This window comes from Mesorhizobium sp. LSJC280B00, from assembly GCF_000502835.1.
Classification (GTDB): domain Bacteria; phylum Pseudomonadota; class Alphaproteobacteria; order Rhizobiales; family Rhizobiaceae; genus Mesorhizobium.
The window spans coordinates 1-109,581 of sequence record NZ_AYVL01000018.1 but is presented as its reverse complement, the minus strand read 5'-3'; the positions used below and the strand labels follow the sequence as shown (position 1 = coordinate 109,581).

General features: G+C 62.8%; 120 protein-coding genes, 1 tRNA gene and 3 pseudogenes (1 of these 124 only partly in view). 58 read left to right on the top strand and 66 right to left on the bottom strand.

The window, feature by feature from the left end; all coding sequences use genetic code 11:
* The 3 genes in view from X773_RS63095 to X773_RS63085 are tightly spaced (at most 3 nt apart) and all read left to right on the top strand, a layout consistent with a single transcriptional unit that may run on beyond the window.
* Positions 1-109, top strand: partial view of an ABC transporter substrate-binding protein gene (locus X773_RS63095; RefSeq protein WP_023678566.1) — the 3' portion only. 920 nt of this gene lie to the left of the window's left edge; only the last 109 of its 1,029 coding nucleotides appear in the window; its start codon lies off the left edge, out of view; the stop codon is at positions 107-109.
* Positions 110-112: 3 nt separating this feature from the next.
* The gene (locus X773_RS63090; protein ID WP_023678565.1) at positions 113-2,401 is read left to right on the top strand and encodes an iron ABC transporter permease; all 2,289 of its coding nucleotides are present in this window, start codon (positions 113-115) and stop codon (positions 2,399-2,401) included.
* The gene (locus tag X773_RS63085; RefSeq protein WP_031212153.1) at positions 2,401-3,477 is read left to right on the top strand and encodes an ABC transporter ATP-binding protein; all 1,077 of its coding nucleotides are present in this window, start codon (positions 2,401-2,403) and stop codon (positions 3,475-3,477) included. The genes X773_RS63090 and X773_RS63085 overlap by 1 nt, the downstream gene beginning before the upstream one ends.
* Here the strand turns inward: X773_RS63085 and X773_RS63080 are convergent.
* The 5 genes and pseudogenes from X773_RS63080 to betI all read right to left on the bottom strand — a co-directional run bounded on the left by X773_RS63080 (position 3,467) and on the right by betI (position 6,857).
* Complete coding sequence (locus tag X773_RS63080; protein ID WP_023678563.1) at positions 3,467-4,261, bottom strand: inositol monophosphatase family protein; 795 nt, start codon at positions 4,259-4,261, stop codon at positions 3,467-3,469. The genes X773_RS63085 and X773_RS63080 overlap by 11 nt on opposite strands.
* A gap of 155 nt (positions 4,262-4,416) precedes the next feature.
* A complete protein-coding gene (locus X773_RS74800; protein WP_280952115.1) occupies positions 4,417-4,584 on the bottom strand; it encodes an SDR family oxidoreductase in 168 nt (55 codons plus the stop codon).
* Positions 4,581-4,763, bottom strand: a pseudogene (locus X773_RS74795) (aspartate aminotransferase family protein); the annotation flags it as partial. The pseudogene X773_RS74795 and the gene X773_RS74800, both read right to left, overlap by 4 nt.
* Before the next feature lie 20 nt (positions 4,764-4,783).
* Positions 4,784-6,085 (bottom strand): flavin monoamine oxidase family protein, encoded by a 1,302-nt coding sequence (locus tag X773_RS63075; RefSeq protein WP_023678560.1) that lies wholly within the window; start codon positions 6,083-6,085, stop codon positions 4,784-4,786.
* A 76-nt stretch (positions 6,086-6,161) separates the two neighbouring features.
* Positions 6,162-6,857 (bottom strand): transcriptional regulator BetI, encoded by a 696-nt coding sequence (gene betI, locus X773_RS63070; RefSeq protein ID WP_023678559.1) that lies wholly within the window; start codon positions 6,855-6,857, stop codon positions 6,162-6,164.
* A 134-nt stretch (positions 6,858-6,991) separates the two neighbouring features.
* Between betI and X773_RS63065 the strand changes: the two genes are divergently transcribed.
* On the top strand, positions 6,992-7,207 hold the full coding sequence (locus tag X773_RS63065) for a hypothetical protein (RefSeq protein ID WP_156937384.1): 216 nt from the start codon (positions 6,992-6,994) through the stop codon (positions 7,205-7,207).
* Between the two features lie 2 nt (positions 7,208-7,209).
* The gene (locus X773_RS63060) at positions 7,210-7,470 is read left to right on the top strand and encodes a hypothetical protein (RefSeq protein WP_023678557.1); all 261 of its coding nucleotides are present in this window, start codon (positions 7,210-7,212) and stop codon (positions 7,468-7,470) included.
* Positions 7,471-7,512: 42 nt separating this feature from the next.
* Here the strand turns inward: X773_RS63060 and X773_RS63055 are convergent, their stop codons facing one another.
* The 4 genes from X773_RS63055 to X773_RS63040 form a co-directional block, all read right to left on the bottom strand.
* Positions 7,513-8,571 (bottom strand): dipeptidase, encoded by a 1,059-nt coding sequence (locus X773_RS63055; protein ID WP_023678556.1) that lies wholly within the window; start codon positions 8,569-8,571, stop codon positions 7,513-7,515.
* A 185-nt stretch (positions 8,572-8,756) separates the two neighbouring features.
* Positions 8,757-9,056 carry a GNAT family N-acetyltransferase gene (locus X773_RS63050; RefSeq protein ID WP_023678555.1) on the bottom strand — a complete coding sequence of 100 codons (300 nt, stop codon included), beginning with the start codon at positions 9,054-9,056 and terminating at the stop codon, positions 8,757-8,759.
* Complete coding sequence (locus X773_RS63045) at positions 9,049-9,684, bottom strand: alpha/beta hydrolase (RefSeq protein ID WP_023678554.1); 636 nt, start codon at positions 9,682-9,684, stop codon at positions 9,049-9,051. The genes X773_RS63050 and X773_RS63045 overlap by 8 nt, the downstream gene beginning before the upstream one ends.
* A gap of 10 nt (positions 9,685-9,694) precedes the next feature.
* Positions 9,695-10,627, bottom strand: a complete 933-nt coding sequence (locus tag X773_RS63040; protein ID WP_023678553.1) for a VOC family protein — start codon at positions 10,625-10,627, stop codon at positions 9,695-9,697.
* Between the two features lie 208 nt (positions 10,628-10,835).
* Here X773_RS63040 and X773_RS63035 point away from each other — a divergent pair, with 208 nt between their 5' ends.
* Entirely contained in the window at positions 10,836-12,428 is a 1,593-nt protein-coding gene (locus X773_RS63035) for an alkaline phosphatase family protein (RefSeq protein WP_036238923.1), read from the top strand.
* A gap of 52 nt (positions 12,429-12,480) precedes the next feature.
* On the opposite strand, the gene X773_RS63030 is transcribed toward X773_RS63035, so the two are convergent.
* Positions 12,481-13,869 (bottom strand): PRC-barrel domain-containing protein, encoded by a 1,389-nt coding sequence (locus X773_RS63030; protein ID WP_023678551.1) that lies wholly within the window; start codon positions 13,867-13,869, stop codon positions 12,481-12,483.
* Between the two features lie 253 nt (positions 13,870-14,122).
* On the opposite strand from X773_RS63030, the gene X773_RS63025 reads away from it, so the two are divergent.
* Positions 14,123-15,043, top strand: a complete 921-nt coding sequence (locus X773_RS63025; RefSeq protein WP_023678550.1) for a diacylglycerol kinase family protein — start codon at positions 14,123-14,125, stop codon at positions 15,041-15,043.
* 58 nt (positions 15,044-15,101) lie between these two features.
* Here X773_RS63025 and X773_RS77440 read toward each other — a convergent pair whose 3' ends face one another.
* Complete coding sequence (locus X773_RS77440; protein ID WP_023678549.1) at positions 15,102-15,275, bottom strand: hypothetical protein; 174 nt, start codon at positions 15,273-15,275, stop codon at positions 15,102-15,104.
* 146 nt (positions 15,276-15,421) lie between these two features.
* Here X773_RS77440 and X773_RS63020 point away from each other — a divergent pair, with 146 nt between their 5' ends.
* A complete protein-coding gene (locus X773_RS63020) occupies positions 15,422-16,948 on the top strand; it encodes an HWE histidine kinase domain-containing protein (RefSeq protein ID WP_023678548.1) in 1,527 nt (508 codons plus the stop codon).
* A gap of 55 nt (positions 16,949-17,003) precedes the next feature.
* On the opposite strand, the gene X773_RS63015 is transcribed toward X773_RS63020, so the two are convergent.
* Together X773_RS63015 and X773_RS63010 are read right to left on the bottom strand one after the other, a co-directional pair.
* Entirely contained in the window at positions 17,004-17,483 is a 480-nt protein-coding gene (locus tag X773_RS63015) for a hypothetical protein (protein ID WP_023678547.1), read from the bottom strand.
* A gap of 10 nt (positions 17,484-17,493) precedes the next feature.
* Positions 17,494-17,820, bottom strand: a complete 327-nt coding sequence (locus X773_RS63010) for a DUF883 family protein (protein ID WP_023678546.1) — start codon at positions 17,818-17,820, stop codon at positions 17,494-17,496.
* A gap of 110 nt (positions 17,821-17,930) precedes the next feature.
* Between X773_RS63010 and X773_RS63005 the strand changes: the two genes are divergently transcribed.
* A complete protein-coding gene (locus tag X773_RS63005) occupies positions 17,931-18,428 on the top strand; it encodes a response regulator (protein ID WP_348625935.1) in 498 nt (165 codons plus the stop codon).
* Between the two features lie 29 nt (positions 18,429-18,457).
* Here X773_RS63005 and X773_RS63000 read toward each other — a convergent pair whose 3' ends face one another.
* Complete coding sequence (locus tag X773_RS63000; protein WP_023678544.1) at positions 18,458-19,009, bottom strand: sigma-70 family RNA polymerase sigma factor; 552 nt, start codon at positions 19,007-19,009, stop codon at positions 18,458-18,460.
* A 3-nt stretch (positions 19,010-19,012) separates the two neighbouring features.
* Complete coding sequence (locus X773_RS62995) at positions 19,013-19,216, bottom strand: NepR family anti-sigma factor (protein ID WP_023678543.1); 204 nt, start codon at positions 19,214-19,216, stop codon at positions 19,013-19,015.
* Between the two features lie 217 nt (positions 19,217-19,433).
* Here X773_RS62995 and X773_RS62990 point away from each other — a divergent pair, with 217 nt between their 5' ends.
* The 5 genes from X773_RS62990 to X773_RS62975 all read left to right on the top strand — a co-directional run bounded on the left by X773_RS62990 (position 19,434) and on the right by X773_RS62975 (position 22,737).
* Positions 19,434-20,228 (top strand): response regulator, encoded by a 795-nt coding sequence (locus X773_RS62990; protein WP_023678542.1) that lies wholly within the window; start codon positions 19,434-19,436, stop codon positions 20,226-20,228.
* A 227-nt stretch (positions 20,229-20,455) separates the two neighbouring features.
* Positions 20,456-20,620: a DUF1328 domain-containing protein gene (locus X773_RS74785; RefSeq protein ID WP_023678541.1), complete on the top strand. Its 165-nt coding sequence runs from the start codon at positions 20,456-20,458 to the stop codon at positions 20,618-20,620.
* Between the two features lie 191 nt (positions 20,621-20,811).
* Complete coding sequence (locus X773_RS62980) at positions 20,812-21,846, top strand: sensor histidine kinase (protein WP_023678540.1); 1,035 nt, start codon at positions 20,812-20,814, stop codon at positions 21,844-21,846.
* A gap of 132 nt (positions 21,847-21,978) precedes the next feature.
* Positions 21,979-22,149: a hypothetical protein gene (locus tag X773_RS77435; RefSeq protein WP_023678539.1), complete on the top strand. Its 171-nt coding sequence runs from the start codon at positions 21,979-21,981 to the stop codon at positions 22,147-22,149.
* 342 nt (positions 22,150-22,491) lie between these two features.
* Positions 22,492-22,737 (top strand): YMGG-like glycine zipper-containing protein, encoded by a 246-nt coding sequence (locus X773_RS62975; protein ID WP_006328050.1) that lies wholly within the window; start codon positions 22,492-22,494, stop codon positions 22,735-22,737.
* 98 nt (positions 22,738-22,835) lie between these two features.
* Here the strand turns inward: X773_RS62975 and X773_RS62970 are convergent, their stop codons facing one another.
* The 4 genes and pseudogenes from X773_RS62970 to xylF form a co-directional block, all read right to left on the bottom strand.
* Entirely contained in the window at positions 22,836-24,458 is a 1,623-nt protein-coding gene (locus tag X773_RS62970) for a CHASE domain-containing protein (protein WP_023678538.1), read from the bottom strand.
* 129 nt (positions 24,459-24,587) lie between these two features.
* Positions 24,588-25,389, bottom strand: a pseudogene (locus X773_RS62965) (ATP-binding cassette domain-containing protein).
* A gap of 77 nt (positions 25,390-25,466) precedes the next feature.
* Positions 25,467-26,831: a sugar ABC transporter permease gene (locus X773_RS62960; protein ID WP_023678537.1), complete on the bottom strand. Its 1,365-nt coding sequence runs from the start codon at positions 26,829-26,831 to the stop codon at positions 25,467-25,469.
* A 142-nt stretch (positions 26,832-26,973) separates the two neighbouring features.
* Positions 26,974-28,007: pseudogene (gene xylF / locus X773_RS62955) on the bottom strand (D-xylose ABC transporter substrate-binding protein).
* A 286-nt stretch (positions 28,008-28,293) separates the two neighbouring features.
* On the opposite strand from xylF, the gene X773_RS62950 reads away from it, so the two are divergent.
* Positions 28,294-29,538, top strand: coding sequence for an ROK family protein (locus X773_RS62950; RefSeq protein ID WP_023678536.1), 1,245 nt, complete (start codon positions 28,294-28,296; stop codon positions 29,536-29,538).
* A 9-nt stretch (positions 29,539-29,547) separates the two neighbouring features.
* Here the strand turns inward: X773_RS62950 and phoB are convergent, their stop codons facing one another.
* From phoB to pstS, 6 genes are read right to left on the bottom strand one after another with little or no spacing between them, the layout of a single operon-like run.
* Positions 29,548-30,237: a phosphate regulon transcriptional regulator PhoB gene (phoB, locus tag X773_RS62945; RefSeq protein WP_031212149.1), complete on the bottom strand. Its 690-nt coding sequence runs from the start codon at positions 30,235-30,237 to the stop codon at positions 29,548-29,550.
* A gap of 16 nt (positions 30,238-30,253) precedes the next feature.
* Entirely contained in the window at positions 30,254-30,961 is a 708-nt protein-coding gene (gene phoU / locus X773_RS62940; RefSeq protein ID WP_023678534.1) for a phosphate signaling complex protein PhoU, read from the bottom strand.
* A gap of 32 nt (positions 30,962-30,993) precedes the next feature.
* Positions 30,994-31,797: a phosphate ABC transporter ATP-binding protein PstB gene (gene pstB, locus X773_RS62935; RefSeq protein ID WP_031212148.1), complete on the bottom strand. Its 804-nt coding sequence runs from the start codon at positions 31,795-31,797 to the stop codon at positions 30,994-30,996.
* Positions 31,794-32,645: a phosphate ABC transporter permease PstA gene (gene pstA / locus X773_RS62930; RefSeq protein ID WP_023678532.1), complete on the bottom strand. Its 852-nt coding sequence runs from the start codon at positions 32,643-32,645 to the stop codon at positions 31,794-31,796. The genes pstB and pstA overlap by 4 nt, the downstream gene beginning before the upstream one ends.
* A gap of 3 nt (positions 32,646-32,648) precedes the next feature.
* Complete coding sequence (pstC, locus tag X773_RS62925) at positions 32,649-33,638, bottom strand: phosphate ABC transporter permease subunit PstC (protein WP_023678531.1); 990 nt, start codon at positions 33,636-33,638, stop codon at positions 32,649-32,651.
* Positions 33,639-33,697: 59 nt separating this feature from the next.
* On the bottom strand, positions 33,698-34,759 hold the full coding sequence (pstS, locus tag X773_RS62920) for a phosphate ABC transporter substrate-binding protein PstS (protein ID WP_031212147.1): 1,062 nt from the start codon (positions 34,757-34,759) through the stop codon (positions 33,698-33,700).
* A 652-nt stretch (positions 34,760-35,411) separates the two neighbouring features.
* Between pstS and X773_RS62915 the strand changes: the two genes are divergently transcribed.
* Entirely contained in the window at positions 35,412-35,765 is a 354-nt protein-coding gene (locus tag X773_RS62915) for a hypothetical protein (RefSeq protein WP_023678529.1), read from the top strand.
* Positions 35,766-35,848: 83 nt separating this feature from the next.
* On the opposite strand, the gene X773_RS62910 is transcribed toward X773_RS62915, so the two are convergent.
* The gene (locus tag X773_RS62910; RefSeq protein ID WP_023678528.1) at positions 35,849-36,820 is read right to left on the bottom strand and encodes a DUF2865 domain-containing protein; all 972 of its coding nucleotides are present in this window, start codon (positions 36,818-36,820) and stop codon (positions 35,849-35,851) included.
* Positions 36,821-37,154: 334 nt separating this feature from the next.
* Here X773_RS62910 and X773_RS62905 point away from each other — a divergent pair, with 334 nt between their 5' ends.
* A complete protein-coding gene (locus tag X773_RS62905; RefSeq protein ID WP_023678527.1) occupies positions 37,155-37,370 on the top strand; it encodes a hypothetical protein in 216 nt (71 codons plus the stop codon).
* Positions 37,371-37,507: 137 nt separating this feature from the next.
* Here the strand turns inward: X773_RS62905 and X773_RS62900 are convergent, their stop codons facing one another.
* From X773_RS62900 to X773_RS62880, 4 genes are all read right to left on the bottom strand, one after another.
* Complete coding sequence (locus tag X773_RS62900; RefSeq protein ID WP_023678526.1) at positions 37,508-37,912, bottom strand: hypothetical protein; 405 nt, start codon at positions 37,910-37,912, stop codon at positions 37,508-37,510.
* 359 nt (positions 37,913-38,271) lie between these two features.
* The gene (locus X773_RS62890) at positions 38,272-39,138 is read right to left on the bottom strand and encodes a glutathione S-transferase family protein (RefSeq protein WP_023678524.1); all 867 of its coding nucleotides are present in this window, start codon (positions 39,136-39,138) and stop codon (positions 38,272-38,274) included.
* A gap of 27 nt (positions 39,139-39,165) precedes the next feature.
* Complete coding sequence (locus X773_RS62885) at positions 39,166-39,747, bottom strand: VOC family protein (RefSeq protein ID WP_023678523.1); 582 nt, start codon at positions 39,745-39,747, stop codon at positions 39,166-39,168.
* Positions 39,748-40,165: 418 nt separating this feature from the next.
* Complete coding sequence (locus tag X773_RS62880) at positions 40,166-40,606, bottom strand: SRPBCC family protein (RefSeq protein WP_023678521.1); 441 nt, start codon at positions 40,604-40,606, stop codon at positions 40,166-40,168.
* 116 nt (positions 40,607-40,722) lie between these two features.
* Here X773_RS62880 and X773_RS0138445 point away from each other — a divergent pair, with 116 nt between their 5' ends.
* Positions 40,723-41,790, top strand: a complete 1,068-nt coding sequence (locus X773_RS0138445) for an adenylate/guanylate cyclase domain-containing protein (protein ID WP_031212146.1) — start codon at positions 40,723-40,725, stop codon at positions 41,788-41,790.
* 512 nt (positions 41,791-42,302) lie between these two features.
* Here the strand turns inward: X773_RS0138445 and X773_RS62875 are convergent.
* The 3 genes from X773_RS62875 to X773_RS62865 form a co-directional block, all read right to left on the bottom strand.
* A tRNA-Glu gene (locus tag X773_RS62875) sits at positions 42,303-42,377 on the bottom strand.
* Between the two features lie 90 nt (positions 42,378-42,467).
* Positions 42,468-42,875: a VOC family protein gene (locus X773_RS62870; RefSeq protein ID WP_023678517.1), complete on the bottom strand. Its 408-nt coding sequence runs from the start codon at positions 42,873-42,875 to the stop codon at positions 42,468-42,470.
* Positions 42,872-43,255, bottom strand: a complete 384-nt coding sequence (locus X773_RS62865; RefSeq protein WP_023678516.1) for a hypothetical protein — start codon at positions 43,253-43,255, stop codon at positions 42,872-42,874. Before X773_RS62865 ends, X773_RS62870 begins: the two co-directional genes overlap by 4 nt.
* Before the next feature lie 26 nt (positions 43,256-43,281).
* Between X773_RS62865 and X773_RS62860 the strand changes: the two genes are divergently transcribed.
* The 3 genes from X773_RS62860 (at position 43,282) to X773_RS62850 (ending at position 46,365) form a co-directional block, all read left to right on the top strand.
* Entirely contained in the window at positions 43,282-44,322 is a 1,041-nt protein-coding gene (locus tag X773_RS62860; protein WP_023678515.1) for an RluA family pseudouridine synthase, read from the top strand.
* A gap of 187 nt (positions 44,323-44,509) precedes the next feature.
* The gene (gene rpoH / locus X773_RS62855) at positions 44,510-45,421 is read left to right on the top strand and encodes an RNA polymerase sigma factor RpoH (RefSeq protein ID WP_023678514.1); all 912 of its coding nucleotides are present in this window, start codon (positions 44,510-44,512) and stop codon (positions 45,419-45,421) included.
* Positions 45,422-45,855: 434 nt separating this feature from the next.
* Positions 45,856-46,365 carry a hypothetical protein gene (locus X773_RS62850; RefSeq protein ID WP_031212145.1) on the top strand — a complete coding sequence of 170 codons (510 nt, stop codon included), beginning with the start codon at positions 45,856-45,858 and terminating at the stop codon, positions 46,363-46,365.
* A gap of 182 nt (positions 46,366-46,547) precedes the next feature.
* On the opposite strand, the gene X773_RS62845 is transcribed toward X773_RS62850, so the two are convergent.
* From X773_RS62845 to X773_RS62830, 4 genes are all read right to left on the bottom strand, one after another.
* On the bottom strand, positions 46,548-47,420 hold the full coding sequence (locus X773_RS62845; protein ID WP_023678512.1) for an MBL fold metallo-hydrolase: 873 nt from the start codon (positions 47,418-47,420) through the stop codon (positions 46,548-46,550).
* A gap of 150 nt (positions 47,421-47,570) precedes the next feature.
* Complete coding sequence (locus X773_RS62840; RefSeq protein ID WP_023678511.1) at positions 47,571-48,230, bottom strand: peroxiredoxin; 660 nt, start codon at positions 48,228-48,230, stop codon at positions 47,571-47,573.
* Between the two features lie 174 nt (positions 48,231-48,404).
* Entirely contained in the window at positions 48,405-48,770 is a 366-nt protein-coding gene (locus X773_RS62835) for a cell division protein ZapA (protein WP_023678510.1), read from the bottom strand.
* A 4-nt stretch (positions 48,771-48,774) separates the two neighbouring features.
* Entirely contained in the window at positions 48,775-49,047 is a 273-nt protein-coding gene (locus X773_RS62830; protein WP_023678509.1) for a DUF4164 domain-containing protein, read from the bottom strand.
* Positions 49,048-49,307: 260 nt separating this feature from the next.
* Between X773_RS62830 and tkt the strand changes: the two genes are divergently transcribed.
* From tkt to X773_RS62815, 3 genes are all read left to right on the top strand, one after another.
* Positions 49,308-51,299: a transketolase gene (gene tkt / locus X773_RS62825; RefSeq protein WP_023678508.1), complete on the top strand. Its 1,992-nt coding sequence runs from the start codon at positions 49,308-49,310 to the stop codon at positions 51,297-51,299.
* A gap of 158 nt (positions 51,300-51,457) precedes the next feature.
* Positions 51,458-52,468: a type I glyceraldehyde-3-phosphate dehydrogenase gene (gene gap, locus X773_RS62820; protein ID WP_023678507.1), complete on the top strand. Its 1,011-nt coding sequence runs from the start codon at positions 51,458-51,460 to the stop codon at positions 52,466-52,468.
* A gap of 217 nt (positions 52,469-52,685) precedes the next feature.
* Positions 52,686-54,572, top strand: a complete 1,887-nt coding sequence (locus X773_RS62815) for a potassium/proton antiporter (protein ID WP_023678506.1) — start codon at positions 52,686-52,688, stop codon at positions 54,570-54,572.
* Positions 54,573-54,741: 169 nt separating this feature from the next.
* Here the strand turns inward: X773_RS62815 and X773_RS62810 are convergent, their stop codons facing one another.
* On the bottom strand, positions 54,742-55,659 hold the full coding sequence (locus X773_RS62810) for a polyprenyl synthetase family protein (protein ID WP_023678505.1): 918 nt from the start codon (positions 55,657-55,659) through the stop codon (positions 54,742-54,744).
* A gap of 79 nt (positions 55,660-55,738) precedes the next feature.
* On the opposite strand from X773_RS62810, the gene X773_RS62805 reads away from it, so the two are divergent.
* The 3 genes from X773_RS62805 (at position 55,739) to X773_RS62795 (ending at position 57,420) form a co-directional block, all read left to right on the top strand.
* The gene (locus X773_RS62805) at positions 55,739-56,497 is read left to right on the top strand and encodes a transglycosylase domain-containing protein (protein WP_031212144.1); all 759 of its coding nucleotides are present in this window, start codon (positions 55,739-55,741) and stop codon (positions 56,495-56,497) included.
* A gap of 139 nt (positions 56,498-56,636) precedes the next feature.
* A complete protein-coding gene (rpmF, locus tag X773_RS62800; RefSeq protein ID WP_006203806.1) occupies positions 56,637-56,819 on the top strand; it encodes a 50S ribosomal protein L32 in 183 nt (60 codons plus the stop codon).
* Between the two features lie 199 nt (positions 56,820-57,018).
* The gene (locus tag X773_RS62795) at positions 57,019-57,420 is read left to right on the top strand and encodes a hypothetical protein (protein ID WP_023678503.1); all 402 of its coding nucleotides are present in this window, start codon (positions 57,019-57,021) and stop codon (positions 57,418-57,420) included.
* A gap of 10 nt (positions 57,421-57,430) precedes the next feature.
* Here X773_RS62795 and X773_RS62790 read toward each other — a convergent pair whose 3' ends face one another.
* The 3 genes from X773_RS62790 to X773_RS62780 form a co-directional block, all read right to left on the bottom strand.
* Complete coding sequence (locus X773_RS62790) at positions 57,431-57,862, bottom strand: heme-binding protein (protein WP_023678502.1); 432 nt, start codon at positions 57,860-57,862, stop codon at positions 57,431-57,433.
* Positions 57,863-57,959: 97 nt separating this feature from the next.
* Positions 57,960-58,190, bottom strand: coding sequence for a hypothetical protein (locus X773_RS62785; protein WP_023678501.1), 231 nt, complete (start codon positions 58,188-58,190; stop codon positions 57,960-57,962).
* Between the two features lie 75 nt (positions 58,191-58,265).
* Positions 58,266-58,790, bottom strand: coding sequence for a helix-turn-helix domain-containing protein (locus tag X773_RS62780; protein WP_023678500.1), 525 nt, complete (start codon positions 58,788-58,790; stop codon positions 58,266-58,268).
* 95 nt (positions 58,791-58,885) lie between these two features.
* Here X773_RS62780 and X773_RS62775 point away from each other — a divergent pair, with 95 nt between their 5' ends.
* A complete protein-coding gene (locus tag X773_RS62775) occupies positions 58,886-59,737 on the top strand; it encodes an alpha/beta hydrolase (RefSeq protein WP_023678499.1) in 852 nt (283 codons plus the stop codon).
* Positions 59,738-59,798: 61 nt separating this feature from the next.
* Positions 59,799-60,455: a glutathione S-transferase family protein gene (locus X773_RS62770; RefSeq protein ID WP_023678498.1), complete on the top strand. Its 657-nt coding sequence runs from the start codon at positions 59,799-59,801 to the stop codon at positions 60,453-60,455.
* Positions 60,456-60,583: 128 nt separating this feature from the next.
* Here X773_RS62770 and X773_RS62765 read toward each other — a convergent pair whose 3' ends face one another.
* The 3 genes from X773_RS62765 to X773_RS62755 form a co-directional block, all read right to left on the bottom strand.
* Positions 60,584-60,871, bottom strand: coding sequence for a metalloregulator ArsR/SmtB family transcription factor (locus tag X773_RS62765; protein ID WP_023678497.1), 288 nt, complete (start codon positions 60,869-60,871; stop codon positions 60,584-60,586).
* A 31-nt stretch (positions 60,872-60,902) separates the two neighbouring features.
* The gene (locus X773_RS62760) at positions 60,903-62,150 is read right to left on the bottom strand and encodes an MFS transporter (RefSeq protein WP_023678496.1); all 1,248 of its coding nucleotides are present in this window, start codon (positions 62,148-62,150) and stop codon (positions 60,903-60,905) included.
* Positions 62,151-62,246: 96 nt separating this feature from the next.
* Positions 62,247-62,441, bottom strand: coding sequence for a DUF1192 domain-containing protein (locus X773_RS62755; protein WP_023678495.1), 195 nt, complete (start codon positions 62,439-62,441; stop codon positions 62,247-62,249).
* Positions 62,442-62,565: 124 nt separating this feature from the next.
* Between X773_RS62755 and X773_RS62750 the strand changes: the two genes are divergently transcribed.
* The 3 genes from X773_RS62750 to X773_RS62745 all read left to right on the top strand — a co-directional run bounded on the left by X773_RS62750 (position 62,566) and on the right by X773_RS62745 (position 64,898).
* On the top strand, positions 62,566-63,576 hold the full coding sequence (locus X773_RS62750; protein WP_036238914.1) for an NAD(P)H-quinone oxidoreductase: 1,011 nt from the start codon (positions 62,566-62,568) through the stop codon (positions 63,574-63,576).
* A 132-nt stretch (positions 63,577-63,708) separates the two neighbouring features.
* On the top strand, positions 63,709-63,849 hold the full coding sequence (locus X773_RS74775; RefSeq protein WP_023678493.1) for a DUF1127 domain-containing protein: 141 nt from the start codon (positions 63,709-63,711) through the stop codon (positions 63,847-63,849).
* A gap of 353 nt (positions 63,850-64,202) precedes the next feature.
* On the top strand, positions 64,203-64,898 hold the full coding sequence (locus tag X773_RS62745) for a DUF1013 domain-containing protein (RefSeq protein ID WP_023678492.1): 696 nt from the start codon (positions 64,203-64,205) through the stop codon (positions 64,896-64,898).
* A 58-nt stretch (positions 64,899-64,956) separates the two neighbouring features.
* On the opposite strand, the gene X773_RS62740 is transcribed toward X773_RS62745, so the two are convergent.
* From X773_RS62740 to X773_RS74770, 3 genes are all read right to left on the bottom strand, one after another.
* Positions 64,957-65,676 (bottom strand): YafY family protein, encoded by a 720-nt coding sequence (locus tag X773_RS62740; protein WP_023678491.1) that lies wholly within the window; start codon positions 65,674-65,676, stop codon positions 64,957-64,959.
* An 18-nt stretch (positions 65,677-65,694) separates the two neighbouring features.
* Positions 65,695-66,102, bottom strand: a complete 408-nt coding sequence (locus X773_RS62735) for a hypothetical protein (protein WP_023678490.1) — start codon at positions 66,100-66,102, stop codon at positions 65,695-65,697.
* Positions 66,103-66,243: 141 nt separating this feature from the next.
* Positions 66,244-66,411, bottom strand: coding sequence for a hypothetical protein (locus X773_RS74770; RefSeq protein ID WP_023678489.1), 168 nt, complete (start codon positions 66,409-66,411; stop codon positions 66,244-66,246).
* A gap of 202 nt (positions 66,412-66,613) precedes the next feature.
* Here X773_RS74770 and X773_RS62730 point away from each other — a divergent pair, with 202 nt between their 5' ends.
* Positions 66,614-66,775, top strand: coding sequence for a hypothetical protein (locus tag X773_RS62730; protein ID WP_023678488.1), 162 nt, complete (start codon positions 66,614-66,616; stop codon positions 66,773-66,775).
* A 117-nt stretch (positions 66,776-66,892) separates the two neighbouring features.
* Here X773_RS62730 and X773_RS62725 read toward each other — a convergent pair whose 3' ends face one another.
* From X773_RS62725 to X773_RS62695, 7 genes are all read right to left on the bottom strand, one after another.
* On the bottom strand, positions 66,893-67,624 hold the full coding sequence (locus X773_RS62725; RefSeq protein ID WP_023678487.1) for an SGNH/GDSL hydrolase family protein: 732 nt from the start codon (positions 67,622-67,624) through the stop codon (positions 66,893-66,895).
* Positions 67,625-67,706: 82 nt separating this feature from the next.
* The gene (locus X773_RS62720) at positions 67,707-68,447 is read right to left on the bottom strand and encodes a thioredoxin family protein (RefSeq protein WP_023678486.1); all 741 of its coding nucleotides are present in this window, start codon (positions 68,445-68,447) and stop codon (positions 67,707-67,709) included.
* 150 nt (positions 68,448-68,597) lie between these two features.
* The gene (locus tag X773_RS62715; RefSeq protein ID WP_023678485.1) at positions 68,598-69,623 is read right to left on the bottom strand and encodes a class I fructose-bisphosphate aldolase; all 1,026 of its coding nucleotides are present in this window, start codon (positions 69,621-69,623) and stop codon (positions 68,598-68,600) included.
* A 140-nt stretch (positions 69,624-69,763) separates the two neighbouring features.
* Entirely contained in the window at positions 69,764-70,960 is a 1,197-nt protein-coding gene (locus X773_RS62710) for a phosphoglycerate kinase (RefSeq protein ID WP_023678484.1), read from the bottom strand.
* Positions 70,961-71,120: 160 nt separating this feature from the next.
* Entirely contained in the window at positions 71,121-71,975 is an 855-nt protein-coding gene (locus X773_RS62705; RefSeq protein ID WP_023678483.1) for a lytic transglycosylase domain-containing protein, read from the bottom strand.
* Positions 71,976-71,979: 4 nt separating this feature from the next.
* Positions 71,980-73,233, bottom strand: coding sequence for a flavodoxin-dependent (E)-4-hydroxy-3-methylbut-2-enyl-diphosphate synthase (ispG, locus tag X773_RS62700; RefSeq protein ID WP_023678482.1), 1,254 nt, complete (start codon positions 73,231-73,233; stop codon positions 71,980-71,982).
* A gap of 200 nt (positions 73,234-73,433) precedes the next feature.
* A complete protein-coding gene (locus X773_RS62695; protein ID WP_023678481.1) occupies positions 73,434-73,613 on the bottom strand; it encodes a YdcH family protein in 180 nt (59 codons plus the stop codon).
* A gap of 239 nt (positions 73,614-73,852) precedes the next feature.
* Between X773_RS62695 and X773_RS62690 the strand changes: the two genes are divergently transcribed.
* Positions 73,853-74,056 carry a YdcH family protein gene (locus X773_RS62690; protein ID WP_023678480.1) on the top strand — a complete coding sequence of 68 codons (204 nt, stop codon included), beginning with the start codon at positions 73,853-73,855 and terminating at the stop codon, positions 74,054-74,056.
* 34 nt (positions 74,057-74,090) lie between these two features.
* On the opposite strand, the gene X773_RS62685 is transcribed toward X773_RS62690, so the two are convergent.
* Positions 74,091-74,894, bottom strand: a complete 804-nt coding sequence (locus X773_RS62685) for an IclR family transcriptional regulator (RefSeq protein WP_023678479.1) — start codon at positions 74,892-74,894, stop codon at positions 74,091-74,093.
* A gap of 128 nt (positions 74,895-75,022) precedes the next feature.
* Between X773_RS62685 and X773_RS62680 the strand changes: the two genes are divergently transcribed.
* From X773_RS62680 to X773_RS62625, 12 genes are all read left to right on the top strand, one after another.
* Positions 75,023-75,904 (top strand): transporter substrate-binding domain-containing protein, encoded by an 882-nt coding sequence (locus tag X773_RS62680; RefSeq protein ID WP_031212143.1) that lies wholly within the window; start codon positions 75,023-75,025, stop codon positions 75,902-75,904.
* Positions 75,905-75,970: 66 nt separating this feature from the next.
* The gene (locus X773_RS62675) at positions 75,971-76,636 is read left to right on the top strand and encodes an amino acid ABC transporter permease (protein WP_023678477.1); all 666 of its coding nucleotides are present in this window, start codon (positions 75,971-75,973) and stop codon (positions 76,634-76,636) included.
* A 1-nt stretch (position 76,637) separates the two neighbouring features.
* On the top strand, positions 76,638-77,288 hold the full coding sequence (locus X773_RS62670) for an amino acid ABC transporter permease (RefSeq protein WP_023678476.1): 651 nt from the start codon (positions 76,638-76,640) through the stop codon (positions 77,286-77,288).
* 4 nt (positions 77,289-77,292) lie between these two features.
* Positions 77,293-78,087 carry an amino acid ABC transporter ATP-binding protein gene (locus X773_RS62665; RefSeq protein ID WP_023678475.1) on the top strand — a complete coding sequence of 265 codons (795 nt, stop codon included), beginning with the start codon at positions 77,293-77,295 and terminating at the stop codon, positions 78,085-78,087.
* A gap of 34 nt (positions 78,088-78,121) precedes the next feature.
* Positions 78,122-78,583, top strand: coding sequence for a RidA family protein (locus X773_RS62660; RefSeq protein ID WP_023678474.1), 462 nt, complete (start codon positions 78,122-78,124; stop codon positions 78,581-78,583).
* 23 nt (positions 78,584-78,606) lie between these two features.
* Positions 78,607-79,812: an aminotransferase class V-fold PLP-dependent enzyme gene (locus tag X773_RS62655; protein WP_031212142.1), complete on the top strand. Its 1,206-nt coding sequence runs from the start codon at positions 78,607-78,609 to the stop codon at positions 79,810-79,812.
* 165 nt (positions 79,813-79,977) lie between these two features.
* The gene (locus X773_RS62650; RefSeq protein ID WP_023678472.1) at positions 79,978-80,925 is read left to right on the top strand and encodes a metallophosphoesterase; all 948 of its coding nucleotides are present in this window, start codon (positions 79,978-79,980) and stop codon (positions 80,923-80,925) included.
* 11 nt (positions 80,926-80,936) lie between these two features.
* Positions 80,937-81,284 carry a cupredoxin family copper-binding protein gene (locus X773_RS62645; RefSeq protein WP_023678471.1) on the top strand — a complete coding sequence of 116 codons (348 nt, stop codon included), beginning with the start codon at positions 80,937-80,939 and terminating at the stop codon, positions 81,282-81,284.
* Between the two features lie 46 nt (positions 81,285-81,330).
* A complete protein-coding gene (locus X773_RS62640; RefSeq protein WP_023678470.1) occupies positions 81,331-81,870 on the top strand; it encodes a sigma-70 family RNA polymerase sigma factor in 540 nt (179 codons plus the stop codon).
* Positions 81,867-82,700 (top strand): anti-sigma factor, encoded by an 834-nt coding sequence (locus X773_RS62635; protein WP_023678469.1) that lies wholly within the window; start codon positions 81,867-81,869, stop codon positions 82,698-82,700. The genes X773_RS62640 and X773_RS62635 overlap by 4 nt, the downstream gene beginning before the upstream one ends.
* A 124-nt stretch (positions 82,701-82,824) precedes the next feature.
* Positions 82,825-83,322 (top strand): 5-(carboxyamino)imidazole ribonucleotide mutase, encoded by a 498-nt coding sequence (gene purE, locus X773_RS62630; RefSeq protein ID WP_023678468.1) that lies wholly within the window; start codon positions 82,825-82,827, stop codon positions 83,320-83,322.
* Positions 83,319-84,395: a 5-(carboxyamino)imidazole ribonucleotide synthase gene (locus tag X773_RS62625; protein ID WP_023678467.1), complete on the top strand. Its 1,077-nt coding sequence runs from the start codon at positions 83,319-83,321 to the stop codon at positions 84,393-84,395. Before purE ends, X773_RS62625 begins: the two co-directional genes overlap by 4 nt.
* A gap of 92 nt (positions 84,396-84,487) precedes the next feature.
* Here X773_RS62625 and X773_RS62620 read toward each other — a convergent pair whose 3' ends face one another.
* Complete coding sequence (locus tag X773_RS62620; RefSeq protein WP_023678466.1) at positions 84,488-84,910, bottom strand: lysozyme inhibitor LprI family protein; 423 nt, start codon at positions 84,908-84,910, stop codon at positions 84,488-84,490.
* Between the two features lie 235 nt (positions 84,911-85,145).
* Here X773_RS62620 and ykgO point away from each other — a divergent pair, with 235 nt between their 5' ends.
* Both ykgO and X773_RS62610 read left to right on the top strand, forming a co-directional pair.
* Positions 85,146-85,271 (top strand): type B 50S ribosomal protein L36, encoded by a 126-nt coding sequence (gene ykgO / locus X773_RS62615; protein WP_006203764.1) that lies wholly within the window; start codon positions 85,146-85,148, stop codon positions 85,269-85,271.
* A gap of 94 nt (positions 85,272-85,365) precedes the next feature.
* Complete coding sequence (locus X773_RS62610; protein WP_023678465.1) at positions 85,366-85,965, top strand: hypothetical protein; 600 nt, start codon at positions 85,366-85,368, stop codon at positions 85,963-85,965.
* Between the two features lie 234 nt (positions 85,966-86,199).
* Here the strand turns inward: X773_RS62610 and pyk are convergent, their stop codons facing one another.
* On the bottom strand, positions 86,200-87,630 hold the full coding sequence (pyk, locus tag X773_RS62605) for a pyruvate kinase (protein WP_023678464.1): 1,431 nt from the start codon (positions 87,628-87,630) through the stop codon (positions 86,200-86,202).
* Complete coding sequence (locus X773_RS62600) at positions 87,627-88,115, bottom strand: DUF1036 domain-containing protein (RefSeq protein ID WP_031212141.1); 489 nt, start codon at positions 88,113-88,115, stop codon at positions 87,627-87,629. The genes pyk and X773_RS62600 overlap by 4 nt, the downstream gene beginning before the upstream one ends.
* A gap of 243 nt (positions 88,116-88,358) precedes the next feature.
* On the opposite strand from X773_RS62600, the gene X773_RS62595 reads away from it, so the two are divergent.
* The 4 genes from X773_RS62595 (at position 88,359) to X773_RS62580 (ending at position 91,344) form a co-directional block, all read left to right on the top strand.
* A complete protein-coding gene (locus tag X773_RS62595; RefSeq protein ID WP_023678462.1) occupies positions 88,359-89,156 on the top strand; it encodes an N-formylglutamate amidohydrolase in 798 nt (265 codons plus the stop codon).
* Positions 89,157-89,182: 26 nt separating this feature from the next.
* Complete coding sequence (locus X773_RS62590) at positions 89,183-89,491, top strand: DUF1244 domain-containing protein (RefSeq protein WP_023678461.1); 309 nt, start codon at positions 89,183-89,185, stop codon at positions 89,489-89,491.
* A gap of 63 nt (positions 89,492-89,554) precedes the next feature.
* Positions 89,555-90,016, top strand: coding sequence for a cupin domain-containing protein (locus X773_RS62585; RefSeq protein ID WP_023678460.1), 462 nt, complete (start codon positions 89,555-89,557; stop codon positions 90,014-90,016).
* A 146-nt stretch (positions 90,017-90,162) separates the two neighbouring features.
* Positions 90,163-91,344: an MFS transporter gene (locus X773_RS62580; protein WP_023678459.1), complete on the top strand. Its 1,182-nt coding sequence runs from the start codon at positions 90,163-90,165 to the stop codon at positions 91,342-91,344.
* Here the strand turns inward: X773_RS62580 and X773_RS62575 are convergent.
* Entirely contained in the window at positions 91,302-92,213 is a 912-nt protein-coding gene (locus tag X773_RS62575; protein ID WP_023678458.1) for a LysR family transcriptional regulator, read from the bottom strand. The genes X773_RS62580 and X773_RS62575 overlap by 43 nt on opposite strands.
* A 93-nt stretch (positions 92,214-92,306) precedes the next feature.
* Here X773_RS62575 and X773_RS62570 point away from each other — a divergent pair, with 93 nt between their 5' ends.
* On the top strand, positions 92,307-93,266 hold the full coding sequence (locus X773_RS62570) for an NAD-dependent epimerase/dehydratase family protein (protein WP_023678457.1): 960 nt from the start codon (positions 92,307-92,309) through the stop codon (positions 93,264-93,266).
* Between the two features lie 66 nt (positions 93,267-93,332).
* Here X773_RS62570 and X773_RS74760 read toward each other — a convergent pair whose 3' ends face one another.
* The 6 genes from X773_RS74760 to X773_RS62540 all read right to left on the bottom strand — a co-directional run bounded on the left by X773_RS74760 (position 93,333) and on the right by X773_RS62540 (position 101,473).
* Entirely contained in the window at positions 93,333-93,491 is a 159-nt protein-coding gene (locus tag X773_RS74760) for a DUF3309 family protein (RefSeq protein ID WP_023678456.1), read from the bottom strand.
* A gap of 99 nt (positions 93,492-93,590) precedes the next feature.
* Positions 93,591-96,767, bottom strand: a complete 3,177-nt coding sequence (locus X773_RS62560; protein WP_023678455.1) for an efflux RND transporter permease subunit — start codon at positions 96,765-96,767, stop codon at positions 93,591-93,593.
* Between the two features lie 2 nt (positions 96,768-96,769).
* Positions 96,770-97,981: an efflux RND transporter periplasmic adaptor subunit gene (locus X773_RS62555; protein ID WP_023678454.1), complete on the bottom strand. Its 1,212-nt coding sequence runs from the start codon at positions 97,979-97,981 to the stop codon at positions 96,770-96,772.
* 279 nt (positions 97,982-98,260) lie between these two features.
* The gene (locus tag X773_RS62550; protein ID WP_023678453.1) at positions 98,261-99,391 is read right to left on the bottom strand and encodes a patatin-like phospholipase family protein; all 1,131 of its coding nucleotides are present in this window, start codon (positions 99,389-99,391) and stop codon (positions 98,261-98,263) included.
* Between the two features lie 26 nt (positions 99,392-99,417).
* The gene (locus X773_RS62545) at positions 99,418-100,200 is read right to left on the bottom strand and encodes a 3-hydroxybutyrate dehydrogenase (protein WP_023678452.1); all 783 of its coding nucleotides are present in this window, start codon (positions 100,198-100,200) and stop codon (positions 99,418-99,420) included.
* A 184-nt stretch (positions 100,201-100,384) separates the two neighbouring features.
* Complete coding sequence (locus X773_RS62540) at positions 100,385-101,473, bottom strand: citrate synthase/methylcitrate synthase (protein ID WP_023678451.1); 1,089 nt, start codon at positions 101,471-101,473, stop codon at positions 100,385-100,387.
* 92 nt (positions 101,474-101,565) lie between these two features.
* Here X773_RS62540 and X773_RS62535 point away from each other — a divergent pair, with 92 nt between their 5' ends.
* Positions 101,566-102,714 carry a citrate synthase gene (locus X773_RS62535; protein ID WP_023678450.1) on the top strand — a complete coding sequence of 383 codons (1,149 nt, stop codon included), beginning with the start codon at positions 101,566-101,568 and terminating at the stop codon, positions 102,712-102,714.
* Positions 102,715-102,782: 68 nt separating this feature from the next.
* Here the strand turns inward: X773_RS62535 and phaR are convergent, their stop codons facing one another.
* Entirely contained in the window at positions 102,783-103,391 is a 609-nt protein-coding gene (gene phaR / locus X773_RS62530) for a polyhydroxyalkanoate synthesis repressor PhaR (protein ID WP_023678449.1), read from the bottom strand.
* 278 nt (positions 103,392-103,669) lie between these two features.
* On the opposite strand from phaR, the gene X773_RS62525 reads away from it, so the two are divergent.
* From X773_RS62525 to X773_RS62515, 4 genes are all read left to right on the top strand, one after another.
* Positions 103,670-104,857, top strand: coding sequence for an acetyl-CoA C-acetyltransferase (locus X773_RS62525; protein WP_023678448.1), 1,188 nt, complete (start codon positions 103,670-103,672; stop codon positions 104,855-104,857).
* Between the two features lie 108 nt (positions 104,858-104,965).
* On the top strand, positions 104,966-105,691 hold the full coding sequence (phbB, locus tag X773_RS62520) for an acetoacetyl-CoA reductase (RefSeq protein ID WP_023678447.1): 726 nt from the start codon (positions 104,966-104,968) through the stop codon (positions 105,689-105,691).
* Positions 105,692-105,723: 32 nt separating this feature from the next.
* On the top strand, positions 105,724-106,023 hold the full coding sequence (locus X773_RS76520; protein WP_156937383.1) for a hypothetical protein: 300 nt from the start codon (positions 105,724-105,726) through the stop codon (positions 106,021-106,023).
* Positions 106,024-106,420: 397 nt separating this feature from the next.
* A partial coding sequence (locus X773_RS62515; protein ID WP_023678446.1) for a helicase-related protein occupies positions 106,421-109,581 on the top strand: 3,161 nt, incomplete at its 3' end.

Sequence of the window (109,581 nt, the reverse complement as noted above, 5' to 3'; positions counted from 1 at the left end):
CTCCACCATCAAGCTGATCGACTACGACTTCAAGAAGTACGGCTCGAGCGAAGAGCGGAAGCGGCTGCTGAAAAAATGGGACGAGGAGGTCGCATCGCTGCCGCAATAGCAGATGCGCTTCCGCGAAACCCGCTGGCCGATTGAACCGGTCGCCGTCCTTTGGATGGCGGTCGGATGGCTGGGGTTTGCCGTGCTGCCCTGGTACGGCATCGAGGACGGGTTCTTCGGCTTTTCCTGGCTGTTCGACGGTTACCCGTCCGACAGCGAATTCGCGCCGGCACTGGTTCTGGCCCTCAAGGGCGAGAAACTGTGGCTGGCGCCGCTCGGCCTGCTGCTGGTGGTGCCGCTGCTTCTGTGGGGCCGCACCAAATCCGATCCGGTTTTCAGCCGGCTGCTGATCATTGTCAGCGCCGCCGGATTTGGCTGGCTGTTGTTCCAGGGCTTCGCCATCGGGCTGCGCGGTTGGCAGTTCGGCTGGCTCACCAGCCTGTTCGGCGAACTTGGCGACCGCCAATTCGGCATGGGCTACGGCGCCTTGCTGGTCAGCGGTGCCTTTCTGTTCCTTTTCACCCTGGGTGTTGCCGCGCGCGGCGCCGTCTCTGGCGACGTCTTCGTCGTCGGCTCGATCGGCTTTGTCGTCGCCATGGTTGCCATTTTCATCTTCATGCCGATCCTGATGATGCTGGCCAATGCCATGCAGACCGACGACGGCGGCTACTCGCCTGTCGCGTTCCTGGCCAAGCTGTTCAGTTCGCGGCTGTGGAGCCTGGCTTGTCTTGCCGGCGGCAGCCGCTGCGGCGTGGCCTGGAATTCGCTGCTGCTGGCCGTGCTCGTCGGCCTGCTGACCATGTTTCTGGGGCTGGTGTTCGCGCTGGTCGTGACCCGTACCGGTTTCCGCCACGGCAAGCTGCTGCGCGCCCTGACCGTGTTGCCGATCATCACGCCGGCTTTCGTCATCGGCCTTGCCATCATCCTGTTGTTCGGACTGTCGGGCGCGGTGACTCAAAGCGTCGCCGGCGCCTTCGGCCTCCAGCCGACACGCTGGGTATATGGACTTCCCGGCCTGCTCATTGCCCAGGTTCTTGCCTTCACGCCGATCGCCTTCCTGGTGCTGATGGGCGTCGTCGAAGGCGTCAGCCCGTCCATGGAAGAGGCCTCCCAGACGCTCCGAGCCAGCCGCTGGCAGACCTTTTGGACCGTATCCCTGCCGCTGATGCGGCCGGGCCTTGCCAACGCCTTTCTGCTCGGCTTCATCGAGAGCATGGCCGATTTCGGCAATCCGCTGGTGCTGAGCGGCAATTACGACGTGCTGTCGACAGAAATCTTCTTTGCCATTGTCGGCGCGCAGAACGATGCGGCACTTGCCGCGATCCTGGCGCTGGTGCTGCTGGCCTTCACGCTCGGCGCCTTTTATGCGCAGCGCTTCTGGATCGGCAGGCGCTCTTACACCACCGTCACCGGCAAGGGCGACGCCGGCGTCCATCCGCGCTTGCCTGCCGGGCTGACATACGCGCTCTATGTCATCGCCGGACTGTGGACGGCATTCACCGTACTGGTCTACACGGTGATCTTCTATGGCAGCTTCGTCAAGCTGTGGGGGGTCGACCAGAGCCTGACACTGGAGCACTACCGGAAGGCGTTCTCCGTCGGCTGGAACGAATTCGGCATCCACTGGTCGGGCTCGGCATGGAGCTCCTTCTGGACGACCATGGAGATCACGCTGATATCGGCGCCTCTGACGGCCGGGATCGGGCTTCTGACCGCCTATCTTCTGGTCCGCCAGAATTTCCGCGGCAAGAACGCCTTCGAATTTGCGACCATGCTCTCGTTCGCGATTCCGGGAACCGTCATCGGCGTCAGCTACATTATTGCCTTCAACGTGCCGCCGATCGAGCTGACCGGGACCGGCATCATCCTCGTACTGTCGTTCATCTTCCGCAACATGCCGGTGGGCGTGCGCGCCGGCGTCGCCTCGATGTCGCAGATCGACCGTAGCCTGGATGAATCCTCACTGACGCTTGGCGCCAACTCGTGGCAGACCTTCAGGCGCGTCATCCTGCCTTTGCTGAGATCGGCAATGCTGGCGGCGCTCGTCTATTCCTTCGTGCGCGCCATGACCGCGATCAGCGCCGTCATCTTTCTGGTCAGCGCGCGCTACGATCTCTCGACCAGCTACATCGTTGGACGTGTCGAGAACAATGAATACGGCATCGCCATCGCCTATTCGACGGTGCTGATCGTCGTCATGCTGATGGTAATTGGCTTGATGCAGCTGCTTGTCGGCAGCCGCAATATCGGCCGGCGCGGCATCCAGCAGGGCGACGGCGGCTGGAGCGTGCGCACCAATGTCAGCCTGCCCGGAACGGCCGGCGGCCCGACCACAATAGCAGGAGCCGGGTGATGGCCGAAATTCGCAGCAACGCCGCCTCGGTAACCTTCGACCATGTCACCAAGACATATCCGGGCGCCAGCATGCCGGCGGTCGACGACATCTCGCTTGCGATCGAAGCCGGCAAGCTGGTGACGCTTCTCGGGCCCTCCGGCTGCGGCAAGACGACGACGCTGCGCATGATCGCCGGCCTTGAAATGCCGTCCAGCGGCCGCATTCTGATAGGCGGCAAAGATGTCACCCGCCTGCCCGCCACCGACCGCGACGTGTCCATGGTTTTCCAGTCCTATGCACTGTTTCCGCACATGACGGTGATGGAGAACGTCTCCTATGGCTTGCGTTTCTCCGGCCATGACAAGAAGGAGGCCGCATCGCGCGCCCATGCCGGGCTGGAATTGGTCGGCCTAACCGGTCTCGAGGCGCGCCTGCCCAGCGAACTGTCTGGCGGCCAGCAGCAGCGCGTGGCGGTGGCACGCGCGCTGGTGCTCGAACCGCAAGTGCTGCTGTTCGACGAGCCGCTGTCAAATCTCGACGCCAAGCTGCGCCGGCACGTGCGCGAGGAAATCAGGGAAATCCAGACCAAGCTAGGACTGACGGTGGTCTATGTTACGCATGACCAGGAAGAAGCGCTGGCGGTTTCGGATCGTATCATCGTCATGAACAAAGCGGTGATCGCACAGGACGGCACGCCACGCGAACTCTACGACGCACCGGCCAACGCTTTCGTCGCCGACTTCATCGGCGAAGCCAATATCCTCGATTGCGAGGTGGTTTCGGTAGAAGGTGATGAAGCTGCCGTCCGGCTGGGTTCGCTGGCCTTGAAACTGCCGGCGCGAGGCCAGCTGGTCGGCCCGGCGAAGCTGGCGGTCCGTCCGAGCCGCATCGAGATCGGGCCTGCCGGCAGGCCGCGGACGATCGCCGGCAGGCTCGAAAAGGTCACCTATGTCGGCAGCCATCTCGAACTGATCATCGGCACACCGCACGGCCAGGTGTTTGCAATATCGCACAACATCGATGCGCCGTTTCAGGCAGGCGACAGCGTCGGCATCGGCTTTCCGGAGCGCGGACCGGTTCTGATCAAAGCTTGAAGGATTGCACGCAGAGTTGGCGAACCTGGGCGAACACACCGCTGCCGGCGCAAATCACCAGCGCGCCGTTTTCCAGCACCGTCTTTGGGTCGGGCTTGACGATCGTGCCGCCGGCTTCTTCCACCAGCAGCATGCCTGCCAGGCAGTCCCAGGCGTTCATATGCTCTTCGACATAGCCGAGCAGCCTGCCGGCGGCCGCATAGGCGAGCATCAACGCGCCGGATGCGTTACGGAAAAACACGCCGCCTTTTGAAAACAGCAAGCCGATGAGCGTTGCGACGTTTTGCATTTCGGCGCGGTTGGAAAAGCCGGTGCCCAACGAGCCGTCGGTCAGGCTGGTGGCCGCGCTTGCCCTGATCGGCTTGCCGTTGAGAAAAGCGCCGCCGCCCTTGCGGCAATGGAACGTTTCGCCGGTAGAGGGCTCGTGGATGACACCCACGACAGTGTCGCCGTCCTTGGCGCAGGCGATGACCACGCACCAGGCCGGAATGCCCCGCACGAAGTTCGCGGTGCCGTCGATCGGATCTATCACCCAGACATGCCCGCTCGATCCGGTGACCGAGGCATGCTCCTCGCCGACAATTCCATCGGTCGGGTAGGCGGCTTTCATTGCCGCACGGATGAACAGCTCGACCTCGCGGTCAGCCTGCGAGACCATGTCCTGATGACCTTTGCTCTCGATGGCGAGGCTGTCGAGGTCGCGAAAATACTTCAGGCCGAGCGCGCCGGCGCGCCGCGCGAGATCGATGGCGAACTGTTCGCGCGTTGCTGTGTCGGCTGTCATGAGATCCTTGGGATGGCGAATGTGATCTGAGGAAAATACCCCAGCCGGAGAAGCTTAGCGGTGAAGATAAGAGTGTGCAAATGACGAGCCCTGCCTTTTGCAGGGCGGCCCTGAGGCCGACCGATCTTCCATGCGCCCGACAGCGACAGTCGTGCTCATACGGGTCCGGTCATGTCGCCGTCGACATAGATGATCTGGCCGGTCATGAAGCTCGACGCGTCGGAAACCAGGAAGATCGCGGCACCGCCCAGTTCATCGACCTCGCCCACGTTGCCAACGGCCGACCAATGCCACGGCTGAGATTGCCGGCGATAAACGCCTATCCCCGCCGGACGCCTTCGCGGCGCAGATCGTCCATCGTGCGCGAAATGCCTTCGCGCAGGATCGACACCATGTCGTCGATCTGCTCGCGCGTGATGATCAATGGCGGCGACATCACGCACATGTTGATCAGTGGCCGGACCAGCAGGCCGAGCTCGTGGCAATGCGCGTCGATGCGCTCGGCACCTTGATCCGCCTCGCTTATGACCCCGAGGCTCTGCTGGCGATGGCAGACTGAATAATTCTTAGCGCAGCAATGCGGCCGGCGACGATGGCGCCCTCGACGTAGCCCGGAAATGATGGCGACAGCTCCGACGAGGCGAAATGGATCCGCGACGCGCCGGCGCGGATAATGCGTTCGGCATCGGTTGCCGTCGCATCGACGATCAGATCGCTGTAACCGCCGCCGCTCCAGCGATCCCCAGTCCAGTCGCGATAACTGAGATCGATGATGCCGGCCGCCTCGATACCGAGCGCCTCTTCCAGCTTTGACGTCACCTTTGCGCGCAACGCCGCGTCGTCCAGATCCCGCCAGCGCTGCGCCAGCGGCCCGCCGATGAAGACGACAAGGGCTGCGTGATCCTCGTCCCTGCTGGCATCGCAGGCAAAAAGCCCGTGCGGGTCGCGCCACATCACCATGCCGCTCAAGCCCCTGTCGCGCCAGAAAGCCTTGGGGTAGCGCACCAGCATTTTGATCACCGCGCCGCTTTGCCAGACGCCGAGGGCTCTCTTCAGCACAGCCGGCAGCGGCGGCACGAAATCCACTCTCGAGGCCATCATCGGCGGTACGGCGACCAGTACCGCTCGTGCCTCGATCGCGCCGGCAGGCGAAACGACGCGAACCCCTCCCGGCCCGTGCTCAATGGCCTCGACAGCTGTATTCAGCCGCAGTCGATCGCCGAGATCCCGCGCAAGATCATCCGCTAGCGAATGCATGGTTTCGCCCACGAAATACTGCAGCTCCGAGACCTCGTTGGTGATGCGGCGATCATTGTCGATCAAGTACCACAGCGGCAGCCTTTCCATTGCCAGGCACCACAGGCCCTCGATCATCGACCGAAAGGCGGCCTTCGCATCGTCGGGATCGGCCTGGCGATCGAGCCATGCCGCGACCGTCAAGCCGACAATGGTCGGGTCGGTCGGTGCGATCGCATTCATCCGCTCGCGCATTCGCATCGCGGTGCCGTAAGTGCGCCCGGCTTGCGCCTCGCTCATTCGCGGCTGCGTGACGAATTCGCCTGCGACATGGGTCTCGACCAATGTCTTGCCGCGCGCTCGCACCAGCGCCATTAATTCCGGCATGTCTTCGCACAGGAACTGGCCGCCGCTGTCGATCCGCTCGCCGAGCCCGTTCTGCACGGCTTCGACGCGGCCGCCGACACGGTCGCGGGCTTCGAGCAGCACGACATCGATGCCGGCGTGGTTCAATTCACGCGCGGCCGACAGGCCGGTGAAGCCGGCGCCGACGATGGCCACATCGGCTCGTTCGATCTTGAACTTCATTAGCCGGCCTTGATCTTCTCGAATGTCAGGGGTCGGATCATTGTCTTCATTGCTGGTCCACCCTCTTTTTGATGGTTCACGCCGGCCTGGCACCGCGGGCTGCAGAGTTCGGATAGTGCTTGGGGAATGCCGCAGACAGGAACTCGTTCGCGGCCTGCAGCGCCGTCTCGCGTGTGGCGTCCTCGGTGCCCATCATCAAACGCAGCCACAGACCATCCAGCATGGCGCTGAGCGCCAGCGCCATGACTTGCGGCTCATAGGCATAGAAGCCGCCCTGCTTGAGCGCCGCGCAAAGATCGATGAAGATGTTCTGGTAGACGGCATCGCGTGCGCTGCTCAGCGCCTGATATTTCGGTCGCGATTTGGCCTCGCCCCAGAAGGCGCACCAGGCAGCCAGCTTGCGCTTGTTACAGATCGAGCGGTCGAAATCGGCCGCGACCAATGCCTGCAGCTGGCGGGCGGGATCATCGCCGGCCTTTTGCAAGGCGCTGCGCCAATGCGCCGAATACTCGTCATACATGTATTGCAAGGTCGCGACGAGCAGCTTCTCCTTGCTCTCAAAATGGAAATTGACGATGCCGCGAGACAGGCCGGCGCCGTCGGCAACGTCGGCCATCGTCGTTTCCGAATAGCCGCGCTTGGCCAGTGAATCGATCGTCGCTTCGATCAATTGAAGCTGCCTGGTCTCTTTCGACGCCTTGCGGCCGCGCTTATCGGAATCGCTTTTTCGCGCCGGTTCGAGGAGGGCTTCGCGCGCCTCTGTTGTCTTCATCGGGGTGATGGTCTCCAGCATCGCCGGCTAGCCGATCGGCTTCGGCCGCGAAGATCAGTGGGACGGTGTTTGCCACTGTCAAGCACCTTCTGCACGGCTGCCCATATTCGAATGTTCTCGTCGAGATTGCATCCTTGGCGAAAACGACGTCGAAGGCACCGTCGGCGAAAGGCAGCGATCCCGGCGATGCAGACCAGATCAGCGCCGCCGAGCCCGCCTGCAGCGGACCTTGGGTCGAGATCTACGCCAGGCGCGAGCTGCAATATCAAAAGCTGCTGAGGCGTGCCAAACTGGCGCCGCGGCTGGTCATCAAACTCGACCGCCGCACCAGTCCGCCCGCGGATTTCTAAATATGGCCGACGACACCGACAGTCCCGAACTCGACACCGAAGCCGCCGAACAGTGGCAGCTGATCAACACGCCGCTCGGCGAAAAATGGTCGGGCCGCACCCGCTATGCCGCGGCCATGTTCTTCTACAAACGCGGCGAGATGAACGCCGAGACGCTCGAGGTCTACCGCATCTGCGCACGCCTGGATTCGACGGATCCGCTGCCGATCATCCGTGATCGCGGCATTGGCCAGGACTGGCTTAAACGCATGGGTTTCGAATAGTCCGCCCCCAAAACGCGTTCCGGTCAAGCCGGCATCACCCGCTTAGCCGATGGTCCTTTCCAGCATGCCTAGCCAGTTGCGATAGGCGATCTTCTCGATCAGCGCGCGCCCGAAGCCGCGTGCCGCGAATGCGTCGAGCAGTCTTGGCAGGCCGGCAACATCGCCTATCACGGCCGGGATCATGGCGCCGTCGAAATCCGAGCCTAGGCCGACGCCGTCTTCGCCCAGCGCCTGCAGCAGCGAATCGACATGGCGCACCATGACGTCGAGGCCGGTGTCGGCGTTCATCCTGCCGTCCTCGCGCAGGAACCCGGTGGCGAAGTTCAGCCCGACCATGCCGCCGGAGTCGCGGATCGCGCCGAGCTGCCATTCGGTGAGGTTGCGCGAATGGCCGCAGATCGCGTGCACGTTGGAATGGGTCGCGACCAGCGGTGCGTCGCTGATCTCGACGACGTCGCGGAAACCTTTTTCGTTGAGATGCGAAAGATCGATCATGATCTTCAGCTGGTTGCAGGCTTTCACCAGCGCCTTGCCGGCATCGGTCAGCCCCGCCCCTGTATCGGGCGATGACGGGAAACGGAACGGCACGCCGTGGCCGAAGGCATTGGGACGGCTCCAGACGATACCGAGCGAGCGCAGGCCGGCTGCGTGGAGAACGTCGAGCAGGGTGAGCTCAGGGTCGATCGCCTCGACCCCTTCGATATGGAAGACCGCCGCGATCGAGCCTTGCGCCATCGCCTTCCTCACATCGCCGGCGCTGCGGCATACAGTAAGTGCCGAAGCCCGCTCCAGCCTGAACAGGATCGAGGCCATCGCTACGGTGGAGTTGAGCGCATCGGCGCGCGGAATCTCGGGTGGCAAGGGCTCGCTGTCGCTCGGCGCCAGCGGCACCGCGCCGCGTTTGGATTTCTCGACAGGCGGCGGGAAGATCGCGAACATGCCGCCGGCAAACCCGCCTTTCTTCGCGCGCGGCAGGTCGATGTGGCCACCTGGCGTCCCCTCGACGAACAGCTTTTCGACGTCCGCATCCTTCGACTGGTAGAGCCGGAGCAGCGTGTCGTTGTGGCCGTCGAAGACGGGAACGAGATCGGATTCGGTCATGGAGAGCCATTCGGTTGAAGTGGTCGGGCCGCGGACGGCGAGCCGGTTGCTGGCAATACTTAGGCAAGGTTGGCGCTCTGCGCAAATCCCGCATGTTGCCGCTGTGTTTGTACGCCTCCAATGGCCAAAGGGGCACGCGGTAAAGCCGCGCACCCCTTCTCCTGTCATTCATCGAGGGGCTGTGCTTACCGCTTCAGCACGTCCGCCCATTCCGGATGGCGGCGGAATTGGGCATTGGCGAACGGGCAAAGCGGGATGATCGTCTTGCCCGCCGCACGTGCATCCTCGACGGCACGGGTGACCAGGCGAAGCCCCGCGCCCTGGCCGCGAAATGCATCCGGCACTTCGGTATGGTCGATGATGATCTGGTGCTCGCCGATCTTGGTGAAGGTCATCTCAGCCTCGGCGCCGCCCGGCCCACGCAGGAGGTAGCGGCCCTTCGAGCCGCGGTCCTCCATCTCGATCTCGGGCAATAGGTCAGACATGGCTTGCGGTCCTTTCATCCGGCGCAAGGGCGAACAACCGCCGCGCCGCCTCGATCTCGCTCGGCCGCACCTCATGGCCGCCGTCATGCCACTCGACTGTGACATCGGCGCCATCGGCGCGCAAATAGGCTTCAAGCCGCGCCGTCAAATCAGGCGGACAGATCGGGTCCCGCCTGCCGGCGGTGACCAGGATGCGGCTGCCGCCAAGGCTGCCCTTGACCTCCGGCTCGAACGGGATCAGCGGATGCATCAGCACCGTTGCGTCGAACAGCGACGGTTCGGCAAACAGCACCGAGGCCAGGATGTTGGCGCCGTTGGAGTAACCGAGGCCGAGCACCGAAGATGGCCTTGCCGTCTCGACATGTGCCTTGACGAAGCCGGCCATCTTGTCCGTCGCTCGCGTGATGTCGCCCATATCGTAAACGCCCTCGCCGGTCCGGCGGAAGAAGCGTGCGGCGCCTTGTTCCGAGACATCGCCGCGCGGAGCGACGATCGTCGCTTGCGGCGCGAGATCGCGTCCAAGCGACAGAAGCTGGGCCTCGTCGCCGCCGGTGCCATGGAAGACGAAGAGCAGCGGTCCATCAGGCGAACCGGGCAGCACTTTGTGAATATACGAATCCTTGCTCATGACCTTGCCCTCAGTCTTCCAGTTTCTGCAGATGCTGCTCGAGATAGGGCCGCAAATGCTGGTGTTGCGACGGCAGCTTCAGCGCCTCGCCAAGATGGGCGGTATCCTCGTCGCGGTCGAAGCCCGGCTCGTTGGTGGCGACTTCGAACAGCACGCCGCCCGGTGTGCGGAAATAGATCGCCCAGAAATAATCGCGGTCGATCACCGGCGTCACCTGATAACCTGTATCGAGCAGCGCCTTGCGCACTTCGATCTGCTTGGCGCGGTTCTCGACGGCGAAAGCGACATGGTGGACCGAGCCGGCGCCGAGATTGGCAAAGCCGGCCCCTGGCAGCGATTCGATATCGACGACGTCGGCGCCGTTGCCGTTCTTCACCGCCAGCCGCCTGACGTTGCCGGACTTGTCGACCTCCTCATAACCCATGAATTTCAGCAGCTCTTCGGTGGCGCCGCCATCTTTCAGCCTGAGCGACACCGAGTGAAAGCCGCGGATCGCCTCGTCGGTGGGAATGCCACCCTTGGCCCATGGCGCACGGTTGTCCGCTCTGTCCTCGACCAGCGCAAACCCGTCGCCGTCGGGACCGGCGAACGCAAGACGCTTCTCGCCGAACGTCTCCTCGCGGGAGAGCCCGGTGACGCCTTGCTCGGCAAACCGTTTCTCCCAATAGCCGAGCGTGCCCTCAGGCACCGAGTAAGCGGTGGTGCCGACCTCGCCAACGCCATGGCGGCCCTTGCCGATGTTGGGAAACGGGAAATAGGTCATCACCGAGCCGGGCGTGCCGACCTCGTCGCCGTAATAGAGGTGGTAGACATCGGGTGCGTCGAAATTAACGGTTTTCTTGACCCGCCGCAGACCGAGCGTCCCGGTGAAGAATTCATTGTTCTGGCGCGCATCGCTGGCCATCGAGGTGACGTGATGCAGGCCCTTGACTTGGTCGAGCATGTTTCTGCTCCTTTCCTTGTGCCGGCGCGGCCCTTGCCGCTGTCCACGCAAATATGAGCATCCGCCTCCTGGCCGCAAAGGCGGCAAACACAGAATGGACTGTGCTGTTAAAGTGAACGACGAAGCAGGTTTTGTTCACCATTCGGCAAACTGGACCGGCTTGCATACTCGTCGAAATTGCGCTCCATGAACGACGCATGTAGCCAGCATGAGGATACAGCGGTTGAGTGGAAAACGCCCCAATATTCTCCTGATCACCTGCGACCAGTGGCGGGGCGACTGCCTGTCAGCTGCTGGCCACAAGGTGGTAAGGACGCCGAATGCCGACGCGCTGGCTGCCGAGGGCGTTCTGTTCCAGAAGCACTATGGCGGCGCCGCACCTTGCTCGCCGGCGCGCGCCTGCCTCTACACCGGCCTCTACCAGATGAACAATCGTGTCTGCCGCAACGGCACACCGCTCGATGCCCGCCACGGCAACATAGCGCTCTGGGTGCGCGCCCTCGGCTATGAACCGACGCTGTTCGGTTATACCGACACGGCACGCGATCCGCGCACGCTGGCGCCCGGCGACCCGCAGCTGAAAAGCTATGAAGGCGTGCTGCCCGGCTTCACCGTACGCCAGCCTCTGCCCGAGCACCAGAAGCCCTGGCTGTCATGGCTTAAGGCGCGCGGCGTCGACGCCGGCGCCGGCTCCCCCGACATCCACCGCCCGGCGGGCGAAATCCCGGAAAACGACGGCGCGATCAGCAACGGTCCGCCAATCTATTCGAAGGACGAGACGCCGTCGGCCTTCCTGGCCGGCGAATTCATCCGCTGGCTCGGCGAGCAGGAGCGCGATGCCCCGTGGTTCGCGCATCTTTCCTTCATCAGCCCCCACCCGCCCTTCATCGTGCCGGCGCCTTACAACGCCATGTACGATCCGGCCATCGGTCCAGCTTTTGACCGCGCGGAAAGCTGGCAGGCCGAAGCAGCAAGCCACCCTTATCTCGCCTATGAACTTAACCGGCAGGAACGGTCGAAATTCCGTCCCGGCTCGGAGGGCAAGGTGCGCGACTGGGGCGACGACAATTTTCGCCGCATCCGGGCGCTCTATTACGGCATGATCTCGGAGGTCGACGCGCAGCTTGGCCGGGTCTGGCAAGCGGTCAAGGCGGCCGATGCATGGGACGACACCGTCATCGTGCTGACCTCCGACCACGCCGAGATGATGGGCGATCATTTCATGCTGGGCAAGGGCGGTTTCTTCGACGGCAGCTTCCATATTCCGCTGATCATTCGCGATCCGCGCCACCGCAAGGCTGCCGGCAGCAGTGTCGACCGCTTCACCGAGGCGGTGGATTTGGCACCGACCTTGCTCGATCTCACTAGGCTCGAGCTCACTGGCGGCGAAGTGCTGCCGCATCTCGACGGCCGCTCGCTGGCGCCTTTCCTGGACGCGACGGAGCCAGACGATTGGCGCGACGCGGCGCATTGGGAGTTCGATTTCCGCTCGATCGCGGATGGTGATGCCGAACGGTATTTCGGCATCGGTTCACGCCAGTGCAATCTCGCCGTCATCCGCACGCAAAAGTTCAAATATGTGAATTTCGGCGGCGGCCTGCCGCCCTTGCTCTTCGACCTGGAGAAGGATGCGCGCGAGTTGACCAATGTCGCTGACGACCCAGCCTATCTGCTGGCACGGCTGGAATTTGCCGAGAAGTTGCTCGCCTGGCGGGCCGAGCATCTCGATCAGTCGCTGGCGCTCGCCGAATTGACGGACAATGGCGTTGCCGGCCATGTCGCCGGCTTCCCCTCGAGATAAGCAAAGCCCGCGCCGTTGCCGGCGCGGGCTTCTCTGTCGGCCTGTGCGCAGCTTAGCGCATGATCATGCGCTGTTTCTCGCGATTTTGCGCATAGCTGGCCTTGTCATAGGGGGCCTGCGCCTCAAGCTGCTCCTTGGTGAAGTTCGTGTAGAGATAGCGCTTGCCGTTCTTGTCGGTCATGAATTTCAGGTTGTCCATGCCGACCGCCACCTCCTTCTCGCCGATGCCAAGGAAGCCGCCGACGTCGATGATGACTGCGTCGACCTTCTTGTCGCCGCCCAGCACGATATCGCCGATCTCGCCGACGTTGACATCGTTGGCGCCGTAAACGGTTGTTCCAACCAGATCCTCGGCCCGGATTTCGCCGATCGGCATTTCGGTTAGCGTCGACTTGTCGATCGACCCGGTCTTGGTCTGGTCGGCCGTGGAATTAGCCGGAGGCGCCGCTGCCGGAGCATTTTGAGCCGTCTTACTGGCCTGGTCAGTGTTGTTGGTCGTCGCAGTGTTATCGGTCGTGGCAGTGTTGCTGGCCGTCACGGTAGGCGTGACGACGGCTGGCGCATTAGCCGCGGCATCGTTCGACGCTGTGGTCGCCGGGGCCGGATCATAGGGCTTGCGGTCGAAATCCGGCTGCGCCGTCAGCTCTTCCCTGGTGGTTTGGGCAACCAGCCAGCGATCGCCGTTCCTCTCGGCCCACTGCGCCTTGTCGAAGTCATAGGCGACGTTCTTTTCACCTATGCCGAGGAAGCCGCCGACACCGATGACCAGCGATTGCGCCTTGGCTTCCTTGTTGATGACGATGTCGTTTACGTCGCCGATGTTCTGGGCGTCGTCGCCGGTACCGTTGTAGACGGTCTCGCCGATGATATTGGTGGCAAGATTGCCTTCCGCGCGCTTCACGACCGGAGCGGGGTTGTTACCGGCCGGCGCCGCCGGGGCGTTCTGCGCCGTATCGGTGGAGGTCGACGGAGCGGCAGGAGCCGTAGCCGTGGTGTCTGTCGCTGCAGGCGCCGGATCATAGGGCTTGCGGTCGAAATCCGGATGACCCGTCAGCTCATCCTTCGTCGTTTGCGCTATCAGCCAGCGATCGCCATTTCTTTCGGCCCATTGCATCTTGCTGTAGTCGAAGGCGACGTTCTTGGTCCCAATGCCGAGGAACCCGCCGACGCCGATGACGATGGATTTTACCTGGCCGCGTTCGTCGAAGACGACATCGGTGACCTTGCCGATATTCTCTGCATTGTCGCCGGTGCCGTTATAAACCGACTCGCCGATGATATTGGTGACAAGGCTGCCCTCGGCGCGTTGCACCGGAGCGGCTGGAGCGGAATTCTCTACGGCGGGTGCTTGCGCCGGCGCCGGGGTCGTCGCCGATTGCGCAAATGCACCCGTCGCAATCAATGTTGCGACTGCTGTCGTGGTTAAAAGGGTGCGGATCATCTTAGTGTCTCCTCGTCGGTGATTTCGTGCACGCCGTGCCCGCATAGCGTCGCTGCGGGCGCAGCGTCTTCTGCATGTTCACAACGTTGTGACCACACTGTTGTTCCGAAAAAAGCCGTGGCGCACCCGGTGCCATGTCGAAGGTTCTCGGATTCGTCACGCTGGTCGAAAGGAACATTTTCTCGGCCGCCCCGTTCCACTCCCGGCTGGGACCCCGTCCCGGCCGGATAGGTGCTGGAAAAATGGAGCGGCCATGCGGTTTGCAGCGGTGCTGAACAAGGACGGCGGCACCCTGCGCACCATCGATCTTGAGGCCTTCGCCGGCCGGATCCGCGGTACGCTTGAGGCTGCTGGTCACTCGATCGATATCGACATCGCCGCCGGCAAGGATATCGTCGCCACGCTGGACGACATAGCTTCCAGGCGCGGCATCGACGTCGTGCTGGCGGGCGGCGGCGACGGCACCATCTCGGCCGCGGCAGCCCGTTTGATGAATGGGGAGAAGGCGCTTGCAATTCTGCCGGCTGGCACAATGAATCTTTTTGCGCGCGGCCTCGGCATTCCGCAGACCCTTGATGCGGCACTGAAATCGTTTGCCGACGGCGAGGTGATGGCAATTGACATTGCAACAGCCAACGGCCGGCCTTTCGTACATCAATTCTCGATCGGCATGCACGCCAGGATGGTGCAACTGCGCCAGAAGATGGAATTCGGCTCGCGGCTGGGGAAGATGCGTGCCTCGGTGCGGGCCGCTTGGGCAACGATCAACAACCCGCCGGCCATGAACGTAACGCTGACGGTCGGTGAGGCCGAGATCAGAACGCGGATCACCGGCATCGGCATCACCAACAATCTGTTCGGCGAGGGCCACCTGCCCTATGCCGATAATCCGGCAGGCGGCGTGCTGGGCATCTATGTCACCGTGGCAAGGCGGCGCGGCGAGTTGATCAGGTTCCTCTTTGACGTCGCCCGTGGCAAATGGCGCGGCAACGAGCATGTCGAAATCCATCAGGCAAACCGCGCCGTTTTGAAAATCCATTCGACGAACAGGAAAGTTCAGGCCGTCATGGACGGCGAACTGGTAAAGCTCGATCGCGAGACGACCATCGAAATCCATCCGCGCGCGTTGAATGTTCTCGTCCCGGCGCGCGCTGTCGAGGCAAAGGTTGCCTGACGTGGGATGCGTGATGTGGGGTTGCGTGATGCAAACTGGCGCGAGCGATGGAGAGAACCTAGCCGCTGGGCGTGTTGCCCTGTTCGGTCTTCGGCGTCTCGATCATCCAGCCGTAGATTTCGGCGACGCCCCAGGCGATAAAAGTCAGCAACAGCGCGGCGATCAGGATACGAAGGACATGCCGACCCCGCCGCCCTTGACGGGCTTTGTTTTCAGGAATGGTTTTTGGCATTGTCTGGCTCCATATTTGGCGCCGGCAGGCGTAACTGGCGGGGCGTTGGCTGGTAACGGTCCCCCGCCGCGAAAGTTCCGGCTCTGCAAGGCAGCAGACGGGCCGGTTGGTCTGACCAATCAGCGGAGCCGGCCACCGGGGGCATAGTGGACGACAATAGCCAGAACACGCCGGGCCTGCCGGCCGATATTCGCCGTGTGGTGGGCGCTGCGGACCGCCTTGCCGTGCTGCACGGCCTCGACACGCTGGACGGGGCTGCCGACCCTGATTTCGATCGTATCGGCGGTCTTGCCGCTTCGGCTATGCAAACGTCTGTCGCACTGATCACGCTGGTCGATGCCGAGCGGCAGTGGTTCAAGTCCTGTATCGGCCTCGACGAGACCGAAACCGCAACCGAGACATCGTTCTGCGCCTATACCATCGCAGCCGGCAACGTGCCGATGGTGGTGGCCGACGCGGCGGCGGATCCGCGGTTCAAAGCCAATCCGCTGGTCACCGGCGAGCATCATATCCGCTTTTACGCAGGCGTGCCCATCATAATCGACGGCGCGCTGATCGGCACGCTGTGCGTGCTCGACCGGAAGCCGCACGCACGTCCCTCCTCTGTCCAGCTCGACCAGCTGTCGGCGCTGGCCGGCCTTGCCGCCAGCCTGTTCACGCTGAAGGATGCAACCCGCAGTGCGGCGATTGCCAAGGCAGCACTGGTTCGAGAGGAAAAGCGGCGCGCTATCGCGCTCGACGCGGCTTCGCTTGCCAGCTGGGCATGGGATATCCGCAGCGATATGATCGACTGCGATGTCCTGCTGTCCGAATTGTTCAACCTGCCGAAGTCGAACAGGCTGAGGGCGCGCGACATCCTGACCGCCATCGACCCGCGCGACGTTCACCAGACCGAAACACGCTTTCGCGACGCGCTGACCGGCAGCGACGATTATTTTGGCGAATACCGTGTCAAAGGCCTCGATCCGCCGCGATGGATCGCAACGCGCGGCCGCGTCATAGAGCGCGACGGCGAGGGCAAGCCAACGCTGATCTTCGGCGTCAACTACGACATTACCGAACGCAAACTTGGCGACGAACGTCAACGGCTGTTGCTGCGCGAGCTCAATCACCGCGTCAAGAACACTTTGGCAACCGTACAGGCGCTGGCGACGCAGACCGTTCGCCATGCCCGCCAGCCAAGCGAATTCCTCGAAGCCTTCAGCGCCAGGCTGCAGGCACTGGGCGTTGCGCACAGCCTGCTGTCGGACCGCGAGTGGCGCGGTATCGGCATCCGCGAGCTGGTGGAGATCGAGCTAAAGCCGTTCCAAGCCGCCGGACAATCGCGCATGGCGATCTCCGGCGCCGATGTCCTGCTGTCACCCGACCAGGCAGTCGGGCTCGGGCTGATCCTGCATGAACTGGCTAGCAACGCACTGCAATACGGGTCGCTCTCGGTTTCCTCCGGAAAGGTCGATCTCGATTGGAGGGTACAAGGCAGGAAGGGCGCACGGCGTCTGTTGCTGGCCTGGCGTGAAAGCGGCGGCCCACGGGTTGCGCCGCCCGAACGCCATGGCTTCGGCTCGATCCTGATCCGCCGCAGCCTGGCCAAGGTCATTTCCAGCGAGGTGACCCATGAATTCCGGCCGGAAGGCGTGGTCGCCGAAATATCGATTCCGCTCGAAGATTTGTGACGCCAGCATTTTGCGACCGGCGCCAGAATCGTTTGCCCCGAACTATCCCTCCGAACTATTCCCGTTTGCCGGTATCCGGATCATCGGAGCCGCGCTTCACGTTCTCGCGGTAGATAGCGTAGGCAGCGAGTGCTATCGCCGGGCCGAGAATCGCGCCCAGTCCGGCCTTCCCCGGGCCACCTTTGCCCTTGAGCAGCGCCGGCAGCACGGCGAGTACCGCAGTGATGCCGATAGCCTTCATGTCGGCGTTGCGTCGCTTCGCCCGGCGCCTAGCGCGCGAGCCGGCCGACATCCGGTAGACGAGCAGGATGAGACCGGCGATTGCCAGAAAGCCGATCCCGAAGCTCAGGGAAGCTGCCATCGGCCCATAGCGGGCCGCCGTCCAGATATAGGCCGCCCCGACGAGGAAGCCGAGGCCGCACAGCGCCGCGAGCGCTGCGACCGAATAGACAATCGCAGCGACGCGTGCGCGTTGCACCGCCGCAATGGTTTCGCCCGAGGCAAGGCCCGAGATCAGCGATGCAAGCATTCCCATGCGTGCAGAACTAACGGCGCGCGAGAAGAGCGAAGAGGAATCCGACGCCTGCGGCGATCGCCAGCGAAGTCACCGGTTTTTCGCGCATATGCGCTATCATCTGCGCCTCGATGTCCCTGGCGTTGCTGCGCAGGCTGTCGAAGGCTGCCTCGCCCTGGGTTCGCAACTGCTCGACGCTTTCGGCGGCGGCTCGCCGTGCTGCCCCGTAGCCATGTTCGCCAGTTTTGGCCAACAGCTTGGTAAGTTGGTCGATGTCGGCCTTCAATTGTGCGATGTCGGCCTCAATATCGGAATTCGTGCGGGCTTCGTTCGCGGCCTTTCCTGCGGCAGTCGCCATTGCTTCACTCTCCATGCTTTTGCTCGGTCGAAACGCCCGACAGACCCCAAGGTTCCGGCACGAACCTCTTCTAACCCTATCTCCAGCAGCGCGCGTTGCAAATGCCTTGCATGGGCCGACGCCGACGCATCCGCGCCGGCACGTCTTTTTTAAATGACAGCATGCCAAATAACGATCATGACTTCCCCCGTTTCACGATAGAGACGAATTTAAGGAGATATTGCTGCGTGCGCCCATCGCTTGACGGTTTGCGGATTCTTATCCTGGAAGATGAGTTCCTGATTGCCATGGATATCGAGCAGCTTTGCCGCGACTACGGCGCGCTCGATGTGGTCATCGCCCGTGATCTGACTGAGATCGAACAGCAAGACGTTGCCGCGCAATTCGATGTGGCCATCGTCGACCTCATGCTGAGCGGCGTTTCGACGCTCCAATTTGCTTCGCGGCTGCGTGAAGCGGGCATCCCGTTCGTCTTCGCCTCGGGCTATTCAGATACCGACGAGATCAAGAAATCCTTTCCCGGCGTCAGGCTGGTCACCAAGCCCTATTCGGGAGACGATCTCGTCGAGGCAGTGGTAACGGCCTGCAGGCGCACGCCTCTTCGCTGAGGCGCGGAGCGGTTCGAACACGCCGCGCTTCACGCAGCCGTCGACCCGGTTACCTGAGCCGAAATTGCGTCCGGGCCATACTCGTCTTCACCGGAGATCTTCAGGATTTCCTGCAGCCGTGTGCGGGCGCGGCTGACGCGGCTCTTGATCGTTCCGACGGCGCAGCCGCAGATCTCGGCCGCTTCCTCGTAGGAGAAGCCCGACGCGCCGATGAGGATAATGGCTTCGCGCTGGTCTTCTGGCAGCAACTCGAGCGCGCCGCGAAAGTCTTCGAGGTCGAGCTGGCCGTGCTGGGCCGGATGAACGGCAAGCCTGGCCGTCATGACGCCATCACTGTCCTGCACCTCGCGGCCGCGCTTGCGCATCTGCGAATAGAATTCGTTGCGCAAGATCGTGAACAGCCATGCCTTCAGGTTGGTGCCGGGCTGGAAGCTTTCATGCTTGTCCCAGGCCTTGACCAATGTTTCCTGCACCAGGTCGTCGGCCTTGTCGGCGTTTTGCGTCAGCGACACGGCAAAAGCCCGCAGGCTCGGGATCGAGCCGAGCAAGTCGGTCTTGAAGCCCTGGGAGACGGCCGCCATGCCTCAGTCCTTCTTTTGTACAGGTTCGGCCTTTTCCAACTGGCTGAGCAGTTGGGCGAAGCGATCCGGCACATTGTCGGAGACCAGCTCGTCATAGTATTGTTTGAGTTTGCGGCCGATTTCCGAGTTCGGCCCAAGCGGGTCGCGGGAAGCAGCCCGGCGCCCGTTGCCAACGCCACCCATGGTAGCTTTCGTCATGTTCTTCATTTCGCCCTTTTGTCCCAGCCTTAAGCCGCCCTTCAACACATAACGTAATGCAAGCGGCAGCCTCGTCTGGTTGCCCAACCCGCCTTTAAACGCCAGCCTCACATATTAGTTCCGCACGATTGGAACCTTTTTCAAGGAGCCAGCGTTTCAATTGCTAGGCTTGCAAACCGTTTTTAGCTGTAACATGCAATCACGTCATATGAGGGAGACGTCCACTATGAGCCTATCAGCAACCATCGCTCCGCACCTGCCGTTCCTGCGCCGCTTCTCGCGCGCCGTATCCGGATCGCAAGAGAGCGGCGACGCGCTGGTCGCCGCAATGCTCGAGGCCATCATTGCCGATGTCGACATCTTTCCGGACGCATCGAACGACCGCATCGCGCTCTACAAGGTCTTTGCCAAGCTCTTCACCTCAGTGGCCATTCGCGTTCCGCAGGAGCATGCCCAGTCGGCATGGGAACAGCGTGCCGCGGCCAATCTGAATGCAATTGCGCCTCGCCCCCGCCAAGCCTTTCTGCTGGTGGCGGTCGAAGGCTTCAGCGAAGACGAGGCGGCGGAGATTCTCGACGTCGACGAACAGGAATTCTCCGAACTCCTCGCGCAGGCGAGCAACGAGATCTCCCGTCAGGTGGCAACCGACGTGCTGATCATCGAGGATGAGCCGCTGATCGCCATGGATATCGAGGAAATGGTCGAAAGCCTCGGCCACCGCGTCGTCGGAACGGCGCGCACCCACGCCGAGGCGGTGGCGATGTTCGGCAAGGCGCGGCCAAAGATGGTGCTTGCCGATATCCAGCTTGCCGACGGAAGTTCGGGCATAGCGGCCGTCAATGAGATCCTCTCGTCGACCTCGGTACCGGTGATCTTCATCACCGCCTTTCCCGAGCGCCTGCTCACCGGCGAGCGGCCGGAACCGGCTTTCCTGGTTACCAAGCCGTTCAATCCGGACATGGTCAAGGCTCTTATCAGCCAGGCCCTGTTCTTTGACCGGCACGCGAAAGCCGCGGCATGAAACAGCCGGCGGCCGAACTGCGGCCGCCGGGATAGCCACTCCCTTGGATCAGATGGGGCGTGACGCCGGCTCAACTCACTGGCAACCAACTGGGGCAACCAACTGGACCTTTCCACACACCGCGGCAATTCGGGCCCTGAAGATTTTCAGCATCGTCTTTTTCGGAAAATGGTGGAACAAACGGAGGCGAATCACGTTTTCACCGCAGCATTGGAAGGAGATCGATCATGCTTTACTGGGCGCTCGTATTTCTCGTCGTGGCGATCATCGCCGGTGCGCTTGGTTTCGGCGGTATCGCTGGCACCTCGGCCGGCATAGCGCAGATATTGTTCTTCATCTTTCTCGCCTTCCTGATCATATCGCTTATTGCCGGCCTGATCAGACGAGCGTGAATGCCAAGCGGCCATTCAAGCGAACACTGGAAGCCGCACCCCTCAAACGGTTTCCAGCCACCGCCGGGCAGTGTCCTCCAACGGGATGCCGCTCGGCGGACCGCTTTTTAAGGCTTGATACGAAGCTCCTCCTTTTGGAACCCATTTTTCCGCGAACCGTTCAGCCCGACATGGGTTGAGCAAATTGACCGATGCGTTCCAGAGTCGGAAAAATGAAAGACCGCGGCCAGAGTGATGAGATCATCGCTTTGCATCCTGCCGAAAGCGGGATGCAGCTTGGCCGGGCCCTTCTCCATGCACTGCACAATGCCGGGATTTCCGTCCTGTACCAGGATCGCGAGATGAAGACGGTGTGGGCGCGCAACATGCGCGCGCCCTGGACTTCCGATGCCTCCGACAACAACGGCATCTTGCCGCCGGCGCAGGCGGAGCGTATCGGCGCCGCCAAGCACGACGTCATCGCATCCGGCAATCCTCAACATCTTGAACTCAGCGTGCCGGCCGATGACGGCGCCCGCTGGTTTCAGGTGTGGATAGACGCCGACCGCAGCGAGACCGGCGCGGTGCAGGGCGTCGTGACCACCATGGTCGAAACAACCGAGCAGAAACGCCGGGAGCAGACGTTGAAGGCGCTGCTGCGCGAAGTCAGTCATCGCTCCAAGAACCTTTTGGCCATCATCCAGAGCATCGCCACCCAGACGGGCCGTTATTCCGGCAGCATTGACGATTTCCTGACGCGCTTCCGGGGCCGATTGCAGTCGCTGGCCTCCTCGCAGGATTTGGTTACGTCATCCAACTGGCGGGGAGCGGCGCTGCGCGAGCTGGTTTCCGGTCAGGTCGGCAGGTACGGCGCGGATCCCTTGCACAGCCTACGCTTCCGCGGCGCAAATCCATATCTCAACCCCAATGCCGCCTTGCACATCGGCTTGGCCATGCATGAGCTCGCCGTCAATTCGGTCAGCTATGGCGCGCTGTCGCGCAGCGACGGTTTCGTCGAGGTGACGGCCGATCTGACGGCAGCTTCCGCTGGCGAGCCTGCGCTGTCGCTGACATGGGCCGAAGTGATCGGAGCCAACGACAATCAGCGCAGTGAGAAGCGTTTTGGCAGCGTCGCGCTCGAACGCGTCGTGCCCACTTCATTGAATGGAACGGCGACACTTGAGATCACCGGGAACCGCCTCGAATACCGCCTTGTCGTTCCTCACGGCAATTTCGAGACGGATTAACGAGCGGCGGTCTGCGCGCGAAGGCTTGCTGCGCATCGCCATCTTTAACCGACTGTTCACCATAAAGTCCGATCCTGTCCGAACGTGCCGATCCACCGGATTGAGTTTGGCACAAAATGAAGGGAATGGGCCTTGACGGCTGCCGACTTGAACAGACTGGAACAGGCCGCTCGCGTCTCGATGGGCGGTTTTCAGGATCCCGACGCGTCCGCAGCGCCCGCGCCTCGTGCTTCGCCCCTCCGCTTCGCCGCCGTCGCGCTTATGGCCGCGATCGTCCTGACCGCCGCGTCCCAACTGATCTGAATCGAACTCGCCTCTGCTTGATCGCTTTGAAACCACTGCCCGAGTGCTCGGCCGTGCCCGTTCGCGGTCACCGACCTGCAGGGCCAGGCCCAACATGCCGTCGCCAGATGCCTTGCCGTCGATCCGGCGAGACCGACTATGACAGGATCGTCTGGAACGTGCGTCCCAACGGCACGCTCGATGCGTCCTTGGAGATTTCCGGGTTCGTGGTAGCATCGAACGGCGCACGCCCCGAAAAAGACTATCTTAATCAACAATGAAATCGTGCGGGCAAAGGCCGTACTTTCATGCTAAATGGCGGCTGGAGCTTATTAAAGTGAGGACAAAAGTGAGGATGACTCCATGCGGAAGATGATTATTGCCATGGTTGCCGTGGTTGCGGTCAGCGGCTGCACCACCACGGAAGAGAACGTGGGTATCGGCACTGTGGGCGGCGCGCTCATTGGTGGCGCTGTCGGCGGCGGCAAGGGCGCTTTGATCGGCGCCGGCGCTGGTGCGATTGGCGGTCTGCTCGTTCGCCGTCTGCAAAATGGCTACTGCCAATACAGAGATCGTCACGGCCGGATTTACACAGCTCGCTGCAACTAGTTTCGAGCTCCAGGCGAACAGCAAACGCGGAGGCAGGCCACCTGTCTCCGCGTTTGCCCTTTAAAGCGCTGTTGCGACGCGGCCCACGAGACGGCGTTTCAGGCCGGCAGCGGAACCCTGATTTCCACGTTCAAGCCATCTTCGCGAAAATCGCGCCTGATTGTGCCACGCAATTCGCGCGTGACGTTGAGATCGATCAGTCTGGTGCCAAAACCGCTCTTTGCCGGTGTCTCGAGCTTCTTCTGACCGGCCTCGCGCCAGTTGAGAGCCAATGTCCGGGTGCCGCTACGGGCTTCGAGCGACCAGTCGACCTTCAGCGCACCGACTGAATTGCCGGCTTCGCCATGCTTCAGCGCATTCGTCGCCAGTTCGTGAAAGACGAGGCCGAGTGCCTGCGTCGTCTTTTCATCGAGAAGAATCTGCGGTCCCGACAGCAACCCTTCAGGAAGCTCACTGCCGAACACCTGGCCTAGCTCGATGCGCAGCAGGTCGCCGAGATCGGCTTTCTGCCAGCGTGAGCGCGTCAGCATGTCCTGGGAAGCCGCCATCGCCTGCAGCCGGGCCGAGAAAGAAGCCGAGAATTCCTGGACGTCGGTGGTGTGCGATGCTGTCTGGCGCGCGATTGCCAGCACCCGCGTGATCGAGTTCTTGATGCGATGCTTCATCTCCTGCAGCATCAGGTCTTTTTCCAGCAGGCTCTTTTCGGTCGTTTCGTGAAGCAGCGAGACCGCCTCATAGGCCCGCTCCTGATAGCGGGCCACCAGCGCGATGGCGCCCGCAAGCAGCAGTCCGAACAATCCGAGCATCACCGGGATGGCGCGCGAGGAAGGTTGCGAGAAAGCACTTGTCGGCCTGAACAGGACGACCCACGGCCGGCCGGCGACGGTGATCTTGCGGGTGACCAGCAGCCTGTCGCCGAGGCTCGAAACAGGCGGCGTTTCCGATTGGAACAGCAGGTTGTCGCTGTCCACCGTGCCGTCATAGATCTCGGTGTTGACCGGCAGCAATGGTGCCCGGCTGAGCGCAGCCTGGAACAGATCACGGGCGCGGAAGGCCGCATAAAGGAAGCCGGCAGTCGAGGATCTCGTCGCGTTCACGGCGTCCGGCGCGGTTTCGACATTGAGCCGGACGAAGACGAGGAACCCGGTAAAGGTCTGCGCGGCACCCGTATCCTTGCCGAGCTGCACGAGTCCGCTGGCGTGCTGCTGGTCGTCGGCCATCGCCTTTTCGATCGCCTCGCGCCGCGCCGGCCCGGTGAACATGTCGTAGCCGATGCTGGATTTGTTGGACGGATCCAGCGGTTCGAACAGCACGATGGGCGTACGCCACGGTAAGTTCGTGTCGGGATAGATCGGATGGCTTGCGCCGTGATCGTGCAGGATGTCGCGCTCGACCGCCGCCTCGTTGCCAGTTTTCGCCAGGCGGAGGAAACCGATGCCGCGCAGGCCGGCGAAATTATTGTCGATGTCGAGCGCGTTTAAGACAGCCTTGAACTCGCCCTGCGAGATACCGCCATTGCGTGCGTCGAACAGCGCCCGGGTCGAACGCAGCAGCGACAGGTCCAGGTCGATGCGGCTTTCGATCCGGTTAAGCGCGTCGTCTGCCGTCGCCTCGAATTTAATGCGGGCCGCCTCCTGGGTGGCAAAATAGGCAAAACCCGCCATCGTCAGGCTGATCAGCGCGACGGCGATAAAAGCGACGGTCGGAAAAAGCTTCTTCAATTGCTGATACGTCCCGTGGACGGTTCGGCATCTTTATGGGCAAGTCCCGACGCCAACACAATGGCGAGGCCAAAGCATGGTGACGGCTGGCACATTTTGGCGGCTTGTGATTAGCCGGCTAATTCTCGTTCATGCGGCGATCTTCAGCGCGCCCGGCCCCGGAATGGCGCCGGGTGGGCACTTGCCGAGGATGATCATGCCGAGCACCTCGTCCTGGGTGACGTCGGTCGTGCGCGCCGTTCCGACAACCCGACCGTTCTTCATGACGCAGACACGGTCGGCAAGCTCGAACACGTCGTGAATATCATGGCTGATCAGGAAGATGCCGATGCCGTCGGCCTTGAGCTGCCTGACCAGTTCGCCGACCTGCGCCGTCTCTTGCGGCCCGAGTGCCGCCGTCGGCTCGTCCATGATCAGGATGCGAGCATTGAACAGGATGGCGCGGGCGATCGCCACCGACTGCCGCTGGCCGCCCGAAAGCTTTACCACCGGCTCCTTGAAGCGTTGGAAACGCGGATTGAGCCTGCCCATCACCTTGCGCGCCTCGGCCTCCATGGCGACGTCGTCGAGCGTACCCCAGCCGGTCATCAGCTCGCGGCCGAGAAACAGGTTGGCGGCCGCATCGACATTGTCGGCCAGCGCCAGCGTCTGGTAGATCGTCTCGATNCTCGATGCCGTACTTCTTGGCGTCGCGGGGATTGGAGATCGAAGCCTCCTCGCCGTTGACGAAAATCTGGCCCGCATCGCGCTTGTAGGCGCCGGACAGGATTTTTATCAACGTCGATTTGCCGGCACCGTTGTGACCGAGCAAAGCCATCACCTCGCCCGGGAAAAGGTCGACAGAGGCATCGTCGACGGCGCGAATGCCGCCGAAAGCGATGGAGATGTTGCGCATGTCGATCAGCGGCGTGGGAGCGGTTTTGTCTGCCATGCTCGTCCTTCCTCCCTATAGATCCTGCTTGAGCATCAAGTTGTACGAAAACCGGTTTCCACCTTGCGGGATCATGCTCAGACCCGTTTGCGATAGACGGTATCGAGCCACACCGCGACCACCAGCACGGCTCCGACAACGATGCTCTGCAGCGGCGAATCGATGCCGAGCAGCACCATGCCGGACTGCAGCGACTGCATCAAAAGCGCGCCGAGCATTGCGCCGAGCACTGTGCCGGAGCCGCCGGCGAGCGACGTGCCGCCGATCACCGCCGCCGCGATGACCAGGAGCTCGTCCAGCGCGCCCAGCGCATTGGTCGACGAGTTCTGCCTGGCTGACGAGATCGCTGCGGCGATCGTCGCCAGCACGCCCATGATCATGAACACCTTCATGGTCACCCAGCGCGTGTTGATACCGGCAAGGTTGGCTGCTTCCGGATTGCCGCCGATGGCGAAGACATAGCGGCCGAAACGGGTACGCTTGGCGATGAAGGTCATGATCAGCCCTACGGCTACAGCCATCAGCACGGGTATGGCGATGCCATGGGCGATGAACAGCCCGCCTTCGGGAACGGTTATATTGTTGGCCGCCGCATATCTGTTCACGATGCCGACCGGCCAAGGATAGGAATTGGCAAGCCATATGGCGCCCATGATGACAAGGCAAGTGACGGCTCCGAGGAACGTCTCGGCCCAGATCGGGCGTAACGGGAAGCGGAACCGCTTGCGCTGCACCCGCCCGTTGAGCAGCATGAACACAACCGCCAGGCACGCGACAATTCCGACGATCCAGCTCCATCGCGCACCGATCGAACCCGTCGGTCCGCCGCCCATCAGCTGGAAAGTGGCATCCAGCGGCGCAATCGTCTGCCCACTGACGACCCACCATGCGGCACCCCGCCAGACCAGAAGGCCGCCCAGCGTCACGATGAAGGCCGGCACCTCGAGATAAGCGATGATGTATCCCTGGAACGCTCCGATCAGAAGGCCAAGCGCCAGGCCGATGGCCAGTGCCAGGATCCAGATCCAGGGGTTGCCTAATTGCAGACCGACCATTCGCACCAGGAAATGCACCTGCGCAAAACCCATGACCACGCCGATCAGGCCTTCGGCGGAACCGACCGACAGGTCGATATTGCGCATGACGATAACCAGCACCATTCCGGCGGCCATTATGGCCACGGCGGAAGTCTGCACCGACAGGTTCCAGAGATTGCGTGGCGTCAGGAAGGTCCGGCTGTCGAAGTCGAACGGATTGACGCCGAGCCGTACGCTGGAAATGACATGCAGGCCGACCCAGATGACCAGCAGCGCGCCGATCATGCCGAGCATGCGCGTGTCGAGTTCGGTTGCCTTGAGAAATCGGGCAACGATGCCGAGCTCGGATTCCCGTGCCCGGTCTGCCGTGCTGTCTACCGGCGTGTTGGGCGTCGTGTCGGTCATGATGTTTCTCCCGCCGGGTTGCCGTCTGCCGCGGATGCCGGAAGCAGCCTAGAAGTTATCCGCCGGAAGCGGAAAAACAACTCTTGTTGAAAAAACGCCGCGGCGAGCGGCCGCGGCGTTCGGACTTCTCGGAAACGTCGGCTCAGTTGCAGACTGCAACAGCGCTAGCCGTCACGCCGGCGCAGACCTCTTCTTTCTTGATCCAGCCGGCGTCGATGACGACGTTGAGGTTGTCCTTGGTGATGGCGACCGGGGTCAGGAACAGCGACTTGACGGTATTGCCGCCGGGCGTGGTGAAATCCTTCACGCCGGCAATGTCGGTCATCTGCTTGCCGTCGGCCAGTTGCGAGGCGATCTCGGCGGCATTCTTGCCGAGCTCGCGCGCATCCTTCCACACCGACACGGTCTGTGTGCCGAGNGGTTCAGCGCGGCGTGGTCGCCGTCCTGGCCCGAAACCGGAACCGATCCGGCCAGCCCTTGCGCCGTCAGCGCGGCGACGACGCCGCCGGCAGTGCCGTCATTAGCGGCGACCACGGCATCGACCTTGTTGTCGTTGGCGGTCAGGAACTGTTCCATGTTCTTCTGAGCGTTGGCCGGCAGCCAGCCGTCCGTATAGGCCTCGCCGACATTCTTGATCTTGCCGCCGTCGATGGCCTCCTTCAGCACCTCCATCGAACCGGCAAACAGGAAATCGGCATTCGGATCGGAACCCGAACCCTTGATGAAGACGTAGTTGCCTTCCGGCTTCACCTTGAAGACTTCGCGGGCCTGCATGCGGCCGACTTCCTTGTTGTCGAAGGTCAGATAGAACACGTCCTTGTTCTCGATCAGCCGGTCATAGCCGACGACCGGGATGCCTTCGTCCAGTGCCTTCTGCACGGCCGGCCCGATGGCCGAGGCGTCCTGCGCCAGGATGATCAGTGCGCTGGCGCCCTGCGAGATCAGGCTCTCGACGTCGGTGAGCTGCTTGCCGGGGTTGGACTGTGCGTCGGCGGAAATATACTTGTCGCCTGCGGCCTCAATGGCCGCCTTCATTGCGGCCTCGTCGGTCTTCCAGCGCTCTTCCTGGAAGTTCGACCAGGAAACGCCGATGACCTTGTCTTTAGCCTGCGCCACCGACGCCAGCGCCAGCGTCATGGCGACACCCGCCAGAATGGCGGTCGTGAATTTCTTCATCATATCCTCCCTGCGCCGCGTACGGCGTGACCAATTGGCTCAAAGACCAGCTTAGAAGCTCTAATTTTTTCGAGCCTCGAAAAAATACTGGCCCGATCTCCGGCTGCTGTCAACATCGATTCTGATGGATTTTGATGACTCTGCGAGTTTTTTCGAGCGTCGGAATAAACGATGACAGCGCCACCTGCATCTGACACTATTTGCCTGCGTCCGACACTATTTGTCGGACATTACCGACGGCTTCCGGTTCATGAGCGGCCGCGGCAACCGGGAGGAAAGCAAAACAATGTCGGTCGGAATCCGCCATGACGATTTGCGCCGGCGCAACCGGGCGATGGTGATCTCGGCGGTGCGCCGGGCCGGCCAGCCATCGCGTACTGAGATCGCAGCTACTACCGGCCTCAGTCATTCGACCATATCGGCGATCTCTTCCGACCTGATACGGGAAGGCATCCTCGCCGAGAGCAAGGCAAGTGAGCCCGTTTCGTTGAAACGCGGTCGTCCGCAGGTCGGCCTCGCCCTCAACCCGGAAGCGGCGGCGGTGCTGACCGTGGTGTTGTCGCTGAATTTCCTGTCGGCCGCCATTATCGACTATACGGGACAGGTGGTCGCCGAGGAACAGCGCCGGCTGGACACGCTGACCATGCCGCGCGACGAGCTGATCCGTGAATGCATGGCCATCGTCCGGCGCCGGCTGCAGGATCCAGACCTTGACGTCCGCAGTGTCGCCCGCATCGCCCTGGCGATTCAGGGCATTACCGACTCCCCTGCACGCGCCATGCTGTGGTCGCCGATCACGCCGCAGACCGACATCGCCTTTGCCGACATGCTGGAGGACGAATTCGGCATCCCGGCAACGGTGGAGAACGACTGCAACATGATGGCGGTGGCTTTGCGCTGGCGCAATCCGGATCGCTATCGCGACGACTTCATCGCCATCCTGCTTTCGCATGGCATCGGCATGGGGCTGGTGCTGAAGGGCGAACTGTTCACCGGGACGCATTCCTCGGGTGGCGAATTTGGCCACATGATCCATCGTCCGGGCGGCGCGCTCTGCCGTTGCGGGCGGCGCGGCTGCATCGAGGCCTATGCCGGCAACTACGCCATCTGGCGCAACGCCAGGCAGATGAGCGAAGAAAGCGAACCGATCGCCGACGTCAGCGACGCCGACATGCGAGCACTGGCGGCCCGGGCGCGCGAGAAAGATGGGCCGGAACGCGAGGCCTACCGCAAGGCCGGCGAAGCGCTGGGTTTCGGTCTCGGCTCGCTGTTCGCGCTGATCGATCCGGCACCGGTCGCGATGGTCGGCGCCAGTGCCGCCGCCTTCGATCTGATCGAGCCGGCCTTGCGGAAGGCAATCGCCCAGACCGCCGGCGGCCAGCATTCGGACTCGATCTCCTTCGATACAGAGCCGAACGAATTGCCGCTGATCCGCGAAGGCTGCGCGATGCGGGCGCTAAGCTTCGTCGACCAGGAGATTTTCGCGCCGGGCGCGCAAATGAGGCCCAGCGTCAGAAAGAACGTAGCCTGACCAGGCGGGTCAATCTTCCCTGATCGCATAGCCGGCACCGCGGATGGTGCGGATGACATCCGGCATCCGGCCGTTGTTGACGGCTTTGCGCAGCCGCCCGACATGCACGTCGACGGTGCGTTCGTCGATGTAGATTGTCTCGCCCCAGACATTATCGAGTAACTGGCTGCGCGAGAAGACACGGCCCGGATGCCGCATCATGAACTCGAGCAGCCGGAATTCGGTCGGCCCGAGCCTGATTTCGCTCTTCTTGCGATAGACCCTGTGCGATTCGCGATCGAGCACGATGTCGCCGACCTTCAGCACGCTGGACAGCACTTCCGGCTTGGCGCGCCGCAGCAGCGCCTTGACCCTGGCCATGAATTCCGGTGTCGAAAACGGTTTGACCAGATAGTCGTCGGCGCCGGTCGAAAGCCCGCGCACCCGGTCGCTCTCCTCGCCGCGCGCGGTCAGCATGATGATCGGCAGCCGCTCGGTTTCGGGGCGCACCCGCAACCGACGACAGAGCTCGATGCCGGAAACCGCTGGTATCATCCAGTCGAGCACCAAAAGGTCGGGCACATTCTCCTGCAAACGGATCTCGGCTTCGTCGCCGCGTGTCACCACCTCGACCTGGTAGCCTTCGGATTCGAGATTGTAGCGGAGCAGCACACCCAATGGCTCCTCGTCCTCCACCACCATTATGCGTGGTGCGATCATCGGCTGGGCACCCCCATCATGTCACCGGTGCGGACATTGTCGTTTCGTCCTGCTTCGGACGATTGACCGGCAATTGCTCGCCGGTCAGCACATAATACGCATTTTCGGCGATGTTGGTGACATGGTCGCCGATCCGCTCCAGATTCTTGGCGCAGAACAGCAGGTGCGTGCAAGCGGTGATGTTGCGCGGATCTTCCATCATGTAGGTCAACAGCTCGCGGAACACGGACGTGTATTTGACGTCGATGCGCTCGTCGGCGGCACGCAGCTTGGCCAACGCGGCCGCATCGCCTGCAGCATATTCCTCGATGACACCCTGCACCTGGATGAGAACCAGCTGCGCCATCGCGTCGATGGAATGCGACAGGTCCCGCGGCGTGGCGCTGAGGCCGACCGCACTCACGCGCTTGGCGATATTCTTGGCAAGGTCGCCGATGCGTTCGAGGTCGCCCGCCATGCGGATCGCTCCGACCACATGGCGAAGATCGTGGGCCATCGGCTGGCGTTTGGCGATCAGGGTGATGGCGCGGTCGTCCAGTTCGCGTTGACGCGCATCCATGATGGCGTCGTCGGAAACGACGCGTTGCGCCAGCACGTTGTCGGAATTCAACAGGGCCTTGGTCGCCCCGCCGACCATCGAACCGGCGAGGTCGGCCATGTCGCGGATCAGCTTGCTGATCTGCTCGAGATCCTCGTCGAAAGAAGCGACTGTGTGTTCGCCCATAGTCCTGTCCTCATATGCATGATCGGAACGGCTCAGCCGAAGCGGCCAGTGATGTAGTCCTGCGTGCGCTTCTCGCGGGGCGACGTGAAGATCTTCTCGGTCCGGTCGAACTCGACCAGTTCACCCAGATACATGAAGGCGGTCTGGCGCGACACGCGCGCCGCCTGCTGCATGTTGTGGGTGACGATGACGATCGTATAGTCGGCTTGCAATTCGTCGATCAGTTCCTCGATCTTGGCAGTCGACAGCGGGTCGAGGGCCGAAGCCGGTTCGTCGAGCAGAATGACTTCCGGCTTCACGGCCACGGTGCGGGCGATACAGAGCCGCTGCTGCTGGCCGCCGGACAGGCTCAAGCCGCTGGCGTTGAGCTTGTCCTTGACCTCGCTCCACAGCGCGGCGCGCTTCAACGCCTGTTCGACGCGGCCGTCCATCTCGGACTTGCCGAGGTTCTCGTAGAGCCTGACGCCGAAGGCGATGTTCTCGTAGATCGACATCGGGAACGGCGTCGGCTTCTGGAACACCATGCCGATCTTGGTCCTGAGGAGGTTGAGATCCTGCGACCGGTCGAGAATGTTCTTGCCGTCGAGCAGCACCTGGCCCTCGGCCGTCTGTTTTGGGTAGAGCTCATAGATGCGGTTGAACACACGCAGCAGCGTCGATTTCCCGCACCCCGAAGGGCCGATGAAGGCCGTGACACTGCGCTCAGGCAGTGACAGGCTGATGTCCTTCAGCGCCTTGCTCTGGCCGTAGTAGAAGTTGAGATTCTTGACCTCGATCTTCGTCTTCTCGACGACCGTTTCGGCCATCGTCATGTCTGGGGACAACATCTGTGTCACCTGTCCTCTCTGCGTCCGGTAAGGCTGCGGGCGAGGATGCTCAAGCCCAGAACCGTCAGGGTGATTATGAGTGCGCCGGTCCACGCCAGTTGCTGCCATTCCTCGTAAGGGCTGAGAGCGAACTGGAAGATGGTCACCGGCAGGCTGGCCATCGGCGCGTTGATATTGCTGCTCCAGAACTGGTTGTTGAGCGCGGTGAAGAGCAGCGGCGCCGTCTCGCCGGAAATGCGTGCTATCGCCAGCAATATGCCGGTGACGATGCCGGACAATGCGGCGCGGTAGGCGACCGAACGGATCACCACCCAGCGTGGCGCGCCGATCGCGGCACCGGCTTCACGCAACGCGTTCGGCACCAGGTTGAGCATGTCTTCAGTGGTGCGCACGACCACCGGAATGACCAGGATGGCAAGCGCAACGGCGCCGGCAATGGCCGAGAAATGTCCCATTGGCCGCACCATCAGCTCATAGACAAACAAGCCGATGATGATCGACGGCGCCGACAACAGGATGTCGTTGATGAAGCGGACGACGGTGGTGATGCGCGAAAAGCGTCCATACTCGGCCATGTAGGTTCCCGCCAGCACGCCGATCGGCGTGCCGACGACAACGGCGATGATCGTCATCAGCAGGCTGCCCGCGATGGCATTGAGCAGGCCGCCGGCCTCGCCCGGTGGTGGCGTCATCTCGGTGAAGACCGCGAGCGAAAGCCCGGCTGTGCCCTTATAGACCAGTGCGCCGAGAATGAGCGCCAGCCAGGCAAGCCCGATGCCGGCGGCGACGACGCAAAGCGCCATCATCACCGAATTCCTGGCTTTGCGGCGGCTGTGGAGCGATGAGGATGTCGACATCGGTCAGGCTCCCGTACGGGCGTCGATCCGCATCAACATATAGCGGGCGGCGGCAAGGATCAGGAAGGTGATAACGAAGAGGATCAGGCCGAGCGAAACCAGCGAGGAGGTGTAGAGGTCGCCGTCGGCCTCGGTGAATTCATTGGCGATGGTCGCCGAGATCGTCGTGCCCGGCGCGAACAGGGAGGCACTGATGCGGTGGGCGTTGCCGATGACGAAGGTCACCGCCATGGTCTCGCCGAGCGCCCGGCCCAGGCCAAGCATGACGCCGCCCATGATGCCGATGCGGGTATAGGGAATGACCACGCGCCGGGTCACTTCCCAGGTCGTGCAACCGATGCCATAGGCCGATTCCTTCAGCACCGCCGGCACCGTATCGAAGACGTCTTTGGTGATCGAGGTGATGAAGGGCAGCACCATGATGGCAAGGATCAGCGCCGAGGTCAGAAGGCCGATGCCGTAAGGAGGGCCGGCGAAAAGGCTGGATAGTCCCGGCACGCCGTGGAAGACGTTGATGATGAAGGGCTGTATCGCCGTCTGCAGGAACGGCGCGAACACGAACAGGCCCCAGATGCCGTAGATGATCGAAGGAATGCCGGCCAACAGCTCGACCGCTATGCCGATCGGGCGCCTGAGCGGGCGCGGGCAGAGCTCGGTGAGAAAGACTGCAATGCCGATGCCGATCGGAACCGCGATCAGGATGGCGATGGCCGCCGTGACCAGGGTGCCGTAGATCGGCGCCAGTGCGCCAAATTTTTCCGTGACCGGATTCCAGCTTTCAGTCGTCAGGAAAGAAAAACCGAACGACGACAGCGCCTGCCATGAGCCGGCAAACAGCGAGATCGCGACACCGCCGAGGATGACCAGCACAAGAATTGCGGAAGCGCGGGTGAGTCCGCGGAATAGGGCATCTGTGAGCGCGAAGCGCCGCACCGTAGCTTCCCTGGCCCGGGCTGCTGCAGATGATGGCATGGCATCGGAAGCGATGGTCATTGGGTCCTCGCGATTGAAGGCAACAGGGAGGGCGCCATCGACGCCCTCCCTGGAGGAGATTACATAGCCGAGTAGAGCGGCTTGCCGTCGTCGCCGACGACTTCCTTGGCCCACATGGCCTTGACGCTCTCAACCACCTTTTCGGGCATCGGAACGTAGTCCAGCTCGCCGGCCATCTCGTCGCCCTTGTCGTATGCCCAGGCGAAGAATTTGAGCGCTTCGCCGGTGGTCGCGGCATCATCCGGCTTCTTGTAGAGCAGGATCCACGTTGCCGCCGTCATCGGCCAGGACTCGGCGCCCGGCTCGTTGGCGAGGATGACACCATAGCCCGGCTGCGAGCTCCAGTCGGCATTGGCCGCTGCCGCCGAGAACGCCGCCGCGGTGGGCTCGACCTTCTTGCCGTCCTTGTTGATCATATCGGTGTGGGTGAGCTTGTTCTGCTTGGCGTAGGCATATTCGACATAACCGATCGCGCCGCCGGTCTGGGAAACGTTGTTGGCAACGCCCTCATTGCCCTTGGCGCCGATGCCGACCGGCCATTCCACGGCCTTGTCGACGCCGACCTTTTCTTTCCAGTCCGCGCTGACGTCGCCGAGGTAATAGGTGAAGTTGAACGTCGTGCCCGAACCATCGGAACGGTGAACGACCGCGATCGCCTGCGAAGGCAGCTTGACGTCCGGATTAAGCTTCTTGATCGCTTCGTCATCCCAGCTCGTGATCTTGCCGAGGAAGATGTCGGCCAGCGTCGGGCCGTCGAGAACCAACTCGCCCGGCTTGATGCCTTCGAGATTGACGACGGGAACGATGCCGCCCATCACCATCGGGAACTGAGCCAGTCCGGTCGCTTCAAGCTCGTCGCCCTTGAGCGGCGCATCCGAAGCGCCGAAGGTAACGGTCTTGGCTTTGATCTGCTTGATGCCGCCGCCGGAACCGATCGACTGGTAGTTAAGGCCAACGCCGGTGTCTTTCTTGTAGGTGTCGGCCCACTTCGCATAGATCGGGTAGGGGAAGGTGGCGCCGGCGCCGGAGATGTCCGCGGCGAGCGCGGCGGACAGGGTGAGAGTGGTCGTCGCCGCAGCCATTGCAATCGCAACGGCCGCCGAGCGGATGAAATGTCTCATGTGGCCTGCTCCTGTTCGGAATATGGTCTCTCGGCGCCATTCCTCCGGCGCCCGCTGAGGCCAATAGCCCCCGATTATTACAGTCGCATGACAGTTTCATGTCGCTCCGGTAACGGCGCCCAGCCGGGTTAAGAAGGAGCGGCCGCGGGCTTTGTCGGCATGGGCCGCGGTTTGCCGCTGGAATCAGCAGCTTGCGTGAATTCCGGCCGGCATCGTCTGCTCGGCGATCGTAGCCACCGGCTTTAAAAGAAAAAAGCCGGACGGGAGCGCGTTGCATGCAGCCAGAACGTGTCATGGCCGCGCCATCGCCGAAACAGGTCCGTTGGGGTAAATCTGACCCTGTTTCTTGCCGGCGGTCGCTGCTCCCGCCCGTAACTGGAGGAGCGGAACTTCGAATATCCCATTGTCGCCACTGAGCGCAGCTTTGGTATGGTGCGATCGCACCATGGCCTTACGCTGGAAGCGTTGACGAATCGCAAGGTTCTAACTCGCGCTGGACCTCCATCCGCGCCCGACCCGGCGCTCGATCTTCGAGCAACGCCTTCGACTGGAAGTGCGACGACTCTACTTCACGGTATCTACTCCCTTCGCCCTATTCCGCCGGTTGTCGGTTAGGCCGAAGCAGCGTTATAAGCTTGCAGGGGTATTGCTGATGTCTCGACGGATTCTGCCTGTCTTCCTGTGCCTGGCGCTGCCTCTGGGAAGCGGCTGCGCGCGCAGCTATGACGGCACCGTCATCATTCCCAAGCCGCTCGATGTTCGCCGTTTCTGGGACAGGCCTTCGCCGCAGGCGCAAGCCGAACAGTCGCAACTGGAGACCGACGTCTTTCCAGTGGCGCCGCAAACGCCGAAAAGGCCGGCGGTGCGCAGGAGCGCGGCTTCCGTTGCAACGCCTCGGAGGAGGATCACCAACAACCCGCCCATGCTGTCGCCGGAGCCGACGAAGCCGCTAACTTGCAAGAATGTCAGCGAGCCCGGCAAACGGGCCCGCATGGTCTGCGAATAACCAGCCGACGTCCGTCGATGCGTACGGCTCCAGGCCTTGAAGCGGCTATCCGGCCAGCCGTCTCGGAACATCGCCCGCCCTGGTCAGTCCGCCGGGAAAAAGGCCGGCCCGACCACTCTCACCGGCCGCGCGCCGATCGCTTTCTCGATCGACTGATGCTGGGCAATCCCTGGCACCTCGAAAACCGGCGTTTTTGCCCCTGCGAGAGCGGCACCGGCAGTTTCGATCCCGGATTCAGGAATTTCCGCGACGACGCCAAGATCCGGCTTTGCCGTCGGCAACGGAATGATGGCGTTGCTCATGTTGGCCGGTGTCACGGTTCGTGCCCTGAGCTCGGCGACGCGCCGGTAATAGCGCTTGACGTCGCAGGCCTTGAAGTTCGCGTCGTCGCGGTACCGGAACGCGGCAGGTAGCTCCACATAGGGTTTTCCCGACTCGAGCGCGACCATCTCCTCGGTCTCGCGAGTGGCGTCGCTCAGCGTATAGAGGTCGACGCCGGCATCGTCGCAGATGTAGCGACACTGATCGACCGTTTCCTTCAGATCGTCGCCCTTGGCGAACTGCGATTTTGGCGCGGGGAAGAAATATCCGTCCGACAAGCGAACGCAAAACAGCATCCGATTGCCGCCAATTGTTGTGCCTGCGGACTGGGCCTTGGGTGCCGTGCGTTGCTGCGCCGGCTGTTTCTTGGCAGCGGGGGCGGCGCAGCCCAGCGCGACAAACCTGGCCTTCAATCCGGACGTGTCCCTGCTCGAATTCGACAGTCTGGCGATCTGCCGTTGCACCTCCGCCTTGCTGCTGACCAGGTCGGCGCAGGGATTGAAGAAGAAGCCGGCCGTTCTCGCCGTGCATCTGCGTTGTCTCTCAAGCTTTTGAATCGCGGCGAGTTGCCGGCGCAGTTGGGCAAGCTCGGGGCTGGTCCCGCCGCTGCGCCCCGCCGAAAGCAATTGGCTCCTGATGGCACCGCAGCTATCCGCGTAGGAGAAGGATGTGCCGAGCGCAACGGCTATTGCCGACACCAGCATCAGAATCGTGAGGGGCCAGAAGCGTGTCATTGGAACGACCATTATCCTTGTTGCACCGAGAACAGGATTTCTTTGTCGACTATGGATAAGTACTAGCTAAATCAGTCTTTCCTAATTGGAGTAGATCAAATCGCCACCAGAGACTTTAGCTCTAGTGTATTAGATCCACTCGTGTAAATTCAATATTACATTTTTATTTCAAGATTGAGACGAACCGGCAGCAACGCCGGCGGACGCCCGCCACGGCGAAGTTTTGATGCGCGCGGCGGGTTCGGCATCGCGATCAATCCGGCGTTACCGGCCGGCCGTTGCTGAAACCTTAGCCCTGGGATCGGCGTTGAGCGGCCAAAGGAGGAGACCGCAAATGTCGATCCACTTCACTGTCGCGGACCTGACCAGGAATCTGTTCCATTCACTTGGGTTGGACCATGAACGCGCACCGAGGCCACTCGACCACGAGCAGAGGCTTTTGCTGGAGTGCTATCTCGCCGGCCAGATACCGGAATCGGCCTGGAGCGACTATGTCTTCGAGATGCCGGAACTGGCGCGACATGTCGAGGCCAGACGAAGGCGCCACTAAAGCGCATCGCGGTCGACCGGGCCTCATGCGACGCGCTTAGGTTCTTGTCTAATGCATGTCGTTGTCGCAAAACCGCTGCACACTTTTGCGCGACATGCACTAGATCCCGAAAAGTGGAATCCGGTTTTTGGAAAAGATCAAGGCGAAGCCTTCACTCGCGGTGCAGCCTGTTCTTGTTTGGGCGAGTTGAATTGCAGAGTGAACACCTTGCCCGGGATGCCTTCAGCCAGCGCCGGTGAAAAGCTCAACGGCAGGCAATGGTCCACGGCCGCGACCGCCGCGTCGACAAAAGCTTGGCGCGTCTTCTCCTCGCCGGCGACGCGGATGGCGGTCGGCTTGGGCCGGCCGATCAGCGTGCCATCGCGCCTGAAGCTGAAGCTCAGGGTGACGGTGGAATTCCCGGCATTCGCCGGCGGGGTCCAGCACGCCTGGATGGCAGCCCCGACCTCGGGCATGGTGTTGAGCGTCGCTGCTTTCGATTGACCGGCTGCACCCGCCAGCATGGCGCCTGCAATCACCATCATTCCAGCAATGCTTTTCATGGCAGGGCCTCTGTCCTTGAACCGCCCTCGAGGACGGGACGAACTTCGATGGTAGGGCCGACAGCGGCGATGACAAGATGGCGGCGACGCGTTTCATCAGCCATGCAGGCGTCGTGAAACGCCGTCTGGCGCAACTTCGACAGGGGCTGAAATAAGCAAAAGGCCGGCGCGCAGCCGACCTTTGCTTCCCATCCGCGCCAGTACATCCGTGGTCGCGGGCTGGAGGTGGATTCAGTAGAAAGGGTTTAGGTTAACAAAACCTTAAGCTCCCCACATCGTGCAAACAGGGGAGATTAAAAAAATCCCCAGTTCATTACGGGCTCCTGCAGACGTGCGGACGACCGCTATTGGCTTGTGCCTCAGGCGTTGGCCTGCGACCGCACATAGGCGATATAGCCGCGCACGTCGGCGGCCGGCTCGGCATAGGCCTTGCCGAGCTTCTTCTCGATCGCCGCCATATAGTCTTTTGCCCATTGGGGCAGCGCGTAGTCGATGACGGCGAGGAACTCGAGCGTCGCCGCCAAACGGATGTCGGCGATCGACGGGTTCTTGCCGCCGATGAACGGCTTGCCGTTCCTGAAGAAGCTGTGAAACACCTCCAGCGGCTCGGCTATCGCTTCTATAGCGGCCTTCTGGGCTTCCGACTTCTTGTCGGGATGAGCGTCGCTGTGGCCGACCTCGCCGGCATATTGCGGGAAATTCAGTACAGGATATGTGGCGCGCGCCACATAGGGGTAGAGCGTCCCGATCAGGTAGAACATGGCGCTGTCGATCATTGCCCGCTTGGCCGGCGCCTTGGGATATAATTTCTCCAGCCCGTGCTTGTTGGCGAGATACTGCATGATGGCGCAGCTTTCCCACAAGACACCTCTCGGCAGGCCCTTGTCCTCGATCATCGGCGTAAGATGGGCCGGGTTTCGCGCCATGTATTCGGGCGAGCGCGTGAGACCCCATACGTCGGTCTCGGAATGGTCGAGCCCGGCGGCGCGTGCAAACACTCGAACGCTCATATTGTTGACGCTGGGCTTCAGCATGCTGAGCGAGAGCGCGGGCTTTTTCGCCGGTTTCGCCTTGGCCTTCGGCGCCAGCTTCTCGGCGGAGACCTTGGCCGCCGGCTTTGCCACTTTCGCCGCTGACTTGGCGGCGGCTTTGGCCGCCGGCTTCGCTCCTGGCCTGGCTGCCTTGGCGGCGGGCTTTTTCGCACTCTTCGTTGCTGTCTTTGCCATTATGTCCTCCCTTTGTTTGGCGTGTCGTCAGTATGGATTTTTCGGTGCGCGATCCTCCGACAAGGTCGTGCGCGAGCGCTCGACAAGCGCCTGGATCGCATCGGCAAGGTGCACTTCGGCGATGTTGTAGTCGCCGCGCGCGACGCGGATCTTGTGCGCCTGCATCAGCACGTCGGCATGAGTGAAGCCCGCCGGCGGTTCGAAACGGTAGGAGGCGAGTTCGATCAGCAGGCCGAGCGGATCCTCGAAATAGATCGAGTCCATGAAGCCGCGATCCTTGACGCCGCTGTGCTTGATGGCGCGCTCGTCGAGCCGGGCAGCCGCCTGCAGAAAGGTGACGCGCGACACCGCGAAAGCGATATGATGGACGCAGCCCGTGTCGGTCGGCGTGCGCCGCTTGACCGGCGTGCGGCTTTCGTCGGTGAAGACGGTGATCAGCCGGCCGTCGCCCGGATCGAAATAGAGATGGCTTTCGCTTGGCTTGTCGAGGTTGGGCTGCTCGAAGATGAAAGGCATGCCAAGCACGCCCTCCCAGAAATCGATCGAGGTCTGACGCCCGGCGCCGACCAGCGTGATGTGATGGACGCCTTGCGATTGTAGTTTTTGCATCTGACTCCTCCCGGCCACGCCGTCTTGCCGCCGAACGGAAGTTCGGATGCCCGGTCGCGCTTGGATCGGCGCCCGGCATGTGACCGCGCCCGGCCTCGCTCGCCTGCGCTCCGCATTCCGCATCCTGCAGGAGTGCGGCCGGAGCTTTGATGAACGGATGCTAATTCAATCCGAGGCGTTGCGCCAGAAGCGCTGAGTTTCAAGAACTCCACGCAGGCGCCAAGAGCGGCACCGGGATCGCGGACGCCTTCGCCGAGCTCGCTGAAACGATCCGTCGCCGGCAGCTGTAATGGTGCGGCGGCCCGCAGGTCGCTGGGTTTCCCGAGCGGCCGGTTTGGCGACGGCAGGTCAAAGGGGCCTCGTTGACGCATGCCGCGCCTGGTTCGGATTACGGGCATCCGTGGCCCTTAGATGAAAATCACATATTCTTCATCGGCACATCGGGATCGACATGTCCCCCATCGGCAGTGATCTTCAGCCTTGAGAGGTAGTGCTCCCATCCCCTTCGGTGGCTGTCACGCTCCTTTGCGTTCGGCAGTCCGCTGTGCGTGAAGCGGATCAGTGTCCCCGCATCCCTCGCGATCAGGTCGATCTCGACATGGCTGGAGCCGGGCGGCACTGTCTCGTTGTCTTCCCAGCCAAAACTGTAGGCAAGACGGTGGACCGGGATCACCTCGGTGAACTCACCGCGCGCCATATGGCGACCACCGACATTGACGAGGAACAGACCGCCCGGCGATGCATCCAAATTCGCTTCGGTCCCGATCCATCGCACGATCTGGTCCGGATCCGTCAAAAGCGCGAACACGGTCGCTTGTGGCGCGGCGACCTCAATTTCTGTGTAAACCGATTCCGCCATCGCTCACTCCAGGTCACATCCGCATCGAATGCCGTGCATGATTGAAGCGAATATGGGGAGTTGCAAGAAGATGTTCGAGGCGTAAGCATAAGCCGGAGCCGAGTGACCTTCTACCGATGCTTCTCGCAAAGTCGCTTTCATTCCTTCTGGACGACGCCGCGCATATTGGCGACGGTGGGCGACTTCTATTGCAGCTCTCAACGCATTTGCTGGAAGACGGCTTGCCGATCATCGCCGGCGCGCTGGCGCAGGATGCTCCCGACCCAATCATTTCACGCCGTATCTGGCTCTGGCGAGCGTCTGGGGGTGAAGTGGTCGAGGGTTTGGGGATAGGCGCCGACCGCCAGAATGCCGATCCCCGGCTCGTGCTGCGGGAGTGGCTTGGCACGACGCGGGCGATCGTGTTCGACGAGCGAGCGGGCGGTGTCGCACCGACTTTGGTGTGGGCGTTCGATCATACTCCGGATGAGGCGCAGTCAGAGCTGCTGCGGCAAATCTCCCGGTTTGCTGCGGCTCCGATGACCGCACTCGCAGAACGGTCCGCGAAACGCGCATTGCTCGAAGCATATTTGGGAAAGCGCAGTGCAGCACATGTGCTCAACGGTCATTCTCGTCGATTAAAGGGAGAGACGATACGGGCTGCGCTTCTGTGCGCGGACCTTCGAGGTTTCACCGATCTATCCGAGGTTCATGATGCAGACGAGATCGTATTGGTACTTGATGCCTGGTTCGATTGCGTCGCCGGCGCGGTGCACGCATTTGGTGGTGAGGTTCTCAAGTTTATAGGTGATGGCGTCCTCGCGATTTTCCCGATTGGCGAGCGCGATGCAAATGCCGCATGTGACGCTGCGGTACGCGCCGTGAAGGCCACGCGCGCCGGGATAGATCATCTCAACCAAACTCGGCGCCGCAATGGCGGCCCTGAGCTCGGATATGGCATTGGCCTGCATGTCGGCGAGATACTCTGGGGGAATATCGGCACTGCCGGCAGGTTGGACTTCACCGCGATCGGCAAGGCTGTAAATCTTGTCAGCCGCATCGAAGGGCTGTGCAAGCCGTTGGGACGGACGGTGCTCGCGTCGACAGTGTTCGAGGCAGAAACTACCGAGCGGATGATCGCCATGGGCAGTCATCCGCTCGGAGGAATAGCAGGCGCGCAAACACTTTTCGGCTTGCCGGAATAGATCGAATGGTTGAGCCCCGCCGTGGATGTGTCGTTCGCAGCATATCTTGGTATCGTGCGAAGCCATGACCGAGAGAAATTCGAACGGCAAAGAAGCTACGATACTGCAACTAAAGTATGGCGCGTTTAGAGCCCAGCCATGCGCGTCGCGCGCAGCTTCGCTGGCCGGTGCTAAGGGCCTTCCCGGCATCCACCCTTCGAGGGAGAGGCGCCTTCGCCGAGCTCGCCAAAACGATCCGCCGCCGGCAGCTGTAGCTCAGGTCGGCTCCAGGCAGTGCCGACCAGCGTGATGGACGCCTTGCGATTGTAGTTTCTGTATCTGGCTCCTCCCCGCGTGGCATCGACTGCCCTGTTCAGCGCGACGTTCTGCGCGCCGCTAACGCTGTGCCTCAAGACCCACGATGCAATGCTAATGCAATCGGCTCCGCTGCGCCAGAAGCGGCAATGAGCCAAACCCGCCGCGACTCAAGGCGATGGATCGGATTGATGGTTTGCCGAGAGCTTGGAGAGACTTGGTACGCCCAAGGGGAATCGAACCCCTGTTCCCGCCGTGAGAGGGCGGTGTCCTGACCGCTAGACGATGGGCGCGTTCAAGAACCGGCGATATAGGCTGACGGCTGGGAAAAAGCAACTAGGCTTACGGCTGCCGATCGCGCCGGTGAAATATCCGCTGCAAGCCTAGCGTTTTGGCTCGATCAGGTCCCAGAGATTTCCATAGAGATCGGCGAAAACCGCCACAGTGCCATAGGTCTCGTGCCGGGGCGCCTCGCGGAATTCGACGCCCTTTTCGAGCATCAACGCATGGTCACGGGCAAAATCGTCGGTTTCGAGGAACAAAAAGACCCGCCCGCCGGTCTGGTTGCCGACGGCGTGCTTTTGCGCATCGCCGGATGCCTCGGCGAGAAGCAGCCGCGCGCCCTGCCCGTTGCCCGGCGTGATCGTGACCCAGCGTTTGCCGCCGCCGAGATCGACATCTTCGGTGAGGACAAAACCCAGCCGGTCGACATACCACGAGATCGCCTCGTCATAATTTGCGACGACAAGCGCGACCGTGGCAATGCTGCGGTGTTCGGCAAAACCGGTCATTTGTTCCTGATCGAAAAACGCCCGACGATGCGGCGCTCGGTGATGTCATAAACGAAGATGGCGCGGCTGCCGTCGGGCAGCTCGGCGTCGATCGACAGGTGATTGCCGGACAGCGATTGGCTGATCACCCTGGCGCCGACCGGCAGCACGATGTCGCCGTTGACCGTTTCGCCGATCGGCACCTGGATGTCGCTGCTTAGCGGAGGGGCGGCAGGCGGCGCGTTGCGCGCTTTGTAGACAAGTGCTGCTATCACCACCATAAGGGCGAGGAACAGCAGGCCGAGATTGATGGCGACGAAGCGGACGAGCTTCCTCCGCACCTTTTCGACCTCGGGGTCGAGCGGCTTTTCCTCGTCTTCGTCGGCAAGCGGCCGGGCCATGGCAGCAGATTCCGGAACTGTTTTCGATGAGCGCTCATAACGAAGAGGTCAGACAATTAATAGGGGCCGGACCGATCGTGCTGGAGGCGGGCGCCGATGCGGCCGGCCAGCGGCTCGACCAATGGCTGGCGGCTAGGCTCGGCCCCGACATGTCGCGCAGCCGGGTACAGATGCTGATAAAGCAGGGCGCGGTCAGGATCGGCGGCAGGCAGGTCGACGAAACGAAGCGCAAGATGGCACAAGGTGACAGCGTGTCGGTCGACGTGCCGGAGCCGGAACCGGCGGCGCCGCAAGGCGAAGATATTGCGCTGGACGTCCTCTACGAGGACAGCGAGTTGATCGTCATCAACAAGCCGGCCGGGCTGGTCGTGCATCCCGGCGCCGGCAACTGGACCGGCACGCTGGTCAACGCGCTGATCCATCATTGCGGCGACAGCCTGTCGGGCATCGGCGGGGTGAGACGGCCGGGCATCGTCCACCGCCTCGACAAGGAGACCAGTGGCGTCATGGTCGTCGCCAAGACCGATCGCGCCCACAAGGCGTTGTCGGAGGCCTTTGCCGACCACGGCCTGACCGGCGATCTCGAGCGCGCGTATCTGGCGTTGGTCTGGGGCATACCGGCAAGGCCGACCGGGACGGTCGACGCGCCGCTCGGCCGCGCCGCCGACCGGGTACGCCGCGCCGTGGTGCAGCAAGGCCGCGACGATGCGCGCCACGCCGTCACGCATTTCACCGTCGTTGAGCGCTTTGGCGAGCAGCAGCAGGAATTCGCCACGGCGAGCCTGGTCGAATGCCGGCTGGAAACCGGTCGCACTCACCAGATACGCGTCCACATGGCCCATATCGGCCATCCGGTGATTGGCGACCCCGAATACGGCCAGGCTTTCCGCACCAAGGCCAATCGGTTGCCCGAGCCGCTAAGAAGCAAGGTAAAAACGTTTCCGCGACAAGCTTTGCACGCCCGCCTCCTTGCATTTCGGCATCCGGATACCCATCTAACGATGAGGTTCGAAGCACCGATACCGTGGGACATGGAGGAACTCGTCGACGGCTTCCGCAAGCTCTGAACCAACCACCTGAAAACCTGACCGGCGCTGTTCACTTCAACGTGACACACTGTTTCGTGTTGAACAAATGCCTGTCTTTCTGGTTTTGTTCCTATATATGTCGGTTGGTGCGAATGTGCCTTTGGCATTCGCGCCACATGCCCGCCGCGTTTCGGGGGCATCACTCCAATAGAGAGGGGGCGCTATCATGGCCCAGTCATTACCCAGTATCGTTTCCGGCGAAGGCGGTCTCAGCCGCTACCTGGAAGAAATCCGCCGCTTTCCGATGCTTCAGCCGCAGGAAGAGTACATGCTCGCCAAGCGCTATGCCGAGCATGAGGACACCACGGCTGCGCACAAGCTCGTCACCAGCCACCTTCGGCTCGTCGCCAAGATCGCCATGGGCTATCGCGGCTATGGCCTGCCGATCGGTGAGGTGATCTCGGAAGGCAATGTCGGCCTGATGCAGGCCGTCAAGAAATTCGAACCGGAGCGCGGTTTCCGTCTCGCCACCTATGCGATGTGGTGGATCAAGGCCTCGATCCAGGAATACATCCTGCGCTCGTGGAGCCTGGTCAAGATGGGCACCACCGCCAACCAGAAGCGCCTGTTCTTCAACCTGCGCAAGGTGAAGGGCAAGATCCAGGCGCTCGACGAAGGCGATTTGAAGCCCGATCAGATCACCGAGATTGCCACCCGGCTGAACGTCTCGGAAGCGGAAGTCGTGTCGATGAACCGTCGTCTGTCGGGCGACGCCTCGCTCAATGCGCCCATCCGGGCCAGTGAAGGCGAGTCCGGCGAATGGCAGGACTGGCTGGTCGACGACCACGAAAGCCAGGAAGAGATGCTGATCGAGCAGGACGAGTTGGAAAACCGGCGCGGCATGCTGTCGGGCGCTCTTGCCGTGCTCAACGACCGCGAACGCCGCATCTTCGAGGCGCGCCGCCTCGCCGATGAGCCGTTGACGCTTGAAGAGCTGTCGGCCGAGTTCGATATCAGCCGCGAGCGCGTGCGCCAGATCGAGGTGCGCGCCTTCGAGAAGGTGCAGGACGCGGTCAAGGCCGCAGCCAAGCGCCAGACGCAGGCGCTGCGCACCATCGAGGCGCAGCCGGCGGCGTAAGGCCTTCCGGTAGAAACAAATAACGGCGGCGTCAGGTAACTGGCGCCGCCGTTTTTTTCTAAAGCGCGTCGCGTTCGGCCGGCCTTGTGCGACGCGCTTTAGAGTCTTGTTTTTATGCATGTCGTTATCGCAAAACCGCTGCACACTTTTGCGCGACATGCATTAGCGGGTTGCCGGTTCCGCGGCGCCTTCGCGGATGTCCGATCCGCCGCTATAACTGCTCAGTAGCCCCCAGACGATCGCATCGATAGCGGCATTACCGCAATTTTCCCCAAGCCCTGAAAACCGCAAGACTGCAAGCTGTGGCGGCAATGTTGCGGCGCCGACCGCGGCATTCCACAACCCGGCGCTCGCGGCAGGCAGCGCGACAACGAGCCGCCGGGGCTGCGCCGGGCAGTTGAGCTCGTTTATTGAAAACGAAAGGCAGTGTGACGATGACCATTTCTCCGTTTCTGGCCGCTCTCGGATCCGAAGGTCCGCCAGCCGACCGAGCGAAAGACATGGCCCTGTATGGATGGCTAATTGGAAGCTGGGAAATGGACTCGGTCCACTACCTCGACGACGGCACAATCCAGAAATGGGATGGCGAATGCCATTTTGGCTGGGTGCTCGAAGGCCGCGCGATTCAGGACGTTTGGATCAGGCCCAAGCGCCCTGCGCCGTCGACGATGTATGGTACGACCTTGCGCATCTTCGACCCTGGGATCGATGGCTGGCATATCATATGGAACGACCCGCTCAACCGGGATCACTCGCGCCAGATCGGGCGGGCCGAGGGTAAGGACATTGTCCAGCTCGGCAATGACTCGCGCGGTCTGCAAACTCGATGGCGTTTCACTGAGATCACTGCCACCAGCTTCCATTGGATCGGCGAGGAAAGATCTTCCGAGAGCGATCCTTGGCAAATCACGTATGAACATTTAGCCCGCCGAACAAAACCCTGACGCTGGACTGGCTGGCGTCTGCGCTGCTCCTCATCCGGCTGCCACCACCGTCCTCCCGCATGGACCTCTCGGATTCAAACATCGCAAAAATCGAATCAGGATCAATAGCTTGGACGACCATCGCAGAACGATGAGGGCGGCGCCGAGTCTGAATGGCACTGTAGTGCCAGCGACCCATCTCCTCACAGGCAATCGAGCGGAAATTTCAGATAGCGCCGCCCGTTGGATTCCGGTTCCGGCACGCGTCCGCCATTCATATTGACCTGCAGCGCGTGCAGGATCAGCCGCGGCATCGGCAACGTCCTGTCGCGGGCCTGGCGGAGCGCGACGAAGTCGGCTTCCGCCTTGCAGCCGGCAACATGGATGTTGCCGGCTTTCTGCTCCGCGACCGTGCTTTCCCACCGCGCTTCGCGACCGCCCGGCTGGTAGTCGTGACCGACGAACAGACGTGTCTCGTCCGGCAGCGCCAGGATGTCCTCGATCGAGTGCCAGAGCCGCTCGGCACTGCCGCCGGGAAAGTCCGTCCTCGCGGTGCCGCTGTCCGGCATGAACAGCGTGTCGTGGATGAAGGCGGCGTCGCCAATGACGTAAGTGATCGAGGCCAGTGTGTGGCCCGGCGAGAACAGCACTCTTGCCGGAAGGCCGCCGACCGAAAAAGTTGCGCCGTCGGCGAACAGCCTGTCCCATTGCGAACCGTCGGCGGGGAATTCCGGCCAGTTGTAGATCACCTTCCACAATTTCTGGACGTCGATGACCTTTTCGCCGATCGCCGTCGGCGCTCCGGTTCTCCCCCTCAGATAATGGGCGGCGGAGAAATGATCGGCATGCGGATGCGTGTCGAGGATCCACTCGACCTCCAGCCCGCTTTCCCTGACGAAGTCGAGCAGGGCGTCGGCGTTCTTCGTTGCCGTTGCACCGGACCTTTCGTCGAAGTCGAGCACCGGATCGATGATGGCGCATCGGCGCGTCGCCATGTCGGCGACCACATACTGGACGGACCCGCTCGGCTTGTCATAGAAGCCGGTGACCTGCGACCTGGCCGATAATGCGTCCAATCCAGCCTCCTTCGCCCCTCACCACGGCAGGAAGGATTTTCTCTGCCACGGCAAATTAAAGGCATGGTTGTCCGTCAACCAGGCATCGTCAAGCACCCCATGCTCACACGGCCAGGAAAACCGAAAACTCTCTGTGCCGCCTCTGCCTGCTCAGGCGGAAGGCTGCTTGGTTTTCCTGAGATATGGCAGGATCGTCTCATAGGCGCCGAAGCGCTTGATGGCATCCTCATTCGAGACGGCAGCGGTGATGATGACGTCCTCGCCCTGCTTCCAGTTCGCCGGCGTCGCCACCTGGTGCTTGGCGGTCAGCTGCATGGAATCGATGGCGCGCAGGATTTCGTCGAAGTTGCGGCCGGTCGTCATCGGATAGGTGAGAACCAGCTTGATCTTCTTGTCGGGCCCGATGACGTAAACCGAACGCACCGTGGCATTGTCGGCGGGCGTGCGGCCTTCCGAGCTCTCGCCGGCACCCGCCGGCAGCATCTCGTAAAGCTTGGCGACCTTGAGATCCTTGTCGCCGATCAGCGGGTAGTTCACCGAATGACCGGTCGCGGTCTTGATGTCGTTCTGCCACTTTTCATGGCTTTGGACGGGATCGACCGAGATGCCGATGATCTTGACGTTGCGCTTCCTGAACTCGCCTTCGAGCCCGGCCATTGTGCCGAGTTCGGTCGTGCAAACCGGCGTAAAGTTCTTCGGATGGCTGAACAATACTGCCCAGCCGTCGCCGATCCATTCATGGAAGCTGATCGGTCCTTGCGTGGTCTCAGCGGTGAAGTCCGGGGCGATATCGTTGATACGAAGGCTCATGGCGTGTCCCTACCCTGTGAGTGCAGATCGCAGCCGGCGTTGACCGGCGCTGCTTTTGCCTTTCTATCACTCCGGCGTCATCCTTCAAATGCCTGTTGCGCCGGCATCAAGCCCGGCGGCGAAATATTTTCATTGCTTCTCGGCAAATGCCGCAGGAATTTTCGCTGCGCTGGCTCAGGCCTTGTTCACTGCCAGCGTCGTCGCCAGGTCTTCCATGCGCTGGGCCAGCGCGCCGAGCGCCCCGGTCAGCGCGGAATCGTTCTTGTCGGCCTTGGTCAGTGCGTCGTCGCGCGTCTTGCGCAGCGTCAGCACTTCGCTTTCCATGCCCTTGACCCGCTTTTGCAGTTCCGAAAGCTCGTCCATGACCATGATGCCGGCCATCACGGTCAGCCGCTGGTCGCCAATCTCGCCAAAAGAATCCTTCAGATGCGAAACATAGCGGTCGAAGCGCTCGGCAAGATCGATCAGATGCTCTTCCTGGCCCTCGTCGCAGGCCATCCGATACTGCTTGCCGTCGATGGAAACCGTGACTTGTGCCATTAGCCTACCTGTCCAGTACCGCGCGGATGGTTTCCATGGCTGTCACCAGCCTTCGCGACACTTCTTTGTTGGCATCTTCCAGCCGTTCGGCGCGAGCTTCGGAATTGTCGAGCTCCTGCGCCAGCCGCGAGCGGTCGGCGTTCATCCGCTGCACTTCGGCCTCGGCTTCCGAATAGTCCCGCTCATGCTCGAGCTTGGCCGCGACGGCGTTTTCCAGCCCGTCGATGGCCTTACCCAGCCTGGCAATGACTTCCTTGAGGGTCGTTTCCCCGGTCATGGCTTTCGTCCTGCGCCCTGCCCATCACCGAATCATCCACGTTCAGAACGCGTTATCCCTGAAACATTACGCGTCGTGTGAACCGCACGTCAATAAAGCTGTCGCGACTGTCCCCTGCTAACGCTAATGTAAGTCGCGCATGGCCATCACAAGACCGGCAAAAGCACACCGATTTGTTGACTAAAAGGCCGCGCCTGCTATGTGTCGCGCACCCTTTTCAAGGGCTTTCCCAAGGCCCAAACCCCCATTTTGGAGGAAGCATGACTTCGCGCGAACAACATGACCGGATGGCCAATGCGATCCGTTTTCTCGCCATGGACGCTGTGGAGAAGGCAAACTCCGGCCATCCCGGATTGCCCATGGGCTGCGCCGACATCGCCACGGTGCTGTTCACCCGCTTTCTCAAATACGATCCGAAGAACCCGCATTGGCCGGACCGCGATCGCTTTATCCTGTCGGCCGGCCACGGCTCGATGCTGCTTTACTCGCTGCTCTATCTGACCGGCTACGAAGACATCACCATCGACCAGATCAAGCAGTTCCGCCAATTGGGGTCGAGGACCGCGGGCCACCCGGAATACGGCCATGCCGCCGGCATCGAGACGACGACAGGCCCACTCGGCCAGGGTCTTGCCAATTCGGTCGGCTTCGCACTCGGCGAGCGCATCATGAATGCCGCTTTCGGCAATGATCTCGTCGACCACTACACCTATGTGCTGGCCGGCGACGGCTGCCTGATGGAAGGCGTATCCCAGGAAGCCATCGCGCTTGCCGGACATCTGAAGCTGAACAAGCTGATCGTCTTCTGGGACAACAACAACATCTCGATCGATGGCCCGGTGTCGCTGGCCGACAACACCGACCAGGTCGCCCGCTTCCAGGCGTCCGGCTGGAATGCCAGCCATATCGACGGCCAGGACCCGGAAGCGATCGCCTATGCCATCGAAGCGGCCCGCCACTCCGACAAGCCGACGATGATTGCCTGCAAGACGACGATCGGCTTCGGCGCGCCGACCAAGGCCGGCACCAACAAGGCGCACGGCTCGCCGCTCGGCGCCGAGGAAATCGCCGGCGCCAGAAAATTCTTCGGCTGGGATTCGCCGCCCTTCGAGGTCCCGGCCGACAGCCTCGACGCATGGCGTACCGCCGGGCGGACCAGCGTCAAGGCGCGCACCGACTGGGAGAGCCGCCTTGCCAAGGCTGATGCCCAATTGCGCGCAGAGTTCGAACGCCGCATCAGTGGCACGCTGCCGGCCAACTTCGACGCCGTCATTGGCGATTACAAGAAAAAGCTCGCCGCCGACAAGCCGAAGGTCGCCACCCGTAAGTCGTCGGAAATGGCGCTGGAGGTCATAAACGGCGCCGTGCCCGAAACCATCGGCGGCTCGGCCGATTTGACCGGCTCCAACAACACCAAGACCAGCCAGACCAAGAACATCACCGCCGACGATTACGGCCAGCGCTACGTTCATTACGGCGTTCGCGAGCACGGCATGGCGGCCGCGCTCAACGGGCTGACATTGCATGGCGGCATTATCGCCTATGGCGGCACTTTCATGTGCTTTTCCGATTATGCCCGTCCGGCGATGCGGCTTGCTTCGCTGATGGGCATCCGCTCGATCTTCGTCATGACCCATGATTCCATCGGCCTTGGCGAAGACGGCCCGACCCATCAGCCGGTCGAGCATCTGGCAGCACTTCGCGCCATTCCGAACCACAATGTCTTCCGCCCGGCCGACGCGGTGGAAACCGCGGAATGCTGGCAGTTGGCCATTGAGTCGGAAAAGACGCCTTCGACATTGGCGCTGACCCGGCAGAACCTGCCGACGGTACGCAACGACTTCGTTGCGGAAAACCTCTCCAGCCGCGGCGCCTATGAACTTGCCGCCGCCAGTGGCGAGGCGGCGGTGACGATCTTCGCTTCGGGCTCCGAGGTCGAGATCGCGCTGGCCGCCCGCGAGGCCTTGGAAAAGCACGGCCACGCGACCCGCGTCGTCTCGGTGCCGTGCTTCGAATTGTTCGACAAGCAGAGCGCCGACTATCGCAGCAGGACGATCGGCAATGCGCCGCTCAAGATTGCCATCGAAGCCGGCATCCGTCAGGGCTGGGATCACTTCATCGGCACCGACGGCATCTTTGTCGGCATGACCGGCTTCGGCGCCTCCGGCACCATCGAACAGCTCTACCCGCATTTCGGCATCACAGCCGAGGCAACGGTGAAGGCGGCGGAAGCCCGTCTGCATGGCAAATGAAAGTGAGCCCCGCCCGGCAAAGGCTGGCATAGCGGTTTTGCCGGGCGGTGGAGCACTAATCGATTTAAATCCACGCCTCGGCGGCTGGATTCTTTGCCCGTCCGCCGTTATGAAGCTGCGGACTTGATCTTCGGCCTCCAACTCCCAGGGAGAGAACAATGACCGTCAGAGTTGCCATCAACGGATTCGGCCGCATCGGCCGCAACATCCTGCGCGCCATCCATGAATCCGGCCGCAAGGATATCGACGTCGTCGCGGTCAACGATCTCGGCCCGGTCGAGACCAACGCGCATCTGCTGCGCTTCGACAGCGTGCATGGCCGCTTTCCGCATGAGGTGACGGTTGACGGCGACCAGATCATCGTCGGCAAGGAAAAATTCAAGGTCACCGCGATCAAGGATCCGACACAACTGCCCTGGAAGGAGCTTGGCATCGACATCGCGCTCGAATGCACCGGCATCTTCACCGCCCGCGACAAGGCCGTCGCCCATCTGACCGCCGGTGCCAAGCGCGTTCTCGTCTCCGCTCCGGCAGAGGGCGCCGATCTCACCGTCGTCTATGGCATCAATCACGACAAGCTGACCAAGGACCACATCGTCATCTCGAACGCCTCCTGCACCACCAACTGCCTGGCGCCGCTGGCGGCCGTGCTGAATGAGGCGGTCGGCATCGAGAAGGGCATGATGACGACGATCCATTCCTACACCGGCGACCAGCCGACGCTGGACACCATGCACAAGGACCTCTACCGCGCCCGCGCCGCCGCGCTGTCGCAGATTCCGACCTCGACCGGTGCTGCCAAGGCCATCGGCCTGGTACTGCCCGAACTCAAGGGCAAGCTCGACGGCATCTCCATCCGGGTGCCGACCCCGAACGTCTCGCTCGTCGATTTCAAGTTCATCGCCAAGCGGCCGACCACCGTCCAGGAGATCAATGACGCGGTGATCGCCGCCTCGAACGGCAAGCTGAAGGGCATCCTCGCCGTTACCCGTCACCCCAATGTTTCGATCGACTTCAACCATGATCCGCATTCCTCGATCGTGGCGCTCGACCAGACCAAGGTCATGGACGGCAACTTCGTTTCGGTGCTGTCGTGGTACGACAATGAGTGGGGCTTTTCCAACCGCATGGGCGATACCGCCGTCGCCTTCGGCAAGACCATCGCCTGATCGGAGAGCCAGCTTCTCGACCTGGAGACGCCCGGCTCAGTCCGGGCGTTTTTCATTGCAGCACGAACCGCCGAGGCACGCTCCGCTGCTCGGGGGTGCCAAAACTTTCGACGATCGGCAGCGTGGGGCAAAAAGCCACGCTGCTGCCTTGCAGCGGCCATGTCTTCGCCCCACTCTCCCGTGATGCCGGAGCATATCGACTAGGGGCGACCAACGAATGGAGCATGGTATCTATCTTGTGACGCTCGTTGGCGCAGCACTTGTCGTTGCCGCCGCGTTTTCAAGCCTGATCGCTTTCCGTTTCGGCGCCCCTCTCCTGCTGCTGTTTCTCTGCATCGGCCTCGCCACCGGAACCGACGGTCTCGGCATCCATTTCGACAATGCCCGAGTTGCTTATTTTGCCGGCTCATTGGCGCTGGCGGTCATCCTTTTCGATTCCGGCTTCGGCACGCCGCTCAACGCCTTGCGGCAGGCCGCCGGGCCGGCGCTGTCGCTGGCCACATTCGGCGTCCTTTTGACCACCGGGCTCTTCGGCGCCGCCGCCTATTATCTGCTAGACCTGACCTGGCTGGAATCCTTCCTGCTCGGTGCCGCCGTCGCCTCGACCGACGCCGCGGCGGTGTTCTTCCTGCTGCGCGCCGGCGAGATCAATTTGCGCGAGCGCGTGCGGTCCACGCTCGAGGTGGAATCCGGCACAAATGACCCGATCGCCATCTTCCTGACCATCACGCTGGTCGAGGTCATCGCCGCCAATACCCACCCCGAGGCCAAGGTGCTGGTCACCGATCTTGCCGTCGGCTTCCTCGTCAACATGGGGCTCGGCGCGGTCATCGGCATTCTCGGCGGCATGGCCATCGTGCGCCTTGTCGATCGCCTCAATCTCGATCACGGCCTACTGCCGATCTTCGTGCTGACGCTGTCGCTTATGGTGTTCGCTGCCGCCGGTGCCGTCGGCGGCTCCGGCTTCCTGGCGGTCTATCTCGCAGGCCTGATTGCCGGCAATTCCGATATCCGGGCCGTCACCATCCTCAAGCGCTTCCAGGACGGCATGTCGTGGCTGGCGCAGATCATCATGTTCCTGATCCTCGGCCTGTTCGCGACGCCTTCGCAATTTCCGGCGATCCTGGTGCCGGCAGTGCTGCTCGGCCTGTTCCTGGTATTTGTGGCACGGCCAATCGCCGTCTGGCTCTGCCTGGTGCCGTTCCGTCTGCCACGCCCGGAAGTCGCCTTCGTCTCGTGGGTTGGCCTGCGTGGTGCCGTGTCGATCCTGCTTGCCATCACGCCGCTGCTCGGCGGTCTTGAGAACGGCCGCCTCATCTTCAACACTGCCTTCATCATCGTGCTGGTCTCGCTGATCATCCAGGGATGGACCGTCGGGCCGCTGGCGCGCCGTCTCGGCCTTATCGTGCCGGCCCGCCTGGGACCGCTCGACAAGGTCGAATTGGAACTGCCGGGCTCCGCCCATCATGAGCTTCTCGCCTACCGCGTGGCACCTGGCAGCCCGGTGGCGCGCGGCGAACGCATTCCGCGCTGGGCGCGGCCGTCGCTGGTGCTGCGCGACGGACGCTCGATGCGCTTCCAGGATATGGGTCGGCTCGCGGCCGGCGACCATGTCTACATCTTCGTGCCGGACCGCTATCCGCGCCTGCTCGACAAGCTGTTCGCCAGCCGTGCCGTGGTCGATCCCGAGGACGCGGATTTCTTCGGGGCCTTCGCCGTCGATCCGTCACGCCCCGCCGAGGAACTGGAGACCGCCTACGCGCCGGGCCTGACCGAAGCGGAACGCAAGCTCAGCATTGGCGACCTGGTCACTACCCGGCTCGGCGGCCACGCCGAATACGCCGACCGCGTGCTGCTCGGTCCGATCGAGCTGATCGTCCGCGACGTCGACGACAAGGGCAGGATCACCGGCCTTGGCCTGTCCTTTGAGCCGACCGCGCCGGTGGCGCGCGTTCCGGTGTTCCTCAGCGCCGGCGAAATCCGCGACCGCATCGCCGCCTTCATCCGCAACCGGCGCAAGCCGGCCGAGGCGCAGGCGGTCGAGGCGGCCGAGATGGAACCGGTTCCGCAGCCCGTGGTGGAAAAGACGACTGGCGAAGGCTGACCGCTGTCCACCCGAGCCGCGGAACCCTGCCGCGAGGCTGAAGAATGGCTCGGCAACTGGTGTGGCGGGTCCATGTGGTCCGACATCGCCGGAAATGATCCCGATCGGCCGGTTGCGAGGGCGTCCGGCCGATCAGTCGCCAATTCTCCGGCGCGCCATAGGGGCGCGCTTAATTGTTGCGGGCCGCTACGAACTGCGCCGCTTGTTTCAGAAGCGCAGCTTGCTCGCCAAAAGGTTCGAGCAACGCATGAGCCTGGTCAACGAGGCCATGGAGCTGGCCCCGCGCCCAGTCCGGTCCGTGCAGCGCGACCAGCGTCGCCTTGCCGGCCGCGGCATCCTTGCCGGTTGCCTTGCCCATCTGATGCGCGTCGGCGGTCAGGTCGAGCAGATCGTCGGCAAGCTGAAAGGCAAGCCCGATCGCCGAGCCGAACTCGGCCAGCCTTTCGCGGTCGCCCGACGGCGCGCCGGCAAGGATAGCGCCCGCTTCGCAGGCAAAGCGGATCAGCGCACCGGTTTTCATCGCCTGAAGCCGGATGATACCGGCCTCGTCCGGCCGGCTTTGTTCGGCTTCGAGATCGAGCATCTGGCCGCCGACCATGCTTCCCGCCCCGGCGGCGCGGGCCAGTGCCAGCACCAGCGTTGCCCTGCGCTCGGCCGGCAGCAGTGTCGCCTCGTCGGCAAGGATGTCGAAGGCAAGTGTCAGCAAGGCGTCGCCCGCAAGAATGGCGGTCGCCTCATCGAAAGCCCTGTGCACGGTCGGCTGGCCGCGGCGCAAATCGTCGTCGTCCATGGCCGGCAGATCGTCATGGATGAGCGAATAGCAGTGCACGCATTCGAGCGCCGCCGCGACGCGCAGCGCCGCCTCGCCGTCGGCTGAAAACAGTGCAGCACTTTCCATGACCAGGAAGGGACGCAGTCGTTTGCCGCCGTTCAGCACGCCATGTCGCATTGCCGCCATCAGGCGTTCGGGCCGCGCGACCTCGCCCGAAAGCGTCCGTCCGTCGAGCAACCGCCTCAGCAGCGCCTCGAGCGGAACTGCCCGGGCAATAAGTGCAGCTTCGAACGCCATTTGGTCGTCTTTCGTCATGGTCGGGAGCGGTAGCCGACACTCAGACGTTGCGCAAGAAGCCAAGCGCCATTATGCCGGGGGCAGGGAGTAGCGCGGACTGGGTGGCTTGGCGGAACCGATCGTCGATCACGAAACCGAAGGGTTGGACATGGCGAGACCGAGACGCGGCAGCCGCATCGGTCTTCAACGCTGGGTCCGGCGCGGCATCGCCGTCGCGGTCGTGCTGGCGCTGGTGCCGGTGGTGCTGACCTTCCTGTACCTGCCGACATTCGTGCATCCGGTGTCGACATTGATGCTGAAGGACCTGGCGACGTTTTCTGGCTACGATCGGCGCTGGGTTTCCATCGACGATGTCGCGCCGGTGCTGGCATATTCGGTCATCATGTCGGAGGACGGGCAGTTCTGTTTCCATCGCGGCGTCGATCTGGGCGAGTTGCGCGGCGTCGTCGACGATGCGCTCGCCGGCGAGATGACACGTGGCGCCTCGACCATCACCATGCAGACGGTAAAGAATCTTTATCTATGGTCGCGGCCGTTGGGCTCGGTCCGTAAGGTCGTGGAACTGCCGCTGGCCGTCTATTTCGATGCGGTGCTGTCGAAACGGCGGATCATGGAGATCTACCTCAACATCGCCGAATGGGGACCGGGCATCTACGGCATCGAGGCCGCCGCCCAGCATCATTTCGGCGTCTCGGCAAAACAGCTGTCGCGCCGGCAGGCAGCGCTGCTTGCCGTCACCTTGCCGAATCCGATCGTGCGCAATCCGGCGAAACCGGGGCCGGGACTGAGGCGGCTTGCCGCGTTGATCGAACGGCGCGCCGGCCGCGCCGGCGCCTATGTCGGTTGCCTGCGATAGTGTCAAAAAAAAACACGGCGACGCTGGCCAAAACGCCGTCGGGCGTGTATAGGCACCCGACTTTCTCAGATTCCGGCCCCTGATGTGGCCCTTTCACGAGGGCCGCCGGGGCGTTTTGACCATGTAGTGGAGCATATCCATGGCCGTTCCGAAACGAAAAACCTCTCCGTCGAAGCGCGGCATGCGCCGTTCTGCCGACGCACTGAAGGCCCCGACCTATGTCGAGGACAAGAACTCCGGCGAGATGCGCCGTCCGCACCATATCGACCTGAAGACCGGCATGTATCGCGGTCGCCAGGTTCTGGAGCCGAAGGAAAGCTGAGAGAGCTTTCGACGGTTTATGGGTTGCGAAACGACCGGCCATTGGCCGGTCTTTTTGCGTTTGCGACAACTGATCGTATCAGCCGGGCCTGACATTGTTGTTTCACGCCGTCTTTGTCCGTGTTTATCGGCCGCACGAAAATTCTTGACGGCGAACGCCGGGCGCACTCTACAAAGATCAGTCCAACCGGAGCCGCCACATGTTCGGTGCCATCCCGCTGCTGATCGTGCCTTTCATCCTCTACAATCTCGGGCTTTTGGGAATATTCGGCAGCGGCGACGATCCGTGGGCCACCGAAATGTTTTCGGTCCGGATGATGTCGGGTGGCGTGTTCTCGATGACCCTCGGCGACCTCATCGTGCTGATCGCACTGATCTTCTTGTTCGTCGAAGTGGTGAAGTCGACGCGCACGACAAATGCCTCGATCATGGACCATCTTTTGTCGACCTTCGTCTTTGTGGCCTATCTGGTCGAGTTCCTGCTGGTGAAGGGCGCCGCCCATTCCGTTTTCTTCACACTGATGGTCATAGCGCTGATCGACGTGCTGGCCGGCTTTTCGGTGTCGATGCGGTCGGCCACCCGCGACATCAATATGAGTTAAGGATCCCGACTCAGCCCGGGTCAGCGGTGAAGCCAGCCGCCTCGACGCCGGCGATGGCTGCCGTTTCATCATTGTCGGACGTGTCGCCGGAAATACCGATGGCGCCGATGATCGTGCCGGCGTTGTCGCGGATCAGCACGCCGCCGACGACCGGCAGGACGCGCCCGCCCGACACGTCGGAGACGCCGGCGATCAGATGCGGGCGCTCCTTGGCGAAAGCTTCCACCCGGCGCGAGCCCATGCCGATAGCGAGCGCGCCATAGGCCTTGCCGGCCGACATTTGCGGACGCAGGAACGAGGCGCCGTCCTGACGCTGGAACGCGACCAGATGGGCGCCGGCGTCGAGCACCGAGACGCCAAGCGGCCTGAGCTTGAGCTCGGCACCCTTGGCAAAGGCGGCGGCGATGATTTCAAGGGCTTTGTCGAGCGTCAGTGCGGTCATGGCCGTCTCCTAAACGCGCCAGTTATCAACCGGCAGAACAGACTCCGAGTGAACTGTTTCGCGTGCGAAAGGAAGCATGCATTCTGGGAGCGCCGGCCTATTTCTTCTTGGCGCGAGGCTTCTTCACCGGGGCCGGAGGCGCATTGGCCAGGTCTTCCGCTTCCTTGGCGAGGCGCAGCGCCCGCAGCTTGTTGGTCTTGGCTTGGCGAGCGTCGCTCTCGGCGACATATTCCGCCATCGCCTTCTGGCGAACCGTGGCTGCCTCTTCCTGTTTCTTGAAACGCAAATCGGCCCGCGCACGGGCAGTGTCCTTAGAGTTCTCGACCAAGAGCGTTATCCAATCCGTAAATTATCTTCAGTCCCTTGATAGCAGAGCCAGCCCGCAATTGGGAAAATAAGTTGGTCATGGCGCCGGATCGCAGCCGACTCGCTCCGCCTTGCGGGCGACTACCGCATCGTATCCGGCCTGCAAAGTCGCGCGGACGGTGGGTCCAGATGGGGCGGGAGACGCACCCAGATGCTCGTGGCGCAACTCGTTCATGAACTTATCCCACATCGGCGGGCCGCCTTTTTCCAGAAGCTCGGCACGGATAGAGAGCTCTTCGCTGACCGGCAGCCAGACGCGGCCCCAGGCGCCGAGATGCGCCAGGATCGGCATCAGCGTAATCGCCATTTCGGTCAGGCTGTAGATCGCCTTTTGCTTGTGGGAGGGATCGTCCGCCTTGGTCAGCATGCCGAGCTCCATCAGCCGCTTCAGCCGGTCGGCGAGGATGTTGGAGGCGATGCCCTCCATCGAGCCGTTGAGCAGTTCGCGAAAGTGGCGTCTGCCGCCGAAGATGATGTCGCGAAGGATGATCAGGCTCCACCGGTCACCGAACACTTCGAGCGACAGGTTGATGGGGCATCCGGACCGACGATCGATGTTCATGCGAATCTCCAAAACCGGTTGCATTGTCGTATCGTTTTAATATCGTGCAACTGATTGCAACTTGCAATCGGATTTGCGGCCCAAGGAGGAAAGTCATGAGAAACGCCGAATACCCCGAAATCGTATCCCAAACCTTCGGCGATCCGGCCCATCCGGCGGTGTTGTTGATCATGGGCGCGATGGCTTCCATGCTTTGGTGGCCCGAAGCGTTTTGCCGGAAGCTGGCCGGCGAAGGTCGCTTCGTGATCCGCTATGACAATCGCGATACCGGCCGTTCGACCAAATACGCGCCGGGCGAGCCGCCTTATACATTCGACGACATGGCGGACGATGCTATCCGCGTCCTTGACGACCATGGAATCCGAAAGGCGCATGTGGTCGGCATGTCGATGGGCGGCATGATCGCGCAGCTCGTTGCGTTGAAATACCCGTCGCGTGTCACTTCGCTGACGGTGATCAGCAGTTCGCCCTTGGGCATCGATACGTCGCATTTGCCCGGAACCACCGAGGCCTATAGGAAACATTCGGCCGAAGGCGCGAAGGTCGACTGGTCTGACCGTGGCCAAGCGGTCGATTTCATGGTCAAAAACGCGCGTGCGCTCGCCGGCACCGCGCATCCGTTCGATGAGGCGCGGACGAGAGCGTTCGTGGAACAGGACTACGACCGGTCCGGCGGCTTTCTCAGCGCGACCAATCACTTCATGCTCAAGGGCGGCGAAGATCGGAGCGGCGAGGACTGGACGGGGCGGCTGCACGAGATGAAGATTCCGCTCCTCGTTGTCCACGGCACCGACGATCCGATCTTTCCAGCCGAGCATGGCGCCGCTCTTGCCGACGCGGTCGCCGGTGCAAGACTGGTCCGGATCAAGGGCGGCGGCCACGAGCTGCATCCCGACGATTGGGCCGCGATCATCGATGCGATCGTCGCCCACAGCCGGGCCACGTAGCAGCGGGCCGAACCTTGACACCGGATGCCCGCGAGACGAAGCACCAAAGATAGGAGCAAAAATGTCCCTGACGATGCATCTTCATCCGCTGGCCTCCTTCTGCTGGAAACCGCTGATCGCGCTCTATGAGAACGGCACGCCATTCACATCGGTCGTCGTCGATCTCGGCAACGAACAGTCGCGCGCGGCGTTCCTGAAATTGTGGCCGGCCGGCAAGATGCCGGTGCTGCGCGATGAGGCGCTGGACCGGACCGTGCCGGAATCGACGATCGTCATCGAATATCTCAACGCGTATTATCCCGGACCGGTCGAGCTGATCCCCGGCGATCTCGATCTCGCCCGTCAGACCCGGCTTGCCGACCGCTTCTATGACTTCTACGTCCAGGAACCGATGCAGAAGATCGTTGGCGACCGGCTGCGGCCGCAGGGCAAGACCGATCCGTTCGGCGTCGAGCAGGCCCGCGCCCAGCTGCGCAGCTCCTACGCCATCATTGAACAGGACATGCAGTCGAGGACATGGGCGGTGGGTGCGAGCTTCACCATGGCCGACTGCGCTGCCGCCCCCGCGCTGTTCTACGCCAACAAGGTCGAGCCGTTCGGAGACGAATATCCTGCGGTCAGGCGCTATCACGACCGGTTGCTGCAACGCCCCTCGGTTGCCCGTGTGATCGAGGAAGCGCAGCCGTATTTCAAGCTCTTCCCCTACAACAATGGCTAGAGTGGTTCATCGTTTCACGGAAACGCCGAACCGCTCTATCTCTTCCGGACGGAAAACCGCTTCACATTTTTCCTGGAATTGCTCTAGGCCCGATGCTGCATAGTTGCTCGACGCGCTGACGATGCCCCTCAGCTTCCGGGTGAACCGAGCTGCTCCGCATCCCAGAACTGGTCAAGCCAGATGTTGAGCTTCAGGAAGCCGGCATTGCTGACCGTATAGACGCGCCTGGTGCCTTCCGGCTTGGCGTTGACCAACCCCGCATCAAGCAGCACCTTCAGGTGCTGCGAAACGGCCGGGCGGGACACCGGCAAGCCGGATGCCAATTCGTTGACGGTCTTCGGTCCGCGCCGGAGCTCTTCCAAGAGATGGCGCCGGTTGGGATCGGCAATCGCCATGAAGGCGTCGGAAAGCATCATGCCTTATTTGTGGGGCAAAGCGCCTCGAATCTCAACTGTCGGCTTCAGCTTTTCTGCGCGGGTCGAGCCGCAACGCTTCCGGCGTCACCGAGCGATCGGCGGGCTGGGTCTTGAAGGCATCGCGGCCTTCGATCGGCACCGGCGCGCGACGGCTGATGCGCAGCAGCGTATAGCCAGCCAGGCTGAGATGCGCGAGCGCAGTGGCCAGGAACAGCCCCTCAGGGCGCATCCAGCCCATCAGGCCGGCGGCCACCAGCGGACCGATCATCGTGCCGAAGCCATAAAGCAGCAGCAGGCCGCCCGACACTTTGACGAAGTCCTCCGATCGCGCATGGTCATTGGCATGCGCCACCGCGATCGAATAGAGCGTGTAGGCGAAGGCGCCGTAGGCGGCGGTGCAGACGATGACGAAGACGCCGGAGCGCGGTTCGAACAGGAAGATGGCGATGGCAAACAGCGCAGCACCGAAGGCCGCGCCCGCCAGCACGAAACGACGGTCCGTCGTGTCGGAGAGCCGCCCGGCCGGAAGCTGCATGGCGGCACCAGCGATGACCACGAGGCTCATCATCAGCGCGATCTCGGCTGTCGAGATGCCGATGCGCGCTCCATAGACGGCACCAAGTGTACCCCAGGCGCCGTTGGCGATGCCGATCAGCACGCAAGCGATCGCCGACACCGGCGAATTGACGTAGAGCCCCTTGACGTCAAGCGACACGTCCTGCAGCGGCTTGGGGTGAGACGCCGTCGAGACCGCCGTCGGGATCAGCGACAGGCAGAACAGAATGCCGGTGATCATGAACAGCGACGCCGATCTCACATCGCCGCCGGCAACGATCATCTGACCGCCCATGATCGAGGCATAGGTGACCATCATGTAGAGGCCGAAGACGGTGCCGCGGTTTTCGTTGGTGGCCTTCTCGTTGAGCCAGCTTTCGATGACCATGAAGGCGCCGGCCATGGTGAAGCCGGTGAAGGCGCGCAGCAGGATCCAGGTATATTCGTCGATGATCAGGCCGGTGAGCAGTGCGACGATCGCTCCCGATGCGGCAAAGGCGCCGAAAGCCCTGACATGACCGGCGCGGCGCACGATGCGTGGCGCAAAGAAGCAGCCGGTGACGAAGCCGCCGGCCCAAGCCGTGCCCATCAGGCCGAGCGATGCCGTCGAGAAGCCCTCCACCTGGCCGCGCAGCGGCAACAGCAGACCGTGCAGTCCGGATGCCGCCAACAGGAACGCGGTGCCGCGCAGCAGCGAGAGGATCGGTCTGTAGCTTGCGAACATTTTTCAATCCGGCTGGGGTTTAGGGCACAAGTCTGCAGACAGCGGCATTCGGGCTTTTCGGCGGCGTGCCCGAGCTTTTGGCATTACCCGCAGTAACTACCCGCGGCGAAACAGCGCCTCTGCCGCCGACTTGGTCGAGCCCTTGGTCTTGAGCTCGGCTTCCAGCCGGGCGATCTCGTCGCGCAGGATGCCGATCCGTTCGGACAATTCGTCGACGGAAAGCAGCGACAGATCCTGCCCGATCTCGTGCGGGCGCGCTTTCTTCTTGGGTTCGTCGTCGAAGATCGCCATCGTCGCCCCTCCGTGATTGCCCATTTGCCTGATTTGCCAATGAGCATACATAGGGCAAGGGTATGGATGCAAATGGCGGGCAAGAGCTGGCACGAGAAACCGGCGGAGCACGACGGGAAAATTCATGGCGAACGCACAGAAAATTCCGGCGAAGATGATGGCGATCGCCATATCGGAACCGGGCGGGCCGCGGGTGCTGAAACCGGAAACCCGCGACGTACCGGTTCCCGGTCCCGGCGAGATCCTGATCCGGGTGCGGGCCGCCGGCGTCAACCGGCCGGACGTGCAACAGCGCAAGGGCGCCTATCCGCCACCGCCGGGAGCGTCGGATCTGCCGGGCCTGGAAGCAGCAGGCGAAGTCGCTGCCCTTGGTGACGAGATATCGCGCTGGCGCGTCGGCGACCGGGTCTGTGCGCTGACGGCGGGCGGCGGCTATGCCGAATATGTCAGAGTGCACGCCGGCAGCGTGCTGCCGCTGCCCGCCGGCTTTACCTACACCGAAGCGGCGGCGCTGCCGGAAAACTACTTCACTGTTTGGCACAATGTCTTCGAGCGCGGCGGCCTGAAGAGCGGCGAGACCCTGCTCGTGCATGGCGGCTCGTCGGGTATCGGCACCACGGCGATCCAGCTTGCTGCCGCTTTCGGCGCCTATGTCGTCACCACCGCCGGCAACAAGGAGAAATGCGACGCCTGCCTCAAGCTCGGCGCCGACCGGGCGATCAACTACCGCGAGGAGGACTTCGTCGCCGCAGTCAAGGAGGCAACCGGCGGCAAGGGTGCCAATGTCATCCTCGACATGGTCGGCGGCGACTATGTGGCGCGAAACTATGAGGCTGCAGCCATGGAAGGCCGCATCGTCCAGATCGCGACGCAGGGCGGGACGGTGGCGAGCGCCGATTTCTTCAAGATCATGGCCAAGCGGCTCGTGCACACAGGATCGCTGCTCAGGCCACGCACCGTGGAGTTCAAGGCGGCAGTTGCGGCTGCGCTGGAGGCGCAGGTTTGGCCGCTGCTCGGCACGCGCAAGGTTGCGCCGGTGATGGATACGATCTTCCCGCTCAAGGAAGCGTGGCGGGCGCATGAGCGGATGGAGGAGGGTGAGCACATCGGCAAGATTGTGCTCGATGTCGCCTGACGGCCCGCAAACAGGCTGAACGAAAGCTTAATGGTGCAATGCAACAAACGCATTGCGGCCATGCAAAAGCGTCTGTTCAATTTTTCATCGCCGATGCCTATTTACGCGGCATCAAAACGATGGAGGACTATCATGAACCCGATCCGCGCTTTCCGTAACTGGCGCATGTACAACGAAACCGTGCGCGAACTGAACCGGCTGAATGCTCGTCAGCTCAACGACCTCGGCATCAACCGCGGCGACATCGAGAGAATCGCCCGCAAAGGGCTTTGATCTCGAGCACGATCCCGCTCGAAGACCGGGCGCTGCTTTTCGGCAACGCCGAGCCGCGGTTCGGGATCAAGCTTTAGAAGCCAGAGCCGCAGCAGACGGATTTCCGTCGCCGGTTCCGAGCCCGCCCGACCTTGGTCTGGCGGGCTTTGTCTTTTTGAAGCTTTCGACTGTATGGCGTCATCTGCCGACCTTCGCGGTCTGCTGGTCGCGCTGCCGTGCCGTCCTTGACGCGCGCCTGCCAAAAAGATTGCGAAACGGCGAGCGAGCGGTTATATAGACCGCGATTTTCCCATTTTGGTGGCTCTAAACCACCGCCCGCGCGGGAACGCGGGCGAACGAGAAGGATTTTTGTAATGGCCAATACGCTGCTGATGCCAAAGGCGACCGCCGTCTGGCTGGTTGACAACACAGCGCTTTCCTTCGAGCAGATCGCGCAGTTCTGCGGACTGCATCCGCTTGAGGTCAAGGCGATCGCCGACGGCGAGTCGGCGCAAGGCATCAAGGGCATGGACCCGATCATGACCGGCCAGCTCACTCGCGACGAGATCGCGCGCGCCGAGAAGGACGCCAACCACCGGCTGAAGCTCTCCGATCCCAAGGTGCGGGTGCCGGAATCCAAACGCAAGGGTCCGCGCTACACGCCGCTGTCGAAGCGCCAGGACCGGCCCAACGCCATCCTCTGGCTGGTGCGCAACCATCCCGAGCTCAAGGATGCGCAGATTGCCCGCCTTGTCGGCACAACGAAGTCGACGATCGACCAGATCCGCGACAGAAAGCACTGGAACTCCGCCAATCTCCAGCCGATGGATCCGGTGACGCTCGGCCTGACGTCGCAGATCGACCTCGATATGGAAATCAACCGCGCCTCGCGCGGCCGCGAGCAGGCGCAGCCGGTCGGCGATACGCTGCTGCCGGCCGCCTTGACCGAACGGCTGGTGCCGGCGCCCGAAAAGCCGAAGGACGAGGACCGCGAACTTGACGCCAACGCCGTCTTCGCCAAGCTTTCGGCGCTGAAGTCGAAGGACAAGGACGCCGACGAAGAGGAGTAGGTCTGGCATCCAAAACAAAAAGCCCGCTTTCAAGCGGGCTTTTTTGTGATCTTCCGTGTCAGCTTCGCGCCGCCCGGTCCGGCGCCATGCCGTAATCCTCGCTGCGCTCCACCGCGCGATAGAAATCGGCGAGCTGCTTGCCGCGCTCCGGCTTGAAGGTGCGGCCGGCGATGACCACCGAGGCGATGCGGTCGATGCGGAAGGCGCGGAAATCGCCGCGCATCTCACACCAGGCGACCAAGGTCCACACCTTGCCCCAGAACCACAGGCCGAGCGGGCGGATGTCGCGCGCGGTGCTGCGGCCGGCCTCATCCGAATAGTCGATGGTCAGCACCTGACGTTTCTCGATGGACCGCTCGATCAGGTCGATGGCTTCGCGGGCGGCATCGCTTACCACCCACATCGGCGTGTGGATCTCGGTACGGGCGATGCGGTCCTTTTCGGCGTCGGGCAACACGGCGCCTATCTTGACCAGCGCCTCGTCGGCGGCTCGCGCCATGGCCGCGCCACCAAACGCGCGCACCATGCGGGCGCCGGCGACCAGCGCGACGATCTCGTCACGCGTGAACATCAGCGGCGGAAGGTCGAAACCCTCCCTCATCATGTACCCGACACCGGCCTCGCCGTCGATCGGCACGCCGGTCGACTGCAGGTCTGCGATGTCGCGATAGATCGTCCGCTCGGAAACCTCGAGCCACGTGCCCAGCTTCTGAGCGGTGACCAGACGACCACCACGCAGATGCTGCACGATCTGGAAGAGCCTGTCGGCGCGGCGCATCGTATGGTCCCTCGGCGTCTATCGTTCCAGCCCTTCGCGCTTGCGCTGCGCGGCGACGAAGGCCGCGCCGAAGGACAATTTCCTCGTTGTCGGCGTGTTTGCGTCGACCACCCGCCAGAACGGCGCAACGTCGCCCAGCGCCATACCACGCTCAAGATCCTCGTTGGCGGCCTCGGCGACGGTGCGCAGATGATAGCCGATGGTGACCGGACATGTCATCTCGGCATCGTGCTCGATGGCGAGAGCGGTGCGCAAAGCGCGGATATTCATGTCCATGCCTTCGGGGATGGAGCGGATGAATGCATGGACCTGGCGAGCTGTAGGAACCAGCATCGGCTGGCCTTCGACGACGTCGCCGATGGTGCGTGGCGACGGTCTTATGCCGTTGATGCCAGGCGTGTTCAGCCTGTCGTTCCAGCTTTTCATCGATCGTCCTCTCGGGCATCCGGCTCCGGCGGCCATCGCACTATGGCACGAGCCTCCTGACACCATACTGTCAGGAGGCTTCAGCATGCCCATTTCAGCTCGTCGCCAGGTCGCATCCAAACGCCACGCAGAAAGCTTGCCTCAATTGCCGCCATTGCGGCGGTCGCCATACATGTCCGGCCAACCAATATCCTTGCGGATGTCCGCCGGCAGGGTGTTCATGAATCGCTGGGTGCGGATCTCATTGCGGATCGTCCGGATCTTGCCGACATAGTGCTGCACGCTACGCAGAATGGTAATACCGTTCATGGCTGGTCTCCTCTCTTTCGATGCAGGCACTATCGCACACCCCTGCTGACAGCAGTCTGTCAGGAGGGTGCGGCTCTCATGACCGGCGTTCCGATTTATCCATCGAAGTGACAAGGCAGTGCTGAAAAGAGGCTTGCCGCAGTGGAAGCCGGCGATCCCGGAGCCGCTTTGACAGCCAGCCGCGATGCTGATCAAAGGCTGCATGTCGAAATTTCTCGCGCTCGTCATCATCTTCATGATGGTCATCCAGCTCATCAAGCCGCTCGGCTGGCCCGGGCTGAAGCGGCGCAGCGATTTCTGGAAGCTGGCGCTGCTGGCGATGGCGGCGATTTCGATTACGGCGGTGCTCGGGCACTGGACGTAATGCATGTCGCGCAAAAGTGTGCAGCGGTTTTGCGACAATGACATGCATAAAAATAAGGACCTGAAGCGCGTCGGATGAGGCCAATCGAATGCGACGCGCTTTAGTGCGGGCGGCCCGCTACGCGACGCCCGGTTCGTTGGCGAGCACCAGGCTGACCAGATGTTCCGCCCAGGCTCGGTAGCCGGCTTCCGAAGCGTGAAATCCATCCGATGCGAAGCCGGCATCGGCATCCGTGATCGGCAGCCGGGGCGCCGGTATGGCGCCGCGTTCGAGGCAAAGGCGCTCGCCCATCCGGTTCATTTCGACGGCGCGGATTTCGAGGATCTTGCCGAGCAGCGGCGGCATTGCCGGAGCCCGGGTGAACTCCAGCACCGGCGACCACACGACGCGCGCTTCCGGCCATTTGGCGCGCAGCGCGTAGAGCAGGCCGCCAAACTCGCGCTTGAAGCGCGGTACCGAATGAAAATTCTTGGTGTCGTTGGTACCGATGGCCAGCACGATATGCGTCCACGGATCGGCCGATAGATTGGGCAGCACATGATCGCGGATCTGGCCAGAGGTTGCCGAGTTGAAGCCGGCCGCCCGCCAGCGCACGGTGCGGCCGGTGCGTTGCGCAATCAGAACTGCCAGTTGCGCGGCCAATCCGTTTTCGGAATTGCCGATGCCTACCGAGGCGGCGGAGGAATCGCCAAGCACCAGAACCGAGATTGCTGGCGCCAGGCCAGATATCTCGTGCATGACCGGACCTTGTGCCGGCAGCATGCGGGCGGTGCGGCGACGCACGCCAAGTCCTTGCCAGACATAGACCGGAAAGGCGAGCCAGGTGAGAAGGGTCGGAAAGCGCCGCATGGCAAGTCCCTTTTAGGGCATAGCGAACAGCACTTAGCGCATGTCGAGCCGAAGACGAAAGACCTTGGGTGACCGCCTGTCGTCAATGGCAGCAGCTGTCCTGCATTTCGGGCGTATCCGCATATTCGTCGTGCAGCCGCACCCAGTCCACCAGGCTATGGTGGGGACCGGTTTCGTTGCGACCCTTCGGCGTCAGGTCGAGATAGTGATAGGCGCCGATCAGCGGATCGCCGCCTCTGGAGCGCGAGATAAAAGTCAGGAAGATGTCGCCTTTCTCGTCGCGATAGAACACGCTGGTGCCGGGAAGATCCTTCGATTGCCGCGCGCGCCGCTCGAAATTGTAGGTCGTGTCGCCGGCCGCGATCTGCTTGTCGGTGAATGACACCTGCATGTCGAAGTTGAAGTCCGAAGCGTACGACGACACCCAGTCGAATTTCCAGCCCATGCGCTGCTTGTAGGGCAGAAGCTCGGCCAGCGGCGCCCGCGCCACCACCACGAGCGAGACGTCGTGGTGCCTGAGATGCTGGTTGGCACCGTCAATGTGGTCGGCAAGGAACGAGCAGCCCTCGCAACGATAATCGGCGCCCGGCCCGAACATGAAATGGTAGACGATCAGCTGGCTGTTGCCGCCGAACAGGTCGGGCAGTTTCTTTGGCCCTTGCTCGGTCTCGAAGACATAGTCCTTGCGGATCTTCAGCCACGGCAGTTCGCGGCGTTCGGCGGCGACGCGGTCGCGAAAGCGCGTCAATTCCTTTTCGCGCGCCAGATGCGCCTTGTGCGCCTGAAACCACTCTTCCTGCGAAACGGTCTTGTTGTTTGGCATCGGTCTGCTCCTCTTTTCACGGAGGACGTTCGGCAGCGAGGAATACCGACACCGAGCTGCATTTTCAGTAGCAGGAAATTGCAGACCTTGCTGCTTTCAAACGAACCCGGGCACATGGCCCGGGTCGGAGGGAACGCAACCTGAATTCCGTCAGGCGGCTTGCTCAAGCGTCGGCTGCCATTGTCCAAGCGCTGCCAGATGGTTCATGTGGGCGCGATGGGCGAAGGCGGCCTGCGCGGCGGCGACGTTCGCTGCCTTGCCGCCCCAGGCCTTCTGCGGAGCGGCCTGCAAGGCGCGGCCGTAGGAGAAGGTCAGCTTCCACGGATGCGGGCCGATGGCGTTGATGGCATTGAGGTTGGCGGTCGCCTGCTCGTCCGATTGTCCGCCCGAAAGGAAGGCGATGCCTCCAATCGCCGCCGGCACCGTCTCGCGGAACAGTTTTATGGTCTTTTCGGCGACTTCCTCGGGGCTGCTGACCTTGCCCGATTTCTTGCCGGCAAGGACCATGTTCGGTTTCAGGATGGTGCCTTCGAGCACGACGCGGGCCGCATAGAGCTCGGTGTACAACTTTGTCAGCGTCGCCTTGCTGATCTCGTAGCAGGTGTCGATGTCGTGGGCGCCGTCCATCAGCACCTCCGGCTCGACGATCGGCACGATGCCGGCCTCCTGGCAAAGCGCGGCGTAACGGGCGAGCGCATGGGCGTTCGAGCCGATCGAGGTGGCGGAAGGCAAGCCCTTGGCAACATCGATGTCGATCACCGCGCGCCATTTGGCAAAGCGGGCGCCGAGCTTGTAATAGTCGGCAAGGCGTTCGCGCAGGCCGTCGAGGCCCTCGGTGATGGTGTCGCCGGGAAAGCCGGCCAGCGGCTTGGCGCCGGCGTCGACCTTGATGCCGGGGATAGCGCCTGATGCCTTGATGATGTCGACCAGCGGTGTGCCGTCGGCGGCCTTCTGGTGAATGGTCTCGTCGTAGAGGATGACGCCGGAAATGTACTTGGTCATTGCATCGCTGGCGCGGAACATCATCTCGCGATAGTCGCGGCGACTGTCGGCGGTCGACTCGACACCGATGACGTCGAAGCGCTTCTTGATGGTGCCGGAGCTCTCGTCGGCAGCCAGCAGGCCCTTGCCATTGGCCACCATCGCGGCGGCAATGTCCTCGAGACGTTCGCTCATCGTGCTTCTCCTGAAAGAATTGATCCGCGCCCAGCAGACCACCAGAGCAACGCAGGTTCAAGTCGAACCATTTCGTCAAACAAGCGCGAATCGATTGAAAGTCGCGGGCGCACTCCTTCGCGCTGCTCTTGCGGCCGCGCTCAGCGCTTCAATACGTCGACGCCGGGCAAGGGCTTGCCTTCCATCCATTCGAGGAAAGCGCCGCCGGCCGTCGAGACATAGGTGAAATCATCGCTGACGCCGGCATGGTTGAGCGCCGCCACCGTGTCGCCGCCGCCAGCGACCGAGATCAGTCTGCCGGCCCTGGTGCGCGCTGCCGCGTGCCTGGCCGTCGCCACCGTTGCGTGGTCGAATGGCTCGATCTCGAAGGCGCCGAGCGGCCCGTTCCAGACCAGCGTCGCGGCGCGGTCGATCCATTCGGCAATGGTTTTCACGGTCTTTGCGCCGACGTCGAGGATCATGCCGTCGGCCGGCACGTCTGCTATGGCGACGGTCTCGCTGACGGCGCCGGCCCTGAACTCCCTGGCGACAACGCCGTCGGCGGGCAGGATGATGGCGCAGCCGGCCTCGGCCGCCTCGATCATGATCTGCTTGGCGGTGGTCGCGAGATCATGCTCGCACAAGGATTTCCCGACGTCGGTGCCGCGTGCCGCGAGAAACGTGTTGGCCATGCCGCCGCCGATGACCAGCGCATCGACCTTCTTCACCAGGTTCATCAACAGGTCGATCTTGGTCGAGACCTTGGCCCCGCCGACGATGGCGACAACCGGACGGACAGGATTGCCGAGACCCTTTTCCAGCGCATCGAGCTCGGCCTGCATGGTGCGCCCGGCGAACGCCGGCAGCACATTCGCCAGGCCTTCCGTGGACGAATGGGCGCGGTGCGCAGCCGAGAAGGCGTCGTTGACGAAGATGTCGCCGTTGGCGGCGAGCTTTTCGGTGAAGGTCGGGTCGTTCTTCTCCTCAGCTTTGTAGAAGCGGGTGTTCTCGAGCAGCAGCACGTCGCCGTTATTCATGGCAGCAACGGCATTTGCCGCCTTGTCACCGATGCAGTCGGAGGCAAAGCCAACCGGACGGCCGAGCACGTCCGCCGTCGCCTTGGCGATCGGCTCGAGCGAGAATTCCGCCGCCGGTCCATCCTTGGGCCGGCCGAAATGGGCAAGCAGGATGACCTTGGCGCCCTTGCCGGAGAGCTCGGCGATGGTCGGCGCAATGCGCTCGATGCGGGTGGCGTCGGTGACCTTGCCCTCGGTGACGGGAACGTTGAGGTCGACACGCACCAGCACACGCTTGCCGCTGATATTGCCGATGTCGTCCAGTGTCTTGAAGCCGGCCATGCTGATCCCTTTCGCGAAAAATCGCGGGGACCTTACCCCGCATCGACGACGATGCAAGACCTGGCTAACGGTTCGCCGAAAATATGATTCACGTGTCGAGGACGAAGTGCCCACGGGGAGCAAGATGGCAGCAATGGCGCGAAACGCACCGACATATGGCTTACCGATTGCGCACCACGATGCATGCGCCGCCCACGCTTTGCAGCTTGTCGCAGATCGTGTCGGCCTTGGCTCTGCTATCGGCGCCGATCCGCACGGCATAGATGCCGCGCCTACCGATCGGGGTACGTACCCGGCTGACCACCGGATCGTGGCCGGCAAGCAGTGCCGGGAACCGGCTTTTCACTCTCAGCCACTGGTTGAGCGCCGCGGCGCGGCGGAAATTGCCGGCCACCTGCACCCCCCACGGCTTGATGTTGATCGACGACATCGGCACGGTTCTGGACATGATCACCGGCAGCTCGCGGCAAGCGGCAGCGAAACTCGCCTTCTTGTCGAGCGGCCGGATGACGCCGGCGTAGGCGGTATTGGTGAAGTTGTCGGCCGGCTCGCCCATGACGTCCAGAACGTAGCTTTCGGTCTCCATCGGCAAGAAGCCGCCGGAATTCAGCCAGCGCGACACCCGGGTCTCGCCAGCGTTGTAGGCGGCTGCGGCGAGGCCCAGATTGCCGAAACCGGATTTCATTTCGGCGAGGTACTTTGCCGAGGCCGGGATCGCCTGTTCAATGTCGAAGGAATTGGCGAGCCCGCGCATCCTGGCGGTGCCCGGCATGAACTGGGCAATGCCTTCGGCGCCGACCGGGCTGACCGCATTGGGATCGAAACGGCTTTCCTTCCAGATCAGCCGGGCAAAGAAATCCCTGGGCAGCCCGTTCCGGTCGGCATGGGCCTCGATCAGGTTGCAAACCTGGTCGATCAGCTTCTTTTTGGCGGGCCGTGGTGGATCGGCCTGAACGGCTGTCGCCCAGATCAGCCCGCAAATGAGAACCAGCGCCGCGCCGAGCAAACGCCGCATTCAACTACTCCGCCGCGGCTTTGTCGTGCTGCCCGAACCGCCGTTCGATATAGTCGGCGACCATCTTCTCGAAATCCGCGGCAATCGATGGGCCGCGCAGCGTCGCCGCCTTCTTGCCGTCGACGAATACCGGGGCGGTCGGCATCTCGCCGGTGCCGGGCAGCGAAATGCCGATATCGGCATGTTTGGATTCGCCCGGACCGTTGACGATGCAACCCATCACCGCGACCTTGAGGTTCTCGACGCCGGGATATTGTTCACGCCACACCGGCATGTTCTTGCGCAGGTCGGCCTGGATGTTCTGGGCAAGCTCCTGGAACACGGTCGAGGTCGTGCGGCCGCAACCAGGGCAGGCGGCGACGATCGGCACGAACTGCCTGAAGCCCATGGTCTGCAACAGCTCCTGCGACACCTGCACCTCGCGCGTGCGGTCGCCGTTCGGCTCCGGCGTCAGCGAGATGCGGATGGTGTCGCCGATGCCTTGCTGGAGCAGGATGCCCATGGCAGCGGACGAGGCGACGATGCCTTTCGAGCCCATGCCGGCCTCCGTCAGGCCGAGGTGCAGCGCATGGTCGGATCGGGTGGCAAGCTCGGTGTAGACGGCGATCAGATCCTGCACGCCGCTGACCTTGGCCGACAGGATGATTTTCTCGCGCGCAAGGCCGATCTCTTCGGCCATTTCGGCCGACAGGATCGCCGATTGCACGATTGCCTCGCGCGTCACTTCCTGCGCGGTCAGCGGAAAGCCTTGGGCCTGGTTGTGATCCATCAGCCGGGTCAGCAGCTCCTGGTCGAGCGAACCCCAGTTGACGCCGATGCGCACCGGCTTGTCGTATCGGATCGCCATCTCGACGATTGCCGCGAACTGCCGGTCCTTCTTGTCCTTGAAACCGACATTGCCGGGGTTGATGCGGTACTTGGCCAAGGCCGCGGCGCAGGCCGGATGATCGGCCAGGAGCTTGTGGCCGATATAATGGAAATCGCCGACCAGCGGCACGTCGATGCCGAGCCGCTCCAGTCGCTCGCGGATGGCCGGTACGGCGGCAGCGCTTTCGTCGCGATCGACCGTTATGCGCACGATCTCGGAGCCGGCGCGATGCAGGGCCGCCACTTGCGCGACCGTCTGGTCGACATCGGCCGTGTCGGTGTTGGTCATCGACTGGACGACGACTGGGGCGCCGCCGCCGACCATCACGCCGCCGACGTCGACACCGACCGACCTGCGGCGCGGGAAGGGTGAGGAAAAATATCCGGTCATGCCGGCTGCCTTTAATCTTGAAGGTCCGGGCATGAGGTGGAGGAGCAAAGATGGCTTGTCAATGGCGACTGGCGCGCAGGCCCAGCAAATCGGAAACAACAAGACGGCAGCTTGCCGCAAATCCGCGAGCGTTTCCGGCAGCATAGCGATGCCACCGGAAAGATCGCGCGCCGGGCGGCGCTTCTAGTCCTGGAAGGGCTTCAGTGGGTCGTCGGTTTCGCCTTCAGTTTTTCAATCTCGTCCTTGAGCGCCAGCTTGCGCCGCTTGAGATTCACGATTTCGAGGTCGTCTACCGACGGATGGGTCATCGCATCGTCGATTTCCCGTTCGATGTCGCCGTGTTTCCGCTGCAGCTCATCAAGATGGGATGCAAGAGACATGATTGGTTCTCCCTTTCATGATTTCCTCGGATTGCAGCCGTCATGGCACGTCCACCGCAGGCTCGCTTCTGTGACGGCATAATGACAGTGTGCCACCATCGCGCACCGATGTCGAATGCTGCGTGGTAGCATTCCACGCCAATATGAAATGTGATATGGGCTGCGCGCCGGTGCAAGAAGACCCGGTCCCGCCCAATCAGGCCCATAGTTTGGGCGCCGCAGACGTGCAGACGGTAAAAATGTCCGATCAGGAACAGGCAGATATCCGCCTCGAATATTCCCGGCTGAAGCAGGAACACGCCGATTTCGACGCGGCAATCAATGCGATGATTGCCATGAATTGCGACCCGCTGCAGATCCAGCGCATGAAGAAAAAGAAGCTCTTCCTTAAGGACAGGCTGATGGCGCTGGAAGACAAGATCATTCCAGACATTATCGCTTGAACGGACGCCGGCGCTGGCCTGCTGGAAAGGCGGCCTATGCCGCGATCGAAAGCCGCGCGGCGCGCTCGCGCAACAGCTCTATCAGGTCATCGGTCTTTTCGGTCGAGGTATCGATGGGAACCACCAGGCACATCGTCGCCTCGACCCTGCCCGGCGCTGAAAAGACCGGTGCGGCCAGGCATTTCGTGTAGGCATCGACAAGGCCGGAGGTGACGCAGTAGCCGGCCGACTTGGCGACGGCGATGTCGTCTATGAAATCGTCGAGTTGCAATCTGCGGCCGTCCGGCAGCACGAGATCGTCCTCGGAGACCATATCCTCAATCGCTGCCCTGTCGAAGCCGGCGAGGAGCAGTCGCCCGGAAGCTGTCCAGGGGAGCGGTATTTGCAGACCCGTCGCCGAGCTGATCCGGAATGGCCTCGTTCCCGGGCTTGAATGGACGATGGTGTAGCGGCCGCTTTGCAGCATGCACAACTCCGAGGTCTCGCCGGTCTCGCGTGACAGATGGTCGACTTCCTGGCGCCCTCGCCTGAGCAGGTCGTTGCCCCGCACATAGTCCATTCCGTAGAGGTAGAGCTTCTTTCCGAAATAGACCCGATTGCCGTCCCCGGCCATTTCCAGCAGGCCTGCGTCGACCAGCGAGCGCACCAGCGTATAGGTCGTCGACCGCGGTGCATTCACCCCTCTGGCAAGGTCGCCAATGCCGATCGCACGCTGGGTCGTGTGGAGAAACTCCAGAATCTGGAGGACCCGGTTGAGGCCCTTCTCCCGAGAACCCGAGTTCTTGTCTTCGTCCAGACCGGCGTCCGGTCGAGCGGCCAAGGCATTGCCATCTTGCATTATCGATTCCTGATGTTAATCTGTCTTGTACAGAGTACAGGCGTCTCTTGTAAGGGACAATGACGTCAGTTGCAACCGATGCCTGTACTGCTGATCCAAAGGGGAACACAACACGAAAGGAGGTCGCCGTGAACGACACATCCAAAAGGCGTGAATTTCTGAAACTGGGAATGGCCGGGCTTGCAACGGCCGGAGTGATGAGCGCCGCTACCGCGGTCGACGTTCAGAAAGCGGCGGCCCAGGCAGCGCCGGACAGCCTGCTGCGCACCGTCCTCGAGCGCGGCAAGGTAATCGTCGGCACCGGCAGTACCAATGCGCCCTGGCATTTCGAGAACGACGCCGGCGAACTGGTGGGCATGGACATCACCATGGGTCGCATTCTCGCCAAGGGGCTTTTCGACGATCCGACCAAAGTGGAATTCGTCATGCAGGATCCGGCTCAGCGCATTCCAAACGTGACCACCAACAAGGTCGACATCACCATCCAGTTCATGACCATGACCGCCCAGCGCTCGCAGCTGATCCACTTCTCCCGACCCTACTACGTCGAAGGCATCGCCTTGCTGACCCTTCCGAACGCCGAAAACAAGACCTTCGACAAGCTGCTTGCCGGCGGTTCGGCGACGCGGATTTCCATCCTGCAAAATGTCGATGCCGAGGCTAACGTGCATATCGTCCTGCCGGAGTCGCAGGTGATGCAGATAGACACGCAGGCCAACGTGCTGCAGGCCTTGGAATCGAAGCGCGTCGACGCCGCCGCGGTCGATCTGTCAACGGTGCGCTGGCTCGCCTCGCGCAATCCGGATAAGTACTTCGATGCCGGCAAGAGCTGGTTCTCGATGCTTTATGGTGCCGCGCTGCGGCAGGGCGACCTCGACTGGCTGACCTTCGTCAACCAGACCTTCACCATCGCCATGTTCGGCCATGAAACGGCACTCTACGACGCTGCGTTCAAGGATTATTTCGGACAGGAGCCGCCGGCGCGCCATCCCGGTTTCCCGGTCATTTGATGCAAGCAGGCGGAAGGACAACGTCCTTCCGCCTTCTCTCATCACAGCCCTCCATGACGAGGACGCATGGGTTATACTCTCAACTTCAACCTTATCTGGCGGCATTTCGACAAGCTCTGGGGCGGACTGCTGCTAAGCCTCGAACTTGCCGTCATCTCGATCGCGATCGGCATCGTCATCGGGCTCGTTCTGGCGGTCTGGTACGTGTCGGCCGGACGTGCGGTGCGGACCATCATCGCGGGGTATGTCGAGTTCATCCGCAACGTGCCGCTGATCCTGCTCGTCTATCTGGTCTTCTACGGCTTGCCGACGGTGGTCGACATTGCCTACAGCGCGCAAACCTCATTCATTGCCACGCTGTCGCTCTACAGCGGCGCCTACCTGGTCGAGGTGTTTCGCTCGGGGCTCGAGGCGGTGCCGCGCGGTCAGCTCGACGCCGGCAAGGCAATCGGCCTGACGCCATGGCAAAGGCTGCTCGATGTGCGCCTGCCGACGATGCTGCGCATAACCCTGCCGGCGCTTTCCAACACATTCATATCGCTCTTCAAGGATACGTCCGTGGCGTCGGTCATCTCGGTACCCGAACTCACCTATGGCGCCCAGTGGATCAACTTCAACACGTTCCGCATTGTCGAAGTCTATCTGGTGGTGACGGCAATGTACCTGTTGACCGGCTACACGCTGCTTTTCGCGCTGCGGCTCGTCGAGCGCCGGTTCAAGGCGGCGCGCTGACATGCTGAGCCAGATCATCTACGCCTTGCCGTTCCTCGCCGAAGGCTTTGCCGTAACCTTGTGGGTGTCGCTGCTGGTCGTGGTGTTATCGCTCATCGCCGGCGTGCTGATGGGCGTCGGCCTTGTCTATGGTCCTTTTCCGCTGCGCTGGGCAGTGCGCATCTTCAGCGACACCATACGCGGCATTCCGATCCTGGTGCTAATCTTCTTCGTCTATTACGGCCTGCCCGCGGTGGGGCTGCATCTGGAATCCTTTTGGGCGGCCGTGTTCGCCCTCACCCTCTTCAAGACCGCACAAGTCGTCGAGTATCTCAGGGGCGCCGTCGGCTCGATTCCCAAGGGTCAGTCCGAGGCGGCGATGGCGATCGGACTGACCTTTCGCCAGCGGCTGGTCTACGTCATTTTTCCGCAGGCGTTCAGGCGCTTCCTGCCACCCTGGATCAATGGCGTCACCGACGCGGTGAAGGGCAGCGCGCTGGTCTCGCTGCTCGGCATCACCGACCTCATGCAGGCGATCAACCAGGTCATCGGCCGCACCTATGAGGCGATGCCACTCTACATTCTCGGTGCGCTCGTCTACTTCGCCGTCAACTACGCCCTCTCCTTGGCCAGCCGGCGCCTGGAGCGGCGTTTCTCCTTCATCCGGGAATAGCACGATGTCCAACGCCTCGCACCAGAATCCGGCACTTCTCGATGTCACCGAGGTTTCCAAAGCCTTTGGATCCGTCGAGGTCCTGCGCTCCGTCAGCCTGCAAGTGACACGCGGCGAGGTCGTGACTATCATCGGCCCCTCCGGCAGCGGCAAGACCACGCTACTGCGCTGCGTCAATTTCCTGGAGAGCTACGACAGCGGCTCGATCCGTATCGACGGCAAAGAAGTCGGCTATCGCGAGACGGGAACACGCCAGCGACGCAGCGAGCGCGACCTGGCGGCGATGCGAGCCGAGACCGGAATGGTGTTCCAGAGCTTCAATCTGTTTCCGCATTTGACTGCGGCCGGCAACATCATGCTTGGCCTGCGCAAGGTGCGCGGCAAGAGCAATGCCGAGGCCCGCACCATTGCCGAGCACTGGCTCGGCCGCGTAGGCCTCGCCCACAAAGCCGACAGTCTGCCGGCCGAGCTTTCCGGCGGCCAGCAGCAGCGCGTCGGCATCGCCCGCGCCGTGGCGATGGAGCCGAAGATATTGCTTCTCGACGAGATAACCTCGGCGCTCGACCCCGAACTGGTTGGCGAGGTGCTCGAGGTCGTGCGCAGCCTCGCCGAAGACGGCATGACGATGCTGATGGTCACGCATGAAATGGCTTTTGCGCGCGACGCATCGAGCCGCATCGTTTTCATGGCGGATGGCGGCGTCAGTGCCGTCGGACCACCCGCCGAGATTCTGGCGGCGGGGTTCGACAATGAACGCCTTCGCAGTTTCCTGGCGCGGTTTCGCGCCTCGCATTTTTGACATCGGACGGCGAAAGCTGTCGCAAGGAGCTTTTATGACGCCTTACATCCGGCTCGCGGAATTGGGCCTGACACTGCCCGAGCCGCCGAAGCCCATCGCCAACTTCGTCACCTATGCCGAGAGCGGACGGCTGATCTTCCTCTCCGGCCAGGGGCCGTTGCGCGCCGATGGCGCGCTCTGCACCGGCAAGGTCGGAGAGGATGTCAGCGTTGAAGAGGCTTACGGGCATGCGCGTCTGACCGGCCTGAACCTGCTCGCCGTCATGCATGCCGCGGCCGGCGACCTCGGCCGCATCGTGCGCGTCGTCAAGCTGCTTGGCTTTGTCAATGCGACGCCGACATTCAGCGAGCACCCCAAGGTGGTGAACGGCTGTTCCGATCTTTTCGCGGCCGTCTTTGATACGCTTGGCGGACATGCCCGTTCCGCGATCGGTGTCGGCTCGCTGCCGGGCAACATCACAGTTGAAATCGAGGCGGTCGTCGAGATCGCCGCCTGAAATCTTAAACAGGATCTACAGAGATGACGACCTATGCCGCTGACCGTTCCAACACGACAATCCGCGAACGGCTTGGCCTTCGCCCAATCATCAATGTCTCCGGCACGATGACGGCACTCGGTGCTTCGATCATCGTGCCAGAAGCGATTGCCGCAATGTCGGAAATGGCCTCGCAATGGGTCGAGATGGACGATCTGCAGCGCGCCGCAAGTAGGGTGATTGCACGCCTTACCGGCGGCGAGGCCGGCTTCATCACCGCATGCTGCGCCAGCGGCATAACAATGGCGATTGCCGGCGCGATGACCGGGACCAGCCTTCTTGCGATCGAGCGGCTGCCGGACGACACCGAGGGCCTCAAATCGGAGGTCATCGTTCAGCTTGGTCACATCGTCAATTATGGCGCGCCGATCGACCAGTCGATCCGGCTTGCCGGAGCCAAGGCAGTGCCTGCCGGCACGGTCAGCGTCACCCAGGATTATCATGTTGCCGAGGCGATCCGGGACCGGACGGCGGCAGCCCTCTACGTCGTTGCGCACCACACCGTGCAATACGGCATGCTCTCGCTTGAGGAGTTCTGCGAGATTTGCCACGCCAAGGGCGTGCCGGTGATCGTCGACGCCGCCTCGGAATACGATTTGCGTGGCTTTCTGGCGCGCGGCGCCGACATTGTTGTCTACAGCGGGCACAAATTTCTCTCAGGGCCGACAAGCGGCATCGTTGCCGGCCGCAAGGATCTGGTACGGGCCGCCTATCTTCAGAACCGGGGCGTTGCGCGCGCCATGAAGGTCGGCAAGGAGAGCATTGCCGGCACTATGGCGGCCCTGGAAGCCTGGGAGCGGCGCGACCATGCCGGCATTCGCCAGCGGGAAGACGCCGCACTGCATCTGTGGCAAACCGCATTGCAGGGCCTGCCTGGCATCGAGGCACGTATCATTCCAGATCCGACCGGAAATCCTCTCGACCGCCTGCAGGTGTTTGTTGCGCCGGAAAGCCGCTTCACCGCCGCCGGCCTCGCCTCGGCGCTTGCGGCGGGTTCGCCGCCCGTGATCGTGCGCAACCACGAGGTCGAGCGCGGTCACTTCTTCCTTGATCCGTGCAATCTCCATCCCGGCGAGGCGGAGATCGTTGCCGAACGCCTGCGAGCGGTGTTGAGTGCTGCCGATCGGCCCGCGGATGCGATGAAACCCGCTCGCAAGCAGTCCGCCGGAGCGCTGCGCTGGCCGGACTAGACATCGCCAGAGCGTGGTCGAGCCAGTGCCTTCCAGCGCCGGCTTCGCATCGGGCCAGTGCGCCATCACGGCAGTGTGAATGAACTTTTAGTCTTCGGGCGGAATAAACCACCCCGCCCATTGGTCTCCCAAACAGACGCCATTTCCGGCGTGCAGGAGACCGGTATGACCCACCACCACGACAATGAAGCTGACGGCATCAGCCGCCGTCATGCACTGGAATGCATGATCTGGGCCGGCACGGGAGTGCTGTGGACAATTTCGGCCGGCGTGCCGGTTTCGCTCAGCCTGCTCGGTGCGTCGCAAGCCGCCGAGGCCTTGGCCACCGGCTTCACTTTCCTCCAGATCTCCGACAGCCACATCGGCTTCGACAAGGCTGCCAACCCGCACGCCATCGACACGCTGAAGGAGGCCATCGGCAAGATCCAGGCGTTGCCGCAAAAGCCCGCCTTCATGATCCACACCGGCGACATCACCCATTTGTCGAAAGCCGCGCAGTTCGACAACGCTGCCCAGATCATCGGCGGCGCAGGCTTCGACGTGCATTATGTGCCCGGTGAGCACGACCTGATCGATGACGGCAATGGCCAGGCCTATCTCGACCGCTACGGCAAGGGCACCAAGGGCGCTGGCTGGTATTCGTTCGACCAGAACGGCGTCCATTTCATCGGCCTGGTCAACGTCGTCAACCTGAAGGCTGGCGGGCTGGGCAATCTCGGCGCCGACCAGTTGGCATGGTTGGCCGATGATCTGAAGGCGGTCACCGCCTCGACGCCAATCGTCGTCTTTGCCCACATCCCGCTATGGGCTGTTTATCCCGAATGGGGCTGGGGCACCGACGACGCGGCGCAGGCCTTGGCCCTGCTCAAGCGCTTCGGCTCTGTCACCGTACTCAACGGCCATATCCACCAGATCATGCAGAAGGTCGAAGGCAACGTTACCTTTCATACCGCGCGCTCGACCGCTTTCCCGCAACCGGCGCCGGGCACCGCAGCCTCACCCGGGCCGATGACGGTACCTGCCGGCCAGTTGCGCAGCCTGCTCGGCACAAGCAGCGTGACAGTCAAGCAAGGCGGGCAGGACCTCGCCATCATCGACAGCACGCTGGCCTGAGGGGAAATGCGATGATCCGCTTCCCATCCCGCGTCTTGGTCGTATCCCCTGTCACGTTCGGTTTGGCGGCGATCCTGATAATGGTTGCCATGCCACTGAACGCAGCAGACCAGCCAATGGTCAAGATCGAGAACTTTGCCTTCACACCGGCGGTGCTGACGGTAAAGCAGGGCACTACCGTGACCTTCGAGAATGACGACGACATCCCGCATCTGGTGGTCGCCAACGATGCCTCGTTTCGCTCCAAGGCGCTTGACACCGGTGACACATATGCCTTCACCTTCACCAAAGTGGGCGACTATGCCTATTTCTGCGGGCTTCACCCGCACATGCAGGGCAGGATCACCGTCGCTCCGTGAGGATTTTCGGAAGGTTCTGCCCGGGATGCCGGGCGATGCGACGGTGTTGAACCAAGAGGCCGCGACCGAGCGCTTTCGCGAGGTGGTTCTGCCCCATCTCGCGGATGCGCTTGCGCTCGCCCGCTGGCTGACCGGCAACGCCGCCGACGCGGAGGATGTGGTGCAGGAGGCCTGTTTGAAGGCGCATGCGGGCATCGCCGGCTATGCCGGCGGCAATGCGCGCGCCTGGCTGCTGGCGATCGTGCGCAACGCCTCTTACTCCTGGCTGGCGCGCAACCGGCCGCGCAGTATCGTCGCCGTCGGCGACCTGAGCGACCTCGATGACATGACGGCTGCATATGGCGCCGGCCTGCCGGATACGGATAGTCCTGAGGCAAGCCTGATCGCCAAGGCCGACGCGGCCGCACTCGAGGCGGCGATCGCCGCGCTGCCGCACCAATTTCGCGAGACTGTGGTGCTGCGCGACATCAACGGCCTCAGCTATCGCGAGATCGCGACGCTGCTTGGCGTGCCGCTAGGCACGGTGATGTCGCGGCTGGCGAGGGCGCGCGGTCTGCTGATATCCCAACTTGGGAGGGCGCCATGAGCGCGCACAACGATGGACTGCCCGATGACCCGGCGGGCGTGGAGCTGATGATCCATGCCTTGGTCGATGGCGAGCTCGACGCAGCAGCAGCATTGGCTGTCGAGCGACGCATCGCGGCCGATCCGGCGCTCGCCGCCGAGCATGCCCGCATCGCTGCGCTGCAGACGGTCGTCAGCGGGCTGCCGAGGCTCGATGTCCGTGAGGATTTCAAGGCTCGCATCGCTGCAATCGGGACAGCCGGTACGGAGAAAGTGCTGCCGGCGCCGGCGCCCGCCGCTCGAGTGCCGCCGGCACACAGAGCGGTGCACCAATTTGGCGCGTTCGACTGGCGCGCGCTGGCGGCGTCGATCATCGTTACCGCCGTGCTGGCCAGCGGCGCGACGCAATGGATGATGCTGAGCAGGGCGCCCGACAGCTTTGCCGCCGCGGTCGCCAGCGGCCATCGCCGCAGCCTGCTGGCAGCCAGCCCCGTGGACGTCGTCTCGTCGGACCGGCACACGGTCAAACCCTGGCTGGATGGCAGGGTCGGCCTGTCGCCGCCGGCACCTGACCTTGCCAGTGACGGCTTCGCGTTGCTCGGCGGCCGGGTCGAGGTGATCGCCGACCAGCCAGTGCCGGCACTGGTCTACAGGCACCGCGAGCACCTGATCACTCTGGTCGCCGCGCCCGAGGAAACCGGCTCGACAGCCGGACCGGTCGATCTTTCTGCTGGTGGCTTCTCGCTGGTCCACTGGAGCGACAGCACCTTTTCCTACTGGGCGATTTCCGATACCGAACGGCCTGAACTTGACGACTTCGTCAACCGCTTCCGAGCAGCGGCCGCCCGATGACAGACCGCCCCTGTCCATGTGCGTAGCCACGGAGACGGCACAAGCGGCTTTGCCGTTTCCGGCCATCCTTGCGGCTCCCCTCGATTTCAGCTAATGCGCGCTTTTGCCGCCGGAGAGCAGAAGCTTGGACGATCACCGCGCCGACGTCGCCATCATCATGGGCAGCCAGTCCGATTGGGCGACGATGCGCCACGCCGCCGAAACGCTTGAGGCGCTTGGAATTCCGCACAAGCGCCTGATCGTCTCGGCCCACCGCACGCCCGACCGGCTCTATGACTTCGCCAAGGGCGCCAAGGCGGCCGGCTACAAGGTGATCATCGCCGGTGCCGGCGGTGCGGCGCATCTGCCCGGCATGACGGCGGCGATGACGCCGCTGCCGGTGTTCGGCGTGCCGGTGGAATCAAAGACGCTGTCGGGCCAGGACTCGCTGCTATCAATCGTGCAGATGCCGGCCGGCATTCCGGTCGGCACTTTGGCCATCGGCAAGGCCGGCGCTGCCAACGCTGCACTTCTGGCCGCCGCGGTGCTGGCGCTGAGCGACGAAAAGCTCGCCGCCCGGCTGGATAGCTGGCGCGCCGCGCAGACCGCCAAGGTGGCCGCCGAGCCCACGGACGCGCCGTGAGCCTGCCGGCGGGATCGAGCATCGGCATCATCGGCGGCGGCCAGCTTGGCCGCATGCTGGCGATGGCCGCGGCCCGCCTCGGCTACCGCATCGTCGTGCTGGAGCCGCAGCCGGATTGCCCGGCGGCACAGGTCGCCAACCGGCAGATCGTCGCCGCCTATGACGACGCGGCCGCGCTTAGCGAGCTGGCTGCGGCCAGTGCCGTCGTTACTTATGAATTCGAGAACGTACCGGTCGCGGCCGCCGCGGCACTTGCCTCTACGGTGCCGGTCTATCCGCCGGCACGCGCACTGGAAGTGGCGCAGGACCGGCTGGCGGAAAAGAAATTCCTCAACGGCATCGGCATACCGACCGCGGATTTCAGCCCCGTCGACAATGACCAGGAACTGACGGCTGCGCTGAAACAGTTCAACGGCAGCGGCATATTGAAGACGCGCCGCATGGGCTATGACGGCAAGGGCCAGCGTGTCTTCCGCAACATGGAAACAGGCGGCTTTGCCGGCACTTGCGAGGCGATGGGCAACGTGCCGTTGATCCTGGAATCCTTCGTCACCTTCGAGCGCGAGATTTCGGTGATCGCCGCGCGCGGCAGCGACGGCTCGCTCGCCGCCTACGATCCAGCGTGGAATGTCCATCGCAACGGTATTCTTCACAGCTCGACGCTGCCGGCCGGAGTAAAATCCGAGACGGCGGCTGCGGCTCAAACGGCGGCGGCAGAGATCCTTGCAGCGCTCGACTATGTCGGCGTCATCGGCGTCGAATTCTTTGTCCTTGCCGACGGTTCGCTGTTGGCCAACGAGATAGCGCCGCGCGTCCACAATTCCGGCCACTGGACGGAGGCCGCCTGCACCATCTCGCAATTCGAGCAGCACATCCGCGCCGTCGCCGGCCTGCCGCTGGGAAATCCCGCCCGGCAGTTCGACTGCGTCATGGAAAACCTGATCGGCGACGATGTCAGGCGCGTTCCTGAGCTGCTCGCCGAGCCCGATCTGATGCTGCACCTCTATGGCAAGGCCGAGGCGCGGCCCGGCCGCAAGATGGGCCATTTTACGCGCGTGAGCCGCCGCAGCTAGAGCATGATCCCGAACCGAAGGTCCGCGCTAGCGAAAAGTGGAATCCGGATTTCGGAAAAGATCATGCTCAAACACAAAGTTAGAACCTACGCTTACTGGATTTCGCCGCTCTCGTCCTCGTCGGGGCTGGCGCAGCTCACATCGCCTTCCGCGCAGGTCGAATCGGCGGTGAGCTGCTTGGTGCGATCGTCGGTCAGCCGCGTCAGGCATTCCGATATCAGCATCGGATAGATCGAGCCGCCTTCGCTGTCCGCGGCGGAATAGCTGCATTCCGCGTCGCGAAAAGCGATCCAGGCGCGCTGCGCCGTCTGCAACAGCTTCCTGGCTTTTGCGTCACTTCCGCCGATGAGATCCTGGTAGGCCTTGTTGAGCTTGGCGTCGGCGGATTTGTAGTCCGCGTCGGCGCAGATGTTCATCATCTGCTGGCTGTCGTCGTTGCGGTCGCATTCCTGCGCATAGGCAGCAGAACCTGCCGCGAGGACGACAAGACAGGCGGACACAAGAATTCGGCGCATGACGATCTCCAATTCGCAACCGCATCATTCCAGCCGTCTCAACCCTGCGCAACGCCGCAAGACGCCAGTGGCGGATATTTGATGATACGAAACGGTCCGTATCGTTTAGGCAACGCGCTTGCGGTTGACACGGGCAACGCTCCTCGTCTATGAGCCACGCACAGTTCAAAGGCGCGTCTGTGGGCGCGCCTTAATAATTCGGCCCGTGACCGGGCCCAGACCGACGGGCAAGACCATGAAAATCAAGAATTCGCTCAAGGCGTTGAAGGCGCGTCACCGCGACAACCAGCTGGTTCGTCGCAAGGGCCGCATCTACATCATCAACAAGACCGCGCCGCGCTACAAGGCGCGCCAGGGTTGAGTTTTCGACGGAGGCTGCGCGCCTCCGTTCGCATGATACGACTCTCACGCTAAATTCAGTTTGACGATCCGGCGTCGGGGGCTAGATTCCCGCGATGCGGATTCTTTTTGCATTTTTCACGGCTTTCCTCGTTTCCGGCGCTGTCTCGCTGCCGGCGTGGGCTGAAGATCCGACCACAACTCCGCCGACAGCACCTCCGGTCGTCAAGACGAAACAGGCGCGGCTCGATCAGCTGTTTGCCGATCTCAAACGCGAACGCAATGAAAAGGCGGCCGAGCGCATCGCCGGACGGATCGGCAGCGAGTGGTCCCAGTCGGGCAGCGCCTCTATCGACCTGATGATGCAATGGTCGCAGAAGGCGATCGAAAACCAGAAATTCGATGTTGCACTCGATTTCCTCGATCAGGTGGTGACTTTGCAGCCGACCTATGCGGAAGGCTGGAACCGGCGCGCCACTGTTCATTTCATAATGAAGAACTACGGGAAGTCGATGGCGGACATCGACCGCACCCTGCAGCTCGAACCACGCCATTTCGGCGCGCTTTCGGGCCTGGCTCAGATCATGGCCGAAACCGGCCACAAGCAGTCGGCACTTGAGGCCTGGCAGCGCGTGCTCGGCATCTACCCAATGATGCGCAGCGCCCAGGACCAGGTCGCCGCACTTTCCGAGGAGCTTGCCGGCGAAGGCATTTGAGACCAGTAAGGGAGTAGGGGAATAGGGGAGTAAGGTAGTAAGGTAGTATGTGAGAGGTGCAGATTGCACTGTGGCACACATGCGCCCTACTCCCCTACTCCTGAACCGGTCACAGGCTGATGCAAGCTGGCGGAGTTCGGCGTCTATCCTAACCCGACTGCCGTCGATGCGCCCGGCTGGCGCCGTGTTTACGACGCGCCATGCAGCCGGCCTATCCGGCAGCCGCGGCCGACATTAGCGGCCGACTTCCGATCCGACATAGGCGATGCGCAACATGTTGGTCGAGCCCGGCGTCCTCAGCGGCACGCCGGCCGTGATGATGACGCGGTCGCCCGGCTTGCCGAAACCTTCATCGAAGGCGATGCGGCAGGCGCGGTCGACCATGTCGTCGAGGTCGCTGGCGTCGGGGGAAACGACGCAATGCGTGCCCCACAACAGCGACAGCCGCCGCGCCGTGTTGAGGATCGGCGACAGCGCCACGATCGGCACTTGCGGCCGCTCGCGCGCGGCGCGCAAGCCGGTCGTGCCGGACGCGGTATAGGTGATGATCGCCGACAGCTTCAGCGTCTCGGCTATTTCGCGGGCGGCGAGCGAAATCGCGTCGGCTCCGGTCGCTTCCGGTTCCGAGCGCTGCGCGTTGATAATTCCGGCATAGGTCGGGTCGGTTTCGACCTTGGTGGCGATCCGGTTCATCATCGCCACCGCCTCGACCGGATAGGCGCCGGCGGCGGACTCCGCCGAAAGCATGATCGCGTCGGCGCCTTCAAACACGGCGATCGACACGTCCGACACCTCGGCCCGCGTCGGCACCGGCGCGGTGATCATCGATTCCAGCATCTGCGTGGCGATCACCACCGGCTTGCCGGCACGGCGCGCGGCGCGGGTAATCTGCTTCTGAATGCCAGGCACGGCTTCGAGAGGCATCTCGACGCCGAGATCGCCGCGGGCGACCATCAGCGCATCCGAAAGCTCGATGATCTCGGCCAGCCGGGCGACGGCCTGCGGCTTTTCGATCTTGGCCATGATCAGCGCCCGGCCGCGTGCGATCTTGCGCGCTTCGGCCAGGTCCTCGGGCCGCTGCACGAAGGACAGCGCCACCCAGTCGACGCCGGTCGCCAGAACCGCGTCGAGATCCCGGCGGTCCTTTTCCGTCAGCGCGCCGACCGGCAGGTCGGTGTCGGGCAGGCTGACGCCCTTCTTGTCGGAAATGGTGGTGCCGGCGACGACGGTGCAGACGATCGCCTTGCCGTTGCTGCTGACCGCCTTGAGCTCGAGCTTGCCGTCGTCGATCAGCAGGCGATGACCAGCCTCGACCGAACGCAGGATTTCGGGATGCGGCAGGTAGACCCTCGTCGAATTGCCGGGCTCGGCATTGTCGTCGAGCGTGAAGGTCTGACCGGCGGTCAGCACCTCTTTGCCGTTGGCGAACTTGCCGACGCGCAGCTTTGGCCCTTGCAGGTCGGCGAGAACGCCGATCGGCCGGCCGACCGCCTCCTCGACGGCACGAATGCGGCCGACAAGCGTACGCATCAATTCATGGTCGGTGTGGCTCATATTGATGCGGAACACGTCGGCGCCGGCTTCGAACAGCTTCTTCAGCATCTCCTCGGACGAGGAGGCCGGACCGATGGTGGCGAGGATCTTGACCTTGCGGCTGCGTCTCATTGACTGTTTGTTCCCGGGGCGGCTGGAGCGCCATCCGTTGCGGGCTCGTCAGTCAGCTGGACCATCCAGCTTGCCTGCTCGCCCGTGTCATATTCCTGGAATCCGGCGCGCTGAAAGCCCCGGGCGACGCAATCGGTAACGCCGGCGATCTTGAACTCTTTTTCGGCCACGCACATGTTGATCGGGCCATCCCAGCGTCCGCCGCGCTCGGCGTCTTCTGCATAAAGATAGTAAAACCTTGATGACAACGGTCCCTCGATCAGCGTCTTGCAGCTCGATCCTTCGATGTGCCACCAGCCTTCGGTGATCCAGCCGGCTTTGGCGCGATAGCCGATGCCGACACCGACCAGGTTCTGCGTGGCGTTGCAGACCCGGAAATCGGCCCGTGCCGGCGAGGCCGAAATCACCGCGAAAAGACCCATGGCCGGTACCAGGAGCGGCATGGCCAAGGCGTGGCGCACACGCAGCCTGCCGGCGAAACCCATCCTGAAACCCCTCAAGAACCACATTTGCATCTCTCAACGCCCCTTTTCGGAAAAGTCCGTACGCATGTCAACGCGCCGATCTGTCCAATTCCAATCGATTTAGAAGGCTCTGGCGCGCTTGCGGTCGCCCCTGCTCATTTTTTTGGCAGAAACCGTGGCCAAACAACGGCATTGCGCAAGCGTTCTCTTCGTGGAATGACGATACCACCTCCCCGAAAGCCAGCGAACAGACCTTTCCCGCCAATGACCCGATCCACAGTTTTCGCGCCTTTCGATATCGTCGAAGGCGATCGCAAGCGCGGCATGGTGCTTCTGGCCGATCACGCCCGCCGCGACCTGCCGGAGGAGTATGGCAGTCTCGGCCTGCCGGCGGCGGAGTTCGACCGCCACATCGCCTACGACATCGGCGTCGAGACTGTAACCCGCGAACTCGCAAGTCTGCTCGGCGTTCCGGCGGTGCTTGCCAATTTTTCGCGACTGCTGATCGACCCCAATCGCGGCGAAGACGATCCAACGCTGATTCGCCAGCTCTATGACGGCACCGTCATCCCGGGAAATTATCCCATGGCCCCGGAGGAGCGCGAAAGACGGCTGGGCCGCTTTTACCGCCCCTATCATGATGCCGTCGGCGCCATGATCGCCTCTGTGGCGCGAGCATCCGCGCGGGTACCCTTCATCTTTTCGGTGCATTCCTTCACACCGACCATGCAGGGATTCGTGCGGCCGTGGCACGTCGGCATATTGTGGGACCTGGACGACCGCGTTGCGCGGCCGCTGATCGACATGCTCGCCGAGGACAAGAGCCTCATCGTCGGCGACAACGAACCCTATGACGGCGCACTGCGCGGCGATACCATGTTCAGGCACGCCATCGTCAACGGCTTTGCCCATGCGCTGCTCGAGGTCCGCCAGGACCTGATCGCCGACCACAAGGGTGCCCTCGCCTGGGCCGAACGGCTGGCGCCGATCGTTGACGCGATAGATCGACGTGCCGATATACATGCGGTGAAAATATTCGGCTCGCGCACCGGGCCGGTATGATGAGGCCCAAGGGAGGCCAACATGACATGACCGAACTCAGCGACGAACAAAAGCGTGATTTCGAAGCCGCTGCCTTCCGCCGGCTGGTCGCGCATCTGCGCGAGCGTTCCGACGTACAGAACATCGACCTGATGAACCTCGCCGGCTTCTGCCGCAACTGCCTGTCCAACTGGTACCGCGACGCGGCGCAAGCCGAGGGTGTCGAACTCAGCAAGGACCGGTCGCGCGAAATCATCTACGGCATGCCCTATGCCGAGTGGCAGGCCCTGAACCAGATCGAGGCCTCCGACGCCAAGAAGGCCGAGTTCGAGGCAAGGCGCCCCAGGGACCACTAGGGTCACAATCCATCGCGCTGAACGACCTTCACGAATGGTTTGCCGCCAAATGGGAGGACTGCCGTGCCTAAGATTGACGTTGCCGACGTGCCCGGACGCAAGGGCTCATCCTATCCACCGCCGTTCGATGCACCCTGTGCCGAACGCGTGCGGCAGCGGCTAGGCAACGCAGGCGGGCTCACCGACTTCGGCATCAATCTCATGCGCCTGCCGCCGGGCAACTGGTCGAGCCAGCGCCACTGGCATTCGCACGAAGACGAATTCGTCTACGTGCTTGAAGGCGAGCTGACGCTCGTCGAAGATGCCGGCGAGACGGTGCTGCGCGCCGGTGATTGCGCGGCCTTTCCGAAAGGATCAGGCAACGGCCATCACATGATCAATAAATCGGGCGCGATGGCGATCTATCTCGAAGTCGGTTCGCGCTGGCCCGACGACGTCGCCACCTGCTCCGACATCGACATGATGGGCACCAACGCTGACGGCCGGTTTGTGCACAAGGATGGCGCGCCTTATCCCGAGCCATAGGGATTTCGGAGTGGACCGCCGAGATGGTTGGCCGACGCGAGAGGACGTAGCGTCTGGTCCAAGCACTTTCGGCGAAGAGCGCTTGACTGTGAATTGAATCGATCTAATTTGCCGCGCAACGCCATTTCCGGACCGGATTCTACCCGATGGACGCGCAGAAAATCACGCAGATCGCGATTCGTGGACGCTGGGCAGTGGCCGGCATCTTCCTCGCCAACGGCTTCTTGACCGGCAGTTGGGCGCCGCAGATCCCGGTGTTCCTGACGCGACTCGACATTTCGAAGTTCACGCTCGGCTTGCTGATTCTTTTGTTCGGTGCCGGCGCCGTCACTGCCATGACCTGGTGCGGCCATCTGATCTCGAAGCATGGCTCGCGCACGGTGCTGCGCTGGTTCGGACTTGCCGGCAGCTTCGGCCTTTTGGTTGTGGCTCTGGCCCCCAACGTGCCCCTTGCGGCCGTCGCCATGTTCATCTTCGGCGGTTCGATCGGCGGCATGGACGTCGCCATGAATGCCAATGCAGTGGCAGTCGAACGGCGGCTGTCCCGTGCCATCATGTCGTCCTCGCACGGCTTCTGGAGCCTTGGCGGTTTCGCCGGCGGCGCTTTGGGCGGTTTCGCCATCCAGAACTACGGTCACCTCGCCCATGCGACGGTGGTGACGGCTCTTGCCTTTGCCGTAATCGCCGTAGCGGTCCGCTACCTGATCGCCGAGGACAAGCACCCAGTCGCCGAGCACCACAAATTCGCGCTGCCGGCAAACCCGCTGGTCTATCTGGTTGGGCTGATGGCGCTGCTGACGATGATCTCCGAAGGTGCGGTACTCGACTGGGCGGCGCTGTATCTCAGGCAGGAGCTCGGCGCCGATCTTGCCATCGCAGGCCTGGCCTATGCCGCCTTTTCCGGAGTCATGGCCATCATGCGCTTCCTCGGCGATGGCGTCCGCAACCGTTTCGGTGCCGTTACGACGTTGCGCGCCTCGGCCCTTGCCGCTGCTGCCGGCATGCTGGTGGCCGGGCTGGCTCCCTCGCCTTGGCTGGCCATTGCCGCCTTCGCTTTTTGCGGCCTCGGCATTGCCAACATGGTGCCGATCATTTTTTCGGCCGGCGGCAACCAGGAAGGCATGGCGTCCGGCACAGGCATGAGCGTCGTCACCACAATGGGTTACTCAGGCATTCTGGTGGCGCCGTCGGCGATCGGCTTCATCGCCGAACACTCGAGCTTCGGCCCGATCTTCGTCGCACTGTCCGGGCTGCTGGTCGTCGTGCTGTTGATGGCCGGCCTCGCTCACCGCGCCGAATTCGCTGCCGAGCCTGCACCGGCTGAATAGCGCTTGAACTCTTCGTAGAGGAAATCCGCGACGCGGCGGATGCGGACGCTGGTACGCACGTCGCGGTGCATGGCCAGCCACACCGGCAGCGTCGGCAGCGGGAGACCCGGCAGCACTGTCTCGACCAGCGGATCACGGTCGGCGAGCGGCTCCTGGCCAAAGCCGATGCCGTTTCCCGCCCGCACCGCTTCCCACAGCACGATCTGATTATCGGTCCTGAAGCGGAAGGCATTGCGGGCGAGCGCGACGCCGAACTGGGCGAAGCCGCGAATGATTTCATCGCTGCGGTCGAAGCCGACCAGATCATGGCCGGCAAGATCGCGGGCCTCGCGCGGACGGCCACGCCGGTCGAGGTAGGATTTTGCCGCGCAGGCGCGGAGCGGAATGTCGGTCACCTTGCGCGCGACCAGTTCATTCTGCGCCGGCTTGACCATGCGGATGGCGATATCGGCGTCGCGACGCAGCAGATTCTCGACCTGGTTCGAGGCGACGATCTCGACTTCGATGCCCGGCTCCTCGAACCCAAGCCTCGCTGTGATTTCCGGCAGCACATAGGCCGCCACCACTTCGCTGGCGGCAATGCGCACCGTACCCTCTATCGCCTCGACCGATCCCAGCGCCAGCAGCGAAAAGGCGCTCGCCTGCTCGCTCACCGCGCGGCCCCGTTCAAAGAGCGTGTTGCCCGCTTCCGTGAGCGCGTAGCCACGCCGCCCGCGCCGGAAGAGCGTGACACCGAGCGCCTGTTCCAGCTCGGTGATGTGGCGGCCGAGCGTCGGCTGGCTCGCGGCAAGTTTTCGCGCGGCGGCCGACAGGCTGCCGGTCTCCGCCACGGTGACGAAACTCTTGATCAGGTTCCAGTCAATATCCATTCAAAATTGAATATCATATCGCCAATCGTAGTCAATTTTCATTCGTTTGCGAAGAGACAATATTGGGGTCGTAACGCAACACGGAGACGAACAATGACCACGATCGCAATTCTCGGCGCCAATGGCCGCCTCGGCCGCACGGTCGCCAAGGCCTTCCTCGATGCCGGCTACGATGTCCGTGCCATCACCCGCAGCGGCAAGGTGCCGGCCGAGCTCAAAGGCGCCACGGCGATCGCCGGCGACGCGCTCGACCGTGCTGCGCTGATCCGCGCGACCGAAGGCGTCGATATCATTTTCAACGGCCTCAACCCGCTCTACACCGACTGGAGCAAATGCCTGCCGATGGCCGAGAATGTGATGGCTGCCTGCCGGGCGAACGGCGCGCTGCATCTCTTCCCGGGCACCGTCTACAATTACGGCTCGCCGATGCCGGCGGTGATCGCCGAAGACACGCCGTTTCGCCCGACAACGGAAAAGGGCCGCATCCGCGTCGCCATGGAAGATCTGTTTCGCCGCGAGGCCGATGCGGGTCGGGTGCGCACGATCCTGCTGCGCGCTGGTGATTTCTTCGGCGGCAGCGGCAGCGGATCGTGGTTCGATCTGGTTGTTGCCGCCAAGATAACCAAGGGTGTCTATACCGCCCCAGGGCCGGTCGATCTCGTGCATGAATGGGCCTATCTGCCCGACCTGGCCAAGGCCTTCGTCGGGCTGGCTGACAATCTCGACAAGCTCGGCTCCTACGAGGCGCTGAACTTTCCTGGCCATGCGGTGACCGATCTGGACATCAAGGCGGCCGCGGAGAAGGCGCTCGGACGCACGCTGAAACTGACGTCGATGCCGTGGTGGGTGCTGCGTGCCGGCGGCCCGTTCGTGGCGATGTGGCGCGAGATCGTTTCGATGTCCTATCTCCGCTTCGAGCCGCACCGGCTGGTTTCAGGCAGGCTGGAAAGCGTTATCGGTACGATCCCGCACACGCCGCTGGAAAATGCAGTGTCGGAAGCGCTCGAGGATATCGGCATCGCCACGCTCAAGACGACGCAAAAAGTTGCCTAACAACAAACCAAAAAAAGGCGGATGGCCAGATGGTCATCCGCCGCTTGTCACGACCAATGATTGCGGTCAGATCCGGCCCATCAACAGCAGCACCAGGACAACGATCAGAATGACGCCGACGATGCCGGATGGTCCGTAACCCCAGGACCGGGAATGCGGCCACGCCGGAACCGCGCCGATCAGAATAAGAATAAGGATAATGATGAGAATGGTGCTGATCGTCATCAGAAAATCCTCGCTTTGAGGTTGCAATGACGGAACAATGCAGAAGGCCGCCCATTGTTCCCGGGCGGCCTTTGCTTGATCAGGACGGCGATCCGGACTCTATTCGGCGGCCTTCGGGAAGGCGATCGCCGGTTCGGCGCCCAGATCGGCGTCCAGGCCTTTCGACGGGATTTCGGCCTTTCGACGCCCCAACAGGCGACTGAACCAGCCACGACGCGCACCGGGTTTGACCTTGGCGCGAGTGAACACCATCAGCATCGACGGCGTCACCACCAGCGTCAGCACGGTGGCGAAGGACAGCCCGAAGACGATCGCCGAAGACAGCGAAATCCACCATTGCGTCGACGGCGCGTTGATCGTCGTCTCGTGATGGAAGATTTCGAGGCCGAGGCCGAAGGCGATCGGCAGCACGCCGAGGATCGCCGATACCGCCGTCAGCACCACCGGGCGGGCACGCTCGCGGCAGGTCTGCAGCACGGCTTCGTATTTGTCCCAGCCCTCTTCGCGCAACCGGTCATAGGTGTCGATCAGCACGATGTTGTTGTTCACCACCACCCCGGCCAGCGCGATGACACCGATGCCCGACATGACGATGCCGAATGCCTCTCCCGTCAGCAGCAGCCCGAGGAACACGCCGATCGTCGCCATGACCACGCAGGACAGCACCAGCCAGACGCTGGTGAACTTGTTGAACTGCGCCAGAAGCACGATGAAAATCAGGAAGATCGCCGCACCGAAGGCTTTGCTGAGGAAGGCGCCGGCCTCCGCGCTGTCCTCATTCGAGCCGGCAAGCTTCCAGCGAATGCCGCTGCCGAGGTTCATGTCGGCGACAGCTTTGGTGACCTCCTGCTGGACGGCTGCCACCTGGGCGCCGGCAGCGACGTTGGCCTGGACGACCACAGTTCGCGCGCCGTCGATGCGGTTGAGGATACCGACCGTCGGCTCCGGCTTGCGCACGACGAAGTTCGAGATCGGCACCGAGCCTTGCGCGGTCTGCACCCGCAGTTCGTCGAGCGTTGACAGCGTGCGCCGATCCTCGGGCAGGCGCAGCCTGATGTCGACTGCATCGTCGGCGCCGGCGGGCCGGTATTCGCTGAGCTTCAGCCCGTTGGTCACCAGTTGCACGACCGTCCCGACCGCGGTTGGGCTGATGCCGTACTGCGCCGCCTTGGCGCGATCGACCTCGAGCGCCCAGTCAACGCCGGGCGGCGCCAGACCGTCGGAAATATCGATGACGCCGGGCACCTTGGCAATGCGCGCGGCGACCGCGCGGGCCTTGTCGTCAAGGCCCTTCGGATCTACGGCCGAAAGCCTGATCTGGATCGGCTTGCCTGTAGGCGGGCCGGCTTCCGGCACGCGAACCTCGACGTCGACACCGGGAATGCCAGCCATCACGCCGCGCAGTTCGTCCAGGATTGAGTTCGCCGATTTACGCTCGCGCCAGTCGACGAATTCGTACTGGATCACGCCAACCACGTCTTCCGGAACATCCTGGCCGCCGCCCTGCGTCTTGCCGACACGGGTATAGACAGACTTCACGCCCGGCCAACCGAGCAGCCGATTTTCCGCGGTCTTGGTGGCCGCGTCCATTTCGGCAAGCGAAAGATTGCCGCGGGCGTGGACATAGAGCAGGCCGTAGTCAGGCTCGACATTCGGGAAGAATTCGACGCCGGCGCCGAATTTCGAATAGGCGTAGCCGACGCCGAACAACAGCGCCACAGTGAGGACAAGCACGGTGATGGGATAATGCACCGCCTGCTTGACCACGGCCATGTACCAGCCGTCGCGATTGTCGTCGGGGTGATGGGCCGGCGCCTTGGCAAATATCGCGCCCAGCGTCGGCGCGAAGACCAGCGCATAGAGCATCGAGGCCGAGAGCGTCACGATCAGCGTGATCGGCATGTATTTCATGAAGTCGCCGATAATGCCCGGCCAGAACAACAGCGGCGAGAAGGCGGCAATGCGCGTCATCGTCGCCGCGATGACCGGGCCGGCCATGCGCTTGGCGGCAAGCGCGAACGCTTGCTCCTTCGGCATGCCCTCGCTCATGCGTCGCTCGGCGAATTCGGTGACGATGATGGCGTCGTCGACCAGCATGCCGACCGCCAGGATGAGGCTGAACAGCACGATCATGTTGATCGTGTAGCCCATCATTGCCAGCAACAGGATGCCGATCAGGAAGGACGAGGGGATGGCCAATCCGATCAGCAGCGAGGCACGGCCAGACAGCGCGTAGAGAATGACGATGAACACCAGGATGACGGCGATCATCACGTGGTTCTGCAGGTCGCCGAGCAACTGGTTCACGAAGACGGACTTGTCTTGCGTGTAGGTGACGTGCATGCCCTCCGGCATCGTCTTGATGAAGGCGTCGGACACCTCCCTGACCTTGCCAATCGTATCGATCAGGTTGGAGCCGATGCGCTTCTTCACCTCGATGGCGATCGCCGGCTTGCCGTCGAGGCGGGTGACCGTCTCGGCGTCCTTGAATGTGGAGCGGATGGTGGCAATGTCCTTGGCCTGCACCACCGCATTGGGGCCGGCGACGACCGGAAGCGCCGCCACATCCTCCGGTGTCTCGATAAGCGAGGGCACCTTGACCGCGTATTTGCCCTCGGATCCTTCGATGTTGCCGGCGGCGACAAGACTGTTGGAAGCGCCGACCGCACCGATCAACTGGTCGAGCTGCAGCCCGTAGGAAGACAGCTTCATCGGATCGATGACCACTTCGACGAGGTCGTCGCGCGCACCCTGCAGCGAGCCCTCGAGCACGCCAGGCACTTCCTCGATGCGGTCGCGCAGCTCGCGCGCCGCCGCCGTCAGCACGCGCTCGGGCACCTCGCCCGACAGCGTCACGACCAGGACGGGGAACTCGGAGATATTGACCTCGGAGACCACGGGCTCCTCAGCCGCTTGCGGCAGGTCGGCCTTGCCGTCCTGCACCTTGCTGCGTGTGTCCTGCAGCGCGGTGGCGAGATCCGTCTGTGGCTGGAATTCGACCAGCACATAACCGCCGCCCTGGAAGGCGGCCGAGCGCATCTCCTTGAGGCCTTTCAGGCTCTTCAGCTTGGCTTCCATCGGCCGCAGCAGGAGGCGCTCGGAGTCTTCCGGCGAGATGCCCTGGTAGATCAGGCTGACATACATCATCGGAATCGGAACGTCCGGTTCCGCTTCCTTCGGCGTCGACTGGTAGGCGACCGCACCGGCAAGGATGAGAAAGACCAGGACCGCAATGGTCAGCCGGGCATTGCTGATAGCAAGTTTGACGATGTCCATGATTACTGCGTCCCGGCCGTCGCTTCGCCCAACAGCTTTTGGATGGTCGCCTGGTCGGCTGCGACCGGCTTGACCACCTCGCCTTCCTTCACCAGCTCCTGGCCGGCGACGATGATGCGGGCGTCGGCCGCAATGCCGCCGAGCACCAGGCCGGTTGGCGTGTCGTCGACCAGATCGATCGGGAAGAACACGACCTTGTCATCCTTGTCGACGGCGCGGATGCCGAGGTCGCCCTTGTCGCCGAGCGTCACCACCGAGCGCGGCAGCATCACGGCGTCGGTCGGCTGGGCGCTGAGCGCGATTTCTGCCGTCATGCCGGCCGGTACGGACCCATCGGCATTGGGGATAGCGACTTCAACCCGAAAGGTACGGGTTGCCGAAGATGCATCCCGGCTGATGTAGCGCACCGTACCCTTGACGGTCTGGCCACTGACCAGGCGCACATTGGCTTCGTCACCGATCTTCAGATAGCCGAGATCGCGTTCGCTGACTTCGCCGCGTGCGATCACCGGATCGAGCTTGAGAATGGTCGCCACCTCGCCGCCCTGCATCACGGAACTGCCAAGCTCCACCGGCACCCGGTCGATGACGCCGTCGAAGGGCGCCTTCACCTCGTTGCGGTCGAGCTCGGCTTGCGCTGCGTCCAGTTGCGACTTGGCCAGCGTCAGGTTGGAGCGGGTTGTATCGAGCTGCAACTTGGGCAGATTGCCGGTTTTCATCAGCCGCAGGGCAGCTGCCAGCTCTGCCTCACGTTGCACGACAAGCTGCTTGGCGTTGTCGACCGCCGAGATTTTTTCCTCGGCGGCAAGCATCAGGATCAGGTCGCCGGTCTTGACGTGCTGGCCCTGCTTGACCGGCAGCTTGTCGATGACGCCGGCGACGCGTGTCGCCAGGACGGCGCGCTTGTCGGCTTCGGTCAGTCCGGAAATGCGGATAGCGCGTGCATAGGTGCGCCGCGGCGGGGTTATGACCGCGACCGTGCGCAACGGCGCCTTGGGCTGTTCCGCCTCGGCAGTCCCCGGTTTGGCAGCCCCCTGTTCGCCAGCTTGGGGCTTGCCTGCGTCGGCTGCCTTGGGCTGCTCGACCTCTCCTGCCTTGGGCTTGTTGTCGGCGGACGCGCTGCCGACGGACGAGAACTCGCCTGTCGCCATCCAGCCGGCGAACCCGATGAGCACAACAATGGCTGCAAGCTTGTGAAACCTGAATTTCGGCATCGTCATTTTTCCAGTGCGCGGGGTTCGGCCAGGCCGCATCTTCTACTTGGGGCGCGTCGCCGATATGGGTGCGCGCGAGGCCGTATTCAAATTGCCGTGATCGGCGAAGCGCGCTTCTACCTCAAAGTTGCAGCGCAATATAGTCAGAAAAGTTGATGGGTTGTTGCTTTGTCCGCAAAGATGCGGCTGCAGCATCGGCTGTTGATCGCCAAAACAGCGGTATGGCAGCAAGTGTCAGGATGATTGACGGATTGCGAATGCCATCTGCTTGCGAAGCAGCTAGGCCGGACGGCGGGCGGCCTCGGGCTGCTTGCGCGCCGCAAGAAATTCCTTGACCCGCCGGCCCGGCGCCGGCCCGGTCACCGGCTTCAAGCCGTCGTCGAGTTCGCCGGACAGATCGATCGTCGGCCGCTTGCCGACGGCGTCATAATTTTCTTCCAGCCAATCACTGGCTGCGGTGCGGCCGAGGTCGCGCAGATAGGCAAGGAACGCCCATTCGGCATTGACCTTGGACGATGCCGACAGATCCTTGAACGCTTCGTCGGCATCGATGCGGTGCATGCGGATGTCGCGATATTCGCCGTGCGGCAATCGGCCGGCGGCGATCAGTTCCTTGACGAAGGCGATCGAGCGGAATTCGCGCAACAGCCCGGCATTGAAGGTGATCTCGTCGATGCGGTTCTGGATCTCATTGGCGCTCTTCGGCGTTCCCTCGCGGACCACCGGATTGATCTGCACCAAAAGCACGTCCTCGGTGGCCGCCGTCTTGAAGAACGGGAACAGTGCCGGGTTGCCGCCATAACCGCCATCCCAATAGGGCACGCCCTTGATCTCGACGGCACGGAACAATTGCGGCAAGCAGGCCGACGCCATCACCGTGTCGAGGTCGATCTCGCCGTCCGAGAAGACCCGCAACTGGCCGGTCTCGACATTGGTAGCGGAAATGAACAGTTCCATCGACTTGCAGGCGCGCACATTGTCGAAATCGATCTCACGTTCGACCACGTCGCGCAGCGGATTGATGGCGAGCGGATTGGCGACATAGGGCGAAAATACCCGAGACATCGTATCGAACAGGAAATAGCCGGGCGTGTTCTCGATCGACCAATTGCCCCAGGCGACGTCCCAAGGCATGCGCTGTACCGGGCTGAAGCGGCCCTTTGCCGCCACCGCACGCCAGAAATCGTCGAGCTTCCGCCGCGCGCCCTCGACACCGCCGCGGACAAAGCCGTCGGCCAGCGCCACGGCATTCATGGCGCCGGCGCTGGTGCCCGAAACCGCCGTTATGTCGAGGCGCCCGTCCTCGAGCAGCCGATCGAGCACGCCCCAGGAAAACGCCCCGTGCGAACCGCCGCCTTGCAGCGCGACATTGATCTTCTTTGGCTCTTCCGCCTTGCCATTTTTCGGCATGGCGTGGCCCTTGACCGCTGGAAGCCTCACTGAGCGGTCCAGCCGCCATCGACAGAGATGTGCGCGCCGTTGATCTGCGCCGCCGCATCCGAGCATAGGAACACCGCGGCCGCCGCAACCTGCTCGACGGTGACGAACTCCTTGGTCGGTTGCTTTTCGAGCATTACCTCACGGACCACCGTCTCGCGGTCCATCTTGTTGGCCTTCATCTGGTCGGGGATCTGCGCCTCGACCAGCGGCGTCAACACATAGCCCGGACAAATGGCATTGCAGGTGATCTTGTCGCGCGCCAGTTCCAGGGCGACAGTCTTGGTCAAGCCCATAATGCCATGCTTGGCCGAGACATAGGCCGACTTGAACGGCGAGGCGACAAGGCCGTGGGCCGAGGCGACGTTGACGATCCGGCCGCCACCGGCCTGTTTCATCAACGGGATGGCGGCTGCGATGGTGTGGAAGGCCGATGACAGGTTAATGGCGATGATCGCATCCCACTTCTCGATCGGGAAGCTTTCCACCGGCGCGACATGCTGGATGCCGGCATTGTTGATCAGGATGTCGACCGAGCCGAATGCCTCGGCTGCCTTCGCCACCAAAGCCCGGCACTCGGCCGGCTTCGACATGTCGGCTTTGACATAGGCGGTCTTCACCTTGTGGTGCTTCGCGATCGCGTCTGCGATGGCGCGGTCGTCGGCGGTGTCGGAAAAGGAATTGACGACGACGTTGCAGCCTTCGGCCGCGAGCGCGTGGGCAATGGCCAGGCCGATGCCCGAGGTGGAACCGGTGACGATGGCGGTTTTTCTGGCGGTCAAGGCGGCTTTATTCCTTTCGAGGCGGGCTCCCGTGGAACCATGCTGCACTGCAGCATATAGGCTCTCTGTCACCCAAGAACAGCGGATGTGTGGAGCAATGACATGAAATTTTTGTCATGTAGACCTCTCTCGTCCCCTAAGAGAGGTCGTCGCCTCGTTTCGCAAAGCATGCGCTGAAAGCTCGTCAGGCGACGAGGTCCGGCACCGTCCCGATATAGCGCGACTGCGGCCGGATCAGCCGTCCGCTCGTTTGCTGCTCGCGCGCATGGGCAATCCAGCCGGCGACGCGCCCGGCAGCAAAGACATTGGTGAACGCCTCTTTCGGAAAGCCCGCCGCTTCCAGCAGGAGCGCTGTGAAGAACTCGACGTTGGTCTGGAGCGAGCGTGACGGCTTGGCGATGCGGAGCACTTCGAGCGCCGCCTGCTCCACGCTTTCGGCGAAGGCCAGCCGGTGGCCGCTTTCGCCCTCGGCGCCGAGCTGGCGCACGACGGCTTTCAGCACGTCGGCACGCGGATCGCGCACGCGATAGATGCGATGGCCGAAGCCCATGATGCGGCCGCCACGCGCGATCTCGCCACGCAGCCAGCCGGCGGCGTCGCCATGCACCTCGATCGCATCCAGCATCTCGATCACCGGACCTGGCGCGCCGCCATGCAGCGGCCCCTTGAGCGCTCCGAGCCCGGCCAGCACCGCCGAAGTAAGCCCGGCCTGCGTCGAAGCGACCACGCGCGCGGCGAAGGTCGATGCGTTGAGGCCGTGGTCGCAAACCGTCACGAGATAGGCATCGAGCGCCTTCGCCAATTTAGGCGAGGCCACAATGCCGGTCAGCATCCGCAGCATGTCGGCTGCATGATCGGCCTTGCTATCGGGCGCAATCGGGCTTTCGCCGCGCTGCAAGCGCAGCAAGGCCGGCGTCAGCACGGCAGGTGCCGCAACCAGCCGCAGCGCGTCCGACAATTTGTCACCATCCGGCAGCAGGGCAATACCGGCGCGCATCGCGCTGTAGATATCGACGGATGCGAGAAACGGCAGCAAGGGTTTGATCTGCTCGAACACTTCGCTGCGCGCCCGACCGATCGCGTTCGCCAGCTCCCTGCCGTCGGGAAGATCGTCGAAAAAGCCGTCGAACAGCAGATGAACCACCTCGGCGTATTTCCAGCGGCCTGCCAGTTCGGGCAACGAATGGCCCCGGATGGTCAGGCGGCCACCAAGACCGTCAACATCGGAGAGCACCGTTTCCGCCGCCACCACATCATCGAGCCCATTCGCCATTGGTTTTCTCCTTGACCCTTTCCGGGTGGAAGATAAGGGTTGGTGACTGGACCATCAATCTTGATCAACGGAATCAACATGACAAGGCTGACATGACGGAGTGGCTGACGCGGGACGAAGCCCTGGAGCGTCTCAAGGTGCGAGCCCAGACCCTCTATGCCTATGTCAGCCGCGGACGCATCGGCGTGCGGCCGGACCGGGCGGATCCACGCCGCAGCCAGTATCGCGCCGACGATATCGCGGCGCTGGCGAGCCGCCGGGCTCGTGGCCGAAATCCCCAGGCAATCGCCGAAAGTGCAATTGCCTGGGGTGAGCCGGCGATCGCCACCACGATCTCGACCGTTTTGCATGGCCGCCTTGTCTATCGCGGCCAGGATGCGGTTGCTCTCTGCGAGGCTGCCACGCTGGAGCAGACGGCAAACCTGCTTTGGGCATCTGGCGCACCAGTGTCGTTCGTCTCGGCGAGCCGCCATGGCAACGGCGCAACTGGCCGGCCGGCTGCCTTCGCGGAATTGGCCGCGTTGGCGGCCAACGGCCGGCCTTCGCTCGGCCGAAGATCGGCTTCGCTCAACCACGATGCGGCCGGCGCCATCGCCGCTTTGGCCCAGGCGCTCGGCGCGATTCCCGGAACTGGTGCCGTGCACGAAAGGCTGGCGCAGGGATGGTCGCTTGATGCGGCCGGCGCAGACTTGATCCGCCGCTCGCTCGTGCTGTTGGCCGATCACGAATTGAACGCATCGACCTTCGCCGCACGGGTCGCCGCGTCCACCGGCGCACCTGTTTCGGCCTGCCTGCTTGCCGGCCTCGCCACGCTCTCCGGGCCGCGTCATGGCGGCGCCGCGGAGGCGGTCATGATGCTGGCGGAGGATGCGCAGAGATTGGGGCCGGATGCGGCTGTCGGACGCTGGCTCGGTCACGACAGGCCGCTGCCCGGATTTGGCCATCCGCTTTATCCCGACGGCGATCCGCGTGCGGAACCGTTGCTGGCCGCGATAGATGTCGATGATGGGCTGTTACGGCTTTGCGATGTGGCCTTTGCGGCAACGGGCATGCGCCCGAACGTCGATTTCGCCTTGGCTGCGCTGACGCGCGGCCTCCGTTTGCCGTCCGATGCGCCGTTCCGCCTGTTCGCACTCGGCCGCAGCGTCGGCTGGGCCGCGCATGCCGTGGAGCAGGTGACGAGCAACGGCCTGATCCGGCCACGCGCCCGCTACCAGGGACCGCTGCCGGAGCAGCTCTAGCCGCGCTGCTTGCGAAGTCTCAGCGGCACCTGAAGAGAGGTTCGACGCTGCACTTCGCCAGCCGGCAGTCAGGACATCGTGTCGAGCTTACGCTGCATCGCGGCGATCTGCTCCTTCAGCTCCTGGAGGTCGTCGGGTTTTTCCGGCGTTTCCTTCCTGGCCGGTTCGGCCGGCGCTGCTGCCGGCGCCGAGCCCGCGGGCGGGAACGGCGTGAACAGCCGCATGGCGTTCTGGAACATTTCCATGTTGCGCCGCGTCTGCTCCTCCAGCACCTTGATTGGTGTCGCGATCTTCATCATGTCCATCGGCGACTTGCCGAGCGCATCTTTCATCTGCTCGCGAAAGCGTTCCTGCTCCTTAGAGAAGGCCAGCATCGACTGCTCGAGAAAGCTCGGCACGATCATCTGCATCTGGTCGCCGTAATAGGCGATGAGCTGACGCAGGAACGGGATCGGCAGCATGTTCTGCCCGTCCTTGTTCTCCAGCTCGAAGATGATCTGGGTCAGTACCGGATGCGTGATGTCGTCACCGGTCTTGGCGTCCTGGACAGTAAAGTCCTCGCCTCTTTTGACCATTTCAGCGAGATCCTCGAGCGTCACATAGGTGCTGGTGCCCGTATTGTAGAGACGGCGATTGGCATATTTCTTGATAACAATAGGTTCGTCTTTTGCGGCCATCTGCATCCTCCCCGGACACCGGGCAGCTTAAGTAAGCCGCCGGTAACGATTGCGCCTTTTTAAAGGATATGCGCAAAAGCGTCATGAATCCAAGCAGTTTGTGCAGTGCGGGAACATTTTATGCTGCGCAGCACGGACTGGCCGCCGTTGCAGCGACGGGCGGCATGCTTGCGGCAGTGGGACGCCATGCCCATTTCGGGTTTGACTCGGGTTGTGGAAAGGGCAAGAAAAGTCCCCGACGGCACCCGAAATCGTTCCCCGAAAGCCTGGAGAAGAACATGTCCGCTTCCAACGCCATCGTTGTCGCCAGTGCGGCGCGCACGCCCGTCGGCTCCTTCAACGGCGCCTTCGCCAACACCCCGGCCCATGAATTGGGTGCCGTCGCCGTCAGGGAAGCGCTGGTCCGTGCCGGCGTCGACGGCAAGGAGGTGGACGAGGTCATTCTCGGCCAGATCCTGACCGCGGCTCAAGGGCAGAACCCGGCGCGGCAGGCGGCAATGGCTGCCGGCGTACCGCAGGAGGCGACCTCCTGGGGCCTGAACCAGCTCTGCGGCTCGGGCTTGCGCGCCATCGCGCTCGGCATGCAGCAGATCGCCCAGGGCGACGCGAGGATCATCGTTGCCGGCGGCCAGGAATCGATGTCGATGGCTCCGCATGCGCAACATCTGCGCGGTGGCGTCAAGATGGGCGATTTCAAGCTGATCGACACCATGATCAAGGACGGCCTGACCGATGCCTTCTATGGCTATCATATGGGCAACACCGCGGAGAACGTCGCCCGCCAGTTCCAGATCACCCGCGACGACCAGGACCAGTTCGCACTGGCTTCCCAGAACAAGGCCGAGGCCGCGCAGAAAGCCGGGAAATTCAAGGACGAGATCGTTGCCTTTACAGTCAAGGGCAGGAAGGGCGACACCGTAGTCGACCAGGATGAATACATCCGCCACGGCGCGACAATCGATGCCATGACCAAGCTCAAGCCCGCCTTCGACAAGGAAGGCACGGTGACTGCTGCCAATGCCTCCGGCATCAACGACGGCGCCGCCGCCGTGGTGCTGATGACCGAAGCGGAAGCCGCAAGGCGCGGCATCACACCGCTGGTGCGTATCGTTTCCTGGGCGACCGCCGGTGTCGACCCGCAGATCATGGGGACGGGACCGATCCCCTCCTCGCGCAAGGCGCTGGCCAAGGCCGGCTGGTCGGTTGGCGACCTCGATCTGGTCGAAGCCAACGAGGCCTTTGCCGCGCAGGCCTGCGCCGTCAACAAGGACATGGGCTGGGATCCGGCCATCGTCAACGTCAATGGCGGCGCCATCGCCATCGGCCATCCGGTCGGCGCCTCGGGCGCCCGCATCTTCAACACGCTGGTCTACGAGATGCGCCGCAGAAGTGCCAGGAAAGGCCTTGCCACGCTGTGCATCGGCGGCGGCATGGGTGTTGCCATGTGCGTGGAAGCAATGGGATGAATGGCAAATTGTGAATGGTGAATGGTGAATGGTGAATGGAAGATCGGAGGGCTTACGCAATAACCATTCCCCATTCACCATTCACCATTCACTCTGGGAGGGAAACGCATGACAAAGGTTGCAATCGTCACAGGCGGGTCGCGCGGCATCGGCGCGGCGATATCGGTCGCCTTGAAAAGCGCCGGCTATTCGGTCGCCGCAAACTACGCCGGCAATGAAGAAGCGGCGGCAAAGTTCAAGGCCGCGACCGGCATCCCGGTCTATAAATGGTCCGTCGCCGACTACGAGGCCTGCGCCGCCGGCATCAAACAGATCGAAGCCGATCTCGGTCCCGTCTCGGTGCTGGTCAACAATGCCGGCATCACTCGCGACGCGATGTTCCACAAGATGACGCGCGAGCAATGGAAAGAGGTCCTCGACACCAACCTTTCCGGCGTCTTCAACATGACGCATCCATTGTGGGGCGGCATGCGCGACCGCAAGTTCGGTCGCATCATCACCATCTCCTCGATCAACGGCCAGAAAGGCCAGGTCGGCCAGGTCAATTATTCGGCCTCGAAGGCCGGCGATATCGGCTTCACCAAGGCACTGGCCCAGGAAGGCGCGCGCGCCGGCATCACCGTCAACGTCATTTGCCCCGGCTACATCGCCACCGAGATGGTCAAGGCAATGGACGAGAAGGTCCTCAACGAGCGCGTCATCCCGCACATCCCGGTCGGCCGTCTCGGCGAGCCGGAGGAAATCGCGCGCTGCGTCGTCTTCCTCGCTTCCGACGATGCCGGTTTCATCACCGGCTCGACCATATCAGCCAATGGCGGCCAGTATATCGCCTGATCGTTTATCTTTACGTTGAGACAGATACGCGCTTGGACGAACGGGCCTGCAAAACGGCCCGTTTCTATAGCGGTCTTCCCGTTGCAAGATCTCGATGCGGCACGCTGCCCCAATCCGGCACGCAAAGGTTAACGGCCGCTGCGCAGCCTATGCAAAAACCGCCCGGCAGCCTGTGGATTCTCGGTGGAAAAGCTGTTCACAGCACAACATGTTGCGGTGAACAAACCAAGAAACTTCGCCCATCGCTGATTCGTCGCCGATTCGTTCCGGCTTTGAGCGGAACGTTAACGGCGAGTGCTGAAAACACCATTGAAATGATTAAAGCGCGTTAGGAAACATCAATAATTTCATAACGTTGTGCGAAGCAGATTGGCCGGCCACGACCATTCACCGGCAAAGGTTAACCGCAGTGCTCGCTTGGATGCCGCTTGCATAAATCGGGCCAGTTTCCGTGATTCAGCATGTGGTGAGATTCGCCGAAAGAAAACCCAGATGTAGCCGTGAACAAACCCTGAATCAGCGCGAGTCAGTGATTCGTCGCTGATTCGTTCCAGACTCGTTCCAACTGTTAATCGGGAACAGATTTGAGGCTCGAACGAACCAATCGGCCTGCCCTCGGCACATTCCGCTTTCGCTTCGCGCCCGAAATCCCTATGTGTCGCCTGTCATACGCGGCCAATATGGGCGCGCTCCCGACAATGCGAGGCGGAGAGCCTTATTTCCAGGCCGATGAACATCCATCCGAAACACACTGAACCGCTGATTCTGACCGGTCGAGACGTGACGGCCGTGCTCGGCCCGACCAACACCGGCAAGACCCATCTCGCCATCGAACGCATGGTGGCGCATGAAAGCGGCGTCATCGGCCTGCCGCTCAGGCTGCTTGCCCGCGAGGTCTATGCGCGCGTCTGCGAGAAGGTCGGCGCCCATAAGGTTGCGCTCATCACCGGCGAGGAAAAGATCCAGCCGGCGGGCGCGAAATACTCGGTCTGCACCGTGGAAGCGATGCCGCGCGAGACCGACGCCGCCTTCGTTGCCATCGACGAGGTCCAGCTCGCCGGCGATCTCGAACGCGGCCACATCTTCACCGATCGCATCCTGCATCTACGCGGCCGCCAGGAGACGCTGCTGCTGGGTGCGGCCACCATGCACGGCATCCTGCAGCGCCTGCTGCGGGGCGTGTCGGTGGTGACGCGACCACGCCTGTCGCATCTTGCCTATGTCGGCTCGAAGAAGCTGACCCGCCTGCCGCGGCGCACCGCGATCGTCGCCTTCTCGGCCGACGAGGTCTATGCCATCGCCGAGCTGATCCGCCGCCAGCAGGGCGGTGCCGCCGTCGTGCTCGGCGCACTCAGCCCGCGCACCCGCAACGCCCAGGTGGCGCTGTTCCAGTCGGGCGACGTCGACTACCTCGTCGCCACCGACGCCATCGGCATGGGCCTCAACCTCGACCTCGACCACGTCGCCTTCGCCCAGAACCGCAAATTCGACGGCTACCAGTACCGCAACCTGACGGCGGCCGAGCTCGGCCAGATTGCCGGCCGCGCCGGCCGGCATCTGCGCGACGGCACCTTCGGCGTCACCGGCCAGGTCGATCCGCTGGATGATGAACTGGTCAACAAGATCGAGGCGCATGATTTCGATCCGGTGAAAGTGCTGCAGTGGCGTACCGCGCATTTCGATTTCGCCAACCTCGATGCGCTGAAGCGCTCGATCGAGACCAACGCCCCGGTCGAAGGCCTGACGCGCGCGCTGCCGGCAGTAGACGCGCAGGCGCTCGAGCATCTGTCGCGCGACGACGACGTCCGGGCACTCACCACCGATGCCAGACGCGTGGCGCTGCTGTGGGAAGCCTGCGCGCTGCCCGACTACAGGAAGATCGCGCCGGCCCAGCACGCCGACTTGATCGCCTCCATCTACATGGACCTTGCCAGGCACGGCCATGTCGACGAGAACTACATGGCCGAGCAGGTGCGCCGTGCCGACACCACCGAAGGCGACATCGACACGCTATCGCACAGGATTGCCCAGATCCGCACATGGACCTTCGTCTCCAACCGGCCCGGCTGGCTGGCCGATCGGGCACACTGGCAGGAAAAGACGCGCGAAATCGAAGACAGATTGTCGGATGCGCTGCATGAGCGGTTGACGAAACGTTTTGTAGACCGCAGGACTTCCGTCCTCATGCGGCGCCTTAGAGAAAACACGATGCCTGAAGCCGAAATCAGCCCAACCGGAACCGTCCTCGTCGAAGGCCATCACGTCGGCGAGTTGCAGGGTTTCCGCTTCACCGCCGACCAGAGCGCCGGCGGCGAGGATGCCAAGGCGGTGCGGGCGGCGGCGCAGAAGGCGCTTGCCGCCGAGTTCGAAGCGCGGGCCGAGCGTTTCGGCGCCTCTGCCAATGGCGACATTGCGCTGGGTTCGGATGGCACGCTGCGCTGGATCGGCGCGCCGATCGGCACGCTGGTTGCCGGCGAAGACGCTTTGAAGCCGCGTCTCGTTCTGCTCGCCGACGAGCAACTCACCGGCCCGGCACGCGACAAGGTTGCGGCGCGCGCCGAGCGCTTCGTCAACTTCCAGATCGAATCCCTGCTGAAGCCGCTGGTCGATCTCAAGAATGCCGAGCAGATCACTGGCATCGGCCGCGGCATCGCTTTCCAGCTTGTCGAGCATTTCGGCCTCATCAACCGTCGCGACATCGCCGACGAGATGAAGTCGCTCGACCAGGAAGGCCGCGCGGCGCTTCGCCGTCTCGGAGTGCGCTTCGGCGCCTACCATGTCTTCGTGCCGGCGCTGATCAAACCGGCGCCGGCCGGGCTGATAACGCTGCTGTGGGCGCTAAGAAACGACGGCAAGGACAAGCCCGGCTTCGGCGATGTCGTTCACGCACTGGCCTCCGGCCGCACCTCGGTGGTCATCGATCCGACCTTCGACAAGACCTTCTACAAGCTTGCCGGCTACCGCAATCTTGGCCGGCGTGCTGTACGCGTCGATATTCTCGAACGGCTGGCCGACCTGATCCGGCCGGCGACCAACTGGAAGCCGGGCCTCGGCCCTCGCCCCGACGGCGCCTATGACGGGCAGTCCTTCATGATCACGCCGCCGATGATGTCGATCCTCGGCGCCACCGCCGACGACATGGAAGAGATTCTGAAGGGTCTCGGCTATCGCGCCGATGCCAAACCGGCGGCCGAGGTCAAGGCGCGGCTCGACGCACAAGACAATGCCGCACGTGAAGCTGCCGCTGCAAAGCAGGCGGCCGAAGAGGCGACGCGGGCCGAGCAGGCTAGGATGGCGGAAGCGGCTGCCGCGGCAGAGCCGCCGGCGGAGCCGTCCGAGCCCGTGTCGGAAGCGGCCCCTATGGCGGAGGCTGCGGCCGAAGCCGTGACCGAAGCTGCGGCAGAGCCTGTCGCGGAAGACCAGCCGCAAGCTCCAGTCGAAGTCACGCAAGAGACCCAGCCCGCCGCCGAAGCGACCGCTGAAGCGCCTGCGGAACCAGCGGCTGAGCCAAGGGCGGAACTCGGGGCGGAACCTGGGGCTACGACACCGGCAGAGCCGCCGGTTTTCGAAACTATGGAGATATCGCCGGCCGAACCTGCGACGACGGCGGAAGCCGTCGCCGGCGAGCCCGCTCCAGAGGCCGAGGAGCCAANGATATCGCCGGCCGAACCTGCGACGACGGCGGAAGCCGTCGCCGGCGAGCCCGCTCCAGAGGCCGAGGAGCCAAAACCCGTTCTGTTGTGGCGGCAGGGCCGTTTCGACCAGCGCCCGCGTCATCGCCAACATGACAACCGCCCCCGGGACAATCATCGGGACGGTCGCGCGCGCAACGGTCAAGCTGCGCCGGGCGGCCGCAGCGATGCGCCGGGAGATGCCGGCGGGCAAGCGAC

What these genes read in the sequence shown, in the direction of transcription:
- X773_RS62570 (WP_023678457.1), top strand. Translation starts at nt 92,307, where the DNA reads ATGACCACGATCGCAATTCTCGGCGCCAATGGCCGCCTCGGCCGCACG.
- X773_RS62675 (WP_023678477.1), top strand. Translation starts at nt 75,971, where the DNA reads ATGGGTTATACTCTCAACTTCAACCTTATCTGGCGGCATTTCGACAAG.
- phaR (WP_023678449.1), bottom strand. Translation starts at nt 103,391, where the DNA reads ATGGCCGCAAAAGACGAACCTATTGTTATCAAGAAATATGCCAATCGC.
- X773_RS62720 (WP_023678486.1), bottom strand. Translation starts at nt 68,447, where the DNA reads ATGCCAAACAACAAGACCGTTTCGCAGGAAGAGTGGTTTCAGGCGCAC.
- X773_RS62645 (WP_023678471.1), top strand. Translation starts at nt 80,937, where the DNA reads ATGATCCGCTTCCCATCCCGCGTCTTGGTCGTATCCCCTGTCACGTTC.
- X773_RS62870 (WP_023678517.1), bottom strand. Translation starts at nt 42,875, where the DNA reads ATGACCGGTTTTGCCGAACACCGCAGCATTGCCACGGTCGCGCTTGTC.
- X773_RS0138445 (WP_031212146.1), top strand. Translation starts at nt 40,723, where the DNA reads ATGCTTCTCGCAAAGTCGCTTTCATTCCTTCTGGACGACGCCGCGCAT.
- X773_RS62725 (WP_023678487.1), bottom strand. Translation starts at nt 67,624, where the DNA reads ATGCGGCGCTTTCCGACCCTTCTCACCTGGCTCGCCTTTCCGGTCTAT.
- X773_RS62960 (WP_023678537.1), bottom strand. Translation starts at nt 26,831, where the DNA reads ATGACCGACACGACGCCCAACACGCCGGTAGACAGCACGGCAGACCGG.
- X773_RS62670 (WP_023678476.1), top strand. Translation starts at nt 76,638, where the DNA reads ATGCTGAGCCAGATCATCTACGCCTTGCCGTTCCTCGCCGAAGGCTTT.
- X773_RS63055 (WP_023678556.1), bottom strand. Translation starts at nt 8,571, where the DNA reads ATGACCGAATCCGATCTCGTTCCCGTCTTCGACGGCCACAACGACACG.
- X773_RS62735 (WP_023678490.1), bottom strand. Translation starts at nt 66,102, where the DNA reads ATGAAAAGCTGGAACGACAGGCTGAACACGCCTGGCATCAACGGCATA.
- X773_RS62765 (WP_023678497.1), bottom strand. Translation starts at nt 60,871, where the DNA reads ATGATGCTTTCCGACGCCTTCATGGCGATTGCCGATCCCAACCGGCGC.
- X773_RS63010 (WP_023678546.1), bottom strand. Translation starts at nt 17,820, where the DNA reads ATGGCGACTGCCGCAGGAAAGGCCGCGAACGAAGCCCGCACGAATTCC.
- X773_RS63050 (WP_023678555.1), bottom strand. Translation starts at nt 9,056, where the DNA reads ATGTCTGACCTATTGCCCGAGATCGAGATGGAGGACCGCGGCTCGAAG.
- rpoH (WP_023678514.1), top strand. Translation starts at nt 44,510, where the DNA reads ATGGCCCAGTCATTACCCAGTATCGTTTCCGGCGAAGGCGGTCTCAGC.
- rpmF (WP_006203806.1), top strand. Translation starts at nt 56,637, where the DNA reads ATGGCCGTTCCGAAACGAAAAACCTCTCCGTCGAAGCGCGGCATGCGC.
- X773_RS62620 (WP_023678466.1), bottom strand. Translation starts at nt 84,910, where the DNA reads ATGCGCCGAATTCTTGTGTCCGCCTGTCTTGTCGTCCTCGCGGCAGGT.
- X773_RS62695 (WP_023678481.1), bottom strand. Translation starts at nt 73,613, where the DNA reads ATGTCTCTTGCATCCCATCTTGATGAGCTGCAGCGGAAACACGGCGAC.
- X773_RS62540 (WP_023678451.1), bottom strand. Translation starts at nt 101,473, where the DNA reads ATGGCGAATGGGCTCGATGATGTGGTGGCGGCGGAAACGGTGCTCTCC.
- pstC (WP_023678531.1), bottom strand. Translation starts at nt 33,638, where the DNA reads ATGACCATCGCTTCCGATGCCATGCCATCATCTGCAGCAGCCCGGGCC.
- X773_RS62990 (WP_023678542.1), top strand. Translation starts at nt 19,434, where the DNA reads ATGAGCCTATCAGCAACCATCGCTCCGCACCTGCCGTTCCTGCGCCGC.
- X773_RS63025 (WP_023678550.1), top strand. Translation starts at nt 14,123, where the DNA reads ATGCGGTTTGCAGCGGTGCTGAACAAGGACGGCGGCACCCTGCGCACC.
- X773_RS62525 (WP_023678448.1), top strand. Translation starts at nt 103,670, where the DNA reads ATGTCCGCTTCCAACGCCATCGTTGTCGCCAGTGCGGCGCGCACGCCC.
- X773_RS62810 (WP_023678505.1), bottom strand. Translation starts at nt 55,659, where the DNA reads ATGACGAAAGACGACCAAATGGCGTTCGAAGCTGCACTTATTGCCCGG.
- X773_RS62900 (WP_023678526.1), bottom strand. Translation starts at nt 37,912, where the DNA reads ATGAAAAGCATTGCTGGAATGATGGTGATTGCAGGCGCCATGCTGGCG.
- X773_RS62550 (WP_023678453.1), bottom strand. Translation starts at nt 99,391, where the DNA reads ATGCCGAAAAATGGCAAGGCGGAAGAGCCAAAGAAGATCAATGTCGCG.
- X773_RS62905 (WP_023678527.1), top strand. Translation starts at nt 37,155, where the DNA reads ATGTCGATCCACTTCACTGTCGCGGACCTGACCAGGAATCTGTTCCAT.
- X773_RS62795 (WP_023678503.1), top strand. Translation starts at nt 57,019, where the DNA reads ATGTTCGGTGCCATCCCGCTGCTGATCGTGCCTTTCATCCTCTACAAT.
- pstS (WP_031212147.1), bottom strand. Translation starts at nt 34,759, where the DNA reads ATGAGACATTTCATCCGCTCGGCGGCCGTTGCGATTGCAATGGCTGCG.
- ispG (WP_023678482.1), bottom strand. Translation starts at nt 73,233, where the DNA reads ATGACCGGATATTTTTCCTCACCCTTCCCGCGCCGCAGGTCGGTCGGT.
- X773_RS62755 (WP_023678495.1), bottom strand. Translation starts at nt 62,441, where the DNA reads ATGGCGATCTTCGACGACGAACCCAAGAAGAAAGCGCGCCCGCACGAG.
- X773_RS62885 (WP_023678523.1), bottom strand. Translation starts at nt 39,747, where the DNA reads ATGCAAAAACTACAATCGCAAGGCGTCCATCACATCACGCTGGTCGGC.
- phoU (WP_023678534.1), bottom strand. Translation starts at nt 30,961, where the DNA reads ATGGGCGAACACACAGTCGCTTCTTTCGACGAGGATCTCGAGCAGATC.
- X773_RS62560 (WP_023678455.1), bottom strand. Translation starts at nt 96,767, where the DNA reads ATGGACATCGTCAAACTTGCTATCAGCAATGCCCGGCTGACCATTGCG.
- X773_RS63005 (WP_348625935.1), top strand. Translation starts at nt 17,931, where the DNA reads ATGGGCCGACGCCGACGCATCCGCGCCGGCACGTCTTTTTTAAATGAC.
- X773_RS63000 (WP_023678544.1), bottom strand. Translation starts at nt 19,009, where the DNA reads ATGGCGGCCGTCTCCCAGGGCTTCAAGACCGACTTGCTCGGCTCGATC.
- pyk (WP_023678464.1), bottom strand. Translation starts at nt 87,630, where the DNA reads ATGAGACGCAGCCGCAAGGTCAAGATCCTCGCCACCATCGGTCCGGCC.
- X773_RS63085 (WP_031212153.1), top strand. Translation starts at nt 2,401, where the DNA reads ATGGCCGAAATTCGCAGCAACGCCGCCTCGGTAACCTTCGACCATGTC.
- X773_RS62995 (WP_023678543.1), bottom strand. Translation starts at nt 19,216, where the DNA reads ATGAAGAACATGACGAAAGCTACCATGGGTGGCGTTGGCAACGGGCGC.
- X773_RS62910 (WP_023678528.1), bottom strand. Translation starts at nt 36,820, where the DNA reads ATGACACGCTTCTGGCCCCTCACGATTCTGATGCTGGTGTCGGCAATA.
- X773_RS62850 (WP_031212145.1), top strand. Translation starts at nt 45,856, where the DNA reads ATGACCATTTCTCCGTTTCTGGCCGCTCTCGGATCCGAAGGTCCGCCA.
- X773_RS62745 (WP_023678492.1), top strand. Translation starts at nt 64,203, where the DNA reads ATGGCCAATACGCTGCTGATGCCAAAGGCGACCGCCGTCTGGCTGGTT.
- X773_RS74760 (WP_023678456.1), bottom strand. Translation starts at nt 93,491, where the DNA reads ATGACGATCAGCACCATTCTCATCATTATCCTTATTCTTATTCTGATC.
- X773_RS77440 (WP_023678549.1), bottom strand. Translation starts at nt 15,275, where the DNA reads ATGCCAAAAACCATTCCTGAAAACAAAGCCCGTCAAGGGCGGCGGGGT.
- phbB (WP_023678447.1), top strand. Translation starts at nt 104,966, where the DNA reads ATGACAAAGGTTGCAATCGTCACAGGCGGGTCGCGCGGCATCGGCGCG.
- X773_RS63035 (WP_036238923.1), top strand. Translation starts at nt 10,836, where the DNA reads ATGAGGATACAGCGGTTGAGTGGAAAACGCCCCAATATTCTCCTGATC.
- X773_RS63080 (WP_023678563.1), bottom strand. Translation starts at nt 4,261, where the DNA reads ATGACAGCCGACACAGCAACGCGCGAACAGTTCGCCATCGATCTCGCG.
- X773_RS62655 (WP_031212142.1), top strand. Translation starts at nt 78,607, where the DNA reads ATGACGACCTATGCCGCTGACCGTTCCAACACGACAATCCGCGAACGG.
- X773_RS62750 (WP_036238914.1), top strand. Translation starts at nt 62,566, where the DNA reads ATGGCGAACGCACAGAAAATTCCGGCGAAGATGATGGCGATCGCCATA.
- X773_RS62665 (WP_023678475.1), top strand. Translation starts at nt 77,293, where the DNA reads ATGTCCAACGCCTCGCACCAGAATCCGGCACTTCTCGATGTCACCGAG.
- X773_RS62650 (WP_023678472.1), top strand. Translation starts at nt 79,978, where the DNA reads ATGACCCACCACCACGACAATGAAGCTGACGGCATCAGCCGCCGTCAT.
- X773_RS63040 (WP_023678553.1), bottom strand. Translation starts at nt 10,627, where the DNA reads ATGCTCGACCAAGTCAAGGGCCTGCATCACGTCACCTCGATGGCCAGC.
- phoB (WP_031212149.1), bottom strand. Translation starts at nt 30,237, where the DNA reads ATGATCGCACCACGCATAATGGTGGTGGAGGACGAGGAGCCATTGGGT.
- X773_RS63075 (WP_023678560.1), bottom strand. Translation starts at nt 6,085, where the DNA reads ATGAAGTTCAAGATCGAACGAGCCGATGTGGCCATCGTCGGCGCCGGC.
- X773_RS62555 (WP_023678454.1), bottom strand. Translation starts at nt 97,981, where the DNA reads ATGCCGAAATTCAGGTTTCACAAGCTTGCAGCCATTGTTGTGCTCATC.
- X773_RS74785 (WP_023678541.1), top strand. Translation starts at nt 20,456, where the DNA reads ATGCTTTACTGGGCGCTCGTATTTCTCGTCGTGGCGATCATCGCCGGT.
- X773_RS62760 (WP_023678496.1), bottom strand. Translation starts at nt 62,150, where the DNA reads ATGTTCGCAAGCTACAGACCGATCCTCTCGCTGCTGCGCGGCACCGCG.
- X773_RS63060 (WP_023678557.1), top strand. Translation starts at nt 7,210, where the DNA reads ATGGCCGACGACACCGACAGTCCCGAACTCGACACCGAAGCCGCCGAA.
- X773_RS62705 (WP_023678483.1), bottom strand. Translation starts at nt 71,975, where the DNA reads ATGCGGCGTTTGCTCGGCGCGGCGCTGGTTCTCATTTGCGGGCTGATC.
- X773_RS62635 (WP_023678469.1), top strand. Translation starts at nt 81,867, where the DNA reads ATGAGCGCGCACAACGATGGACTGCCCGATGACCCGGCGGGCGTGGAG.
- X773_RS62780 (WP_023678500.1), bottom strand. Translation starts at nt 58,790, where the DNA reads ATGAACATCGATCGTCGGTCCGGATGCCCCATCAACCTGTCGCTCGAA.
- X773_RS62815 (WP_023678506.1), top strand. Translation starts at nt 52,686, where the DNA reads ATGGAGCATGGTATCTATCTTGTGACGCTCGTTGGCGCAGCACTTGTC.
- X773_RS62715 (WP_023678485.1), bottom strand. Translation starts at nt 69,623, where the DNA reads ATGAGCGAACGTCTCGAGGACATTGCCGCCGCGATGGTGGCCAATGGC.
- X773_RS62860 (WP_023678515.1), top strand. Translation starts at nt 43,282, where the DNA reads ATGAGCGCTCATAACGAAGAGGTCAGACAATTAATAGGGGCCGGACCG.
- X773_RS62710 (WP_023678484.1), bottom strand. Translation starts at nt 70,960, where the DNA reads ATGGCCGGCTTCAAGACACTGGACGACATCGGCAATATCAGCGGCAAG.
- X773_RS62600 (WP_031212141.1), bottom strand. Translation starts at nt 88,115, where the DNA reads ATGGGTTTCGCCGGCAGGCTGCGTGTGCGCCACGCCTTGGCCATGCCG.
- X773_RS62950 (WP_023678536.1), top strand. Translation starts at nt 28,294, where the DNA reads ATGTCGGTCGGAATCCGCCATGACGATTTGCGCCGGCGCAACCGGGCG.
- X773_RS63015 (WP_023678547.1), bottom strand. Translation starts at nt 17,483, where the DNA reads ATGGGAATGCTTGCATCGCTGATCTCGGGCCTTGCCTCGGGCGAAACC.
- X773_RS62690 (WP_023678480.1), top strand. Translation starts at nt 73,853, where the DNA reads ATGTCCGATCAGGAACAGGCAGATATCCGCCTCGAATATTCCCGGCTG.
- X773_RS62730 (WP_023678488.1), top strand. Translation starts at nt 66,614, where the DNA reads ATGTCGAAATTTCTCGCGCTCGTCATCATCTTCATGATGGTCATCCAG.
- X773_RS74770 (WP_023678489.1), bottom strand. Translation starts at nt 66,411, where the DNA reads ATGAACGGTATTACCATTCTGCGTAGCGTGCAGCACTATGTCGGCAAG.
- X773_RS62770 (WP_023678498.1), top strand. Translation starts at nt 59,799, where the DNA reads ATGTCCCTGACGATGCATCTTCATCCGCTGGCCTCCTTCTGCTGGAAA.
- X773_RS62835 (WP_023678510.1), bottom strand. Translation starts at nt 48,770, where the DNA reads ATGGCACAAGTCACGGTTTCCATCGACGGCAAGCAGTATCGGATGGCC.
- X773_RS62975 (WP_006328050.1), top strand. Translation starts at nt 22,492, where the DNA reads ATGCGGAAGATGATTATTGCCATGGTTGCCGTGGTTGCGGTCAGCGGC.
- X773_RS62830 (WP_023678509.1), bottom strand. Translation starts at nt 49,047, where the DNA reads ATGACCGGGGAAACGACCCTCAAGGAAGTCATTGCCAGGCTGGGTAAG.
- tkt (WP_023678508.1), top strand. Translation starts at nt 49,308, where the DNA reads ATGACTTCGCGCGAACAACATGACCGGATGGCCAATGCGATCCGTTTT.
- pstA (WP_023678532.1), bottom strand. Translation starts at nt 32,645, where the DNA reads ATGTCGACATCCTCATCGCTCCACAGCCGCCGCAAAGCCAGGAATTCG.
- X773_RS62840 (WP_023678511.1), bottom strand. Translation starts at nt 48,230, where the DNA reads ATGAGCCTTCGTATCAACGATATCGCCCCGGACTTCACCGCTGAGACC.
- gap (WP_023678507.1), top strand. Translation starts at nt 51,458, where the DNA reads ATGACCGTCAGAGTTGCCATCAACGGATTCGGCCGCATCGGCCGCAAC.
- X773_RS62535 (WP_023678450.1), top strand. Translation starts at nt 101,566, where the DNA reads ATGACGGAGTGGCTGACGCGGGACGAAGCCCTGGAGCGTCTCAAGGTG.
- X773_RS62890 (WP_023678524.1), bottom strand. Translation starts at nt 39,138, where the DNA reads ATGGCAAAGACAGCAACGAAGAGTGCGAAAAAGCCCGCCGCCAAGGCA.
- X773_RS62775 (WP_023678499.1), top strand. Translation starts at nt 58,886, where the DNA reads ATGAGAAACGCCGAATACCCCGAAATCGTATCCCAAACCTTCGGCGAT.
- X773_RS62915 (WP_023678529.1), top strand. Translation starts at nt 35,412, where the DNA reads ATGTCTCGACGGATTCTGCCTGTCTTCCTGTGCCTGGCGCTGCCTCTG.
- X773_RS63090 (WP_023678565.1), top strand. Translation starts at nt 113, where the DNA reads ATGCGCTTCCGCGAAACCCGCTGGCCGATTGAACCGGTCGCCGTCCTT.
- X773_RS62980 (WP_023678540.1), top strand. Translation starts at nt 20,812, where the DNA reads ATGCGTTCCAGAGTCGGAAAAATGAAAGACCGCGGCCAGAGTGATGAG.
- X773_RS62865 (WP_023678516.1), bottom strand. Translation starts at nt 43,255, where the DNA reads ATGGCCCGGCCGCTTGCCGACGAAGACGAGGAAAAGCCGCTCGACCCC.
- X773_RS63030 (WP_023678551.1), bottom strand. Translation starts at nt 13,869, where the DNA reads ATGATCCGCACCCTTTTAACCACGACAGCAGTCGCAACATTGATTGCG.
- X773_RS62595 (WP_023678462.1), top strand. Translation starts at nt 88,359, where the DNA reads ATGACCCGATCCACAGTTTTCGCGCCTTTCGATATCGTCGAAGGCGAT.
- X773_RS62790 (WP_023678502.1), bottom strand. Translation starts at nt 57,862, where the DNA reads ATGACCGCACTGACGCTCGACAAAGCCCTTGAAATCATCGCCGCCGCC.
- X773_RS63045 (WP_023678554.1), bottom strand. Translation starts at nt 9,684, where the DNA reads ATGAGCAAGGATTCGTATATTCACAAAGTGCTGCCCGGTTCGCCTGAT.
- X773_RS62685 (WP_023678479.1), bottom strand. Translation starts at nt 74,894, where the DNA reads ATGCAAGATGGCAATGCCTTGGCCGCTCGACCGGACGCCGGTCTGGAC.
- X773_RS62590 (WP_023678461.1), top strand. Translation starts at nt 89,183, where the DNA reads ATGACCGAACTCAGCGACGAACAAAAGCGTGATTTCGAAGCCGCTGCC.
- ykgO (WP_006203764.1), top strand. Translation starts at nt 85,146, where the DNA reads ATGAAAATCAAGAATTCGCTCAAGGCGTTGAAGGCGCGTCACCGCGAC.
- X773_RS74775 (WP_023678493.1), top strand. Translation starts at nt 63,709, where the DNA reads ATGAACCCGATCCGCGCTTTCCGTAACTGGCGCATGTACAACGAAACC.
- X773_RS62580 (WP_023678459.1), top strand. Translation starts at nt 90,163, where the DNA reads ATGGACGCGCAGAAAATCACGCAGATCGCGATTCGTGGACGCTGGGCA.
- betI (WP_023678559.1), bottom strand. Translation starts at nt 6,857, where the DNA reads ATGAAGACAACAGAGGCGCGCGAAGCCCTCCTCGAACCGGCGCGAAAA.
- X773_RS62880 (WP_023678521.1), bottom strand. Translation starts at nt 40,606, where the DNA reads ATGGCGGAATCGGTTTACACAGAAATTGAGGTCGCCGCGCCACAAGCG.
- X773_RS62610 (WP_023678465.1), top strand. Translation starts at nt 85,366, where the DNA reads ATGCGGATTCTTTTTGCATTTTTCACGGCTTTCCTCGTTTCCGGCGCT.
- X773_RS62660 (WP_023678474.1), top strand. Translation starts at nt 78,122, where the DNA reads ATGACGCCTTACATCCGGCTCGCGGAATTGGGCCTGACACTGCCCGAG.
- X773_RS62575 (WP_023678458.1), bottom strand. Translation starts at nt 92,213, where the DNA reads ATGGATATTGACTGGAACCTGATCAAGAGTTTCGTCACCGTGGCGGAG.
- X773_RS62740 (WP_023678491.1), bottom strand. Translation starts at nt 65,676, where the DNA reads ATGCGCCGCGCCGACAGGCTCTTCCAGATCGTGCAGCATCTGCGTGGT.